Annotated in this window: 106 protein-coding genes and 1 pseudogene (1 of these 107 cut by a window edge); 54 read left to right on the forward strand and 53 right to left on the reverse strand. The window is 57.0% G+C overall.

The window, feature by feature from the left end; all coding sequences use genetic code 11:
• Nucleotides 1-409: the 3' end of a DUF1471 family protein YdgH gene (ydgH, locus tag AB1748_RS11370; RefSeq protein WP_293770166.1), read on the forward strand. The gene continues 545 nt to the left of window position 1, outside the view; the window shows 409 of its 954 coding nt (coding positions 546-954); its start codon lies off the left edge, out of view; the stop codon is at nt 407-409.
• 205 nt (nt 410-614) lie between these two features.
• On the forward strand, nt 615-2,006 hold the full coding sequence (locus tag AB1748_RS11375) for a basic amino acid/polyamine antiporter (protein ID WP_293770169.1): 1,392 nt from the start codon (nt 615-617) through the stop codon (nt 2,004-2,006).
• Here AB1748_RS11375 and AB1748_RS11380 read toward each other — a convergent pair.
• A complete protein-coding gene (locus tag AB1748_RS11380) occupies nt 2,003-2,416 on the reverse strand; it encodes a hypothetical protein (RefSeq protein WP_367395510.1) in 414 nt (137 codons plus the stop codon). The two genes, AB1748_RS11375 and AB1748_RS11380, sit on opposite strands and share 4 nt — an antisense overlap.
• A 178-nt stretch (nt 2,417-2,594) precedes the next feature.
• Here AB1748_RS11380 and rstA point away from each other — a divergent pair, with 178 nt between their 5' ends.
• The 5 genes from rstA (at nt 2,595) to AB1748_RS11405 (ending at nt 7,880) form a co-directional block, all read left to right on the forward strand.
• Complete coding sequence (gene rstA / locus AB1748_RS11385) at nt 2,595-3,320, forward strand: two-component system response regulator RstA (RefSeq protein ID WP_111139504.1); 726 nt, start codon at nt 2,595-2,597, stop codon at nt 3,318-3,320.
• Complete coding sequence (rstB, locus tag AB1748_RS11390) at nt 3,317-4,618, forward strand: two-component system sensor histidine kinase RstB (protein WP_367395511.1); 1,302 nt, start codon at nt 3,317-3,319, stop codon at nt 4,616-4,618. The genes rstA and rstB overlap by 4 nt, the downstream gene beginning before the upstream one ends.
• Before the next feature lie 17 nt (nt 4,619-4,635).
• Nucleotides 4,636-6,123, forward strand: coding sequence for a carboxypeptidase M32 (locus AB1748_RS11395; RefSeq protein WP_111139502.1), 1,488 nt, complete (start codon nt 4,636-4,638; stop codon nt 6,121-6,123).
• Nucleotides 6,124-6,282: 159 nt separating this feature from the next.
• On the forward strand, nt 6,283-6,795 hold the full coding sequence (gene asr / locus AB1748_RS11400; RefSeq protein ID WP_111139501.1) for an acid resistance repetitive basic protein Asr: 513 nt from the start codon (nt 6,283-6,285) through the stop codon (nt 6,793-6,795).
• A gap of 275 nt (nt 6,796-7,070) precedes the next feature.
• Complete coding sequence (locus tag AB1748_RS11405) at nt 7,071-7,880, forward strand: serine protease (protein ID WP_111139500.1); 810 nt, start codon at nt 7,071-7,073, stop codon at nt 7,878-7,880.
• 52 nt (nt 7,881-7,932) lie between these two features.
• On the opposite strand, the gene hrpA is transcribed toward AB1748_RS11405, so the two are convergent.
• Nucleotides 7,933-11,835, reverse strand: a complete 3,903-nt coding sequence (gene hrpA / locus AB1748_RS11410) for an ATP-dependent RNA helicase HrpA (protein ID WP_367395512.1) — start codon at nt 11,833-11,835, stop codon at nt 7,933-7,935.
• Between the two features lie 256 nt (nt 11,836-12,091).
• On the opposite strand from hrpA, the gene azoR reads away from it, so the two are divergent.
• Nucleotides 12,092-12,691, forward strand: coding sequence for an FMN-dependent NADH-azoreductase (azoR, locus tag AB1748_RS11415; protein WP_293770184.1), 600 nt, complete (start codon nt 12,092-12,094; stop codon nt 12,689-12,691).
• 55 nt (nt 12,692-12,746) lie between these two features.
• On the opposite strand, the gene AB1748_RS11420 is transcribed toward azoR, so the two are convergent.
• The 3 genes from AB1748_RS11420 to AB1748_RS11430 are packed head-to-tail and all read right to left on the reverse strand — an operon-like array spanning nt 12,747 to nt 15,918.
• Nucleotides 12,747-13,091 carry a YdbL family protein gene (locus tag AB1748_RS11420; protein WP_111139497.1) on the reverse strand — a complete coding sequence of 115 codons (345 nt, stop codon included), beginning with the start codon at nt 13,089-13,091 and terminating at the stop codon, nt 12,747-12,749.
• A gap of 11 nt (nt 13,092-13,102) precedes the next feature.
• Nucleotides 13,103-13,291, reverse strand: coding sequence for a YnbE family lipoprotein (locus AB1748_RS11425; protein ID WP_111139496.1), 189 nt, complete (start codon nt 13,289-13,291; stop codon nt 13,103-13,105).
• Nucleotides 13,288-15,918, reverse strand: coding sequence for a YdbH family protein (locus AB1748_RS11430; protein ID WP_367395513.1), 2,631 nt, complete (start codon nt 15,916-15,918; stop codon nt 13,288-13,290). The genes AB1748_RS11425 and AB1748_RS11430 overlap by 4 nt, the downstream gene beginning before the upstream one ends.
• 145 nt (nt 15,919-16,063) lie before the next feature.
• Here AB1748_RS11430 and AB1748_RS11435 point away from each other — a divergent pair, with 145 nt between their 5' ends.
• Nucleotides 16,064-17,056, forward strand: a complete 993-nt coding sequence (locus AB1748_RS11435) for a 2-hydroxyacid dehydrogenase (RefSeq protein WP_111139494.1) — start codon at nt 16,064-16,066, stop codon at nt 17,054-17,056.
• Nucleotides 17,057-17,087: 31 nt separating this feature from the next.
• On the opposite strand, the gene AB1748_RS11440 is transcribed toward AB1748_RS11435, so the two are convergent.
• On the reverse strand, nt 17,088-17,363 hold the full coding sequence (locus AB1748_RS11440) for a DUF333 domain-containing protein (RefSeq protein ID WP_111139493.1): 276 nt from the start codon (nt 17,361-17,363) through the stop codon (nt 17,088-17,090).
• A 184-nt stretch (nt 17,364-17,547) separates the two neighbouring features.
• Here AB1748_RS11440 and AB1748_RS11445 point away from each other — a divergent pair, with 184 nt between their 5' ends.
• The 3 genes from AB1748_RS11445 (at nt 17,548) to ttcA (ending at nt 20,640) form a co-directional block, all read left to right on the forward strand.
• Nucleotides 17,548-18,204 carry an MgtC/SapB family protein gene (locus tag AB1748_RS11445; RefSeq protein WP_111139492.1) on the forward strand — a complete coding sequence of 219 codons (657 nt, stop codon included), beginning with the start codon at nt 17,548-17,550 and terminating at the stop codon, nt 18,202-18,204.
• Between the two features lie 195 nt (nt 18,205-18,399).
• Nucleotides 18,400-18,660: a hypothetical protein gene (locus AB1748_RS11450; RefSeq protein WP_293770197.1), complete on the forward strand. Its 261-nt coding sequence runs from the start codon at nt 18,400-18,402 to the stop codon at nt 18,658-18,660.
• 1,044 nt (nt 18,661-19,704) lie between these two features.
• Entirely contained in the window at nt 19,705-20,640 is a 936-nt protein-coding gene (gene ttcA / locus AB1748_RS11455) for a tRNA 2-thiocytidine(32) synthetase TtcA (protein WP_111139490.1), read from the forward strand.
• Nucleotides 20,641-20,684: 44 nt separating this feature from the next.
• Here ttcA and AB1748_RS11460 read toward each other — a convergent pair whose 3' ends face one another.
• From AB1748_RS11460 to AB1748_RS11470, 3 genes are all read right to left on the reverse strand, one after another.
• The gene (locus tag AB1748_RS11460) at nt 20,685-20,831 is read right to left on the reverse strand and encodes a hypothetical protein (RefSeq protein ID WP_167498275.1); all 147 of its coding nucleotides are present in this window, start codon (nt 20,829-20,831) and stop codon (nt 20,685-20,687) included.
• Between the two features lie 304 nt (nt 20,832-21,135).
• Nucleotides 21,136-22,119 (reverse strand): zinc transporter ZntB, encoded by a 984-nt coding sequence (zntB, locus tag AB1748_RS11465; RefSeq protein WP_111139489.1) that lies wholly within the window; start codon nt 22,117-22,119, stop codon nt 21,136-21,138.
• A 123-nt stretch (nt 22,120-22,242) separates the two neighbouring features.
• Nucleotides 22,243-23,862, reverse strand: a complete 1,620-nt coding sequence (locus AB1748_RS11470) for an ABC transporter substrate-binding protein (protein WP_367395514.1) — start codon at nt 23,860-23,862, stop codon at nt 22,243-22,245.
• Between the two features lie 151 nt (nt 23,863-24,013).
• Between AB1748_RS11470 and mpaA the strand changes: the two genes are divergently transcribed.
• Nucleotides 24,014-24,721, forward strand: coding sequence for a murein tripeptide amidase MpaA (gene mpaA, locus AB1748_RS11475; protein ID WP_367395515.1), 708 nt, complete (start codon nt 24,014-24,016; stop codon nt 24,719-24,721).
• On the opposite strand, the gene ycjG is transcribed toward mpaA, so the two are convergent.
• Nucleotides 24,696-25,679, reverse strand: a complete 984-nt coding sequence (ycjG, locus tag AB1748_RS11480) for an L-Ala-D/L-Glu epimerase (protein ID WP_367395516.1) — start codon at nt 25,677-25,679, stop codon at nt 24,696-24,698. The two genes, mpaA and ycjG, sit on opposite strands and share 26 nt — an antisense overlap.
• 137 nt (nt 25,680-25,816) lie before the next feature.
• On the opposite strand from ycjG, the gene tpx reads away from it, so the two are divergent.
• Nucleotides 25,817-26,320, forward strand: a complete 504-nt coding sequence (tpx, locus tag AB1748_RS11485) for a thiol peroxidase (protein WP_111139485.1) — start codon at nt 25,817-25,819, stop codon at nt 26,318-26,320.
• Between the two features lie 235 nt (nt 26,321-26,555).
• Here the strand turns inward: tpx and tyrR are convergent, their stop codons facing one another.
• The 7 genes from tyrR to pspA form a co-directional block, all read right to left on the reverse strand.
• The gene (gene tyrR, locus AB1748_RS11490) at nt 26,556-28,121 is read right to left on the reverse strand and encodes a transcriptional regulator TyrR (protein WP_293770213.1); all 1,566 of its coding nucleotides are present in this window, start codon (nt 28,119-28,121) and stop codon (nt 26,556-26,558) included.
• 337 nt (nt 28,122-28,458) lie between these two features.
• Entirely contained in the window at nt 28,459-29,520 is a 1,062-nt protein-coding gene (locus tag AB1748_RS11495) for a YcjF family protein (protein WP_111139483.1), read from the reverse strand.
• Complete coding sequence (locus AB1748_RS11500) at nt 29,517-30,914, reverse strand: YcjX family protein (protein ID WP_367395517.1); 1,398 nt, start codon at nt 30,912-30,914, stop codon at nt 29,517-29,519. Before AB1748_RS11500 ends, AB1748_RS11495 begins: the two co-directional genes overlap by 4 nt.
• Nucleotides 30,895-31,143, reverse strand: coding sequence for a phage shock protein PspD (pspD, locus tag AB1748_RS11505; protein WP_293770218.1), 249 nt, complete (start codon nt 31,141-31,143; stop codon nt 30,895-30,897). The genes AB1748_RS11500 and pspD overlap by 20 nt, the downstream gene beginning before the upstream one ends.
• 53 nt (nt 31,144-31,196) lie before the next feature.
• Complete coding sequence (gene pspC / locus AB1748_RS11510) at nt 31,197-31,547, reverse strand: envelope stress response membrane protein PspC (protein ID WP_111139511.1); 351 nt, start codon at nt 31,545-31,547, stop codon at nt 31,197-31,199.
• A complete protein-coding gene (pspB, locus tag AB1748_RS11515; RefSeq protein WP_013357982.1) occupies nt 31,547-31,774 on the reverse strand; it encodes an envelope stress response membrane protein PspB in 228 nt (75 codons plus the stop codon). The genes pspC and pspB overlap by 1 nt, the downstream gene beginning before the upstream one ends.
• A 34-nt stretch (nt 31,775-31,808) precedes the next feature.
• Nucleotides 31,809-32,474, reverse strand: coding sequence for a phage shock protein PspA (pspA, locus tag AB1748_RS11520; RefSeq protein ID WP_293770223.1), 666 nt, complete (start codon nt 32,472-32,474; stop codon nt 31,809-31,811).
• A 165-nt stretch (nt 32,475-32,639) separates the two neighbouring features.
• Between pspA and pspF the strand changes: the two genes are divergently transcribed.
• From pspF to AB1748_RS11560, 8 genes are all read left to right on the forward strand, one after another.
• Nucleotides 32,640-33,641, forward strand: a complete 1,002-nt coding sequence (gene pspF, locus AB1748_RS11525; RefSeq protein WP_111139479.1) for a phage shock protein operon transcriptional activator — start codon at nt 32,640-32,642, stop codon at nt 33,639-33,641.
• A gap of 389 nt (nt 33,642-34,030) precedes the next feature.
• Nucleotides 34,031-35,653, forward strand: a complete 1,623-nt coding sequence (gene sapA, locus AB1748_RS11530) for an ABC transporter substrate-binding protein SapA (protein WP_111139477.1) — start codon at nt 34,031-34,033, stop codon at nt 35,651-35,653.
• Nucleotides 35,654-36,619: a putrescine export ABC transporter permease SapB gene (sapB, locus tag AB1748_RS11535; RefSeq protein ID WP_111139476.1), complete on the forward strand. Its 966-nt coding sequence runs from the start codon at nt 35,654-35,656 to the stop codon at nt 36,617-36,619. It begins immediately after the preceding gene.
• Nucleotides 36,606-37,496, forward strand: coding sequence for a putrescine export ABC transporter permease SapC (gene sapC, locus AB1748_RS11540; protein WP_111139475.1), 891 nt, complete (start codon nt 36,606-36,608; stop codon nt 37,494-37,496). Before sapB ends, sapC begins: the two co-directional genes overlap by 14 nt.
• Nucleotides 37,497-38,492, forward strand: coding sequence for a putrescine export ABC transporter ATP-binding protein SapD (sapD, locus tag AB1748_RS11545; RefSeq protein WP_111139474.1), 996 nt, complete (start codon nt 37,497-37,499; stop codon nt 38,490-38,492). It begins immediately after the preceding gene.
• Nucleotide 38,493: 1 nt separating this feature from the next.
• Complete coding sequence (gene sapF, locus AB1748_RS11550) at nt 38,494-39,297, forward strand: putrescine export ABC transporter ATP-binding protein SapF (protein WP_111139473.1); 804 nt, start codon at nt 38,494-38,496, stop codon at nt 39,295-39,297.
• A gap of 141 nt (nt 39,298-39,438) precedes the next feature.
• Nucleotides 39,439-40,227: an enoyl-ACP reductase FabI gene (gene fabI, locus AB1748_RS11555; RefSeq protein ID WP_367395518.1), complete on the forward strand. Its 789-nt coding sequence runs from the start codon at nt 39,439-39,441 to the stop codon at nt 40,225-40,227.
• Between the two features lie 216 nt (nt 40,228-40,443).
• A complete protein-coding gene (locus tag AB1748_RS11560) occupies nt 40,444-41,556 on the forward strand; it encodes an oxidoreductase (protein WP_293770240.1) in 1,113 nt (370 codons plus the stop codon).
• A gap of 7 nt (nt 41,557-41,563) precedes the next feature.
• Here AB1748_RS11560 and AB1748_RS11565 read toward each other — a convergent pair whose 3' ends face one another.
• The gene (locus tag AB1748_RS11565; RefSeq protein WP_111139470.1) at nt 41,564-42,460 is read right to left on the reverse strand and encodes a LysR family transcriptional regulator; all 897 of its coding nucleotides are present in this window, start codon (nt 42,458-42,460) and stop codon (nt 41,564-41,566) included.
• 386 nt (nt 42,461-42,846) lie between these two features.
• Between AB1748_RS11565 and AB1748_RS11570 the strand changes: the two genes are divergently transcribed.
• Nucleotides 42,847-43,053: a hypothetical protein gene (locus AB1748_RS11570; RefSeq protein ID WP_111139468.1), complete on the forward strand. Its 207-nt coding sequence runs from the start codon at nt 42,847-42,849 to the stop codon at nt 43,051-43,053.
• Between the two features lie 207 nt (nt 43,054-43,260).
• Complete coding sequence (locus AB1748_RS11575) at nt 43,261-43,755, forward strand: anti-virulence regulator CigR family protein (protein ID WP_367395519.1); 495 nt, start codon at nt 43,261-43,263, stop codon at nt 43,753-43,755.
• 179 nt (nt 43,756-43,934) lie between these two features.
• Here the strand turns inward: AB1748_RS11575 and AB1748_RS11580 are convergent, their stop codons facing one another.
• The 3 genes from AB1748_RS11580 to AB1748_RS11590 all read right to left on the reverse strand — a co-directional run bounded on the left by AB1748_RS11580 (nt 43,935) and on the right by AB1748_RS11590 (nt 48,095).
• Nucleotides 43,935-44,648: a YoaK family protein gene (locus AB1748_RS11580; protein ID WP_367395520.1), complete on the reverse strand. Its 714-nt coding sequence runs from the start codon at nt 44,646-44,648 to the stop codon at nt 43,935-43,937.
• A gap of 141 nt (nt 44,649-44,789) precedes the next feature.
• Nucleotides 44,790-46,334: a methyl-accepting chemotaxis protein gene (locus AB1748_RS11585; RefSeq protein WP_293771022.1), complete on the reverse strand. Its 1,545-nt coding sequence runs from the start codon at nt 46,332-46,334 to the stop codon at nt 44,790-44,792.
• 174 nt (nt 46,335-46,508) lie between these two features.
• The gene (locus AB1748_RS11590; RefSeq protein ID WP_367395521.1) at nt 46,509-48,095 is read right to left on the reverse strand and encodes a PTS transporter subunit EIIC; all 1,587 of its coding nucleotides are present in this window, start codon (nt 48,093-48,095) and stop codon (nt 46,509-46,511) included.
• A gap of 259 nt (nt 48,096-48,354) precedes the next feature.
• Between AB1748_RS11590 and AB1748_RS11595 the strand changes: the two genes are divergently transcribed.
• The 5 genes from AB1748_RS11595 to pdeR all read left to right on the forward strand — a co-directional run bounded on the left by AB1748_RS11595 (nt 48,355) and on the right by pdeR (nt 57,400).
• Nucleotides 48,355-50,658 (forward strand): FdhF/YdeP family oxidoreductase, encoded by a 2,304-nt coding sequence (locus AB1748_RS11595; RefSeq protein ID WP_293771024.1) that lies wholly within the window; start codon nt 48,355-48,357, stop codon nt 50,656-50,658.
• Between the two features lie 111 nt (nt 50,659-50,769).
• Nucleotides 50,770-52,704, forward strand: coding sequence for an exoribonuclease II (locus AB1748_RS11600; protein WP_111140091.1), 1,935 nt, complete (start codon nt 50,770-50,772; stop codon nt 52,702-52,704).
• A 199-nt stretch (nt 52,705-52,903) separates the two neighbouring features.
• Complete coding sequence (locus AB1748_RS11605; protein WP_367395522.1) at nt 52,904-54,973, forward strand: carbon starvation CstA family protein; 2,070 nt, start codon at nt 52,904-52,906, stop codon at nt 54,971-54,973.
• Nucleotides 54,966-55,256 carry a YbdD/YjiX family protein gene (locus AB1748_RS11610; protein ID WP_111140086.1) on the forward strand — a complete coding sequence of 97 codons (291 nt, stop codon included), beginning with the start codon at nt 54,966-54,968 and terminating at the stop codon, nt 55,254-55,256. The genes AB1748_RS11605 and AB1748_RS11610 overlap by 8 nt, the downstream gene beginning before the upstream one ends.
• A gap of 158 nt (nt 55,257-55,414) precedes the next feature.
• Nucleotides 55,415-57,400, forward strand: a complete 1,986-nt coding sequence (gene pdeR, locus AB1748_RS11615) for a cyclic di-GMP phosphodiesterase (RefSeq protein ID WP_111140085.1) — start codon at nt 55,415-55,417, stop codon at nt 57,398-57,400.
• A gap of 12 nt (nt 57,401-57,412) precedes the next feature.
• On the opposite strand, the gene AB1748_RS11620 is transcribed toward pdeR, so the two are convergent.
• Nucleotides 57,413-58,279 (reverse strand): crotonase/enoyl-CoA hydratase family protein, encoded by an 867-nt coding sequence (locus AB1748_RS11620; RefSeq protein ID WP_111140084.1) that lies wholly within the window; start codon nt 58,277-58,279, stop codon nt 57,413-57,415.
• 629 nt (nt 58,280-58,908) lie between these two features.
• Nucleotides 58,909-59,607 carry an L-ribulose-5-phosphate 4-epimerase gene (gene araD, locus AB1748_RS11625; RefSeq protein WP_367395523.1) on the reverse strand — a complete coding sequence of 233 codons (699 nt, stop codon included), beginning with the start codon at nt 59,605-59,607 and terminating at the stop codon, nt 58,909-58,911.
• A gap of 347 nt (nt 59,608-59,954) precedes the next feature.
• Between araD and osmB the strand changes: the two genes are divergently transcribed.
• A complete protein-coding gene (osmB, locus tag AB1748_RS11630) occupies nt 59,955-60,170 on the forward strand; it encodes an osmotically-inducible lipoprotein OsmB (RefSeq protein WP_003853848.1) in 216 nt (71 codons plus the stop codon).
• 77 nt (nt 60,171-60,247) lie between these two features.
• Here osmB and yciH read toward each other — a convergent pair whose 3' ends face one another.
• From yciH to pgpB, 5 genes are all read right to left on the reverse strand, one after another.
• Nucleotides 60,248-60,571 (reverse strand): stress response translation initiation inhibitor YciH, encoded by a 324-nt coding sequence (yciH, locus tag AB1748_RS11635; protein ID WP_111140081.1) that lies wholly within the window; start codon nt 60,569-60,571, stop codon nt 60,248-60,250.
• Nucleotides 60,571-61,290, reverse strand: a complete 720-nt coding sequence (pyrF, locus tag AB1748_RS11640; protein WP_199560006.1) for an orotidine-5'-phosphate decarboxylase — start codon at nt 61,288-61,290, stop codon at nt 60,571-60,573. Before pyrF ends, yciH begins: the two co-directional genes overlap by 1 nt.
• Nucleotides 61,291-61,487: 197 nt before the next feature.
• A complete protein-coding gene (lapB, locus tag AB1748_RS11645) occupies nt 61,488-62,657 on the reverse strand; it encodes a lipopolysaccharide assembly protein LapB (protein ID WP_111140080.1) in 1,170 nt (389 codons plus the stop codon).
• Nucleotides 62,658-62,663: 6 nt separating this feature from the next.
• Nucleotides 62,664-62,975, reverse strand: a complete 312-nt coding sequence (locus tag AB1748_RS11650) for a LapA family protein (RefSeq protein WP_111140079.1) — start codon at nt 62,973-62,975, stop codon at nt 62,664-62,666.
• A 133-nt stretch (nt 62,976-63,108) separates the two neighbouring features.
• A complete protein-coding gene (gene pgpB, locus AB1748_RS11655) occupies nt 63,109-63,867 on the reverse strand; it encodes a phosphatidylglycerophosphatase B (RefSeq protein ID WP_111140078.1) in 759 nt (252 codons plus the stop codon).
• Between the two features lie 227 nt (nt 63,868-64,094).
• On the opposite strand from pgpB, the gene ribA reads away from it, so the two are divergent.
• The gene (gene ribA / locus AB1748_RS11660; protein ID WP_367395524.1) at nt 64,095-64,688 is read left to right on the forward strand and encodes a GTP cyclohydrolase II; all 594 of its coding nucleotides are present in this window, start codon (nt 64,095-64,097) and stop codon (nt 64,686-64,688) included.
• A gap of 32 nt (nt 64,689-64,720) precedes the next feature.
• On the opposite strand, the gene acnA is transcribed toward ribA, so the two are convergent.
• The 4 genes from acnA to topA form a co-directional block, all read right to left on the reverse strand.
• Entirely contained in the window at nt 64,721-67,402 is a 2,682-nt protein-coding gene (acnA, locus tag AB1748_RS11665; protein WP_367395525.1) for an aconitate hydratase AcnA, read from the reverse strand.
• Nucleotides 67,403-67,995: 593 nt separating this feature from the next.
• Complete coding sequence (locus tag AB1748_RS11670; RefSeq protein ID WP_111140074.1) at nt 67,996-68,154, reverse strand: YmiA family putative membrane protein; 159 nt, start codon at nt 68,152-68,154, stop codon at nt 67,996-67,998.
• A 496-nt stretch (nt 68,155-68,650) separates the two neighbouring features.
• A complete protein-coding gene (gene cysB / locus AB1748_RS11675) occupies nt 68,651-69,625 on the reverse strand; it encodes an HTH-type transcriptional regulator CysB (RefSeq protein WP_111140073.1) in 975 nt (324 codons plus the stop codon).
• A 183-nt stretch (nt 69,626-69,808) separates the two neighbouring features.
• Nucleotides 69,809-72,433, reverse strand: coding sequence for a type I DNA topoisomerase (gene topA / locus AB1748_RS11680; protein WP_293771029.1), 2,625 nt, complete (start codon nt 72,431-72,433; stop codon nt 69,809-69,811).
• Between the two features lie 383 nt (nt 72,434-72,816).
• On the opposite strand from topA, the gene AB1748_RS11685 reads away from it, so the two are divergent.
• Nucleotides 72,817-73,065, forward strand: a complete 249-nt coding sequence (locus tag AB1748_RS11685; RefSeq protein WP_367395526.1) for a YciN family protein — start codon at nt 72,817-72,819, stop codon at nt 73,063-73,065.
• A 27-nt stretch (nt 73,066-73,092) separates the two neighbouring features.
• On the opposite strand, the gene sohB is transcribed toward AB1748_RS11685, so the two are convergent.
• Nucleotides 73,093-74,139 (reverse strand): protease SohB, encoded by a 1,047-nt coding sequence (gene sohB, locus AB1748_RS11690; protein ID WP_111140070.1) that lies wholly within the window; start codon nt 74,137-74,139, stop codon nt 73,093-73,095.
• Nucleotides 74,140-74,314: 175 nt separating this feature from the next.
• Between sohB and AB1748_RS11695 the strand changes: the two genes are divergently transcribed.
• Nucleotides 74,315-75,076 carry a YciK family oxidoreductase gene (locus tag AB1748_RS11695; RefSeq protein ID WP_111140069.1) on the forward strand — a complete coding sequence of 254 codons (762 nt, stop codon included), beginning with the start codon at nt 74,315-74,317 and terminating at the stop codon, nt 75,074-75,076.
• A complete protein-coding gene (cobO, locus tag AB1748_RS11700) occupies nt 75,076-75,666 on the forward strand; it encodes a cob(I)yrinic acid a,c-diamide adenosyltransferase (protein WP_367395527.1) in 591 nt (196 codons plus the stop codon). The genes AB1748_RS11695 and cobO overlap by 1 nt, the downstream gene beginning before the upstream one ends.
• Nucleotides 75,667-75,718: 52 nt before the next feature.
• On the opposite strand, the gene rluB is transcribed toward cobO, so the two are convergent.
• Nucleotides 75,719-76,609: a 23S rRNA pseudouridine(2605) synthase RluB gene (gene rluB, locus AB1748_RS11705; protein WP_293771031.1), complete on the reverse strand. Its 891-nt coding sequence runs from the start codon at nt 76,607-76,609 to the stop codon at nt 75,719-75,721.
• Between the two features lie 779 nt (nt 76,610-77,388).
• Here rluB and AB1748_RS11710 point away from each other — a divergent pair.
• Nucleotides 77,389-78,036 (forward strand): serine protease, encoded by a 648-nt coding sequence (locus tag AB1748_RS11710; RefSeq protein ID WP_293771032.1) that lies wholly within the window; start codon nt 77,389-77,391, stop codon nt 78,034-78,036.
• Nucleotides 78,037-78,048: 12 nt separating this feature from the next.
• Here AB1748_RS11710 and AB1748_RS11715 read toward each other — a convergent pair whose 3' ends face one another.
• Both AB1748_RS11715 and AB1748_RS11720 read right to left on the reverse strand, forming a co-directional pair.
• Nucleotides 78,049-78,669 (reverse strand): L-threonylcarbamoyladenylate synthase, encoded by a 621-nt coding sequence (locus AB1748_RS11715; protein WP_111140065.1) that lies wholly within the window; start codon nt 78,667-78,669, stop codon nt 78,049-78,051.
• 12 nt (nt 78,670-78,681) lie between these two features.
• Entirely contained in the window at nt 78,682-79,599 is a 918-nt protein-coding gene (locus AB1748_RS11720; protein WP_367395528.1) for a PHP domain-containing protein, read from the reverse strand.
• Nucleotides 79,600-79,844: 245 nt separating this feature from the next.
• Between AB1748_RS11720 and AB1748_RS11725 the strand changes: the two genes are divergently transcribed.
• The 6 genes and pseudogenes from AB1748_RS11725 (at nt 79,845) to AB1748_RS11750 (ending at nt 86,868) form a co-directional block, all read left to right on the forward strand.
• A complete protein-coding gene (locus AB1748_RS11725) occupies nt 79,845-81,410 on the forward strand; it encodes an anthranilate synthase component 1 (protein ID WP_367395529.1) in 1,566 nt (521 codons plus the stop codon).
• Nucleotides 81,410-83,003: pseudogene (trpD, locus tag AB1748_RS11730) on the forward strand (bifunctional anthranilate synthase glutamate amidotransferase component TrpG/anthranilate phosphoribosyltransferase TrpD). The gene AB1748_RS11725 and the pseudogene trpD overlap by 1 nt, the downstream one beginning before the upstream one ends.
• A 2-nt stretch (nt 83,004-83,005) precedes the next feature.
• Nucleotides 83,006-84,367 (forward strand): bifunctional indole-3-glycerol-phosphate synthase TrpC/phosphoribosylanthranilate isomerase TrpF, encoded by a 1,362-nt coding sequence (trpCF, locus tag AB1748_RS11735; RefSeq protein WP_111140060.1) that lies wholly within the window; start codon nt 83,006-83,008, stop codon nt 84,365-84,367.
• A gap of 44 nt (nt 84,368-84,411) precedes the next feature.
• Complete coding sequence (gene trpB / locus AB1748_RS11740) at nt 84,412-85,602, forward strand: tryptophan synthase subunit beta (RefSeq protein WP_111140059.1); 1,191 nt, start codon at nt 84,412-84,414, stop codon at nt 85,600-85,602.
• A complete protein-coding gene (gene trpA, locus AB1748_RS11745; RefSeq protein ID WP_367395530.1) occupies nt 85,602-86,405 on the forward strand; it encodes a tryptophan synthase subunit alpha in 804 nt (267 codons plus the stop codon). Before trpB ends, trpA begins: the two co-directional genes overlap by 1 nt.
• 148 nt (nt 86,406-86,553) lie before the next feature.
• The gene (locus tag AB1748_RS11750) at nt 86,554-86,868 is read left to right on the forward strand and encodes a BON domain-containing protein (protein ID WP_111140057.1); all 315 of its coding nucleotides are present in this window, start codon (nt 86,554-86,556) and stop codon (nt 86,866-86,868) included.
• A 46-nt stretch (nt 86,869-86,914) separates the two neighbouring features.
• On the opposite strand, the gene ompW is transcribed toward AB1748_RS11750, so the two are convergent.
• Entirely contained in the window at nt 86,915-87,604 is a 690-nt protein-coding gene (ompW, locus tag AB1748_RS11755) for an outer membrane protein OmpW (protein ID WP_255562720.1), read from the reverse strand.
• 197 nt (nt 87,605-87,801) lie between these two features.
• Between ompW and AB1748_RS11760 the strand changes: the two genes are divergently transcribed.
• From AB1748_RS11760 to yciA, 4 genes are read left to right on the forward strand one after another with little or no spacing between them, the layout of a single operon-like run.
• Nucleotides 87,802-88,218 (forward strand): YkgJ family cysteine cluster protein, encoded by a 417-nt coding sequence (locus AB1748_RS11760; RefSeq protein WP_111140055.1) that lies wholly within the window; start codon nt 87,802-87,804, stop codon nt 88,216-88,218.
• Between the two features lie 27 nt (nt 88,219-88,245).
• Nucleotides 88,246-88,980, forward strand: a complete 735-nt coding sequence (locus AB1748_RS11765) for a YciC family protein (RefSeq protein ID WP_111140054.1) — start codon at nt 88,246-88,248, stop codon at nt 88,978-88,980.
• A 51-nt stretch (nt 88,981-89,031) separates the two neighbouring features.
• Nucleotides 89,032-89,571: a septation protein A gene (locus AB1748_RS11770; protein ID WP_111140053.1), complete on the forward strand. Its 540-nt coding sequence runs from the start codon at nt 89,032-89,034 to the stop codon at nt 89,569-89,571.
• Nucleotides 89,572-89,630: 59 nt separating this feature from the next.
• Nucleotides 89,631-90,053 carry an acyl-CoA thioester hydrolase YciA gene (yciA, locus tag AB1748_RS11775; protein WP_111140052.1) on the forward strand — a complete coding sequence of 141 codons (423 nt, stop codon included), beginning with the start codon at nt 89,631-89,633 and terminating at the stop codon, nt 90,051-90,053.
• 35 nt (nt 90,054-90,088) lie between these two features.
• Here yciA and tonB read toward each other — a convergent pair whose 3' ends face one another.
• Nucleotides 90,089-90,850, reverse strand: coding sequence for a TonB system transport protein TonB (gene tonB, locus AB1748_RS11780; protein ID WP_367395531.1), 762 nt, complete (start codon nt 90,848-90,850; stop codon nt 90,089-90,091).
• A gap of 197 nt (nt 90,851-91,047) precedes the next feature.
• Here tonB and AB1748_RS11785 point away from each other — a divergent pair, with 197 nt between their 5' ends.
• Together AB1748_RS11785 and AB1748_RS11790 are read left to right on the forward strand one after the other, a co-directional pair.
• Nucleotides 91,048-91,344, forward strand: coding sequence for a YciI family protein (locus AB1748_RS11785; protein ID WP_111140050.1), 297 nt, complete (start codon nt 91,048-91,050; stop codon nt 91,342-91,344).
• 88 nt (nt 91,345-91,432) lie between these two features.
• Nucleotides 91,433-91,618, forward strand: coding sequence for a hypothetical protein (locus AB1748_RS11790; protein ID WP_111140049.1), 186 nt, complete (start codon nt 91,433-91,435; stop codon nt 91,616-91,618).
• 187 nt (nt 91,619-91,805) lie between these two features.
• Here AB1748_RS11790 and ycgZ read toward each other — a convergent pair whose 3' ends face one another.
• Complete coding sequence (gene ycgZ, locus AB1748_RS11795) at nt 91,806-92,048, reverse strand: regulatory protein YcgZ (RefSeq protein ID WP_111140048.1); 243 nt, start codon at nt 92,046-92,048, stop codon at nt 91,806-91,808.
• 334 nt (nt 92,049-92,382) lie between these two features.
• Between ycgZ and AB1748_RS11800 the strand changes: the two genes are divergently transcribed.
• Entirely contained in the window at nt 92,383-92,700 is a 318-nt protein-coding gene (locus AB1748_RS11800) for a hypothetical protein (RefSeq protein WP_367395532.1), read from the forward strand.
• 38 nt (nt 92,701-92,738) lie between these two features.
• Here the strand turns inward: AB1748_RS11800 and AB1748_RS11805 are convergent, their stop codons facing one another.
• Complete coding sequence (locus AB1748_RS11805) at nt 92,739-92,912, reverse strand: YciY family protein (protein ID WP_128084052.1); 174 nt, start codon at nt 92,910-92,912, stop codon at nt 92,739-92,741.
• A gap of 159 nt (nt 92,913-93,071) precedes the next feature.
• Between AB1748_RS11805 and cls the strand changes: the two genes are divergently transcribed.
• Together cls and AB1748_RS11815 are read left to right on the forward strand one after the other, a co-directional pair.
• Nucleotides 93,072-94,532 carry a cardiolipin synthase gene (gene cls / locus AB1748_RS11810; RefSeq protein ID WP_111140046.1) on the forward strand — a complete coding sequence of 487 codons (1,461 nt, stop codon included), beginning with the start codon at nt 93,072-93,074 and terminating at the stop codon, nt 94,530-94,532.
• 45 nt (nt 94,533-94,577) lie between these two features.
• Nucleotides 94,578-94,901 carry an HI1450 family dsDNA-mimic protein gene (locus tag AB1748_RS11815; protein WP_009089915.1) on the forward strand — a complete coding sequence of 108 codons (324 nt, stop codon included), beginning with the start codon at nt 94,578-94,580 and terminating at the stop codon, nt 94,899-94,901.
• A 43-nt stretch (nt 94,902-94,944) separates the two neighbouring features.
• Here the strand turns inward: AB1748_RS11815 and oppF are convergent, their stop codons facing one another.
• From oppF to AB1748_RS11850, 7 genes are all read right to left on the reverse strand, one after another.
• Nucleotides 94,945-95,946 (reverse strand): murein tripeptide/oligopeptide ABC transporter ATP binding protein OppF, encoded by a 1,002-nt coding sequence (gene oppF / locus AB1748_RS11820; protein WP_111140045.1) that lies wholly within the window; start codon nt 95,944-95,946, stop codon nt 94,945-94,947.
• Entirely contained in the window at nt 95,943-96,956 is a 1,014-nt protein-coding gene (locus AB1748_RS11825; protein ID WP_293771055.1) for an ABC transporter ATP-binding protein, read from the reverse strand. Before AB1748_RS11825 ends, oppF begins: the two co-directional genes overlap by 4 nt.
• Before the next feature lie 11 nt (nt 96,957-96,967).
• Nucleotides 96,968-97,876: an oligopeptide ABC transporter permease OppC gene (gene oppC, locus AB1748_RS11830; RefSeq protein WP_111140043.1), complete on the reverse strand. Its 909-nt coding sequence runs from the start codon at nt 97,874-97,876 to the stop codon at nt 96,968-96,970.
• A gap of 14 nt (nt 97,877-97,890) precedes the next feature.
• Complete coding sequence (gene oppB / locus AB1748_RS11835; protein ID WP_111140042.1) at nt 97,891-98,811, reverse strand: oligopeptide ABC transporter permease OppB; 921 nt, start codon at nt 98,809-98,811, stop codon at nt 97,891-97,893.
• Between the two features lie 89 nt (nt 98,812-98,900).
• Complete coding sequence (gene oppA, locus AB1748_RS11840; protein ID WP_111140041.1) at nt 98,901-100,541, reverse strand: oligopeptide ABC transporter substrate-binding protein OppA; 1,641 nt, start codon at nt 100,539-100,541, stop codon at nt 98,901-98,903.
• A gap of 151 nt (nt 100,542-100,692) precedes the next feature.
• Nucleotides 100,693-102,318: an ABC transporter substrate-binding protein gene (locus tag AB1748_RS11845; RefSeq protein ID WP_367395533.1), complete on the reverse strand. Its 1,626-nt coding sequence runs from the start codon at nt 102,316-102,318 to the stop codon at nt 100,693-100,695.
• A gap of 582 nt (nt 102,319-102,900) precedes the next feature.
• Nucleotides 102,901-103,548, reverse strand: a complete 648-nt coding sequence (locus AB1748_RS11850) for a YchE family NAAT transporter (protein ID WP_111140040.1) — start codon at nt 103,546-103,548, stop codon at nt 102,901-102,903.
• Nucleotides 103,549-104,009: 461 nt separating this feature from the next.
• Between AB1748_RS11850 and adhE the strand changes: the two genes are divergently transcribed.
• A complete protein-coding gene (gene adhE / locus AB1748_RS11855) occupies nt 104,010-106,697 on the forward strand; it encodes a bifunctional acetaldehyde-CoA/alcohol dehydrogenase (protein WP_293771061.1) in 2,688 nt (895 codons plus the stop codon).
• A 57-nt stretch (nt 106,698-106,754) separates the two neighbouring features.
• Here adhE and tdk read toward each other — a convergent pair whose 3' ends face one another.
• On the reverse strand, nt 106,755-107,387 hold the full coding sequence (tdk, locus tag AB1748_RS11860; protein WP_111140038.1) for a thymidine kinase: 633 nt from the start codon (nt 107,385-107,387) through the stop codon (nt 106,755-106,757).
• Nucleotides 107,388-107,794: 407 nt separating this feature from the next.
• On the opposite strand from tdk, the gene hns reads away from it, so the two are divergent.
• On the forward strand, nt 107,795-108,205 hold the full coding sequence (hns, locus tag AB1748_RS11865) for a histone-like nucleoid-structuring protein H-NS (protein ID WP_111140037.1): 411 nt from the start codon (nt 107,795-107,797) through the stop codon (nt 108,203-108,205).
• 82 nt (nt 108,206-108,287) lie between these two features.
• On the opposite strand, the gene AB1748_RS11870 is transcribed toward hns, so the two are convergent.
• The 5 genes from AB1748_RS11870 to rssA all read right to left on the reverse strand — a co-directional run bounded on the left by AB1748_RS11870 (nt 108,288) and on the right by rssA (nt 113,795).
• On the reverse strand, nt 108,288-109,295 hold the full coding sequence (locus tag AB1748_RS11870) for an NAD-dependent epimerase (RefSeq protein ID WP_293771064.1): 1,008 nt from the start codon (nt 109,293-109,295) through the stop codon (nt 108,288-108,290).
• A gap of 14 nt (nt 109,296-109,309) precedes the next feature.
• Nucleotides 109,310-110,650 carry a UDP-glucose/GDP-mannose dehydrogenase family protein gene (locus AB1748_RS11875; protein WP_111140035.1) on the reverse strand — a complete coding sequence of 447 codons (1,341 nt, stop codon included), beginning with the start codon at nt 110,648-110,650 and terminating at the stop codon, nt 109,310-109,312.
• A gap of 22 nt (nt 110,651-110,672) precedes the next feature.
• Nucleotides 110,673-111,581, reverse strand: coding sequence for a UTP--glucose-1-phosphate uridylyltransferase GalU (gene galU, locus AB1748_RS11880; RefSeq protein WP_111140034.1), 909 nt, complete (start codon nt 111,579-111,581; stop codon nt 110,673-110,675).
• Nucleotides 111,582-111,773: 192 nt separating this feature from the next.
• Nucleotides 111,774-112,790: a two-component system response regulator RssB gene (rssB, locus tag AB1748_RS11885; protein WP_111140033.1), complete on the reverse strand. Its 1,017-nt coding sequence runs from the start codon at nt 112,788-112,790 to the stop codon at nt 111,774-111,776.
• Between the two features lie 99 nt (nt 112,791-112,889).
• Nucleotides 112,890-113,795 carry a patatin-like phospholipase RssA gene (gene rssA, locus AB1748_RS11890; RefSeq protein WP_111140032.1) on the reverse strand — a complete coding sequence of 302 codons (906 nt, stop codon included), beginning with the start codon at nt 113,793-113,795 and terminating at the stop codon, nt 112,890-112,892.
• A gap of 96 nt (nt 113,796-113,891) precedes the next feature.
• On the opposite strand from rssA, the gene AB1748_RS11895 reads away from it, so the two are divergent.
• Nucleotides 113,892-114,347 carry a YchJ family protein gene (locus AB1748_RS11895; RefSeq protein WP_367395534.1) on the forward strand — a complete coding sequence of 152 codons (456 nt, stop codon included), beginning with the start codon at nt 113,892-113,894 and terminating at the stop codon, nt 114,345-114,347.
• A 55-nt stretch (nt 114,348-114,402) separates the two neighbouring features.
• Nucleotides 114,403-115,251 carry a formyltetrahydrofolate deformylase gene (gene purU / locus AB1748_RS11900; protein WP_111140030.1) on the forward strand — a complete coding sequence of 283 codons (849 nt, stop codon included), beginning with the start codon at nt 114,403-114,405 and terminating at the stop codon, nt 115,249-115,251.
• Nucleotides 115,252-115,343: the final 92 nt, after the last annotated feature.

The following is a 115,343-nucleotide window of genomic DNA, read 5'->3' on the forward strand; positions in this document are numbered from 1 at the left end:
CGTGGTGCAGAACCCGAACGCCATCCCGGCCGATTCCGAAGCGGGTAAAGCCGCGCTGGCAGCCGGTGGCGCAGCGGCGGCTAACGTCGAGATCCCTGGCGTAGCCTCGTCTGAAACGCCAAGCAGTAAAGTGGGTCGTTTCTTCGAAACGCAAAGCTCTACCGGCAAGCGCTACACGGTGAATCTGCCAAACGGCAAATCCGTGCAGGAAGTGAACGCGATTACGGCCGCGCAGATGCAGCCGTTCGATACCGTAACTTTCACCGGACACTTCGGCACCCCGACAGAGGTCTCAGAAGAAGTGGCGAAGCGTGCGGCCGACAGAGGGGCGAAGTTCTACCACGTCACCCGTCAGTGGCAGAACCAGAGTGGCGGCAACCTGACCGTTACCGCGGACCTGTTTAAGTAATCCTTTCAGGGCGGCGTCAGCCGCCCTGCTGTTTGCATAATTCCTGCGCTGATTTGCATAGTCACGCATTGCCATCCCCTGCCACACTCCGTAAAATCTGCCGCCTGTTTCACCGGACATTGTCTCTGTCAATTGCGGCTGCGCTGCGATATCTCAGTGATGAAAACCGGATTACCCAGCCATATATGCTAGCGGGAAGGTTGTTTTGGAGAAAAAATTAGGTCTCGGTGCGCTGACGGCGCTGGTGCTCAGCTCGATGCTGGGCGCCGGCGTGTTCAGCCTGCCGCAAAATATGGCTGCGGTGGCAGGTCCGGCGGCACTGCTGCTGGGCTGGTTAATCACCGGCGTCGGCATTATTTTTCTGTCGCTGGCGATGCTGCTGCTGACCCGCCTGAAGCCCGATCTGGACGGCGGGATCTTTACCTATGCCCGTGCCGGATTTGGCGAACTGATGGGCTTCTGCTCCGCCTGGGGCTACTGGCTCTGCGCCGTGATCGCCAACGTCTCCTATCTGGTGATCGTTTTCTCCGCCCTGAGCTTCTTCACCGACACGCCGGACCGGGTGATCTTCGGCGACGGCAATACCTGGCAGGCCATGCTGGGCGCTTCCGTGCTGCTCTGGCTGGTTCACTGGCTGGTGCTGCGCGGCGTACAGACGGCAGCCAGCATCAACCTGATGGCGACACTGGGCAAGCTGGTGCCGCTGCTGCTGTTTATTGTGCTGGCAGTGATGGCGTTTAACTATGATCGCTTCCGCTTCGATTTTTCCGGCGTTACGCTGGGGCAGCCGCTGTGGGAGCAGATCAAGCAGACCATGCTGATCACCCTGTGGGTCTTTATCGGGGTCGAAGGCGCGGTGGTGGTTTCTGCCCGCGCGCGTCAGAAAAAGGATGTGGGCCGGGCCACGCTGCTGGCCGTGCTGGCCGCCCTGCTGGTCTATCTGCTGGTCACACTGCTGTCGCTGGGCGTGGTGCCACGCGCGGAGCTGGCCGGGATGCGCAACCCCTCAATGGCCGGGTTAATGACCCGACTGATGGGCAACTGGGGCGATGCGGTGATTGCGGTGGGCCTGATTATTTCGGTGTGCGGCGCCTATCTGAGCTGGACGATTATGGCCGCTGAAGTACCGCTGATCGCAGCGCAGCAGGGTGCCTTTCCGCGCAGCATCGCCCGTCAGAACCGCCATAACGCACCGGCCGCCTCGCTGTGGCTGACCAACGGCAGCATCCAGTTCTGCCTGATCCTGATTGCGCTGACCGGGGCCGACTACAACAACCTGCTCACCATCGCGTCGGAGATGATCCTGGTGCCCTATCTGCTGGTGGGGTTATATCTGATCAGGGTCGTCTATGGGCAGCGCAAGCCGCTGGCGCTGGCGACCGGCATCGGCGCGAGTCTGTATGGCATCTGGCTGCTCTACGCGTCGGGGCCGCTGCACCTGATGATGTCCGTGGTGCTCTATACTCCCGGCCTGCTGCTGTTTCTGTTTGCCCGTCGCGGCGGCCGCGCAGAGATTGCGCTGACCACGCTGGAGCGGATTGCAATGGGATTACTGATTGCGGCTACGCTGCCCGCCGTATGGCAGCTGACGGCTTAGTGTGACTGCAGAGGAATCGAGACGCACAGCAGGTCATCCTGCTGTGTAAGATTCAGCGGCTTCGCATATTCATGATGAATCGCGTCCAGCTGCTCCGCCGACAGCGGATACGGTAGCTGAATATCGAAGCGGCTGATACGCTGCTGTTCCGCCAGCGTAATCAGCCGCGCGATATTGATTTCGTCGCTGACCTGGGTAGAAATGATTTGTAATGCTAATTCTTTTAACGGGTCGTCACTGCCCTGTAAGCGGTGTGCCGATTTACGTGTCACCATGCCAAATATCGGCATCACACCATAAATAGCATCGACGAAGCTCCAGCGTTTTTTGCAGGAAGCGGAGAGAAAGTCACTGTAATTGAAGCAGATGTGGTCGGGGTATATGGCTGATGCCAGCTCTTTATCAGACACACTAACGCTCCTCATGGTAATCATCAATATCCCAAACCTGGCGCAGAAAGGCCGCGCTAATGATTACACATTTTGCCGGTTATATACCAGCAAGCCACGGATATTTCGTGCGATAACGTAGAGCTCAGGACCAGGAAAAGATATGCTTTCGCCCACCCCTGTCTCTGCTTTGTGAACTATGAACAAAATTGTTTATGTTGAAGATGAACCCGAAGTGGGTTCACTGATTGCGGCCTACCTCGGTCGTCACGACATTGAGGTGATTGTTGAGACCCGCGGGGATCGCGCTGAGGCGGTGATCGCCGAGCAGCAGCCCGATCTGGTGATGCTGGATATCATGCTGCCGGGCAAAGATGGCATGACCATCTGTCGGGATCTGCGGGCCAACTGGCAGGGCCCCATCGTGTTGCTCACCTCGCTGGACAGCGACATGAACCATATTCTGGCCCTGGAGATGGGTGCCCAGGATTACATTCTGAAGACCACGCCTCCGGCGGTGCTGCTGGCCCGCCTGCGCCTGCATCTGCGTCAGTCAACCCAGGGCCAGCCGGAGGATACCCCCAGCGCACCGGCGGCCAACCGGATGCTGCGCTTTGGCTCGCTGACTATCGATGCCCTGAATCGTCAGGTCACGCTGTTTGATGAGCAGATCGCGCTGTCGACCGCAGATTTTGATCTGCTGTGGGTGCTCGCCAGCCATGCGGGGCAGACGCTTAACCGCGATGCGCTGCTGAAAACCCTGCGCGGTGTCAGCTACGACGGGCTCGACCGCAGCATCGACGTTGCGATCTCGCGCCTGCGCAAGAAGCTGCATGACAGCGCCACCGAGCCGTTCCGCATCAAGACTATCCGCAACAAAGGCTATCTGTTTGCCCCCCAGGCCTGGGATACCCGCGTACTATGAGAAAGCTCTTTATTCAGTTCTATCTGCTGCTGTTCGTCTGCTTCCTGGTGATGGCGCTGCTGGTGGGGCTGGTCTACAAGTTCACCGCAGAACGTGCGGGCCGCCAGTCGATGAACGATCTGATGGCCAGCTCGCTCTATCTGATCCGCAGCGAACTGCGTGAGATCCCGCCACGCGACTGGAACAAGACCATCAAGAGTCTCGACCTCGGTTTATCGTTCGATCTGCATATCGAACCGATGAACAAATTCCAGCTCGATGAGGGGAATATGCGCCGGTTGCGGGCTGGCGAGATTGTGGCGCTCGACGACCAGTACACCTTCCTGCAGCATATTCCCCGCAGCCACTATGTGTTGTCGGTCGGGCCGATCCCCTACCTCTTCTATCTGCATCAGATGCGCCTGCTGGACATAGCCCTGCTGGTCTTTATCGGCATGTCGCTGGCGCTGCCGGTGTTTATCTGGCTGCGGCCTCACTGGCAGGAGATGCAGCGTCTGGAGAAAGCAGCGCAGCGGTTTGGCCGCGGCGAGCTGGATGTGCGTACCCATTTCGACAGCACCTCCAGCCTGTTCCGGCTCGGCATCGCGTTTAACCAGATGGCCGAGAACATCAATACCCTGGTCGCCAGCAAGAAGCAGCTGATCGATGGGATCGCGCATGAGCTGCGCACTCCGCTGGTGCGCCTGCGTTACCGGCTGGAGATGAGCGATAACCTGACAGATAACGAACGGGTGGCGCTGAATCGCGATATCGGCCAGCTGGAGAGCCTGATCGAAGAGCTGCTGACCTATGCGCGCCTTGACCGCCCGCGCGTCGATCTCAACCTGAAGAGACAGGATTTGGCTAGCTGGCTGCGTGAGCGGCTGGATGATTTTCGCACCATCAATCCCGGGATGCGGCTCGATCTGGACCTGCCGCAGCGCGAAAACATCGGCGTCTCCGATAGCCGCCTGATGGAGCGGGTGCTGGATAATCTGGTCAACAACGCCCTGCGCTATGCCCGGCAGCGGCTGCGCGTCAGTTTATGGTTCGACGGCCCGACCGGCTGTCTGCAGGTGGAAGACGATGGGCCGGGCATCCCGCCTGAAGAGCGCGAACGGGTGTTTGAACCTTTTGTCCGGCTCGATCCCAGCCGTGACCGCGCCACCGGCGGCTGCGGCCTTGGCCTGGCGATCGTCCACTCGATCGCCCAGGCACTGGGCGGCAGCGTCATGATTGAAGCCAGCCCGCTGGGCGGTGCCAGCGTTCGCTTTTGCTGGCCGGTTGATTTAACCTTGCGGGAAATTCCGCTGCGATAAAACACAAGGAGTCCTGCGTGACCTCAGCGTATCAGCACCTTACCGCGACCTTTCAGCGTCTCTCCCGTTTCAGCCACGTCACCGCTATCGCCGGTTGTGACATGCAGACCACCATGCCGCCGGGCGGCAGTCAGGCACGGGGGGAAGCCCTGGCCGAAATGAGTGTTCTGCAGCATCAGATCCTGACCGCCCCGCAGGTCGGGGAATGGCTCCGGGCCGCCGGGCAGGAGTCGCTCAACGACGTCGAGCGCGCCAATCTGAATGAGATGCAGCGGGCTTACCAGCAGGCGACCCTGCTGCCCGATACGTTCGTTGAAGCGAAGTCGATCGCCGGTTCAGTCTGTGAACACGCCTGGCGCACGCAGCGACCGGCCAACGACTGGCAGGGTTTCGCCGCCAACCTCAAAGAGGTGGTGCGCCTGAGCCGCGAAGAGGCACAGCGCCGTGCCGACGCCAGCGGCGCTTCGCGCTACGACGCGCTGCTGGATCTTTACGAGCCGGGGATGACACGCGCCCGGCTGGATGCGACCTTTGGCGAACTGAAAACCTGGCTGCCCGACCTGCTGCAGAAGGTGGTGGAAAAACAGGCGCAGCAGCAGGTGATCGTGCCGCAGGGGCCGTTCGCGGTGCCTGCCCAGCGCCAGCTCGGCCTGAGCATCATGGAGACGCTGGGCTTCGACTTTAATCATGGCCGGCTGGACATCAGTGCGCACCCCTTCTGCGGCGGCGTGCCGGAAGATGTGCGCATCACCACCCGCTACAACGAGGCGGAGTTTCTCAGCGCCATGATGGGCGTGATTCATGAAACCGGCCACGCCCGCTATGAGCAGAATCTGCCGCAGCAGTGGCGCGGTCAGCCGGTGGCGCTGGCGCGTTCCACCGCGATCCATGAGTCCCAGAGCCTGTTTATGGAGATGCAGCTGGGCCGCAGCCGTGAATTCCTGCAGCGTATTCTGCCGCAGATAACGGCCACCTTCGGCGATCAGCCCGCCCTGCAGGCGGATAATTTCGTGCGCCTCGCCCAGCGTGTAGAACCGGGCCTGATCCGGGTTGACGCCGATGAGCTGAGCTACCCGGCCCATGTCATTCTGCGCTATGAGATCGAGCAGGCGCTGATTGAGGGCGACATTGAGGTTGAGGATATCCCGGCGCTCTGGGATGAGAAGATGATGCAGTCGCTGGGGCTGGACACCCGCGGGAACTACCGTGACGGCTGTATGCAGGACATTCACTGGACCGACGGCGCCTTTGGCTACTTCCCGACCTACACGCTGGGCGCGATGTACGCCGCACAGCTGTTCCGGGCGGTGAAACAGGCCATTCCGCAGCTCAGCGAGCTGATTCAGCACGGTGAACTGCAGCCGGTCTTCGACTGGCTGCAACAGAATATCTGGCAGCACGGCAGCCGTTTCTCCACCGATCAACTGCTGATCAACGCCACCGGTGAAGCGCTGAACCCGGCGTTTTTCCGCCAGCATCTTGAGCAGCGTTACCTGAATAACTGAGTGTCACGGCGGCCTGCCGGCCGCCCCTTCCCCCCTTTGTACAATCGGTTACACGCCGATACCAAACACCCACGGACACCGCGCATTGCTTTCCCTATAGTCTCTTCACCGGCCCCGCAGTGGGCTACACATGAAAAAATAGTCTTCGAGGGATTTGCAATGAAAAAATTATTTGCACTGGTTGTCGCCGCTGCTATGGGTATGTCTTCTGTTGCTTTCGCTGCTGACACCACAGCTGCTCCAGCTGCTGCTGCGCCAGCCGCAACAACCACCACCACTACCGCTGCTGCACCGGCTAAAACCGTTCACAAAACTGCGCACAAGAAACACCATAAAGCTGCGCAGAAAGCCCAGGCTGCTAAGAAACACCACAAAAAAGCAGTGAAGAAAGATGCAGCGCAGAAAGCGCAGGCTGCTAAGAAAGTTCACCACAAGAAAGCGGCTGCACAGAAAGCGCAGGCTGCTAAAAAAGTGCACCACAAGAAAGCCACTCAGCCAGCCGCTCAGAAAGCCCAGGCTGCTAAAAAAGTTCACCACAAAAAAGTAGCTGCACAGAAAGCGCAGGCTGCTAAAAAAATGCACCACAAAAAAGCGGTAAAACCGGCTCAGAAAGCGCAGGCCGCTAAAAAGATGCACCACAAAAAAGTTGTGAAATCAGCTGCTAAAAACTAAGGTCGCCTGTCACGCACGGCCACGCGATAATGATTAAAAACACCCGGTTCTGCCGGGTGTTTCTTTACTGAGGTGGAAAAAATGGTGCGTCGCTATCGCTTCGAAATTATTCTGCTGGTTATGATCCTGTGTGGCATTGTTGCAGCAAGCTTTTTTATTTGATCGCTGTAGCGTACTGATTAACCAATAAAACTCCCTTTTTCAACGCTCACCGACTATAGTTACCGTACCTGCGGAATAACAATAACGTTACTTTTCTCGCCATTGAGATTTCTATGCGCCTGGCTACCCTGTTAATGGTTGGACTTTTCAGCTTTGCCACTACTGTTCATGCCGATGATGACGATGACTCACCGACGCCTGCCGAGATTAAAATGCTGTTCTTCGGCAAGGACCATCGTCAGGCTATCACCGATATTACCGCAGCACCCTGGGATGCGATTGGCCAGCTGGAGACCGAAAGCGGCAACCTCTGCACCGCGACGCTCATCTCTCCGCATCTGGCGCTGACCGCCGGACACTGTCTGCTCGCCCCGCCGGGTAAATTTGATAAGCCGGTGGCGCTGCGTTTTATGGCCAGCGACAAAGGCTGGCGCTACGAGCTGCATGATATCGACGCGCGGGTTGAACCCTCGCTGGCGTCAAAATTAAAGGCGGATGGTGAAGGCTGGATCGTACCGAGCAGTGCGGCACCCTATGATTACGGCATTGTGATACTGCGCAATCCGCCGTCAGCGATTACGCCAATCCCCCTGTTCGACGGTTCACGCAGCGATCTCACGGCCGCGCTGAAACTGACCGGCCGCAAGGTGACCCAGGCGGGCTATCCGGCCGATCATCTTGATACGCTCTACTCCCACAGTAACTGTCTGATCACCGGCTGGGCGCAGCGCGCCGTGCTTTCCCATCAGTGCGACACGCTGCCGGGCGACAGCGGTTCTCCGCTGCTGCTGAACAGCGAGAATGGCTGGCAGTTAATTGCGGTTCAGAGTTCAGCGCCGGCTGCAAAAGATCGCTATCTGGCGGACAACCGCGCGATTGCCGTCACCTCGTTCAAAGACAAGCTGGAATCGCTCGCGCAGTAAGCCAGCCAGACCGCACTGTCCGGGGCGCTGTTAACCGCGCGCCCCGGCGCTCTTAGTTCGCGATCTGGTCCATCGTCTGCAGGATCCGTTTATCCGAGATGGGATAAGGTGTTCCCAGCTGCTGAGCAAAGTAGCTGATGCGCAGCTCCTCGATCATCCAGCGGATGTTCTGCACCTCTTCATCATCCTGGCGCTGCGGCGGCAGTTTATTCCGCCACGCCTGATAAGCCTGCTCCACCGCCTGCACTTTTAACATGCGGGCGCGATCGCTGTGCGGATCGGCTGGCAGTTTCTCCAGGCGGCGCTCGATGCCGTGCAGATAACGCAGCGTATCGGCCAGCCGCTGCCAGCCGTTTCCGGTGACAAAGCCGCGATAGACCAGACCGCTCATCTGCGCCTTGATATCAGAGAGCGCCAGCGCCATCGTCATATCGACCCGCCCCTTGAGACGCTTGTTGATGTTGAAGACGGCTGTCAGGATCTGCTCGACCTGACTGGCGATGGTGACCACGGTCTCATTGAGTTCGCCGCGCACTTTGTCACGCAGCTGCTCGAAAGTGGCCTGATCCCAGGCCGGACCGCCCGCCTCCGCCATCAGCTTGTCGATGCCACAGGCGATGCAGTCGTCGATCAGCTCCAGCACTTTGCCATAGGGATTGAAGTAGAGGCCGAGCTTGGCTTTGTTGGGCAGCTTTTCGTGCAGATATTTCACCGGCGACGGCACATTCAGCAGCAGCAGCCGACGCTGGCCGCGCCACATCATCTTCTGCTGCTCCTGCTCGCTGTCAAACAGGCGGATCGCCACGCTCTCTTTCTCATCCACCAGCGCCGGCCAGGCTTTGACCTGATAACTGCCGCGCTTCTGCTCGTAGCTGCGGGGCAGCTCGCCAAAGCTCCAGATATGCAGCCCGCTCTGCTCCAGGCCATCGTCGGCCACTTTCGACAGCGTTTCCTGCACTTTGCCTTTCAGCTGAGCCTTGAGCGCGGTGAGATCTTTGCCTTCCAGCAGTTTGCGATTGTGCTCATCCACCACCCGGAAGGTCATTTTCAGATGATCGGGCACCTGTTCCCACTGCCACTCTTCGCGGTCCAGCGTGACGCCGGTCATGCGGCGAAACTCGCGCGCCAGCGCATCAACCAGCGGCATCTCCATCGCCGTGACCCTGCCCAGGAACGCCTCGGCATAGTCAGGTGCCGGCACCATATGACGGCGCAGCGGTTTGGGCAGCGACTTGATCAGCGCGATAATCAGCTCACGACGGATGCCGGGGATCTGCCACTCAAATCCGGCATCCTCCACCTGATTCAGCAGCGGCAGCGGAATATGCACCGTCACGCCATCCGCATCCGCGCCCGGCTCGAACTGATAGCTCAGCTTCAGTTTCAGGTTGCCCTGATGCCAGAAGTTGGGATAGTCGAGCTGGCTGACGCTGTTCGCGCCCTCTTTCATCAGCATCTCTCTGTCGAAGTTCAGCAGCTGCGCATTTTCACGGCTGGCCTGTTTCCACCAGCTGTCAAAATGTTTCGCCGACACCACCTCTTTGCCGATGCGCTGGTCGTAAAAGGCAAACAGCGTTTCATCGTCGACCAGAATGTCGCGACGACGGGATTTGTGCTCCAGATCCTCCACTTCGCTGCGCAGTTTCTGGTTGGCCCGGAAGAAGGCGTGACGGGTCTGCCAGTCGCCCTCCACCAGCGCGTGACGGATAAAGAGTTCACGGCTCAGCACCGGATCGATACGGCCATAGTTCACCTTACGGGCGGCAACAATCGGCAGCCCGTAAAGCGTGACCTTTTCGGAGGCCATCACCGCGCCCTGCGATTTCTCCCAGTGCGGCTCGCTGTAGCTGCGTTTGATCAGATGCTGCGCCAGCGGCTCGATCCACTCCGGCTCGATCCGGCCCGCAGTCCGGCCCCACAGGCGGCTGGTCTCCACCAGCTCCGCCACCATCGTCCACTTTGGCGGCTTCTTAAAGAGCCCGGAACCGGGGAAGATGGCGAAACGGGTATTGCGCGCGCCGGTATACTCCTGTCTGTCGCTGTCTTTCTGGCCGATATGCGACAGCAGCCCGCTCAGCAGCGCGCAGTGCACCTGCTGCAGTTCGGCCGGTTCGCTGTTTACCGGGATCCCCAGCTCACGCACCACCTGACGCAGCTGCGTGTAGATATCCTGCCACTCCCTGACGCGCAGGTAGTTCAGGAAGTCACTTTTGCACTGACGACGGAAGAGATTGCCGGACAGCGCTTTCTGCTGCTCCGCCAGATAGTTCCAGAGGTTCACATAGGCCATAAAGTCGGAATCTTTATCGGCAAAGCGGCGATGCTTCTCATCGGATGCCTGCTTCTTCTCGGCCGGACGCTCGCGCGGATCCTGAATCGACAGGCCTGCGGTGATGATCATCACTTCGCGCACACAGCCATATTTCTGCGCTTCCAGCACCATCCGCGCCAGCCGGGGATCGACCGGCAACTGCGACAGCTGACGCCCGGAGCCGGTGAGCTTATAGTGACCGGTCTCTTCGTTGAGCGTCAGCGCGCCCAGCTCTTCCAGCAGACGGACACCATCCTGAATGTTGCGCTTGTCGGGTGCTTCCACAAACGGGAAGGCCGCGATATCGCCCAGCCCCAGCGCGGTCATCTGCAGGATCACCGACGCCAGGTTGGTGCGCAGAATTTCCGGATCGGTAAACGCCGGACGACTCAGGAAATCATCTTCCGCGTAGAGACGGATGCAGATCCCGTCTGAAACACGACCACAGCGCCCTTTTCGCTGGTTGGCGGAGGCCTGGGAGATCGGTTCAATCGGCAGGCGCTGCACCTTGGTGCGGAAGCTGTAGCGGCTGATACGGGCCGTGCCGGGGTCGATCACATATTTGATGCCGGGCACCGTCAGCGAGGTCTCGGCGACGTTGGTCGCCAGCACAATACGGCGGCCGCTGTGCGACTGAAAGACCCGGTTCTGTTCGGCGTTCGACAGGCGGGCATAGAGCGGCAGCACCTCGGTGTGCGGCAGATCGCGCTTGTTAAGCGCGTCGGCGGTGTCGCGGATTTCGCGCTCGCCGCTCATAAAGATCAGGATGTCGCCATGGCTCTCGCGCCCCAGCTCATCCACCGCATCGAAAATCGCCTGTAACTGGTCACGATCGCCCTCATCCGCCTCGTCGACCACCGGCCGGTAGCGCACCTCGACCGGATAGGTCCGGCCGGAGACTTCGATCACCGGCGCATGGTTAAAGTGACGCGAGAATCGCTGTGGATCGATGGTGGCGGAGGTGATGATGACTTTCAGATCGGGACGGCGTGGTAACAGCTCACGCAGATAGCCGAGCAGGAAGTCGATATTCAGGCTGCGCTCGTGCGCCTCATCGATGATGATGGTGTCATACTGCATCAGCAGGCGATCCTGCTGGATCTCGGCCAGCAGGATACCGTCGGTCATCAGCTTAACCTGCGTCAGATCGCTGACCTGGTCGTTGAAGCGCACTTTATAGCCGACACAGCCACCCAGCGAGGTGCCCAGTTCATCGGCAATGCGGTTCGCCACGGTCCGCGCTGCCAGACGACGCGGCTGCGTATGACCGATCAGTCCAGTGACGCCACGCCCCAGTGCCAGACAGATTTTGGGCAGCTGAGTGGTTTTACCCGAGCCGGTTTCACCGGCCACAATCACCACCTGGTGATTGCGAATCGCCTCAGCAATATCCTGCTGCTTCTGGCTTACCGGCAGGTTGTCAGGAAACGTAATGGCTGGCGTGGCGGCACGCCGCTGGGCCACCCGCTGCCCGGCGGCAATAATTTCCTGCTCCAGCTCCCGGGCAATGCCCTGCTGTGCCTGCGGATTTTTAACTTTTCTGGCACCCTGCAGACGGCGCTGCAGACGCTGACGATCGCTCAGCATCAGGCCGTCGAGCTGCGCCCGGAGTGCGTCCAGTGGGGAGATTTCGGGAGATGACATAATAGTGACGTACCTTACTCAGACAGTGCTGCGGCGTGAAACCTGGCACTGCAAGCCGGGATAACCAGCTGAATTAATAAAATAATTGCGCGAATCATAGCACATTCTGAACCGTTCCGGCGTCTGACCACGGGTACGCTTATTCAATAAATTCGAACATAGGTCTCGAAATATTGCGCTTTCACCGCACCATTGATAACCGTAGAGTGTAACCCATTGAGCGGGAACCCTTCCGCGTAACAGACAGGAAATTACCATGAGCAAAGTTTTAGTTCTGAAATCAAGCATCCTTGCAGGTTACTCACAGTCAAGCCAGCTTGCTGACTTCTATGTTGAACAGGCTAAGGCGCAGGGTAAAGAAGTGACCGTACGCGACCTGGCCGCTAACCCGATTCCGGTTCTGGATGGCGAGTTAGTGGGTGCGATGCGTCCTTCCGATACGCCGCTCTCCCCCCGCCAGCAGGACGCGCTGAACCTCTCTGATGAACTGATTGCGGAACTGCAGGCGCATGATGAAGTGGTGATTGCCGCGCCAATGTACAACTTCAATATCCCGACGCAGCTGAAAAACTACTTTGACCTGATCGCCCGTGCTGGCGTGACCTTCCGCTACACCGAAGCTGGCCCGGAAGGCCTGGTTAAAGGCAAAAAGGCGGTTGTGATCTCCAGCCGTGGCGGCATCCACAAAGATACCCCGTCAGACCTGCTGACCCCTTACGTGAAGCTGTTCCTGGGCTTTATCGGCATCACCGACGTCGAGTTCGTGTTTGCTGAAGGCATCGCATACGGTCCGGAAGTGGCCAGCAAAGCGACCGCAGAAGCCAAAGACGCTATCGCGCAGATCGTGACGGCATAACGGCGTCTCATCTCAGGATGACACCGAAAAGAACCGGGCCACGCGCCCGGTTTTTTTATGGCGAGATGTCGCTGTCCGTCTCTTTTCTCAGCCACTGGCCGTTGATGCCGCGGACATATTCGCCCGCGCCCGCGCGGCTCACCAGCTTTTGCCCGGCGATACTCGCCACATCCGCCACAGAGAGACGATTCTGATCCGCCAGACGCTGGTACTGCTGCTGACGTCCGGCATTGATGCGCTGCACCAGCGCCAGGGTTTCAGGATCCTGCGCCCGCGCGGCCAGATAGCCGGAGAGCGTTTCCCCCACCCGGCCCGATTTCCGCGCCTGATCCAGCGTCAGCGCCCAGGCGGGCTGCGCCATCGTCAGGGCGAGTAAAAGCGCCACGCTTATGCGTTTCATCGTTCCTCTCCTCAAAACAGACCGCTCTGGTTTTTCAGTAACGCTTCGACATCCTTATCGACTTTGATATGGATCTCGTGCTCAATTCTGACGTTCATGTTGATGGTGATGGGCTCTTTGGGTGCCGAGACTTCAATGCGCGGCACACAGCCGATGCTCAGCAGTCCGGCTGCCATTACCAGTAGTGCCTTCAGGCTCATGGTGAAGTGTCCTTGTTCGACGGCAACGTCGCATGTTGCTCAAGCCAGGATTGCAAATTATCGCCGAAGCGCAGGCTGCGCCAGAGCTGAAAGAGATTTTCCTGGTGATGATAGTTAAGATTGACCGTCTGACGACGGTTGCTGAAGCGGCTGACGCCCTGCACCTGCGCCTCCATTGAGAGGTCGCCGAGGTTATCCAGATTGATTGTGGCCCAGCTGCGGGAGATCTCCATATAACGCAGCCAGTCCAGCGCAGCGCCGGTCGCCACGTTATTGCGGGTAATGGCATCCGCCATATCCTTGTCCAGCCGGAAGGTCAGCGCGCCACTGTTGGCAATCCACCCTTTCTCGATCAGCCAGCGTGGGTTGTTCAGCCATAACGGCAGTTCGCCGTTGACGTTGCCCGACATGGCAAACTGTTTGGGCTTCAGCGCCGTCACCAGCCTGCTCAGGCTGATGTTACGCAGCGACACCCGGGCGGGTTCATGTTGCGGCATCCGCAGCGCGGGCAGCGTAATCTGGCCGCCCAGCAGATCGAGGCTGACATTCTGCAGCGTCAGCGGTGCCGCTTCAGACCACGGCCAGTTACCCTGCAGGTCGGCGCGAATATTCTGCATCGCGAACTGGTTTTTAATCTCCGCGATCCGCAGCGACACCGGGCCATGCTGGCCGAACTGCCAGTGATCGGCCCTGAAGCGGAACGGCAGCGAGAAGTCGATGCCGTTAACCTGACTGTCGGGCGTCCAGACGCTGCCCTGTCTGACTCGCCAGTGGCCTCCGGCCTCGAATCCCTGATCCGGCGCGGCCGAAAACGCCACCTGCGCCTGTAAGCTGCCATCCTGTATCTGCATTTTCATGTCGGGGCTGAGCAGCGGCTGAAAGACCGTCAGCGACTGGGTCGGCCACCAGGCCTGACCGCGCAGCCGCTCACCATCCCAGCGGCCATTGACGCGCAGCGGCCCCACACGACCGGCCTTTAACTCGCCCCGCCAGAGAAAATAGCCGGGGTCGCGGCCTTTAGCCTCAAAATCGAGCGTGGACGCGGCCAGGCGGCCGCCATAGCTGAAACGGGTTTCGCCCGCCTGCAGGCGGAAGTGCCCTTGAAACGAGGGCTGCGTTACATCGCGCTGCCAGTTAACCGGTTCCGTAAGCGTCAGACGCGGAGAGGCCACGTTGACACTGCCGTAGGCAAGCTGGTTAAAGCCGGTGGAGAGCGTGTCCAGATGGATCAGCGTATCGTGCCAGCCACCGGTGCCTTTCACGTCCCAGCGCGCCTGCAGGGGCAGCATCTCGCCGCCGCCCCAGTAGCGCCAGTTCCATTCGCCTTTATCGGGCCAGAAGTCGGTGGCGCGGCCATCAAGATGGAGCCGGAAACGGCCAAAACTGGCGTCGTGCGCGGTGAGGATCGCCTGCAGGCGGCCATCGATCCCCTGCGACGAGAGCCGCACGCCCGCCAGCGGCCAGCGCGCCTCATCCACCTCCAGCGTGGACAGGATCCTGCCCTTCAGGCGCAGCAGCGATTTGGGCTGCAGCACCAGCTGAGGGTCAAGCAGGGAGCCGCTGAGCCGGCCCGGTACCGATCCGTAGAGTTGCAGGGCGGCCAGTTTGCTTTCGCCCGTGATCTGAAACGGCAGGTTGCTGTCCGTCAGGCTGAGATTACCCGGCCCCACGCCGAGTACGACGTTGCCCTTGCCGCCACGTCCCCGGGTCAGCAGATTGATCCGCCCCGTGATCTGGCTGCCCTCCAGGCCCGCCTGCCAGTTATTCAGCGTCAGGTTAACGAACCCGGAGAGCGGCTGCGCCTCCAGCGGCCAGACATATTCGCCCTGCTCAATCTGAATCTGATCGCGGCTTATCTGCCACGGTAAACGGAGCAGCGGTTTCTCCTGTTCCGCCATCGCCACACGCAGTTCACCCTGCTGCTGCTGCCAGTTAAGCGTGAGCTGCAGAGGATGCGGCAGTGCTGCCAGGGCGAGCTGCCCTGCGACCTCGCCCTGCACCGGCAGGTCTGTGGCGAAAGCAGGCAGCTGCAGATTCCCCCTGAGAGTCATCGGCTCAGGCAGTGCGGGATGGGTAAACCGCAAACGCGTGACAGCCAGCTGCTGGCCGGTCAGGGTTGCCGCCAGCTGCAGATTCTCTCCCTGGTACGTCAGCTGCTGGCGATCTTTTTCCAGCGTCAGGTCCAGGGAGCCCGCATAGGTCTGCCACGGAGCAACGACCACTTTACCCAGATGCACATCGGCGCCGGGCAGCATCGCCTGCCATTCGGCCAGGGTTCTGGGGGCGGCTGCGTCTGGCTCACTGGCAGGCAGTTTCTGCAGGCAGGCGCTGTCCAGCGTCAGTTCTGCCGCGTTGAGTTTCCAGCGCGACTGATGCCAGCCCAGTGACACTGCGTTGACGGTGGCCAGTGAACAGTCCGCCGCCAGATAGCGGATCTGCGGCAGCCACAGGCCGCCGTCGCGCCAGCGTGGTGCGCCAGCAAGCTCAATACGGGTCTCAGCGGGCAGCCAGATACCGGCCAGTCGCGGCAGCCATTGAGTCACAGTCAGCATCAGGCCGAGCAGCAGCAAAATCAGCGCCAGAATCGCCGCCAGCCGTCGCCGGAAAATCCGTGGCATGAAAGCCATAATCCTTTTCCTTACAGTATCCTGACAGGAATGATGGCATGTAATCTGCCAGAGGTGAAGGTCTGCGCCAGACACCGGTCAGCTCTTTCAGCAAAGTCAGCCAGAAAACGTTATCCTTGGTTTATCACTCTGCAGGAGCACAACCATGAAGATCGCGGTTTACAGCACTAAACATTACGATCAGAAATACCTTGAGCAGGTTAATCAGCAGTTTGGTTTTGAACTGCTCTTTTTTGATTTTTTACTCACGGAGAACACGGCGAAAACCGCAGTGGGTTGCGATGCCGTCTGTATTTTTGTCAATGATGATGGCAGTCGTCCGGTGCTGGAAGAGCTGGCCGGGCTGGGGGTAAAAGCTATCGCGCTGCGCTGCGCCGGTTTCAACAATGTGGATCTGGCTGCGGCTGAAGAGCTGGGCCTGGAGGTGGTACGGGTGCCCGCCTACTCACCGGAAGCGGTCGCGGAACACACCATCGGCCTGATGATGACCCTGAATCGCCGCATCCATCGCGCCTATCAGCGCACCCGTGATGCGAACTTCTCCCTCGACGGTCTGACCGGTTTTAACATGTATCAGAAAACCGCGGGCGTGATCGGGACCGGAAAAATCGGGGTGGCGACGATGCGCATTCTGAAAGGGTTTGGTATGCGGCTGCTGGCGTTTGACCCTTATCCCAGCCAGCAGGCGCGGGAACTGGGTGCAGAATATGTCGATCTGAAGACGCTGTTTGCCGAGTCTCACGTTATCACGCTGCACTGCCCGATGACGCCGGAAAATCATCATCTGCTCAACGCGGAGGCGTTTAATCAGATGCGCGATGGCGTGATGATTATCAACACCAGCCGGGGCGGCCTGATTGATTCCCAGGCGGCGATTGACGCCCTGAAAAAGCAGAAGATTGGTGCGCTCGGCATGGATGTCTATGAGAATGAGCGCGATCTGTTCTTTGAAGATAAGTCGAACGATGTGATTCAGGACGATGTCTTCCGCCGTCTGTCGGCGTGTCATAACGTGCTATTTACCGGCCATCAGGCGTTTTTAACTGCCGAAGCACTGACCGCCATTTCTGAAACCACACTGAATAATCTCAGCCAGCTCGACCGCGGCGAAGCGTGTCCGAACCGGGTCTCTGCCTGAGTAAGCGGGCCGGTGCAATCCGGCCTGTTTATCAGCGCGCGCAGTTCCCGCCAATCAGCGCCTGTTCATCACAGCGGCGACCATTCACTAACTGACACATCCCCACGCGCGAACCATCCAGCTGATGTGAAAACGCCAGGGTTCCACCTGCATTGGCACAGTTGCTTTCTGCCAGGGAAGACATCACTACCCGTGGCTGGATATGGGCGGCGGTGGCTTGTTGCGGTGGCTCATTATCATCGCTGTGGCTGCTGCAGGCAGAAAGTAATAATGCGGCACCGGCCAGCAAAAAGGTGGCTGCTTTCATCAGTCGGACTCCGGGAATAGGGGTTAAAGGCTGGCTCAGCATATGTCAGGCAGTACAAGGGGTCGAGAGGTGAAACAGCTTTTTACAAAATTCTCCAGCGTCATTTGCAAGCAGAATTATCTTGTTTACCTGCTATGACTGAACTGTCACTCTTTTTCGGCCTTTATCATTTCGGAGTAAAGCCATGTTGATGGATATGCTTATTCGCATTGCGCTGGCCGGCATTCTCGGCGGTCTGATCGGCCTTGAACGTCAGATGCGCGCCAAGGAAGCGGGCCTGCGAACCCATATTCTGGTCGGTATTGGCAGTGCGATGTTTATGCTGGTGTCAAAATATGGCTTCGCTGACATGCTGACCAGCGACCACGTCGCGCTGGATCCCAGCCGTATCGCCGCTCAGGTAGTCAGCGGCATGGGGTTCCTGGGTGCTGGCACCATCATGATTCAGAAGCAGGTGGTGAAAGGATTAACCACCGCGGCGGGTTTATGGGTCACCGCCGCCATCGGTCTGGTGATCGGAAGCGGCATGTATGAGATCGGCATTTATGGCACAGTGCTGGCGCTGCTGGTGCTGGAGGCCTTCCGCCGCCTGAGCCATCTGCTGATCGGCAAACACCATACCCTGCTGGTGTTTCTGAAGCCCAAAAGTGTGCCGCTGGTGCTGCTGGTTATGCAGCGGGAAGGCATTCGCTACAACAATGTCACGGTGATTAACCGCGATGCGGAGAGCGGCCTGTGTGAACTGAGCGTTCAGGTAACGCTTTCCCGTCGATCTAACGATGTACATCTGTATGACAAGATCATGGAGATCAAAGGCGTTCAGTCGCTGGAGATGATGTGATCCCATTTTTGCCCCACGCCTCACAGTCTGACTCCTGAACGTGACAGCGGGCGGTTACTGCAACCGCCCGCTTTTCCTGTAAATCTTTTTTTACCGCCAGATGTGTCATCAGCCTGACCTGAGACATAGAGCCTGCCGATAATCAATGCCATAATCCGCGATGGTTTTTTAACGTTACTATTTCAACGGGGAAATATGCGCCAACATTCTGACCAACCTGAGGTTGCCCTCTCCGCTGCCACGCATAAAAAAGGCCTGACGCTGATAAGCGTGCTCGTCATTGCCCTGATTGCAGGCGTGGTCGCCATCATGATGATTCTCGATCATCGCAACGCTGTGAATAATGCGCTGGAGACCGGACAGTGTCTGGCTGAGGAGGGTGCAGAGGGATTTCTGGAGATGCTCCGGCATTTTCTGCATCACGCCTATCGCTGGATATTTAAAGCCTGCGGCTAATCGTTTCACATTCAGTGCAGCAGAAAATGGAGTAAGCCGTGACGGTTGACCAGCAACAACACAGCATAATGCATCACCGCAACATAGCAGAGTAAAAAGAGAATGAGCATCGTAATAAATCGGATGCCGTACTTTTTTATTTTTTGAATGTTACAGGGATATCTCATAGACCTTAAAATTTAATTTACCTTGATAGCCGATTATTTAACGGCTTCCCTGGCAGGCTGTATTGCCGAAATGTGCGATACGCAATGCACGCCGTTTCAGCTTAACGCCTGCCTGGCATTTATTTACAATACGCTGTTTAAATTAACGAAACCCTCACCCGCTCCCGTTGCGCCGTCACAGGCGGATACGCGTGTCGCGAACTGGCAGACGTGAAGAAATTTCCCGGTTTCTGCAAAGCGATCTTTATTATAAACCTTTCGGATTAACGCATATTCAACAGCGCCCCACTTTCAGACGGATCCCCTAAAAACCCGGGGCGACTCTTTTTTTAATATCCCGCAGGGCGAAAGTGAATTAATTTGACGGGGATCAGATTATCAGAAACAGAAACCGGACGCCGTTTATCCGGGATTGATTAAACGCGGTGCATGCTATTTTTATTTACCGGATTTTTTGTGATGAAATTTCTGTTAACCGTCGCGGCTATTTTTATGCTTGCGGGTTGCGCCGCAAAAATTGATCGCGCGCGTGATCATGCCTTTCAGAGCTCACCCCCCTCCTGTTCAACTCAGAATGATGAAATCGATTGTCAGTGGCTGAATGTGCCCGCCAGCTGAGGCGTCGTACGGCTGCTTCAGCCTGCCCTTTACGACGCTGATTCTGGAGAGCGGCGCGTATCTCATCGGGTGCTCCTCCCTGCCAGCCCTGCCCTGAGACTTCGCCCTTTTCCGCTGAATCTTTACTCCGGTACTGGCATTCGCGGCAACAATCCGTACCATACGCTGCATATTCGTGACACCGCAGTGAAGTGTCTGGCTGAAGGCGCGCCATAATCTGCCCTTCCGCTGTGCTTTCTGGATTCAGAGATAGGTAAAAATGCAAGATAATCAAACGGTTGACAAGAAAGAACAGTACAACCTTAACAAGCTGCAGAAACGTCTGCGTCGTCATGTCGGCGAAGCGATTGCTGATTTTAATATGATTGAAGAAGGCGACCGCATCATGGTCTGCCTGTCGGGCGGCAAAGACAGCTACACCATGCTGGAAATTCTGCGCAGTCTGCAAAAGAGCGCGCCGGTCAGCTTCAGCTTGATTGCGGTAAACCTCGACCAGAAGCAGCCAGGCTTCCCGGAGCATATCCTGCCGCAGTATCTTGAAGCGCAGGGGGTTGAGTACCGGATTATCGAAGAAGATACCTACTCCATCGTTAAAGAGAAGATCCCGGAAGGAAAAACGACCTGTTCACTCTGTTCGCGCCTGCGTCGTGGCATCCTCTATCGCGTGGCAACAGAGCTGGGCTGCACCAAAATCGCACTCGGCCATCATCGCGATGATATCCTGCAGACCCTGTTCCTGAACATGTTCTATGGCGGGAAGATGAAAGGCATGCCGCCAAAACTGATGAGCGACGACGGCAAGCAGATTGTGATCCGTCCGCTGGCCTACTGCCGCGAAAAAGATATCATCCGCTTCTCGGAAGCGCGTCAGTTCCCGATTATCCCCTGCAACCTTTGCGGTTCTCAGCCGAACCTGCAGCGTCAGGTCGTGGCCGATATGCTGCGTGACTGGGACAAGCGCTATCCCGGCCGTATTGAAACCATGTTCAGCGCGATGCAGAACGTGGTGCCCTCGCATCTGGCCGATTTCGGCCTGTTCGATTTTAAAGGCATTAAACATGGTGATGCGGTCGTGGATGGTGGCGACCTGGCGTTTGACCGCGAAACCCTGCCGTCTCAGCCTGCAGGCTGGCGCGAAGTTGATGAGGATGCACCGGATATCAGCGCACGTCTGGATGTGCTCCAGATAAAATAAGCACCAGACAGGTTAAGGGCGTGCTCCGGAAGCACGCCCTTTTTTTATATATTGCGGTGTGGCGGCGGATCCATGATCGGTGGAAACTCCGGGTCACCCGGCGGATCGGGTTGCGGCTGGGGATGTGGAATCGGGTCAGGAATCGGGGTGGGATCCGTCGGGATCGGCTCGCTGTTAAAAATCGCGCTCATGCCGTACTCCTTTTCTTGCGAATGGAGTTTAAGCTTAGGTAAGAAACGCCATCGGGGCCAGGCGGATAAAAAAAAAGCCGGCGCACTGGCCGGCATGTTTCGAATTAATTGTGCTATGCAATAATTCTAAAAATATAAGTATGACAATATGGAGCGCAACGCCCATCGCTTGACGTTGCATTCACCTGCGGAAGAGAGTTTGCGTCAGGTGCCGCATCGGGTTCTTGATATCGATCAGCTTTTGCCTTTTTAATCCGGTTTTCCGGCCGGATGACGCGATTTTCCGCCGTGTCCCCCTGCCCGGCTACAGCCAGCGCCGTTTACGCAGATAGCCTGCCACGCCCAGTGCCAGCGCTACCAGCAGCAGACAGAAGAGCGGAAAGCCATAGTGCCAGTTGCCGCCGGGGATCCCGCCCAGGTTGACGCCAAACAACCCCGTCAGGAAGGTTGCAGGAAGAAAAATCATCGCCATCAGTGACATCGTATAGGTGCGGCGATTCATCGACTCCGCCATTGCTGAGGCGACCTCATCGGCCAGGATCGCAGTGCGCGCGACGCCCGCATCCAGGTCATCCAGCCCGCGCCCCAGACGATCGGCGATCTCCTGCATCCGGCGGCGTTCGCTGTCATCCATCCAGCCAAGCTTTTCGCTGGCCAGCCGGGCATAGACATCCCGCTGCGGCGCCATATAGCGACGCATCACAATCAGTTGTTTGCGCAGCAGGCCGAGTTCGCCCCGTGCCGGCATCCGCTGGTCCAGCAGCGCATCTTCCAGCTCAATGATTTTGTCATGCAGCTCTTCGATAAATTCGCTGGTGTGATCGGTCAGGGCATCACAGACATCCACCAGCCAGCTGCCGCAGTCAATCGGGCCGTTGCCGTTCTGCAGATCCGTCAGCACTTCATCGACCGCAGTGACTTTACGCCGCCGGGTGGAGACGATGAGCTTGTCGTTGATAAAGACCCGCATCACCACCAGTTGATCGCGACGCGCATCGCTGTTGTGATTGACGCTGCGCAGCACGATCATAAAACCGTCGCCCAGCCGGCTGACACGGGGGCGCATGCTGTCGCCCGCTAACGCATCGCGCACCGTATCCGGGATTTGCGGCGTCGACTGCAGCCACTCTGCGCTTTTGCGGTGGGTGTAATTCAGATGCAGCCAGCAGGGCTGCTCACACTGGATCACCTCATCTTCCGCGATCGGGATCATCCCGCCCTTACCATCCAGCTGGCAGGAAATTATGGCATCCGACACCTGCAACGCTTTTCCTTCAATTACGTCCACACCTTCGCCTCACTACTAAAATCAATACGATACAGTCTAGCGTCACGCCGTTGAGTTGCAATTGCCGCGCTGTTTAGAAAGATGTCAGCAGATGGCCGGTAAAACGGCCATCTGCCTCTTGATTTAATGCTTCTCAATCCACAGTTCACGGCTGTAGGCAACATCTTCGGGGTTAGTGATGGGGTAGCCTTTGACCCAGGGTTTAATCAGACGGCCATTGGTGTACTGATAGATGGGGGCGATGGGTGCCTGGTCAGCCAGGATCTGTTCGGCACGGTTGTAATCGCTGTTGCGTGCCTCGTCACTGGTTTCGCGGCTGGCTTTGGCCAGCACGGCATCGTAATCACGATTGCTGAAGCGCGAGATGTTGCTGCTGTTTCCTGCGGTCAGCAGATTCAGGAAGGTCGAAGGCTCGTTGTAATCGCCAATCCAGGAGGCACGGATAACATCGAAGTTCCCGCTGTTGCGGCTGTCAATGTAGGTTTTCCACTCCTGATTTTCCAGCGTGACATCCACCCCAAGGTTCTTTTTCCACATCGAAGCGACGGCAATCGCAATCTTCTGATGACTTTCAGAGGTGTTATAAAGCAGTTTAAGTTTCAGCGGCTTGCCGGGGCCATAGCCAGCGGCGGCCAGCAGTGCTCTGGCCTGCGCGTTCAGGCTGTTCTGATCGTGCTGCTGCAGGAAGGATGGCAGCGGCTTAAAGCCCGCCGTCACGTCAGGGGTAAAGTGCCAGGCCGGTTTTTCACCGGTGCCCAGCACCTTTTCAGCGATAATCTTCCGGTCGATAGACCAAGAGAGCGCCTTGCGCACCCGTACATCGGCCGTCGGCCCCTTCTGCGTATTAAACGCATAGTAGTAGGTGCCCAGCTGGTCGGGCGTATAGACCTCGCCCGGCAGAGTTTTCTTCAGCAGCCCATACATCTCTTTGGGGAAGGATTCAGTGATATCGATATCATTGGCGCGGTAGCGTTTGGTGGCGCTCGACTCCTCGTTGATCGGAACGAACGTGACCTTTGTCAGCACCGAGTGCGCATCGTCCCAGTAGTGAGGATTGCGCGTGAGGACGATCTTTTCGTTCACGACGCGCTCGCTGAGCTGGTAAGCGCCGTTGCCGACCAGTTTACCAGGCGCTGTCCAGCTGTCGCCCTGCTGCGTAATAACCTTCTCAGGCACCGGAAACAGCGCAACATTGGCCACCAGCGCCGGGAACCAGGGCACCGGCCGATCCAGCGTCACCTTCAGGCGGCTGTTATCCAGCGCCACCACGCCCAGCTTATCGGGCGTCATCTCGCCTTTGGTAATCGCCGCGGCGTTCTCAATCCCGCTTAATCCGGCAAACCAGGCAAAGGCCGAACTGTTTTTAGGATCGACCAGACGCTGCCAGCTGTAGACGAAATCTCGGGCGGTCACCGGATCGCCATTTGACCAGCGTGCGTTATTCCGCAGCGTGAAAATCCAGGTTTTATTATCGCTGCTGCTCCAGCTCTGCGCCACGCCCGGCACAATTTTGCCCTGCGCATCCTGGTTAGTCAGCCCCTCAAACAGGTCGCGGATCACCTGGATTTCGGGCAGTCCCACGGCTTTAAGCGGATCGAGCGACGCCGGTTCATCTTTGATATGGCGGACAATCTGCTGCTGTTCAGCAAGTGGCGCGCCAGCGGGGGGATTCGCCGCGATGGCGGGTGTGATGAGGCTGCTCAGGCTGATGGCTGCCAGCGTCATGCGGAAGGTCTTGACCATGATCACTCCTTTACCCAAAGAAGCGCTGCATCAGCCTGATGCCGATGCAGCTTGTGCAGGGCACTTTAACGCAAATGGCTGATCGATAAATAGCTATTTTCCGCATCCCGCTTTTCCGCTACTTTTAATAAAACCCTTTGAGGAAATCACTATGTCGCCACTCCATCCGCGTCCGCTGCGCGGCAAACTGGACGTTTCGTATCAGCAGTATGGCCGTTCGGTTCTGGGTGCCCCGCTGCTGTGGTTTCCGGCCCCGCTGGGGGATGCCGACAGTGGTCTGATTCTGGCCGGTACTCACGGTGATGAGAATGCGGCCATTGCGACCCTCTCCGCCGCGTTACGGACGCTGCCCGAGGGCATGCGACGGCACCATGTGGTGCTGGCGGTTAATCCGGATGGCTGTCAGCTCGGGCTGCGCGCCAACGCCAATGGCGTCGATCTCAACCGCAACTTTCCGGCGGCGAACTGGCAGTCAGGCGACACCGTCTATCGCTGGAACAGTGCTGCCGATGCGCGCGACGTGGCGCTCTCCACCGGCACCCATCCGGCTTCCGAGCCGGAAACCCAGGCGCTCTGCGCCCTGATTCATCAGCTGAAACCGCGCTGGATCGTCTCCTGGCACGAACCGCTGGGCTGTGTTGACGATCCGCATCAGGTGGCGATTGGGGGCTGGCTGGCCAGCCACACCGGCCTTCCCCGCGTCAGCAGTGTCGGCTATGACACGCCCGGCTCATTCGGCAGCTGGTGCAACGATCTCAGCCTGCCCTGCGTGACCGCTGAAATGCCGGTCGTGTCGGTCGATGAAGCCACCGAGGTCTATCTGAAGATGATGGTTAACCTGTTGCGCTGGCAGAAATAATCAGCTGCCCGTTGCGCACTTTAATCGCCGGTTCGGCATCCACCGCCAGCCAGGTCGGACCGTCGAGATCGGCGAAGCGCGTCTGTGGCACCAGCGGCAGTGCGGCGCGGATGGCCCGCGAGGTGCAGAGCATACAGCCGAGCATGACCGCAAAGCCCTGCTGCTGTGCGTCCTCCGCCAGCGCCAGCGCCTCCGTCAGGCCGCCCGCTTTATCCAGTTTGATATTGACCATCTCGTAGCGACCCTGCAGCGCCGCCAGGCTGCTGCGGGTGTGACAGCTCTCGTCGGCACAAATGGGCAGCGGATGGATGAAGTTCTCCAGGGCTGCTTCTTCACCGGCGGGCAGAGGCTGCTCCAGCATTGCCACATTGATGTCCGCCAGCAGCTGACAGCGCGCGGCCAGCCCTTCAGCGTGCCAGGATTCGTTGGCATCCACGATCAGCGTCGCCTCCGGCACGGCGGCGCGGATGGCCATCAGGCGCTCGGTGATAAAATTATTATCCAGCTTAATCTTCAGCAACGTCGCGCCATGCTGCCAGAGCGCCAGGGCGCTGCTGGCCATCGCTTCGGGTGTATCAATGCTGACGGTCTGTGCCGTCACCACATCCGCTGGCGCATTCACACCGCTCAGCTGCCAGAGGCTGCTGTTCTGCTGATGCGCGGCGAGATCCCACAGCGCACTGTCAATGGCGTTGCGCGCCGCGCCGGCAGGCAGCGCCTGCTGCAACGCCTCACGCGTCATCCCCTGTTGCAGTGCAGGCAGGATCGCGGCAATCTGCGCCAGCACCGAGGCCTCGCTTTCGCCATAACGTGCGTAGGGTGTCGCTTCACCGACGCCTTTGACGCCATCTTCCTCAATTTCCACCACCACCACTTTTACTTCAGTCCGGGTTCCGCGAGCGATGACAAACGGCGTATGTAACGGCCAGGCTTCGGGATAACTTTTTACCGTTCTCATTTCCACTCCACAATGGGTGACAGACCGCCACGTTAAATTCCACAATTGAACTCGTAAACCCTTAACATTTATGTCATAAACAACGGCTATCTTTCACGGTTTTGTGTCAGATCTTTTTTTCATCAAAAGGAATCACTATGTCTCAGACTGTTCATTTTCAGGGTAACGCGGTACCGGTTGCGGGTCAGTTTCCTCAGGCTGGCGATAAAGCCAAAGCCTTTACGCTGGTGGCAAAGAACCTGGTTAACGTCGCGCTCTCTGAGTATGCAGGAAAACGCAAAATTCTGAACATTTTCCCGAGCGTGGATACCGGCGTCTGCGCCTCATCGGTCCGCAAATTCAACCAGGCCGCCAGCGAACTGAACAACACCGTGGTGCTGTGCATCTCTGCGGATCTGCCCTTTGCCCAGTCACGTTTCTGTGGCGCAGAGAACCTGAGCAACGTGGTAACGCTGTCGACGCTGCGCGGTTCAGAGTTCAAATATGATTATGGCGTGGAAATTGCTGACGGTGCGCTGGAAGGTCTGACCGCGCGGGCGGTGATTGTGCTGGATGAGAACGATAAGGTGCTCTACAGCCAGCTGGTTAACGAAATTACGACCGAACCAGATTATGACGCTGCGCTGGCCGCACTGAAGTAATCAGCGATTCGGATGGCTGACCGTTCCCTGATTCGGGTTTCGCCAGCCAGAGACAGAGAACGTAACGTGCCCTGTGCAGGGTCTGAAGAGAAAAACGTTCCCGGAGAACATGCCGGGGACGTTTTTAATCCTGCCAGCCCGATGACGCACCCCAGCAATCGGGCATTATCGGGATGCGGTGCGTCCTGCCCCTGAGCCAGATAAGCCTGACTCTGCTGGCAATCCCTCTCCTCTCTTATTCGTTTTCCGTGCGTTTCTGCCCCAGACCATATTCCCGCAGCTTATTCGCGATAGCGGTGTGGGACACGCCAAGCCGTTTCGCCAGTTTGCGCGTGCTGGGATAGGAGAGGTAGAGCCGCGTCAGGATCGAACGTTCAAAGCGGCTGGTAATCTGGTCCAGCGTGCCCTCCAGCGCCTCATCGCCCAGCGATACATCCAGCGCCTGTTCAGGCAGGACGATATCCTGCGGCCGCAGCTCATAGCCTTCAAGCTGGGTCAGCGCGCGATAGAGAGCGTTCTTTAACTGACGCACGTTGCCCGGCCAGGCATAGCGGGTCAGAAACGCGTTGAGCTGCGGAGAGAGACGCGGGCGCGCCATCCCCTGCTCATCGGCAAAACGGGCAACGAACATCTCGGTCAGCGGCAGGATATCCTGAGGACGATCGCGCAGAGGCGGCAGTTGCAGCGTCAGCACGTTAAGCCGGTAAAAGAGATCTTCACGAAACTCCCCGCGCTGCACCAGCTCGATGAGGTTCTTCTGCGTGGCGCAGATGACCCGCACATTAACATGCACTTCATGCTCTTCGCCGACGCGCCGGAAGGTGCCATCGTTAAGGAAACGCAGCAGCTTGGTCTGCATTCTCGGCGACATCTCCCCGATCTCATCCAGCAGGACGGAACCGCCATTAGCCTGCTCAAAAAAGCCTTTCTTTCCTTCCAGCGCGTTCGGATAGGCGCCAGCGGCATGACCAAACAGTTCGCTTTCCGCGACGTCGTCGGGCAGCGAGGCGCAGTTCAGTGCCAGGAAAGGGTTTTTCCCGCGGGCGCTGCGCAGATGACAGGCGCGAGCCAGCATATCTTTGCCGGTGCCGGTGTCACCGACGATCAGCAGGGGCGCGTCCAGCATCGCCAGTTTGCGCGCCTGATCGACTACCTGTCGCATCTTCGGCGTAACCGCAATGATATGGTCAAACTCCGATTCGTCAGTGACCACCAGATTCTGCAGCTGACGCCCCATGCGGGCTGTTGACTTCAGCATCACCATCGCCCCTACCGGCCTGTCGCCCTGGCCCTCTTCGCCCGGCAGGTAAATCGGCCGGGCTTCCATCAGAAAATCGCGGCCTTCAATGACGACATGCTGCGCCTGCGCTTCAACCCGGTCGCTCTCCAGCCAGCGCATGAAGTTAAACCCGTTGATCAGATTACCCGCACTGACGTTGCGCATCTTCTCTTCATCGAGGTTAAACAGGTTCAGTGCGGCCGGGTTAGCCAGCTCAACCTTACTTTTCAGATCGACAGAGAAGACCGGATCCGGCATTGCTACCAGCAGCGCCGTGAGCGCACGATGTTCGCGTTCAGAGGGCATGTACGTTACGGTGCGCACATCTGTTACGCCAGGTGTACGCCTGATCTCCGCCATCAGGTTACTGAAGGCGTCGAATTCCAGTGCAGCAAAATTGAGGTAGATCCGCCCCAGCGCCGTGATTTCTATTCCACGTAAATCGATGTTGCGTGCCACCAGCAGATCGAGCAGTTCGCGCGTCAGACCGATACGGTCCTGACAGAACACTTCCAGACGCATTGCGTTCGCCTTAATCAGGTTCAGATAGGAGAATAATACGCTAACTCCCACGCCCGCAGAAAGGGATCTGTCAGGAAAAGTTGACAGTACAGGCGCGGTTGGCGCGCTTTTGTACGGAGGCGGATGCATGTGCAGTCAGAAGAGTAAATCCTTAAGGGAATGGCGCACTTTATCCGGGAGAAAAACGGGATGGCCTTTACGCTGCCAGCGGATCCGGTGATCACCGATGAAGCAGCCTGTCCGGGAACCTGTCTCACTATCGATTCGCGGCAGGTGCTTCGCCAGCCACAGTAATGACTAAAGGCGGCCAGGCCGCCTTTAGTCTGTTCTCTGCACGTCAGGCGGACTTATTGCCGCCCTTCTGCAACGCCTCTTTCATCTGGCCCAGCAGCTCGCGGCGAAAATCGCCGAGTCGCGGTTTATCCTGCTCCAGCCAGGGTAAAGGACGGCAGAGTTCCATCGCTTTGATGCCCAGCCGCGCCGTCAGCAGTCCCGCGCCGATGCCCTGCGCGGCACGGGTCGACAGCCGGGCGGCAATATCCTGTGACATCCAGTCCATCCCTACCTCTCTGACCAGCTCTGATGCACCGGCAAACGCCATATTGATCAGCACCAGCCGGAACAGCCGGATGCGGCTGAAGTAGCCCAGCTCAATCCCGTATATCGCCGCGATACGATTCACCAGCCGCAGGTTGCGCCAGGCGATAAAGGCCATATCCACCAGCGCCAGCGGACTGACCGCAATCATCAGCGTGGCTTCGGCCGCATGACGACTGATTTCACGCCGCGCCTGGCGATCCAGCACCGGCTGGACCAGCTGCGCATATAACCGGACAATTTCACTGTCGTTGTGGGTTTCATGCAGCGAGGCGTGCCAGCGCTGCAGCGCCGGATGCGCCTGATCCAGCTCCGCCTGCCGTGCCAGCTTTTCGCAGAATGCGCGGCCTTTACCGATGCCGTGGCTCTGCAGCAGCTCACGGCCCACATCCCGCTCTTCCGCACGCTGACGCAGCTGCCAGAGTCGACGCCATTCGGCGGTCAGCGCGCCGGCACCCGCCAGCACGACCAGGCCGCCCGCGACGCCGCTGCCGAGTGAAAACCAGTCGCGGGCGAGCCAGGCGTCATGTGTCCACTGCACGCCCTGCGCAACCACGCTGACACCAAACAGCAGCGCGCCTGCGGTAACCAGTTTGCGCCACAGGCTGCGGCGGGGTTTCAGCGCCGCTTCCACCGCCCGTTCACCCGCGCCCTCCTCTTCAACGGCCACGTCGTCATCCGGTACCGCCAGAAACGCCGCCTGCGCTTCCGGGTCAAAACTCTGTGCCGGACGCAGCGGCGTGTGCGTGCTCTCATCCAGCGGGCGGGCAAAGTCGATACGCGGCTTCAGCGGTTCACTCATCGTAATTTGTCTCCCAACAAAAATTCCAGCGCGGCATCCATGCGGATATGCGGCAGCGGACGATCGACATCGAGCTGCTGCGGCCGGAACTGTTCAAACTGAAAACCCTGCTGCTGCCAGAAAGCGTGCCCCGGCAGGCGCGGCGGCACTTCGCCGGGGTAGACGGTCAGCGGTTCGCCATCCGCCAGCCGGTGGCCGCGCAGGGCCGGGATTTTCTCACCCCGGTGATCGACCAGCCCGCTCTGCGTCGCCTGCACCGACGCCAGACCGATACAATCCATGCTGATGCCTTCGAATGCGGCGTTCTGCCAGGCATCCTGCACCAGCTGCTGCAGCAGCGAGACCATGTTGCCATGCTGATCGCTGGTAATGTGATCCGCCTTGGTGGCCGCAAACAGCAGTCGGTCGATCACCGGTGAAAACAGACGGCGGAACAGCGTGCGCTGCCCGTAATGAAAGCTCTGCATCAGCTGGGTCAGCGCCAGCCGCATATCGTTAAACGCCTGAGGTCCGCTGTTGAGCGGTTGGAGGCAGTCGACCAGCACGATCTGGCGATCGAAGCGGAGGAAATGATTTTTATAAAAGCCTTTCACCACATGCTGACAGTAGTAGTTAAACCGCTGCTGGAGCATGCTGAAATTGCTGCCCTTGTCAGCCTGGGTCAGCCTCGCGAGTTGTGTCTCATCCAGCACGGGCAGCGGGAAAAACTGCAGCGCAGGCGCCCCCGCCATATCGCCGGGCAGCACGAAGCGGCCAGGCTGAATAAAGTGCAGGCCTTCGGATTTACAGCGGTGCAGATAGTCGGTCCAGGCGGCAGCGATCTCTGCCAGCAGCGTCTCATCGGCGGGTGCCAGCGGATCGAACTTTTCACACAGCGCGCGCCAGGGCTTTGCCCACGCCGCGCGATCGCCATGCAGCAGCCCGTTCATCTGCCGCGACCAGGCGAGGTAATCCTGCGCCAGCATCGGCAGATCCAGCAGCCATTCGCCGGGGTAGTCGACGATCTCCAGATAGAGCGTTGCGGTCTCTTTCAGGTGGCGCAGCAGCGAATCACCCGGACGGTAGCGCAGCGCCAGCCGCATTTCGCTAACGCCGCGGGTCGGCGTGGGCCAGGCGGGCGGCTGGCTGTAAAGCTGGGCCAGTCCTTCGTCGTAGGTAAAGCGCGCCGTGCCCATGTCGCGCTGCGGCACCCGCTTTACCCCTAACAGACGCTCATCCCGCACCACGGAAAACAGCGGCAAACGTGCGCCGCTGTGTACCGTTAAAAGCTGATTAACCAGTGAGGTGATGAATGCCGTTTTTCCGCTGCGGCTTAGCCCGGTTACGGCCAGACGCAGATGGCGATCGACGCCACGGTTCATCAACGCCATCAATTCAGTTTGCAGTCTTTTCATCTTTCTCCCTGATGAAGCGCGACGCCATGCGGTTCATGACGCGCTTCAGCAGTGGCTCCAGCGCCACCGCCAGCAGCAGACGTAACGGGCGTCGCGCTACCGATTTCACTGCCCAGCCGGTCACCCCAGCCGGACCATAAGTCACCGCATTGATAATGATAAATTTAGCCGCCGACTTCAATGCAGGTGTCGCGCGGTGACGAAAAGCAGTGGATCGCGAATAGGACATTAACACCTCCATCGGGTTGGCATACGGGCCGGAAGCGGCCCGGAAACAGCGTATCAGATCTGACGGAAACGGCTGCGCACACTGAAGGTTTCAGAGGTGACATAGCGTTCTATGTCACGCACGCTGCCTTCATCACGCTGCAGGGCGCTTTCCAGCTGGTCCAGCAGTTCGCTGGCGCTGGGCTGGCGCGCCTCCTCCGTGACAGTGGCGGGTTTCTCATCCAGCACAAACCCCAGTACAAAATAGGCAATGACGGTAAAAAGAAACAGGCCAAAGAACAGGGATAACACGACGATGACTCGCAGCAGACGCACCGGAATATCCAGATACTCCGCCAGGCCTGCGCAGACCCCCATCAGTTTTCCTTCAGCAGGTTTGCGCCACAGCTTACGGCCCTTCATGATCATGGCTGCCTCCAGTTCGGATGTTCGGCGTCCAGAATGGCCTCCAGCGCATCAATCCGTTCGCGCATCCGCTGCGCGTCCTGAGTGACGCGCTGCAGACGCTGGATTTCGCTTTGAGACAGCTCCGAACCGCCATTGCGCTTGTTGCTGTAATGCAGCCATAACCAGATCGGTGCAACAAACAGCACAAAGATCGTTAAGGGTATGGCGAGAAAAAGTGCGCTCATTGACTCTCCTTAATCACTATCGCAACGTCGACAATTACTCACCGCGGTTCATTCTGGCTTTCAGCGCGTTGAGCTGCTGACTGATCTCATCGTCTGCTTTCAGGTCAGTGAACTGCTGGTCCAGCGTTTTCGGCTTACCAAAACCGTGGCTCTCCGCTTCCGCTTCCATATGATCGATGCGACGTTCGAAAGACTCAAATCGCGCCATCGCTTCATCAATTTTACCGCTGTCCAGCTGACGACGGACATCGCGGGAAGAGGAGGCGGCCTGGTGACGCAGGGTCAGCGCCTGCTGACGGGCACGGGTCTCGCTGAGTTTTTTCTCCAGCTCACCAATCTCGCCTTTCATACGCTCCAGCGTCTCTTCAACCTGACTCACTTCCTGCTTCAGTGACGCGATAAGATCGGTGAGTTTCTGTTTTTCAATCAGCGCAGAGCGGGCCAGATCTTCTTTATCTTTGCGCAGCGCCAGCTCCGCTTTTTCCTGCCATTCAGCCTGCTGAATCTCAGCCTGTTCGATGCGGCGTGACAGCTGTTTCTTTTCTGCCAGCGCCCGTGCAGAGGTGGAGCGCACTTCGACTAAGGTGTCTTCCATCTCCTGAATCATGAGCCGGACCAGCTTCTGCGGATCTTCCGCGCGCTCCAGCAGGGAATTGATGTTGGCGTTCACGATATCGGCGAAACGAGAAAAAATACCCATAATGCTGTTCCTCTTTTGATGTTTTACAGTTCTGTTGCTCTGCATGGTTCATACAAGATGCGTGCCAATTTTATAAGCCACTGATATTCAATGAATTGGAAATTTTACAGGCCTTTCAGCTTGCTCTAAGATAGTCAAAATGATTAATGGGTGGCGAAATTCATCATGACAGGATCAAACGATAATCTTCTGGGCGAGTCGAACAATTTTCTGGAAGTACTGGAGCAGGTTTCTAAGCTGGCTCCGCTGGAGAAGCCGGTGCTGGTGACGGGTGAACGCGGAACGGGTAAAGAGCTCATTGCCAGCCGCCTGCACTATCTCTCTGACCGCTGGCAGGGCCCGTTTATCTCGCTGAACTGTGCCGCGCTGAATGAAAATCTGCTGGACTCCGAACTCTTCGGGCATGAGGCGGGCGCCTTTACCGGCGCGCAGAAGCGCCATCTGGGGCGTTTTGAGCGTGCAGACGGCGGCACGCTGTTTCTGGATGAGCTGGCAACCGCGCCGATGCTGGTGCAGGAAAAGCTGCTCAGGGTAATTGAGTACGGGCAGCTGGAGCGTGTCGGCGGCAACCACTCCCTGCAGGTAAACGTCCGGCTGGTCTGCGCGACCAATGAAGATTTGCCCGCCCTGGCCGCGGCAGGAAAATTCCGCGCCGACCTGCTGGATCGTCTGGCATTTGATGTGGTGCAGCTGCCGCCTCTGCGCGAGCGCCGCAGCGATATTCTGGTGATGGCTGAGCATTTCGCTATCCAGATGTGCCGCGAGCTTGGCCTGCTGCTCTTTCCGGGATTTACGCCGCGCGCCCAGCAGGCGCTGCTCGACTATCACTGGCCGGGTAACGTTCGCGAACTGAAAAATGTGGTGGAGCGGTCGGTCTATCGTCATAACAGCAGCGAGCAGCCGCTGGATAAGGTGATTATTAACCCGTTCGCGGCGCGGCAGGAGCCGGTCGCGCTTCTGCCCGCCAGCCAGGCGGCTGAAAGCAGCGCCCTGCCCGCGCTGCCGCTGGATCTGCGGCAGTGGCAGAATCAGCAGGAGCGCGATCTGGTCGAAGCCAGCCTGCATCAGGCGCGTTATAACCAGCGCCGCGCCGCCGGTTTACTCGGCGTTACCTATCATCAGCTACGCGCGATGATGAAAAAGCACGATATCAAAGCCGAAATCTGATCGGCAGGCTCCGCTGCTCATTTCCTCTCTGGCAGCCTTGAGGCCAGATGACGGGTGGCGGCTCCGGAGAAGACGTTGTCCGGGCACGGGAGAGCATACCCTGCTGAAAGCAAAAAAAAGCCCGCCATTGGGCGGGCAACAATACTGGAAGCAATGTGAGCAATGTCGTGCTTTTCTCCGGCAGAGCCACCGTCGAATCGCCAATGAATAATAATCATTCTTATTATCATCTGTAAACCTTTAGTTGAGAATTTTTCTCATTACCACACCCTCTGTGCGTGCTTTTTTACGCGACGATGATGAAAATCAGGCTGGCAGTCGTCGCAGGTTTTGGGACAACGCCCGCTTTGCGATACACTCTGCGTAATGCCTCAAAATCGTTGAGTTCTATGTCAAAACTACTGTATTCGCTGTTGCTGAGCCTCAGTGCGTTGAGTGCCCCTGCGTGGTCGGCACCGGCAGGTGATATCCGCCAGACCGGCTTTGTCTATTGCGTCAGCGGCACGCTGAACACCTTTAACCCGCAGATGGCCAGCAGCGGGCTGACGGTCGATACGCTGGCAGCACAGCTCTATGATCGGCTGCTGGACGTTGATCCCTATACCTATCGTCTCAAGCCCGACCTGGCGTCGGGATGGGAAGTGCGCGACAACGGCGCGACCTATCGCTTCCATCTGCGCAGCGGCGTACAGTTTCAGCAGACCAATCAGTTCCGCCCGACCCGCACGCTCAACGCCGACGATGTGGTATTCAGCTTTGCCCGGATGTTTGATCGTCATCATCCCTGGCATAACGTCAATGGCGGCTACTACCCCTACTTTGACAGCCTGCAGTTTGCGGATTCGGTACAGAGCGTCAGAAAAATCGACAACCGGACCGTGGAGTTCAGGCTGAACAGCCCGGATGCCTCGTTCCTCTGGCATATGGCGACCCACTATGCGCCCGTGCTGTCGAAAGAGTACGCCGATCAGCTTACCGCGCAGGGACGACAGGAAGAGCTGGATCGGCAGCCGGTCGGCACCGGTCCCTATCAGCTCAGTGAATATCGCACCGGTCAGTACATCCGGCTGGCACGGAATCCTCACTACTGGAAAGGCGTGCCGCGCCTGCAACAGGCGGTGATCGATCTCGGTTCGGGCGGCACCGGACGACTCTCAAAATTGTTAACCGGTGAATGTGACGTGCTGGCCTATCCCGCGGCCAGCCAGCTGACGATTCTGCGCGACGACCCCCGTCTGCGGATGACGCTGCGCCCCGGGATGAACGTCGCCTATCTGGCCTTTAATACCCGTAAACCGCCGCTCGACCGGCCGGAAGTGCGTCATGCGCTGGCGCTGGCGATCAACAATGAACGCCTGATGGAGTCCATCTATTACGGCACCGCCGAAACGGCGGCCTCTATCCTGCCGCGCGCCTCCTGGGCTTACGACAACGATGCCCGCATCACCAGCTACGATCCGGCGAAGTCCCGGGCGGCGCTGGCCTCGCTTGGGATCAGCGATTTGCATCTGCGGCTGGTGGTACCGGTCGCCTCCCAGTCCTGGAATCCCAGCCCGCTGAAAACCGCCGAACTGTTGCAGGCGGATCTGGCGCAGGTGGGTGTCCGGCTGACGATTGTGCCGGTAGAGGGCCGTTTTCAGGAGGCGCAGCTGATGGCGATGAATCACGATCTGACGCTTTCGGGCTGGGCGACGGACAGCAACGACCCCGACAGCTTCTTCCGGCCTCTGCTGAGCTGTGCGGCAATTCGTTCGCAGACCAATTATGCCCACTGGTGCTCACCCGCCTTCGATGAAACGCTGCAGAATGCCCTGTTATCCCAGCAGCTCGCTGGCCGCATCGACAGTTATGACAAGGCACAGCAGATTCTGGCGCAGGAGCTGCCGGTGCTGCCGCTGGCCTCCTCGTTACGGTTGCAGGCGTTTCGGCATGATATTAAAGGGCTGGTGCTGAGTCCGTTCGGTAACGCATCCTTTGCCGGGGTTTATCGTGAAAGCGACAAGGAAAAGTAAGTGATTATCTATATTCTGCGGCGTCTGCTGCTGCTGATCATTACCCTGTTTCTGCTGTCGCTGGTCAGCTTCAGCCTGAGCTACTTCACTCCCAATGCGCCGCTGGAAGGCGCGGCGCTCTCCGACGCCTGGTGGTTCTGGTTTAAAGGGATGCTGCAGTTCGATTTCGGCGTCTCCAGCACCAACGGACAGGAGATTGGCCTGCAGCTGCGTGAGGTTTTCCCGGCGACCATGGAGTTATGCATCCTGGCCTTCCTGTTTGCCCTGCTGGTGGGGATCCCGCTGGGGATCTGTGCCGGGGTCATGCGCAATAAATGGCAGGATAAAACCATCAGTGCGCTGGCGCTTTTCGGCTTTTCTGCGCCGATTTTCTGGCTCGCGCTGCTGCTGACGCTCTTCTTCTCGCTGACTCTGGGCTGGCTGCCGGTGTCGGGTCGCCACGATTTGCTCTATCCGGTGAAGAATATCTCGGGCTTTGCATTGATCGACGCCTGGCTGAGTCCTTCGCCGTGGCGGCACGAGATGATTGTCAGCGCTCTCTCTCACCTGGTGCTGCCGGTGCTGGTGCTGGCGATGGCGCCGACGACGGAGGTGATCCGCTTGCTGCGCAACAGCACCAGCGACGTAATGGATAAAAACTATGTTAAAGCGGCCGCCACGCGCGGTCTGTCGCGCTTTACGGTGATCCGCCGCCATGTGCTGCACAATGCGCTGCCGCCGGTGATCCCGCGTCTGGGCCTGCAATTCTCGACCATGATTACACTGGCGATGATCACCGAGATGGTCTTTAACTGGCCTGGCCTCGGCCGCTGGCTGATCAACGCGATTCGTCAGCAGGATTATGCGGCGATCTCCGCCGGTGTGATGGTAGTCGGCGGGCTGGTGATACTGGTCAACGTCATTTCTGACGTCATTGGTGCGGCGCTGAATCCGCTGAAACATAAGGAATGGTATGCCCGTCGATAATATCTACGCCGAAAAACGCCTGCCCAGTGCCTTTCGTCAGAGCTGGCAGCACTTCTACAGCAAACCGATCTCGATGGTCGGGCTGTATGGCTTCGGCGCGCTGCTGCTGCTCTGCCTTTTTGGCGGCCTGATTGCGCCTTACGGCATCGATCAGCAGTTCCTGGGCTATCAGCTGCTGCCGCCCTCCTGGTCCCGCTACGGCGATGTCTCCTTTTTTCTGGGGACTGACGATCTCGGCCGTGATGTCCTGAGCCGCCTGTTGAGCGGCGCGGGCCCGACGGTCGGCTCCGCGATGCTGGTCACGATCTTCGCTACCCTGGGCGCGCTGGTGCTGGGCGTGCTGGCGGGTATGACGCACGGCATCCGCTCAGCGGTGATGAACCATGTGCTGGATACCCTGCTTTCGATCCCGTCGCTGTTGCTGGCGATCATCGTGGTGGCATTTCTTGGGCCACGGCTGGAACATGCGCTGCTGGCGGTCTGGCTGGCGCTGATGCCACGTCTGGTACGCGAGATTTACAGCGCCGTACACGATGAGCTGGAAAAAGAGTATGTGGTGGCAGCGCGTCTTGATGGGGCGAGCGGGCGCAATATCCTGCGCTACGCCATCATGCCGAACATTTTGCCGATGTTGATCACCGAGATTACCCGTGCACTGTCGATGGCGATTCTCGATATCGCGGCGCTGGGATTTCTCGACCTGGGCGCACAACTGCCCTCACCGGAATGGGGTGCGATGCTGGGTGATTCGCTGGAGCTGATTTACGTCGCCCCCTGGACCGTGATGCTGCCCGGCGTGGCGCTGATGATCAGCGTGTTAATTATCAACCTGCTCGGTGACGGCATCCGTCGCGCCGTCGAAGCGGGAGTGGAATAAATGCCGTTACTTGATATCCGTAATCTGACCATTGAATTTATGACCGCTGACGGGCCGGTCAAGGCGGTCGATCGTGTCAATCTGACACTGGGCGAAGGCGAGATCCGCGGGCTGGTCGGCGAGTCCGGCTCCGGTAAAAGCCTGGTCGCCAAGGCTATCTGCGGCGTGACCAATGATAACTGGCGAGTCACCGCCGATCGCATGGTCTTCGATGATGTCGATCTGCTGCGCCTGACGCCGCGCGAGCGCCGCCGCATCATCGGCCATAACGTCTCGATGATTTTTCAGGAGCCGCAATCCTGTCTCGATCCCTCCGAGAGCATCGGTCGTCAGCTGATGCAGGTTATTCCGCGCTGGACCTACAAAGGTCCCTGGCTGAAACGCTTCTGGTTCTGGCGTAAAACCCGCGCCATCGAACTGCTGCATCGCGTCGGCATCAAAGATCACAAAGATATTATGCGCAGCTTTCCCTATGAGCTGACCGAAGGCGAGTGTCAGAAGGTGATGATCGCCATTGCCCTGGCAAACCAGCCGCGACTGCTGATTGCCGATGAACCGACCAACGCCATGGAGCCGACCACCCAGGCGCAGATTTTTCGCCTGCTGAGCCGCCTGAATCAGAATAATAACACCACGATCCTGCTGATCAGCCACGACCTGCGCACCATGAGCCAGTGGGCTGACCGCATTAATGTGATGTACTGCGGCCAGACGGTGGAAACCGCACAGAGCGAAGATTTAATGAGCACGCCGCACCATCCCTATACCCAGGCGCTGATTCGGGCAATGCCCGATTTTGGTCGCGCCCTGCCGCACAAGAGCCGCCTGAATACGCTGTCGGGCGCGATTCCGTCGCTGGAGAGCCTGCCGATTGGCTGTCGTCTGGGGCCACGCTGCCCCTATGCGCAGCGCAAATGTATCGAGACGCCCCGGCTGACCGGCAGCAAAACGCACCTCTATGCCTGTCACTTCCCGCTGAATATGGAGGGCCAGTAGCATGGAAACCCTGCTCGAAGTGCGTAATCTGAGTAAAACCTTTCGCTATCGCACAGGCCTGTTTCGTCGTCAGCACGTTGAGGCGGTGAAGTCGGTCAGCTTTACCCTGCGTGAGCGGCAGACGCTGGCGATCATCGGTGAAAATGGCTCCGGGAAATCCACGCTGGCGAAGATGCTCAGCGGCATGGTCGCGCCCACCGAGGGGGAGATTCTGATTGACGATCATCCGCTGACCTTCGGCGATTATGGCTATCGCAGCCAGCGCATCCGCATGATTTTTCAGGACCCGTCCACCTCGCTGAACCCGCGTCAGCGCATCAGCCAGATCCTGGAGTTCCCCCTGCGGCTGAATACCGATCTTGATGCTGAGGCGCGCGAAAAGCGCATTATCGCCACGCTGCGCCAGGTGGGCCTGCTGCGCGATCACGCCGGCTACTATCCGCATATGCTGGCGCCCGGTCAGAAACAGCGTCTGGGGCTGGCGCGTGCGCTGATCCTGCAACCTAAGGTGATTGTGGCTGACGAAGCACTGGCATCGCTGGACATGACAATGCGTTCCCAACTGGTGAACCTGATGCTGGAGCTGCAGGAAAAGCACGGCATCGCCTACATCTATGTCACCCAGCATCTGGGGATGATGAAGCACATCAGCGACAAAGTGCTGGTGATGCATCAGGGCGAAGTAGTGGAACGTGGCGGCACCGCCGATGTGCTGGCCTCTCCGCTGCACGATCTGACCCGTCGGCTGATCAGCAGCCACTTTGGTGAAGCGTTAAGTGCTGAAGCCTGGCGGCGCGAGCGCTGATTTTTGCCGCCTGTCCCGGAAATTGCGGGCCGGTTTACCTGATTTATGAGAGACGTGCTAGAATCCGCACGTCGATTAACGTCGGTCGCTTACTTTTTAATCATGCGGCCGCCAACTACAATGACCATAAGGATTACAGCTATGGGTTTTCTTTCCGGTAAGCGCATTCTGATTACTGGCGTTGCCAGTAAACTTTCCATCGCCTACGGTATTGCACAGGCGATGCACAAACAGGGCGCAGAGCTGGCTTTCACCTACCAGAACGACAAGTTAAAAGGTCGTGTGGAAGAGTTTGCCAAAGAGTTGGGTTCAGACATCGTGCTGCCATGTGACGTAGCCGAAGATGAGAGCATCAAATCTCTGTTCACTGAACTGGCAAAAACCTGGGCGAAATTTGACGGTTTCGTTCACTCTATCGGCTTCGCCCCTGGCGAGCAGCTGGTTGGCGACTATGTGAACGCCGTTACCCGCGAAGGCTTCAAAATCGCGCATGACATCAGTGCCTACAGCTTCGTTGCTATGGCTAAAGAGTGCCGCGAGATGCTGAACCCGCACTCTGCGCTGCTGACGCTCTCTTACCTGGGCGCTGAGCGCGCGATCCCGAACTACAACGTGATGGGTCTGGCTAAAGCGTCTCTGGAAGCAAACGTGCGTTACATGGCAAACGCCATGGGCCCGGAAGGCGTGCGTGTTAACGCCGTGTCTGCAGGTCCTATCCGCACCCTGGCGGCCTCAGGCATCAAAGATTTCCGTAAGATGCTGGCACACTGCGAAGCGGTTACCCCGATTCGCCGTACCGTGACCATCGAAGATGTCGGTAACTCAGCAGCATTCCTCTGCTCTGACCTCGCTGGCGGCATCACCGGTGAAGTGGTCCACGTTGATGGCGGCTTCAGCATCGCCGCTATGAACGAACTGGAACTGAAATAAGTTCCTGAAGGGCGAGCCTGGCTCGCCCTTTTCCTCCCCTCTGCCGCACCCTTCCTGCCTGATTTTCCTGTCGTTATACCGTAACGCTATTAATTATCACCGATCAATCTTTTGTCCCGGACTGACCATCAGCGACGATAAGCCAGCCCTTCGGTTTATGCACATTTTCAGATTCTGCCGCTGCATGCCGAACCCGAATCTGCAAAAGGATTGATCATGGAACAACGCCGCTATCCGGGCCATAACCACTGGTTTTACGAGAGCCAGACCAGTCCACGTACCTCGCAGGCCGCGCCGCTGGTACCCGAGGCCGCCCATATTGACGATCGTTTCCTGCTGGGCTGTCACGGTGATAACGCGGAGATGCAGGCACTGCTGCGCGCTCATCAGCCCGCTCTGCTGGCCGCGCGCGATCTGGCGCAGCTTCTTTTTCCCGATCGCGTGGCGACGTCGCTCACCCACACCCTGACGCTTTACGATCGCCTCAGCACCGCGCTGACGGTGGCGCAGGTTACGGGGATTCAGCGGCTATGTAATCACTACTCTGCACGCCTCAATCCCCTGCCCGGCCCTGACTCCTCACGCGAGAGTAATAATCGTCTGACCCAGATTACGCAGTATGCGCGCCAGCTGGCGATGCAGCCGGAGCTGATTGGTGCCAGCGCGATCACGGCACTGGATGCGGTTGGCCTGACGGCGCCCGATATTGTGACGCTGAACCAGCTGATCGGCTTTGTCTCTTATCAGGCGCGAGTGGTCGCCGGACTTCAGGCATTGCAGGCGCAGCCGGTTCGCTGGCTGCCAGGCAGTACCGCCCCGCCGGATGCGGACGCCAGCGGATTTGACCAGCCTGGCCGCTGGCAGCCCGCGCTGAAACCGCTGGAATTACGTTATGCCAGTGCGGAACAGCTTACGGCCATTACCCGCTGTCAGCCATTGCCCGGCATGCAGGAGGCGGTCTGGCTGCTGGCACATGATCCCGCTGCACTCTATGGCTGGGCGCAACTGCGTCAGCATCTGCCGCAGGACTTAACTCTGGCGGAGGCGACCGCGGCCCGCATTCTGGGCAGCCGCTGGGGATTCCGGCTGCTGCCGGGGAATGAAAGATTAATCGAAGGGGTGGATGAGGCCGGGGCCACAGGCGAGCAGCAGCAGATCATTGCGCTGGCGGCGCAGCTCACCCGGTCGCCGGAACGCTTCAGCGCCGCACATCTGCAGCCGCTGATGGCGGCGGGCCGGGAGCCGGAGGCGCTGTTCGCGCTGATTCAGTGTGTTGCCATTGGCAACTGGAACAGCCGTCTGTTTTACGCGCTGGGTGAGTCGCGGTAGCAGATACTCAGACCGGCAGCAGGCCGCGCGCCTCGTCGAAGAAGTGCTGTGCCAGCGGGGTCGCGCGGCCCGGCTCGGCAATCACCAGGGCCGCCTGACGGGCCATCGGCGGCAGTATAATCGCGCGCTGCTGTAGCCCCTGCAACGATGCGGGCAGCAGGTGCCCGACCGGGGAGACCAGCAGGCCAAGACCGACCTGCGCGCACTGCATCAGCTGCATCACAGAGGCGCTCTCGACGATCACCCGTGGCACCAGCCCCGTCTCACGAAAAGCCATATCCAGATAGCGACGGAAATAGCGCGTCGGTTCCGCCAGACAGAGCGGCTGCTGTGCCAGGTCAGAGAGTGCCAGTGGCGTCTCCCCCACCAGCGCCGGGAAATAGTCGGGGTGGAATATCGCCTCAACGCCTCTGTCCGCCAGCATCTCGGTCTGAAAATGAAGCTCCCGCAGGGTTGCCATCTCAAAGAATCCGATCCCGACATCCACAGTGTGGCTGTTGAGGGCTTCGAGTAGTTGATCGGCGCTGAGCACGGCAATCCGGTAGTCGAGCTGAGGATAACGGGCCTGAACCGCCTTCAGCAGCAGCGGCAGCGCCATGCTGCACTGTGGCACTACGCCCACCCGCAGTGTGCCGTTCACGCCATGTTTCAGCGACTCGACTTCCAGCTTCAGTCCCTGATAGACCGAGACGATCTCCCTGGCCCACGCCAGCACCCGATCGCCTTCAGGGGTAAAACCAGCGAAATTATTGCTGCGGTTTATCAGCGGCAGACCCAGCTCGCGCTCCAGATTTTTCAGGCGCATCGAAAGGGTCGGCTGGGTAACGAAACTGGCTTCGGCGGCACGACCGAAATGGCGTTCGCGCTCCAGGTTGCACAGGTATATAAGCTGTTTAATGTCGATTTTGTTTTTCCATCAGCGACTTACGATTAATTATTTTATGCAGCGCGTTTTTTATCTGCTGCCTGATGTACAGCTAATTTCGCAGGCATCTGCGTGGCGTGGCGATGCTCATGATAAGCCGATTAGTGCCAGGCTTCAAACCAGCGGACACATCGCCTCTCAGCCGGTTACCTGACAGAGATGTTACCCGACCTGGATTGATTCTGTTGCAAAAGAGAGCCGTCAGTTTGCCCCCTAATCTGCGGGATTGTCCTGTTCAGGCAATCTGAAATGATGCCGCTATGATGAACCCTACGTCACCCTAAAGCTTCAGGAGAACGAAGCGTTTCCCTTCAGCAGCTGTTTTATGTTTGAATTGTTAAAATTTGATGAGGTTATGACTGTTTATGGATGAGATAGATTTAGCTCAGGAGCGTGAAGAAGCGCATCTCGCCGCCTCTCTGGCGGCACGTAAGCCAAAAGTGCTGAGTCCTGACGGCATGTGCATCTGGTGTAAAGATGAGTCTGTCGTGGCTGACACGGCCTTCTGTTCCGTTGAGTGCGATGAGGATTTTCACAAGTATCGCCGGGAGCAGCGGCAGCGTATCAGCTGACGGACGGTTCGGGGGCCAGCCAGCCAGCATCGCGTCGCGCGCTGCTGGTCACTCCTTACCCTGCGTGACTCAGCGGCAGAGGACTTTCCGCACTGCCCCCCCTCTTTACTCGCATCGCTTTTCCGGGATGACATTTACATCCTGGCCTGTTGCTGTCCATACTCAATAAAGATAAAAGCGGTCCTGCTAATCTGAGGAGACAGATTCATGCAAAAGCATCGCCCTCTTCTTTCACTTCTGGCAGTTGTTCTGGGTTTCGCCGTTATTGCTTCGCCGGGCTATGCCAACCCTGGCAATGGCAATGGCAATGGCAATGGCAATGGCAATGGCAATCATGGGAATAACGGCGCTCACGGCAATCAGGGACGCCATGATGATAAGCCGAAGGAGAGACAACAGGGACGTAAAAACCACGGGCAGCCTGATCGTGTCGGCGCGGACCTTACCTTCTCACGGGCGCGAACGCTGGCGGTAAACTATGGTCTGGTCGGTTACCCGTCTCTGCCGCCGGGCATCGCAAAAAATGTGGCGCGTGGTAAACCGTTACCGCCGGGCATCGCGAAAAAAAGCCTGCCAGCGTCGATGATTAATGCGTTGCCCTATTATCCCGGCTACGAGTGGCGGGCTGTGGGCAACGATTTAGTCCTGATTGCCCTGAGCACGGCTGTTGTGACCGCAGTAATCAACGGTGTCTTTGACTGATACCCGTCCCCCACTGAAAAAAGCCCTCTGCTGATGACCGCCCGATGAACAGCGGGGGCTTCAGCAGGCGTGCCTGCATCATCACGATGACCTGGTGCAGAAGATGGTTACAGGCGGCGAAGTCGCGCATCGGACGACGCACCCCCGACACGGCCCCACAAAATCAGCACCTCATCCCTTCACTTTTCCGATCGGGTAAAGATCGTTTTCAGCGCCAGACCGATCAATCCGCCCCCCACCGGCAGCAGAAAGTTGTTGCCGAGGAGCCTGTAGAGGCCTATTCCCGCCACGCCGCCTGCGAGAAACGACAGCAGTGTCAGCGCGTGCAGGCGCAGGCGGCTGAAATAGAGTGGCGTCTCTTTAGGTGACGCCTTGCGCCGAAGCACCTCAAACAGCATCGCCAGCTCGATACCGATATCCGTCGCCGTGCCGGAGATATGGGTCGTCCGCACCCGTGCATTGGAGATCCGCGTGACCACCGCATTCTGCAGCCCCATCAGGAAGCTCAGGCTCATGATTAACATTACACCCGGTGAATGCGCGGTAAAGGCGCGCTCCACGCCCCCCAGGATCATCAGCGCGGCACCCTCGATGAGAATGACAGCGGCGTAAATGGTGCGGATATTCCGGCGCTGTCCGGCATTAATGATCAGCGTCGAACAGGCGGAGCCCGCAATAAAAAGCAGCACCACAGACAGGAAAAAGAGGGCTGGCCCCGCATTCGCTTTAGCCAGCTGGTCGGAGAGCAGCGAAACATTCCCGGTCATGTTGGCGGAAAAAAAACCGACCACCTCAAAGGCAGCAGTATTCAGCGCGCCTGCGGTGGCGGCCAGCGTGCAGGCCAGGCGGGTATCGGCGCTGTCGCTGCGGGCATTCTCGGTGCTGATGAGCATGACGCCCCTCTCTGATAAAAATCCTGTTTTACGCCGGGTATATCCTGGTCACCATGCGCTGAATCAACCGCGCCTTGAAGCCGCAAGGAGCCGAAACCTGTCCGGCTCCTTGCGAAAGCCAGTATGCGCTACCTGCGCCTGTTAATGGCTTGCCAGACGGAACGTGGAGACCGACTGTGTCAGGTACTGCACCTGCTCCTCCAGCGAGGCAGAGGCCGCTGCCGACTCCTGCACCAGCGCCGAGTTCTGCTGGGTGACGCTGTCCATCTCGGTCACCGCCTGTTCGATCTGACCGATGCCGCGGCTCTGCTCATCTGATGCGGTAGAGATATGTTCCATCAGCTCATTGACGCGGCTGACCGAAGAGATAATCGCGTTCATCGCCTCACCGGTGCGGCTGACCTGGTCTGAGCCGGTGCGGATAATCGAAACTGATTCGGCAATCAGGCTCTCGATCTCTTTGGCGGCCGTGGCGCTGCGCTGGGCCAGATTGCGTACCTCGCCCGCGACCACGGCAAATCCGCGCCCCTGCTCGCCCGCGCGGGCCGCTTCGACGGCGGCGTTCAGCGCCAGGATGTTGGTCTGGAAGGCGATGCTGTCGATGACCGTGGTGATCTCCTCGATCTTTTTCGAGCTGGTGTTGATGAGTCCCATCGACACCACCACTTCCTGCGACACTTTTTCGCCACTCTCTGCGTTCTTCACCGCCTCACTGGTCAGACGGCAGGCTTCGAACACGTTTTCGGTATTCTGTTTCACCGTTGCGCCCAACTGCTCCATGCTGGCCGCAGTTTCAGTCAGGGCCGCAGCTTGCTGCTCGGTTCGCGAGGCCAGATCGATGTTGCCTGCCGCAATCTGCTGCGAGGCGGTAGAGACTGAATGGGTCGAATCGCGCACCTGAAGAATAATCGCGGTCAGCGCGCTGCGCATCTGCTCCAGCGAGCCCATCAGCAGCTGAATTTCACTGCGTGAGCCTGCCTTGACCGGCACCGTGGAGTCCAGTACGCCCGCCGCGATCAGCTTGCAGTGCGCCTGCGCATGATTAAGCGGCGCCAGCACGTAGCGCTTCATAAAGAGATAGATGGCGATGATGATGGCAAAGAACAGCACGCCCGACAGTACCTGTAACATCACGCCGGTGGAGAAGTGGCTCTGCGCCTCGCTGTTCAGTTTTCTGGCGTAAGCCTCATGCTGCGCCAGCACCCGGTCCAGAATGATTTCATACTGGCGATCAAGGCGAACTACGGTGGCAATCTGGTTTTTAAAACGTAGCTGATCGTGTGCTTCGGCGGCTTCAATTAGCGGCTGGAGCCCCTGCTGACGATACGTCTGATAAGCCTGACGATAGGCCTCTGCTTCCGCCTCTTCACCCGGCAGACGCGGGGCATCCATATAGGCCCGGAAGGCCGCATCCGCTTTACCGGCAACGGTGCGCACGCTATCCAGCGTGGCGGGATTACTGGCATCGCTGCCTTCTGTCTCTTTCATGTACTCCATCAGGCGGACACGCAGCGTGCGGCTGTGGTTGATCGGATCGATCACGGAAAGCACCACGCGAATCTCTTTATTGACCGCATTCAGGGAGTGATTGCTCTGAAACAGCAGCGAGGTACTGATCGCCACGCTGGCCAGAAACAGCACCAGCAGGAAAGAGAAAATAATCAGGGAGGATTTTTTTAACGACATCACAACGTTCCGAAAATAGGGAAGACAGAGTCGCTATATCGGCAGAAAAGCGCATCCCATTAGGGGCGCGCTTTTTTTAGTTACAATAAGCGGAGCGGCAACCGACAGAGGTTCTCCCGGGCGGGCGCTGAGGGTGAGCAGCCCGCCGCGCGGTGAGGCCGCAGAATCGCCGGATCAGGCGACACCCAGCGCCATTTTTACTTCGCTGGCAATCTTCTCGACCTGTGGGCCATAAATCACCTGAACGTCGTGCTCACTGACGCGATTGATGCCGTTGGCACCGGTGCTCATCAGCGTCTGATCGACCACCTGATTCATCGCTTTCACCCGTACCCGCAGCCGGGTAAAGCAGCAATCGACATCTTCGATATTGGCCTGACCGCCCAGACCGCTGATAATCACCCGGGTGCGCTCATTGGCGGCAACCTGCTGCGGTTTCTCCTCCTCCGACTCGCGGCCCGGCGTCTCGACGTTCATCCGGGTGATCACCAGCCGGAAGGCGTAGTAGTAAACCGGCGCATAGATCGCGCCCAGCGCCAGCGTCCACCACCAGTGAGTTTTTGCCCCGCCCAGCATGCCGAATACCACCAGGTCGATAATGCCGCCCTGTACGTTGCCGATCATCAGGTGCAGCATTGACATCAGCATAAACGACAGGCCGGTGAGAAACGCATGCAGCAGGTAGAGCACGGGCGAGACAAAGATAAAACAGAACTCCAGCGGTTCCGTGATGCCCGTGGTGAATGAGGTCAGCGCCCCGGCCATCACCAGCGCCCTGACCCGCTGCTTATGCTCCGGTCGCGCGGTGTGGTAGATCGCCAGCGCCGCGGCAGGCAAACCAAACATCATCACCGGAATCTTTCCCTGGGCCAGGAACTGCGTGGCGGAACGCAGCGTCTCATCGGGGATCGCGCCCGGATGAGTCAGCGAGGCATTAAAAATGTTCAGCGCACCGACCACCGTCTGTCCATCCACGACCGCCATGCCGCCGATGGGGGTAAACCGCACGGTTTCATTCAGGATGTGATGCAGGCCGGTGGGGATCAGGATGCGCTCGAACGTGCCCAGCAGAAACGCGCCATACTGCCCGCTTTTGCCGATCATCTGACCTATCCAGGCGATACCGCTGCCAATGGTTGGCCAGATCAGCGCCAGCAGCACCCCGACCAGCGGCAGGCAGACCACGGTGACAATCGGCACAAACCGCCGTCCGCTAAAGAAGCTGATCGCCGTAGGGAGTGACTGCGTGTAAAAGCGATTGTGCAGCACCACCGTCATCAGTCCGGCGATCACCCCACCCAGCACGCTCATGTTGTAGGTAAAGACGCCCAGCATGCTGATGTATTCCGCCGACATCATCATCGCCGCAGTCTGATCCAGCCCCGCCTGCTGCAGCGCAGCGGGTGTTGTGGTGGCTGCGGTGATCCCTCTGGCCGCCAGGCTGGCGCTGATTCCGACGTTCATTACGATATAGCCAATCACGGCGGCAAAGGCGGCGGTGGGTTTCTCCGCCTTCGCCAGACCGATAGCCGTCGCCACGGCAAAGAAAAGCGGCAGATTAGCAAACAGCGCCCCGGCGACCTTACGGATAAAGCCGATGATGAGCTGCGGCACCTGCATCTGCGCAAAGGCTTCGCCGGTGACGGCCGGGTTCTGCATGGCCGCCGCCAGCCCAAGGAAAATCCCTGCGGCTGCGATGACCGAAATAGGCATCATTAACGCTTTGCCAAATGCGTGGATCTGGCTGGTCAGCTGTTTCATAGGGTTACGCCTCGCTGCTTGCAAACAGCAAGTATGCGTCTGATGCAGGGATAACTCCCGTTATCAGCCCGTTAAAAACGGGTAAAATCTGACCAGCGTCACACTTCGCACGCCTGCACGATAAACGCCAGCTATCGCACCATTATGTCAATCAATTAGACAAGGTATGTGTATAACTGCAGACTTCCTTTCACCATCAGGCTATAACCTGATAACAAACACCAAACAATAATGCCTACTATAAAAAGCCTGCACTCATATGAAATTTAAACGCCAAATCAAACCCTACCGCGCGGCTGCGGGCGGCTGGGGTTCACTGGAAGCCACCACGCGTTTCGTTCTTGACAGCAAAGCGGCCCTGAAAAATATGCGCAATCTGATGCGCATGAACAAAGCCCGCGGTTTTGACTGCCCGGGCTGCGCCTGGGGCGATGACAATAAAAGTACCTTCAGCTTCTGCGAAAACGGGGCCAAAGCGGTTACCTGGGAAGCCACACGCCGCGTTGTCGACACCGACTTTTTTGCTAAACACAGCGTTACCACGCTCTATACCCAGAGTGACTACTTCCTGGAGTATCAGGGTCGTCTGACCCATCCGCTGCGTTACAACGCCGACACCGATCACTATGAGCCAATCAGCTGGGATGCGGCCTTTGCGCTGATTGCGCAGCACATCCGGGCGATGGATCACCCCAACCAGATGGAGCTTTACACCTCCGGCCGTGCCAGCAACGAAGCCTCCTGGCTCTATCAGCTGTTTGGCCGCCTGATGGGTACCAATAATTTCCCTGACTGCTCTAACATGTGCCATGAAGCCAGCGGCACCGGCCTGAAGCGCAGTATCGGCGTGGGTAAAGGCACCATCCGTCTGGATGATTTCGATCACGCTGATGCCATTTTCGTCTTCGGTCAGAACCCCGGCACCAACCATCCGCGTATGCTGCACAGCCTGCGTCATGCGGCCGATCATGGTGCGAAGATCGTGACGTTTAATACCCTGCGCGAGCGCGGTCTGGAACGCTTTGCCGATCCGCAGAAGCCGCTGGAAGTCGTCACCTCGAAAGCGGGCAATATCAGCTCCTCCTATTACCAGCCGAACCTGGGCGGTGATATGGCGGCGGTGCGCGGCATGGTGAAATCCCTGCTGGAAACTCACCGCGCGCGTCTGGCGGCTGGCGAACCGGGTCTGTTTGACCAGACCTTCATCAACGCCAAAACGCACGGTATTGAGGCTTACCTCGACGCCGTGGATAACACCAGCTGGATGCAGATTGTGGCGCAGTCGGGCCTGACACAGGCGCAGATCCGCGAAGCCGCAGCTATCTATCAGAGCGCAGACCGGGTGATCTGTACCTGGGCGATGGGGATCACCCAGCACAAGCACTCGGTCGATACGGTACGGGAGATCACTAACCTGCAGCTGCTGTTTGGTCAGCTGGGCAAAAAAGGCGCGGGCCTCTGCCCGGTGCGCGGTCACAGTAACGTGCAGGGCAACCGCACGATGGGCATTGATGAGAAACCGGCCAAAGCCTTCCTGGATGCGCTGGGTAATCACTTCAATTTTGAACCGCCACGCGCCCCAGGTCATAACACCGTTGAAGCGCTGAACGCCATGCTGCGTGATGAAGTCAAGGTACTGATTGCGCTGGGCGGCAACCTGGCGGCGGCTGCACCTGATTCACCGCGTACCGAAGAGGCGCTGTCACGCTGTGGCCTGACCGTGCATATCAGCACCAAACTGAACCGCAGCCACCTGGTGCCGGGTCACGAAGGGCTGATTCTGCCGACGCTGGGCCGCACTGAGCGCGATCTGCAGGCGACGGGCAATCAGTTCATTACCGTCGAAGACTCCTTCAGCATGGTTCACGCCTCGGAAGGGATCGGCATCCCGCTGGCGGACACTCAGCGTTCAGAGACGGCGATCGTGGCCGGTATCGCTGAAGCGGTGCTTGGCAGTGACAAGGTGAAATGGCGCGAACTGGCGGGTAATTACAATCTGATCCGCGAACATATCGCCGCGACCATTCCGGGCTTTGCCGACTTCAATGCGAAATGTGATATTCCGGGTGGCTTCTACCTGGGTAACGCGGCGGCGGAGTTACGCTTCAATACGCCAAGCCAGAAAGCGGAGTTCTGCGCCTCATCCCTGCCGGATTCGCTGTTCCCGAATCTTGAGCAGGCGGTGCCTTTCACGCTGCAGACGCTGCGTTCACACGACCAGTACAACACCACCATTTACGGCCTCGATGACCGTTATCGTGGGGTATTCGGTCAGCGCGAGGTGGTGTTTATCAACCCGGATGATATGGCCGATCTGGGCTTCACGGAAGGTCAGAACGTGGATATCGAAACGCTGTGGAACGATGGCATTACCCGTCGCGTCAGCGGCTTTAAACTGGTTCCCTATAATATTCCGCGCGGCAATCTGGCGGCCTATTACCCGGAAACCAACCCGCTGGTGCCGCTGAACAGCTTCGGCGATGGCAGTGGCACACCGACCTCGAAATCCGTACCGGTGAAGCTGGAACTGTCGTCGGCGATCGCCGATCAGCGCATCGCCTGACAGCCCCCTCACCCCATCCTGAAAAGCCGGCTCGTCCGGCTTTTTGCCTTGCCGCGCGGCGTTGAATCGCGTAAAACTGTCAGCCGCAATCAGGCCACGAAACGAAAAATTATGTTCCAGGATAACCCGCTGCTCGCGCAGCTGAAAGAGAAGCTCCATTCGCAAACGCCTCGTGCTGAAGGCGTCGTTAAAGGCACCGAAAAAGGTTTCGGCTTCCTGGAAGTCGATGCACAGAAGAGTTACTTCATTCCGCCACCGCAGATGAAGAAAGTGATGCATGGCGATCGCATTGTCGCCGTGATCCACAGCGATAAAGATCGCGAAAGTGCTGAGCCGGAAACCCTGGTTGAGCCCTTCCTGAGCCGCTTTGTCGGCCGGGTGCAGAAGAAAGATGACCGCCTGTCGATCGTCCCGGACCACCCTCTGCTGAAAGATGCCATCCAGTGCCGTCCGGCGCGCGATGTCAGCCATCCCTTCGAAAATGGCGACTGGGCCGTGGCGGAGATGCGCCGTCATCCGCTGAAAGGCGACCGCGGCTTTTACGCCGAGCTCACCGATTTTATCGTGAAAGCCGACGATCACCTCGCACCGTGGTGGGTGACGCTGTCCCGTCACAACCTGGAGCGCCAGGCGCCTGACGTCAGCTTCGGCGAGATGCTGGATGAAAATCTGACGCGCGAAGATCTTACCGCGCTCAACTTTGTCACCATCGACAGCGCCAGCACTCAGGATATGGACGATGCGCTGTATGTGGAGGCACTGGAGGAGGGTTCTCTGCGTCTGACCATCGCCATCGCCGACCCTACCGCGTATGTGGCGGAAGGCAGCCAGCTTGATAAGGTCGCCGCTCAGCGCGCCTTCACCAACTATCTGCCGGGCTTTAATATCCCGATGCTGCCGCGCGAACTCTCTGACGATGTCTGTTCGCTGCGCCCTGACGTGCGCCGTCCGGCGCTGGCCTGCCGTGTCACCGTGGCAGCCGATGGTTCCCTGGGCGATGACGTGACCTTCTTTGCCGCCTGGATCGAATCCAAAGCGAAGCTGGCCTATGACGACGTCTCTGACTGGCTGGAAAACAGCGGCAGCTGGCAGCCGCAGAGCGACGCAATTGCGGAACAGATTCGTCTGCTGCATCGCCTCTGCCTGGCGCGCAGCGAATGGCGTCAGACCCACGCCCTGGTGTTTAAAGATCGTCCTGACTACCGCTTCCTGCTGGGTGAAAAAGGCGAAGTGCTGGAGATTGTGGCTGAACCCCGCCGCATCGCTAACCGCATCGTTGAAGAGTCGATGATTCTGGCGAACATCTGCGCGGCACAGGTCCTGCGCGATCGCCTCGGCTTCGGGATCTACAACGTCCATGCCGGTTTCGACACCACCAATGCGGAACAGGCGGCGGCCGTGCTGGCCAGCCACGGCGTAACGGCCGATGCGCAGGCGATCACCACGCTGGAAGGGTTCCGCGTGCTGCGTCGTGAACTCGATGCCCTGCCAACGCAGTTCCTGGACAGCCGCATCCGCCGGTTCCAGACCTTCGCGGAGATCAGCACCGAGCCAGGCCCGCACTTCGGGCTGGGGCTGGAGGCTTACGCCACCTGGACCTCCCCGATTCGTAAGTTCGGCGACATGATCAATCATCGTCTGCTGAAAGCGATTATCCGTGGTGAACAGGCCACCCGTCCCGATGAGGCCGTCACGGTCACAATGGGCGAGCGTCGCCGCCTGAACCGGATGGCAGAGCGCGATGTGGGCGACTGGCTCTATGCCCGCTACCTGGCGCCTTTCGCGGCCACCGATCGTCGCTTCAGCGCCGAGATTATCGATGTGTCGCGCGGCGGTATGCGTGTCCGTCTGCTGGAGAATGGCGCGGTGGCCTTTATCCCGGCCCCGTTCATTCACGCGGTGCGTGACGAGCTGGTCTGCAGTCAGGAAAACGGCAGCGTACAGATCAAAGGCGAAGTGGTTTACCGCGTAACCGACGTGATCGATGTCACCATCGCCGAAGTGCGCATGGAAACCCGCAGCGTCGTGGCGCGTCCCGCTGTCTGAGTAGCGGATCGCACCTGTTTCTGGCGGGATAACCCCGGTTATCCCGCCGCTCTCCCCCGCCTTACAACGTTGCAAAAAAGTTATATTTGTACCCCGCTTCACACTTCTCTACTGATTAACTTTCACTTACATTCCATTACATTAAGTTTAGCTCGTTGTTTTCGATCGCTTTCCTCTCGGTCTTCACAAGGAGTTAGTCATGAAAAACGTCAAAACCAGTGTGATCTGGTTAGTGGTGGCGTTAATCGGCGCGGGCGCTTTCGCCATGCTGGCCCTCAGCCGCGGCGAACACGTCAACGCAGTCTGGCTGGTGATAGCCGCTGTCGCCTGCTACAGCATCGCTTATCGCTTTTACAGCCTGTTTATCGCCCGCAATATCTTTGAACTTGACGATCGCCGGATGACACCCGCCGAGCGGCTGAGCGATGGGCTCGATTATGTGCCGACCAATAAGTGGGTCCTGTTTGGCCACCACTTTGCGGCGATAGCCGGTGCCGGGCCACTGGTTGGTCCGATCCTGGCGGCGCAGATGGGCTTCCTGCCGGGTACCATCTGGATACTGGTCGGGGTAATGCTGGCGGGGGCGGTACAGGATTTCCTGATCCTGTTTATCTCCACCCGTCGCGATGGCCGCTCACTGGGCGAAATGGCCAGACAGGAGCTGGGCCGGTTCGCCGGGGTGGTGACCATGCTCGGTGCGCTGGGCGTGATGATTATTATCCTGTCGGCGCTGGCGCTGGTTGTGGTAAAAGCGCTGGCGAACAGCCCGTGGGGGCTGTTTACCATTGCAGCCACCATTCCTATCGCGCTGTTTATGGGTATCTACATGCGCTTTATCCGCCCGGGTAAGATCGCAGAAGTGTCGCTGATCGGCTTTGTGCTGATGATGGCAGCGATTATCTATGGCGGGGACGTTGCGCAGCATCCTTACTGGGGCCCCTTCTTTACCCTGAAAGGCACCTCGCTGACCTGGGTGCTGGTGATCTACGGCTTTATCGCCTCCGTGCTGCCGGTCTGGCTGCTGCTGGCCCCGCGCGACTACCTGTCAACCTTCCTGAAAATCGGTGTCATCGCCGGACTGGCGGTGGGGATTGTCTTCGCCCTGCCCGAGCTGAAAATGCCGGCCGTTACCCGCTTTATCGACGGCACGGGCCCGGTCTTCGCTGGCGCGATGTTCCCGTTCCTGTTTATCACCATCGCCTGCGGCGCGATTTCCGGCTTCCATGCGCTGGTCTCCAGCGGCACCACGCCAAAACTGGTCGAGCGCGAGAGCCACATCCGCTTTATTGGCTACGGCGCCATGCTGATGGAGTCCTTTGTCGCGATCATGGCGCTGATTTGCGCCTCGGTGCTGGATCCGGGCATTTACTTCGCCATGAACTCCCCGGCCGCGCTGATTGGTACGACCGTGGAGAGCGCCTCTCAGGTGATCAACGGCTGGGGCTTTGTTGTCACACCTGAAATGCTGAGCGGCATTGCCCGCGACGTGGGGGAAGGCTCGATTCTGTCGCGTGCGGGTGGTGCCCCGACCTTTGCAGTGGGCATGGCGCATATCATTACCGACATCTTCAACAGCCGGGCGATGATGGCCTTCTGGTATCACTTCGCCATCCTGTTTGAAGCGCTGTTTATCCTGACAGCGGTGGATGCCGGCACCCGCGCCTGTCGTTTTATGGTGCAGGATCTGGTGGGAACGGTCGTGCCTTCGCTGGCCAATAACCGCTCCTGGCTGGGCAATATGGCAGGCACCACCGTCGCCGTCGCAGGCTGGGGGTTCTTTGTCTATCAGGGCGTCGTCGATCCGCTGGGCGGCATCAATACCCTGTGGCCGCTGTTTGGTATCGGCAATCAGATGCTGGCCTCAATGGCCCTGATTCTGGGCACCGTGGTGCTGTTCAAAATGAAGAAGCAGCGTTACGCCTGGGTCACTATCCTGCCTACGATCTGGCTGTTTATCACCTCCATGACCGCTGGCTGGCAGAAAATCTTCCATGAGAAACCCGCTATCGGTTTCCTGGCGCAGGCCGCTAAGTTCCGCAAAGGGCTGGAGGACGGCGTGGTCATCGCGCCCGCAAAAAGCGTGGCAGATATGCAGACCATCGTGTTCAGCAATCAGATCAACGCTGCACTGTGCGCCTTCTTTATGCTGGTTGCGGTTACGATGCTGATTTCGGCATTCTTCGTTATTCGTCGCGCGCTGCGCAGCGACAAGCCGACTGTTCAGGAATCTTCTGTGACGCTGCGCAACAAGGAGGTGCGTCATGTCTGATGCGATTCATCAGGTCCGTCGGCCAGGCGCGAACTGGCAGATTATCCGCTGCCATCCTGCCGCCACGCCGTCACCTCAGGCTTTCCGCTGGCGGAGTCTGTGGCGCGGCCTGCAACAGTGCTTTCGCTTAATGGTCGGCGTGCAGGATTATCAAAAATATCTGCAGCATATGCGCCTGCAGCATCCCGAGCAGTCGCCGATGAGCGAGCGTGAGTTTCACCGTTATTGTCTGGACGCACGCTTTCCCAGCCAGGCTGGCAAAGTGGGAAAATGCCCCTGCTGAACACGCTTAACAGCCCCGCATCGGCGGGGCTTTTTTGTGCCATCCTTATCTGGACAGGAAAATATATTTCGTTTGCATCTTGTGCTGGCGTCAGATGATGAATACTGTTGCTAAATAATGAGATAACGTATGCAGAGCACTTCCCGGAGGAAGTTTCCATGACCGATGAACAAGGGCAGACGTTGTTGTACACCCTGTTTGGTACAACCAGCCCTCATTGGCGTCTGACCGCGGACAGCGATGCGTTGCATTTTGCCGAAGATGAGTCATCACAAACCAATATCGCCCTGCCGCTGACACCCGGCCAGGCGGCAATGATCCGTGCCATGCCGGTCATTACCTCAAGTATTAATCTGACCATGACGCTGCAGGGCATTGATGTGCCTATGCATTTTGTCGGCCGTAAAGTTAATCAGTCATCCTGGGCGGGCACCGCCTCCGCCTGGGGCGACACCTCTGCGGTCGCCCGCGACTTAACCCTCGGGCTTTCGTTTGCTGAACAGGTGGTTTCCGAAGCCAACTCGGTGATTGTGATCCTGGATCAGCGCGGTAATATTCAGCGTTTTAACCGCCTGAGTGAAGAATATACCGGCCTGAATGAGCACGAAGTGATTGGCCGAAACGTCTTTCAGCTCTTTATGACGAAACAGGAAGCCTCACAGTCGCGGCGCAATATCGCAGGCTTCTTTCGCGACGGTAACTCCTATGAAGTTGAACGCTGGGTCAAAACCAAAAAAGGGCAGCGACTGTTTCTGTTTCGTAATAAGTTCGTTCACAGCGGCAGCGGCAAAAATGAAATTTTCCTCATCTGTTCAGGTACTGACATCACCGAGGAGCGCCGCGCCCAGGAGCGGTTGCGGGTGCTGGCCAATACCGATACGGTGACCGGCCTGCCCAACCGAAACGCGATTCATCAGCAGATTAGTCTGGCGCTGGAGCGGTCAGAAGGCGATGAGACCGGCGTGGTCTATCTCGATCTCGACAATTTTAAAAAAGTGAATGACGCCTACGGTCATATGTTCGGCGATCAGTTACTGCAGGCCGTTTCTCTGGCTATTCTGAGCTGTCTGGGCAAAGACCAGACGCTGGGACGGCTGGGTGGTGATGAGTTCGTCGTGCTAGCAGAGCACACCAGCCAGGCGGCGCTGGAGGCGATGTCCTCCCGCATTCTTGAACGGTTGCGCCAGCCCTTCCGCATCGGGCTGATCGAAGTCTACAGCGGCTGCTCCATCGGCATCGCCTACGCCCCTCTGCATGGCGAAGATCGCGAAAGCCTGATCCGTAATGCGGATACCGCCATGTATCACGCCAAAGAGAATGGGCGCGGCAAGTTCTGCGTCTTTGCGGCGGAGATGAATCAGCGGGTTTTTGAATATCTGTGGCTGGACACCAACCTGCGCAAGGCGCTGGAACTGGATCATCTGCTGGTCCATTATCAGCCTAAAGTGGACAGCGATGGTCAGGTCCGCAGCGCCGAAGCACTGGTTCGCTGGAACTCACCTGAGCGCGGCATGGTGTCGCCGGCTGATTTTATTCCCTATGCCGAAGAGTCCGGGCTGATTGTGCCGCTGGGACGCTGGGTCATGCTCAACGTGCTGAAGCAGATTATCCTGTGGCAGCAGCAGGGAATTTTTCTGCGTGTCGCCGTCAACGTCTCGGCCCGCCAGCTCATCGATCAGAGCATCTATACGGATCTGAAGCAGGCGCTGCAGGAGGCCAGTATCACCGACTGCCCTATCGATATCGAGCTGACAGAGAGCTGCCTGATTGAGAATGAGACCGAGGCGCTGAAACTGATGAAGCAGTTTCAGGAGCTGGGCGCTCAGGTGCATCTGGATGACTTCGGCACCGGCTACTCCTCGCTGTCTCAGCTGGCGCGTGTGCCCATCAACGCCATCAAACTCGATCAGAGCTTTATTCGCGATATCAATAAGCAGCCGGTTTCGCAATCGCTGGTGCGTGCCATCGTCGCCGTCGCCAAGGCGCTCGATTTGCAGGTCATTGCGGAAGGCATTGAGACGCCGGATGAAGAAGCGTTTGTCCTTAAAAGTGGGGTGGATGGGCGTCAGGGCTACTACTACGCAAAACCAATGCCCGCGGAACAACTTGGGCATTGGCTGGCTAAGCATCCTGCCCGCGTTTAACGCTGCTCCGTATTAACCCGCTTTACGCAGTGATGCGCTGTGGCGGTTCTGCAACTGGACCAGACGCTCCATATAGGCAATGTCTTTGGGTTCGAGGGTAAATGCATAATCGACCCAGTCTTCCGTGATATCCATCAGCTCGGCGCGTGAGAGTTGCAGCACGCGCTGACGCGCTTTCAGCATCGCCCTGACGCCATTGAGCTTCGGCCGTAAGGTATCGATAAAGGTGCGCGTGGCGCGGTAGCTGTCACCCGGCTGGAAGACTTTGTCTACCAGACCGCGCGTCTCGTACCACTCGGCGCTGTGCGACTCCCCTTCACAGATCAACTCCTCTGCCAGCTTCATGCCGGAACGGCGCGCCACCAGCGAGTAACCGCCCATGCCCGGGAAGAGGTTGAACGCGATTTCCGGGAAGCCCATGCGCGCGTTGTTTTGCGCCAGAATGAAGTGGTGCGCCAGTGCCGCCTCGAAGCCGCCGCCTAACGCACTGCCTTCAATCATGGCCAGCGTCACGGCGCCGGTATCAAAGCCACGGGCTGCCGAATGAATGCAGTCCACACAGGCGCGAGCATAAGCCCGCAGTGCCTCACGCCGGTTGTTGCGAATGCACTCAACGAAGAAGCGCAGATCGCCGCCCGCATTGAACATCTGTGGCACCAGCGATCCGGTGACCCAGAAGTCGATCGGCAGCCCGGAACGCTGCGCGGCGTAGCTCAGGTTCATGATCTCCTCAATCAGTTCATGGTTGAAGCTCGGGCGAGGCTGCGCACGCAGCATCATCCACAGGGTACGCCGCCCCTCTTCGTAATAGGCAACTAACTGCGTGGTGTTGCCAGCTTCGGTAAATAATCTGCAGGTTGCTTGGTTAATCACTGTCATTGTCTCATCCTCTGTTTATATTTGATGCGTTAAATACGCGACATCAGCGTAATGCAGAGTGAGGCCAGACCAAATGAGAGATTGATTTACAACACAAAATCCAGAGTGATCCCTGATTCGCGTTTTCTGGATTGATTAGACCGGTTACTGAATGGGTCTGAACCGCCAGCGGCCAATATGCAGACGCTTAACACCTTTTAAAAATGGCTGATGAAGATCAGAGTGGCGTAAACGCGCATCTGTCGCGGTTTCTTTTGCGCAGACCAGGAGAGAGGAGATACCGGCCTTCACAGCGGCTCCAGATTCCTTAATACAACCCCGGACTCACCGGGCAACTTTACCCGGAGAAACAGGAGCAGCACGAATGCGCCACGCCATCACCCGCCGGGGATAACCGTGGTTGTAAATGGCACGAAAATCAGCAACATCCGTTCAATAATTAACCACCAGCTGGCTTCTCAGCGGTACTGCGTGGGCGCGCCTGCTGCCGCAGTCATCTTCCTGACGCCGCAACCGGATGAAACAGACGGAGAAAGGGTTCAACAGCGGGAGCGCTGCCTCAGGCAGACGGCGGGGTTATCAGAGAAAGGGGCCGGATAAAAAAACGGGACGCCGTGGCGTCCCGCTGACTACTTCTGCCCATACCAGGCATTTTCACCATGTTTTCGCAGGTAGTGCAGGTCGAGCAGCGTTTGCTGAATCGGCGGCAGGTTCGCGGTCAGCTGCTGGCTGAACAGCCCCATATAGGCCACCTCCTCCAGGACCACGGCACTTTGCACCGCAGCATGAGCATCTTTACCCCAGGCAAAGGGGCCGTGGGAATTGACCAGCACGGCCGGGATCGCCGACGGAGAGAGTCCGCGCTGCGCGAAGGTTTCGATAATAACTTCACCGGTGTTCCACTCATACTCCTGCTGAATCTCCTCGCTGCGCATTGCCCGGGTGCAGGGGATCTCACCATAAAAGTCATCGGCGTGCGTGGTGCCCCAGGCCGGAATCGGTCGTCCTGCCTGCGCCCAGATGGTCGCGTGCCGCGAATGGGTATGCACAATGCCGCCCACCTCCGGCCAGGCCAGATAGAGGGCGCGGTGGGTCGCGGTGTCCGAAGAGGGGCGTTTCTCCCCTTCCACAACGTCACCCGTCGCCAGATCGACCACCACCATGTCATCACGCTTCATTACGTCATAGCGCACGCCGGAAGGTTTGATCACCAGCAGCCCCTGTTCGCGATCAATGGCGCTGACGTTGCCCCAGGTGAAAGTCACCAGGTTATATTTGGGTAGGTCCAGATTCGCTTCCAGAACCTGTTGTTTGAGGTGCTCCAGCATGCCTTTTCTCCTGCTGACTGTCGTTACTGAATTTTGCGGAGTCAGCGCTGAAAAGGTTATGGAGCAAATAGCTATAAAAGCAGAAGGATTGGCTGTGAATGCAAAAATGCGCTGTGCTTTCAGACTTTTCTATCTTCGGAATTCCCGCAGAATGCTTAGAATCCTCTCAGACAATATGTGGACCTGACAGGCCACGATTGTGACTCACCCGCTACAAACGGTTTGTCCATGGTAACGCCATTTCGATGCCATCACGGATGCGGCAATGATGGCTTACAAGCGGGCTGAAGAAATATCGGAGCTATACTATGAGTGTTGCCTCTGTGAGCACATCAAAGGAGAAGTGTATGACAACAACAATGAAACGAATCACTGCCGTTGTACTGGCGACCACGTTAGCGGTTGCGCTGAGCGGCTGTTCTAACTGGTCCAAACGTGACCGTAATACCGCGATTGGCGCGGGCGCGGGCGCGATTGGGGGTTCAGTCCTGACCAATGGTAGCGCACTGGGCACCGTCGGTGGCGCCGCTGTGGGTGGTATTATCGGTCATCAGGTCCACTAAGGACCTTATTAAAACAATAATCGGCTACGCTAGCATCTGCATCACAATCGGGCTACTTCGGTAGCCCGATTTCTTATTCAGCCGCCCGCCAGCTTCACCTTCATCCCTTTGGCTTCCAGCAGGCTCTTTAGCAGGTCGCGTTTATCGCCCTGAATTTCGATTACGCCCTCTTTCACCGAGCCGCCACAGCCGCACTTTTTCTTGAGTTCGGCTGCCAGCAACGCCAGTGCAGCATCATCAAGATCGATGCCGGTAATCAGGCAAACCCCTTTGCCCTTGCGGCCGCTGGTCTGACGCTGAATACGGACAATACCGTCCCCTTTTGGCCGCGCCGCTTGAGGCTCGGGCTGGGTGATGCGACCGCTGCCGGTGGAGTAAACCAGTGGATTATCATTCGCCATCAGGGTGTCTCCAGGCTGTTAAGGATGGCCTGCAGGGCAGCGGCCGGATCGGCGGACTGGGTAATCGGACGCCCGATCACCATATAATCCACGCCCGCCTGCTTCGCCTGCTGTGGTGTCATGATGCGGCGCTGATCGCCGGCATCGCTGCCCGCAGGACGAATTCCCGGCGTCACCAGGGCAAATTCCTGACCCAGTTCCTGTTTAAAGCGCACCGCCTCATGGGCCGAACAGACCACGCCATCCAGTCCGCATGATTGCGTCAGCTTCGCCAGTCGCTCCGCCTGTTCGGCCGGCGACAGCGTGATGCCAAGTCCTTTGAGATCCTCTGCATCCATACTGGTCAGCACGGTGACGGCAATCAGCAGCGGTGCATCCTTGCCAAAAGGTTGCAGCGCCTCACGCGCCGCACTCATCATGCGCGCGCCGCCGCTGGCGTGGACGTTGACCATCCAGACGCCAAGATCGGCCGCTGCCGCGACAGCCTTTGCCGTGGTGTTGGGAATATCGTGAAATTTCAGGTCGAGGAAGAGTTCAAAGCCGCGCTGCTGCAGAGTCCTGACCAGCGACGGGCCGAACAGCGTAAACATCTCTTTGCCCACTTTAAGGCGGCAACTGCGGGGATCGATCTGGTCGACGAAACGCAATGCGCTGTCGAGATCGTGATAATCCAGCGCTACCAGAATCGGCGAAGCGGTCACGTTGTGGGGTGAAGGCATGGCATTTCCTCTGTAACAGGCACCCGCAGGCGCAATAGACAAACGGCAAGCATTCTACCTGCGGTGTCTGACCATCACAATCGCGATCGCCCCGCTGCCTGACGATTTATGCACGTTTGCCGAAGCTCGCATAAGCATTCATTCACTAGTATGTTGTAACTACAATGCGAATAGTAAACTGACCTGCAACGGCCGGATTACTGGCCGTCGAGACCCCGGATAGGTTTGACCGAAGACCAGGTTCGGCAGGATGGGCAGTGCCAGTAGAGCGCATGCGCGGTAAAGCCACACTTCTGGCAGCGATAGCGGGGTTTGGTGCGAATCTGTTCACCCACCATATCGCGCAGCACCATCAGGCTCTCTTTTGCCCGGCCATCTTCTGCATCATGCAGGTTTAAATCCATCAGGCGATGGAAGACTCGCATGGTGGGATGGCGCTCCAGCTGGCGGCTGATGTAGTTCTGTGCCGCTTCTGAGCCCTGCTGCTGCTCCACGATGTCAGAGAGATAAAGCTCGGCTGCGGCCCCGGTGTTCTCCTCCACGCAGCGCTGCAGAAAGTCGGCCCAGGCTTCAGGCTGATTCAGCCGCTGGAAGCAGGTTTCCAGCATCGCCAGCGTCTCACTGACCAGCTCTTTATCCTGATCCAGCACCCGCTGCAGATGCCCGACCGCTCTGGCGTAATCCTCTTTTTCCATCAGGATTCGGCCCATCATGATCGAGATGCGGGCGCTGTTGCGATCGGCAGACTCCCCTTTTTTCAGCAGGCTCATCGCCCGATCCAGATCGTCGCTGCTCATCGCCTGCAACGCCAGTTCGCAGTAGAAATGGGCGATTTCACCCTTCTGCTTCTCTTTGCCCAGTTTAACCAGCCGCTCGGCGACGTCGATCGCCTGCTGCCAGTCGCTGGTCGCCTGATGGATTAACAGCAGCTGCTGCAGCGCGCCCACCCGGAAGTCGGTTTCATCGGTGAGCTGCTTGAACATATCTTCCGCGCGGTCGTAGAGCCCGGCGGCCATATAGTCGCGCCCCAGCTGCTGCACGGCCAGCAGACGCTGTTCGTAGCTCAGCGACGCGCTCTCCATTAATGCCTGATGGATGCGAATAGCGCGGTCCACTTCCCCGCGCGAACGGAAGAGATTACCCAGCGTCAGGTGCGCCTCCACCGTGCCGCTGTCCTCTTTCAGCATATCGAGGAAGAGATCGACCGCTTTATCCTGCTGGTTCGAGAGCAGGAAGTTTACGCCGGCAACATATTCCCGTGACAGCTTATTGGCTTCCTGCTGCTTATCCTGATGCGCGCTGCGACGGCCCATATACCAGCCATAGGCAGCCGCAACCGGCAGTAACAGGAACAGCAATTCATGCATCGGGGGTTATTCCCGGCCAGCCGGTACCGCTGGCGGTGTCGCCAGTGCGGTGTTGCTCTGCTCGATTTGCGCCTGCATACGTCTGATTTTCCGGTTGGCATTGGCCAGCGAGACACGGGTGCGTAACCAGAAGAGGCCGCAGATAATCCAGCCCAGCACAAACCCTGCGCCAAACAGTGATGCCAGTAAGGTCGAAACGCTGAACTCACCCTGCGCCAGCAGATAGTTAAAAGTAATGACCTGATCGTTATGCGCGCCTAAGGTGACGGAAATAATGAAAATGACCAGTACCACTAAAAAAATCAGCAAATATTTCACAGTGCATCCTGTTGTGAGGTTGTCGAATAAATTATGCCAAAACTCCGGCAAAAATGCTGCTCCCAGCAGCATCGGGTGAGTCGCTTTTGCGCAAACCCGATCAATAATATGGGGTCTTCAGGGGGAAATACAATCAGGGCTCCCGCTGAGCCACCTCTTTTTGCTCTTCCGGCGGCAGCGTCAGCGGGCCACAGAACCGCTGTGCCAGCCAGGTCGCCAGCGTCACCAGGAGCCAGGAAAGCAGCGTCGCCACCGCCAGATCCCGCGGCCAGTGCATACCGAGCAGCAGACGGCTGGCCATCACGCCGGTGGCCCAGATGAAGATCACGACCACGGTCTTGTAGTGACGGCGCGGCCAGAGCAGTCCCAGCGCCAGCAGCGCCCAGCTGGCGGCAAACATGGTATGGCCGGAGGGAAAGGCAAAGCCGGTCTCGAACGCCCAGTGCCGCTTCAGCCAGCCGGGGATCTGCGTCTCGTCGGCGATCAGCGACGTCACCATCTCACCACGCTGTTTGCGCTTCAGTTCATAGAAGGTCTTCTCATCCAGACCGTGATGCTGCTCCAGCCAGATCACGTAAGGACGCGGCTCCTGGATCTGCTCTTTGATAAAGGACTTGGTGTACTGCCCCGCCAGAATGGTGGCGTTCATGATGATCAGCAGCAGAATCGCGGGCTTCAGACGAAAGCGCAGGCACCAGAGCATCCAGGCACTCAGCAGCACGCTGGTGAGGATCCCCCACGGGCTGGTGACGGTCTCGGTCATCCAGAACAGGCCTTTCAGCACGAGGTTGCTTTCGCCCGGCTGCCAGCGCCAGCCGGTCAGCCAGACGGAAACCGGCATGATCAGCAACAGCAGCATACCGAAGGTCGTACGACGCGAAATCTTAAACATCCTTTTCCCTTATACCGGTGTCAGAGAACAATAACTGCATAACTTTAGCTTAAAAAAGAATAACATACCTGTTGCCGATTGGATAATCGTGCTTTATCACTGCAATTGGTGTCAGAGAGTACCAGCCCGCTTACGGGTTGTGGCACAATATTGCACGTTTGTCGGGCCACACTGGCCTGTGCACTATCATGATGATAGTGCATCCTCTGAAGGTTCTGGAGAGTCACATGCAGCTTAAACGGGTGGCAGAAGCCAAACTGCCCACGCCATGGGGAGATTTCCTGATGGTAGGTTTTGAAGAATTGGCAACCGGACATGACCACGTTGCGCTGGTCTTTGGCGATATTAATGATAATGAGCCGGTCCTGGCGCGCGTTCACTCCGAATGCCTGACCGGCGATGCACTCTTCAGCCTGCGCTGCGACTGTGGTTTTCAGCTTGAAGCTGCCCTCAATGCCATCGCTGAAGAGGGTCGCGGCGTGCTGCTGTACCATCGTCAGGAAGGGCGCAACATCGGCCTGCTGAATAAGATCCGCGCCTATGCGCTGCAGGATAAAGGGTATGACACCGTCGAAGCCAACCACCAGCTCGGCTTTGCCGCCGATGAACGCGACTTCACCCTGTGTGCGGATATGTTCAAACTGCTGGGCATCAATGAAGTGCGCCTGCTGACCAATAACCCGCGGAAGGTGGAGATCCTGAGCGAAGCCGGGATTAATATCGTTGAGCGGGTGCCGCTGGTGGTGGGACGTAATCCCAAAAACGCGCACTACCTGGATACCAAGGCGAGCAAGATGGGGCATCTGCTGCCGAAGTCCTAAAAAAGAAAAGCCGGGTCGCCCCGGCTTTTTTATCAGTTCAGCATATTGCGGATCACATAGTGCAGGATGCCGTCATTGCGGTAGTAGGTCAGCTCATTACCGGTGTCGATGCGACAGCGGGTGTCCAGCTCCTCTTTGCTGCCGTCCGCGCGCGTCAGGGTAACCTTCACCCTGCAGCCCGGCGTCAGCGCCTGAAGGTTCTCTACGTCAATGCGCTCTTCCCCCGTCAGCCCCAGCGTTTTCCGGGTCACGCCCTGCGGGAATTCCAGCGGAAGGATCCCCATCCCGATCAGGTTAGATCGGTGGATACGTTCAAAAGATTCGGCAATTACCACCCTGACGCCCTGCAGACGGGGACCTTTGGCCGCCCAGTCACGACTTGAGCCTGAACCATACTCCAGCCCGGCAATGACCGCCAGCGGCACCCCTTCCGCCTGATACTTCATCGCCGCATCATAGATGGCCAGCTGCTCGCCGCTCGGATAGTGCCGGGTGTATCCGCCCTCAACGCCGGGCACCATCTCATTACGGATACGGATGTTGGCAAAGGTGCCGCGCATCATCACTTCATGGTTGCCGCGACGCGAACCATAGGAGTTAAAATCGGTGCGCTCCACCCCGTGGGCCAGCAGATAGCGTCCCGCCGGACTTTCCGCCTTAATGCTGCCCGCTGGCGAAATGTGGTCGGTGGTCACCGAGTCACCCAGCATGGCCAGCACCCGGGCGCCGCGAATATCCTGCACCGGCTCCGGCTCTTTCTGCATCGTGTCAAAGAACGGAGAGAGACGAATATAAGTCGAACCCTCATCCCAGTCGTAGGTCGCCGCTTCACTGACCTTGATCTCCTGCCAGTCTGGCGTGCCGTCAAAGACCTCCGCGTACTCTTTGTGGAACATATCGCTGGTTACCTGCTGGACGGCGGTGGCGATCTCTTCCGGTGACGGCCAGATATCTTTGAGATAGACCGGCTGCCCCTGGGGATCGTGGCCCAGCGGTTCGGTCTGCAGGTTGATCTTCATGTTACCCGCCAGGGCATAGGCGACCACCAGCGGCGGCGAAGCCAGCCAGTTGGTTTTGATCAACGGATGAATACGGCCTTCAAAGTTGCGGTTACCCGACAGCACGGCCCCTACCGTAAGATCGCCCGCTTTGATGGCAGATTCAATCTCATCCTTCAGCGGCCCGGAGTTGCCGATACAGGTAGTACAGCCGTAGCCGACCAGGTTGAAGCCCAGCTTATCCAGATAAGCGGTAAGCTGCGCGACGGCTAAATAGTCTGAGACCACTTTGGAGCCGGGCGCCAGTGACGCCTTCACCCACGGCTTGCGTTTCAGCCCGCGCCCGACCGCCTTTTTCGCCAGCAGCCCGGCGGCCATCAATACGCTGGGGTTAGACGTATTCGTACAGGAGGTGATCGCACTGATGACCACCGCGCCGTCAGTCAGCGTGTGAGTCAGTCCTGTGTCGCTGTCCGTATATTCGACGTTTTTGTGCGGCTTCTGTGCGTGATTAACTTCCAGCGCATTGCTGGCGTCGAAGGCGGCAGGCACATCGCCCAGCGAAACCCGATCCTGCGGACGCTTAGGCCCGGCCAGACTCGATTCGACATCGTTCATATCCAGCGCCAGCGTACTGGTGAAGCGCGGCTCATCGCCGGCATGACGCCACAATCCCTGCGCTTTGGTGTAGGCTTCGACCAGCGCCACCTGCTCAGCATCGCGGCCGGTCAGCGTCATATAGCTCAGCGTCACGTCATCCACCGGGAAGAAGCCACAGGTTGCGCCATATTCCGGTGCCATGTTGGCAATGGTCGCGCGATCTGCCAGCGGCAGATCCGCCAGGCCATCGCCATAAAACTCCACAAACTTGCCTACCACGCCATGCTTGCGCAGCATCTGGGTCACGGTGAGCACGAGATCGGTAGCGGTAATGCCCGGCCTCAGTTTGCCGGTGAGTTTAAAACCGACCACATCCGGGATCAGCATTGAGACAGGCTGCCCCAGCATGGCGGCTTCGGCTTCGATACCCCCGACGCCCCACCCCAGCACGCCCAGCGCGTTGATCATGGTGGTATGTGAATCCGTGCCGACCAGCGTATCCGGCCAGGCGTACTCTTCCCCGTCGCGGGTCTCGTGCCAGATCGCCTTACCGAGGTACTCCAGGTTGACCTGATGACAGATACCGGTACCCGGCGGCACCACGCGGAATTTATCAAAGGCTTTCTGGCCCCAGCGAAGAAAAACGTAGCGTTCATGGTTGCGTTCCATCTCCAGCCGGACATTCTCTTCGAACGCGTCATCATCGCCAAAATGATCCACCGTAACCGAATGGTCGATAACCAGGTCGACCGGGGAAAGCGGATTCACTTTTGCCACATCGCCACCCAGACGATTCACCGCTTCGCGCATCGCCGCCAGGTCAACGACGGCGGGGACGCCGGTGAAGTCCTGCATCAGAACACGGGCTGGCCGGTAGGCAATTTCGCGATCGGCGTGGGCATCGGTTTGCCAGTCCACCAGCGCCTGGATGTCCTCTGCGGTGACAGAGTCGCCATCCTGCCAGCGCAGCAGGTTTTCCAGCAGAACTTTGAGAGATTTGGGCAGTTTATCGATATTGCCGAGATGCTGAGCCGCACGGGGAAGACTGAAGATGTGATATTTTTTGGTGTCGACCTGCAGTATTTCCTGACTCTGCTCGCGTAGGGTAGACGACATAGCTCCTCCTTTTCGTTCATGGTCTTAACCTCAAAGAGACAAAGGTTTATGTTAAAGATAGACCACAAATTCGTTAACGTTTTGATTACAACACAAATTGCTACAATCGCCGTAAACGAAAATGCCCCGTGAAATCACGAGGCATCATAAAAGAGGGGGTATTCAGATTAGAGGGTTATCCACACCGCCGCAGACCAGAACGCAAAAGAGAATGCATACGCGCTAAGCCAGGACATTTTAATAATATTCATTGTATCTACTCCTTCGCCGGAATCGGGCGTAAAAGTTTAGCGGTCGTCCTCAATGAGGCGACACCCTTTTGTCGTACAGGTGTGGAGATCGGCAGCCAGAAAGCGTGCCCAGAACATCGGTAATAAAAGAACAGTGACAAATAAACGGTCTTAAAACCTTATTTGTTTTTAGGGTCCAGAAAAGACTCAATAAAAAGTCTCTGGTTATCACTCAAATCCCACGATTCGGGGATAGACACTTTTTCGTCCTTTGCAAGCGGTTCTTTGCCTTTACAGGCAACCGGCTTGTGCTGGCGCGACGTCAGTGAAGGTTTATGGCTGAGTGTATGTGCCCACATGGCTTTAGCCCCAAATACGCCAGATCATTAACGCGACGACTACCCAGAACAGCGCAGAAGCAGCGAATACGGTTAACCAGGCATTGCGACGGGTGTTGCCGGTACGCTCAACCTTGGTGCTTTTTACCGGGAAACCCGGTTCTACTGTCAGTCGTGTATTCATAGTTTTTGATAATCACTCTCAACAAAATGATTGATAACAACGATTAAGATTTAGGAGGAATCCTAAACGCGTTAAGGCCAAAAATCCAGTTATTTTTATTGAGTAAAACGATTAACGGTATTAATCAATAGACGCCAGTAACGTAAGAAACCATTAACTCCGGAACGAACTTTTAATTAAATCAGGCACTCAAAAATTTGAGTTAAATTAAAAACAGATCCATTTATAACTACAGCTGAAACTCAGGAACCGCGTGTTTGCTGGCTAAACGAATCGGCTGTTAACTGGAGTATGGGAATAATCCTGGCGTGTCGCAAAGTGACATAGTTAAAAGTGTGTTGTAATTCGCATTTAAGAAAGCTGAACCGGGAAACCTGTGATCAATGTTTCATTTACAAAAAAATCATAAAAACTTTTGATTCTCATCTGGCGCTAAAGCCTGGAAACAAAAAAGGCTGCACCAGGCAGCCTTATGTTTCAACGCAGGGAATAAACCCTATTTAAACGGCAGCCGGATATCCTTAAACATCGCCTCAATGTCCTCGTTTGAGCGCAGCGCGACCGCCGTGTCTACCACGTCGCGGGTCAGATGCGGCGCAAAACGCTGGATAAAATCATACATATAGCTGCGCAGGAAGGTACTGCGGCGGAAGCCAATTTTGGTGGTGCTGTTGGTAAAGATATCGGCGGCCTCGATGCGAATCAGGTCAGGGTCGGCGACCGGATCAACCGCCATACTGGCGATCACCCCTACCCCCAGCCCCAGACGGACGTAGGTTTTGATGACGTCCGCATCGGTGGCGGTGAAGACGATGCGCGGCGTTAAGCCGGCACGATTGAAGGCCGTATCCAGCTCCGAGCGCCCGGTAAAGCCGAAGGTATAGGTTACCAGCGGATACTCAGCCAGCTCCTCGATGGAGACCTGCCCTTTTCCGGCCAGCGGGTGGTCGGCGGTCACCACAATCGCCCGGTTCCAGTGGTAGCACGGCAGCATGATTAAATCGTCATAGAGATGCAGAGCTTCGGTGGCAATCGCAAAGTCCGCGTTGCCCTTGGAGACGGCTTCCGCGATCTGGGTTGGCGACCCCTGATGCATATGCAGCGAGACGCGCGGATAGCGTTCAATAAAGCCTTTAATGACGCCCGGCAGCGCATAACGAGCCTGGGTGTGTGTGGTGGCCACATAGAGCGAGCCCTTATCCGGCCAGGTGTGCTCACCGGCCACCGACTTAATGGCGTCCACCTTGGAGAGCACTTCACGCGCAATGCGGATGATCTCTTCCCCTGCCGGTGTGACCTGCGTGAGATGTTTACCGCTGCGGGCAAAAATTTGCACGCCCAGCTCATCTTCCAGCATACGCACCTGTTTACTGATGCCGGGTTGAGAGGTGTAAAGACCTTCCGCCGTCGAAGAGACGTTGAGGTTATGGTTTACCACTTCGACGATATAGCGCAACTGCTGTAATTTCATGTCTGTTTTATCCCGGTAAGTTACAGAGTCGCATCCCCGGTTGACGGATAGTCGCGAGGCTGAAGAGAGGCTATGCATCAGGAAAGGCGGAAATGCTATAACAACTATATCAGTTTAAGTGAGAGAGTAGAACGGATTGATATAAGGCTCAGAAAAAGGCCAGCGAACGCTGGCCTGAATGGATTACTTTTTCGCTTCCTGCCATTTGCCATCGATATAGAAGGCTGACCAGCCGGTTGCCTTGCCCTCTTTCTCAGAGGAGACATACTGCTGCTTCGTCTTGCGGCTGAACCGCACCAGCGTCTTGTTGCCTTCCGGGTCGGTGGCGGGCGCCTCGGCCAGATATTTCAGCTTCTCCGGCAGACGGTCGCTGAATCGCTGAAGCTCTTCGACCAGCGGAGCGCGCGTTTCACGCGATTTCGGGAAGGTGTTCGCCGCCAGGAAGACACCGGCCGCGCCGTCACGCAGCACGAAGTAAGCATCTGATTTTTCACATGCCAGCTCAGGCAGCGGAACCGGATCCTCTTTCGGTGGCGCAACTTCACCACTCCGCAGGATCTTACGGGTGTTTTTGCACTCCTCATTGGTACACGCCATATACTTACCAAAGCGGCCCATCTTCAGGTGCATCTCCGATCCGCACTTCTCGCACTCCACCACCGGGCCGTCATAGCCTTTGATGCGGAATTCGCCCTTCTCGATTTCGTAACCATCGCACTCCGGGTTGTTCCCACAGACGTGCAGCTTACGTTCGCTGTCAATCAGGTAGCTGTCCATCGCCGTACCGCACTTCTGGCAGCGACGACGGGCGCGCAGCGCGTTGGTTTCCGCATCATCCCCTTCCAGAATATTCAGGACTTCATTTTCCGGGATCAGGTTGATGGTCTGTTTGCAGCGCTCTTTCGGCGGCAGCGCATAGCCCGAGCAGCCCAGGAAGACGCCGGTGCTGGCGGTGCGGATACCCATCTGACGACTACAGGTCGGGCAGTCAATCGAGGTCAGTACCATCTGGTTCGGCTGCATACCGCCCTCTTCGGGATCTTTCTCGGCCAGCTCAAGCTGCTGAGTAAAGTCGCTGAAGAAGTGATCGAGCACCGCTTTCCATTCCGCCTGATTGTTGGCGACCTGGTCCAGGCTGCTCTCCATGTGAGCGGTGAAATCGTAGTTCATCAGTTCGCGGAAGTTCTCTTCCAGGCGATCGGTGACGATTTCGCCCATTTTTTCCGCATAGAAGCGGCGGTTTTCCACTCTGACGTAGCCGCGATCCTGAATGGTCGAGGTGATGGCCGCATAGGTAGAAGGACGACCGATGCCACGCTTCTCCAGCTCACGCACCAGCGAGGCTTCGCTGAAGCGCGCCGGTGGCTTGGTGAAGTGCTGACCCGGCACCAGCGTCGTGAGATCCAGTACATCACCCACGCTGACCGCAGGCAGTGTGCGATCTTCATCGTTCTTGCGCAGTGCGGGCATCACTTTAGTCCAGCCGTCAAACCGCAGGATCCGGCCTTTAGCTTTCAGGCGGAAATCGCCAGCCGCGGCGGTAATGGTGCTGGAGTCATACTTCGCTGGCGTCATCTGACAGGCAACAAACTGGCGCCAGATCAGCTGATAGAGTTTCTGCGCATCCGCTTCCATATCCTTCAGCTTTTCCGCCACCACTTCCACGTCAGAAGGACGAATCGCTTCGTGCGCCTCCTGAGAGTTCTCTTTGCTGGCGTAGGTGATGGCGTTGTCAGGCAGATATTTCTTGCCGAAATGGTTTTCGATGTAGCCGCGCGCCATGGCAACCGCATCCTGACTCAGGTTGGTTGAGTCGGTACGCATATAGGTAATGTGACCCGCTTCGTAGAGCCGCTGGGCCATCATCATGGTTTTTTTCACGCCAAAGCCCAGACGGGTGCTCGCCGCCTGCTGCAGGGTCGAGGTGATATAGGGCGCGCCCGGCTTGCTGCTGGTCGGCTTATCTTCACGATCCACGATTTCAAAACGCGCTTTTTCCAGCAGCGCCACGGCGGCGTAGGTTTCGTCACGGTTGACCGGACGGAAGGCTTTGTCGCCGTGATGGGTGACATCCATCGAAAGCTCATCGCCCTTCGGCGTGGTCAGCGCGGCATTGATTTCCCAGTACTCTTCAGGAACGAAGGCTTTAATCTCGCGTTCACGCTCCACCACCAGGCGAACCGCAACGGATTGCACACGTCCGGCCGAGAGGCCGCGGGCGATCTTCTTCCACAACAGCGGCGAGACCATGTAGCCCACCACGCGATCCATAAAACGACGCGCCTGCTGAGCATTGACCCGATCGATATTCAGTTCGCCCGGCTTTTCAAACGCCTGGCGGATTGCATTCTTTGTGATTTCGTTAAACACGACGCGGCTGAAGCGTGAGTCATCGCCGCCAATGACTTCCCGCAGATGCCAGGCGATGGCTTCCCCTTCGCGGTCAAGGTCGGTTGCGAGATAGATGTGGTCAGCACTGGCGGCTAACGCTTTCAGCTCGGCCACGACTTTCTCTTTGCCGGGCAGGATCTGATAATCCGCTTCCCAGCCGTGATACGGGTCTACGCCCATACGGCTGACGAGCGCGGCTTTCTCATCTTTTTTAACTTTTTTGACTTTCTTGTCGGTCGAAGCGTCTTTGGCTTTCTTCTCTGTCGAGGCGTCAGCACTCTTCTTTGCGGTTGACCCACTGGTCGGCAGATCCCGGATATGACCCACGCTGGATTTAACCACGTAGTCACTGCCCAGGTATTTATTGATTGTTTTAGCCTTTGCCGGGGACTCAACAATAACGAGTGCTTTACCCATATTTACCTTTACCTAATGAAAACATCCTGCTTAGCGGGAGAGAATTGGATGCCCAAAAACCCATTGGGTTCAATATTGCTGCGCCTGTTTAACATTTCAAGGCGGAGGGGTCAATCTCAGAACAGATGATGTGACTTTATGCAACTACATGATAAAGAGTGCTTTTTCCATCTGAACTTATCGCACATCCCGGTGCAAAATCCCTGAAATCGGAATCGCCCACACTCTACCTGATAAAATCTGTTACGCAACTTAATTAGCACTCCACCCGGACTTACGCCAGATTTCCGCACAGAATCCGGCATCTGGCTCCAGGTTGTCACGCCCTGTGGCTCGCCAGTAATATAGAAAGGATTTGGGTACTGTCAAAAAGGAGTGAATAAATGCAGAAAACGACTCAGGCTATTTCCCGCCAGGCATTGCTGGAAAAAGCCAACGCGCTGATCAGGGAACACGATGATTATGTCACGGGAATGCAGGCGGATGAAGTCACCCAGCAGGGTGATGTGCTGGTCTTTCGCGGTCCGTTTTTTCTCGACGCCGATGGGCTGCCAACCCCCAAAACCACGGCGGTGTTTAACGTCTTCAAACACCTGGCCGTTGCGCTGTCGCCGCTCTACCACCTGGAATAAAAAACCCGGCTCGCGCCGGGTTTCGCATCACAGCAGCGGCTTCTCACCGCGCTGCCAGAGTTTCAGCAGCAGCCGCTCCGCCACTGAACCGGCGCTCTGCGTAAAACGGTCCATCATTTTACGCCGACGGGCGTAGTGCACGCCGAGGACGCTGAACCGCTCCATGTGACGGATGATCAGGTCGTCACTGGTGCCGATTTCGTCAACCAGACCAAGATCCAGCGCCTGACGGCCATACCAGTGTTCACCGGTTGCCACCCGATCGATATCCAGTGACGGCCGCATCTGGTGAACAAACTGTTTAAACAGCAGATGAGTCTCATCCAGATCTTCCTGGAATTTTTCCCGTCCTTCCGGCGTATTTTCCCCGAACAGCGTCAGCGTACGCTTGTACTGCCCGGCGGTGTGCAGCTCAACGTCAATGTCGTTGCGCTTCAGCAGACGGTTGAAGTTCGGGATCTGCGCGACGACGCCGATGGAGCCGATAATTGAGAACGGCGCGGCCACAATACGGTCGGCCACGCAGGCCATCATGTAACCGCCACTGGCCGCCACTTTATCCACCGCGGCGGTGATGCGCACGCCCTCATCACGCAGACGCTGCAGCTGCGAAGCTGCGAGGCCATAGCCATGCACCACCCCGCCCGGACTCTCCAGACGCAGCAACACCTCATCGCCCGGCTGCTTCACCGCCAGCACGGCAGAGATCTCTTCACGCAGTGAGCTCACCTCACCGGCGTCCATGCTGCCTTTGAAATCGAGCACATAAAGCGTGGGCTTCACACTGTCGGTCTGCCCCTGTTTCGCCGCCTGCTTTTCCGCTTTAGCTTTCTGCTTTTCGCTCTTTTTATGGTTTTTCAGCCAGACCTTTTGCGCCTGCGGTTTCATTTTTGCCAGCTGCAGATCATCTTTCATCTGCTGATAGTCATCACCCAGATGCGTCAGACGAAGCTGGCCGCTTTGTGCCCGCTTGCGGAGCGCAGCATTCATAATAATCATGACAATCGCAGCGACGGCAACCACCAGCGTCACCGCTTTCGCTAAAAACAGTCCATACGTCGAAATAAAATCCATCAGGTCGCCTTAGTAAACAGAAAATCGAAAACAGTCTGCCAGTTTAGCCGCTTTGCCCCGCCTCGTCGCCTGAAATGCCAGCAGCCGGCACAGAATGCGCACCCTGACGATTGCGCCGATTCGTTATTTCAGGCATAAAGCGGAATCATGCTGTTTTCGCCGGAGGAACCCCGCTGTGCATTATCAACCGAAAAGCGACCTGCTCAATAACCGTATTATTCTGGTCACTGGCGCTTCAGATGGCATCGGCCGGGAAGCGGCGCTGACCTATGCGCGCTACGGCGCTGACGTGATCCTGATGGGTCGCAATCCTGAGAAACTTCAGCAGGTCGAACAGGCCATTAATCAGCTGAATAAACGCCCTGCTCACCGCCTGGTGTTCGATCTGGCCGAGGCGACCCCGGAACGCTGCCGCCAGGTCGCCGATCGGCTGCAGCAGCAGTTTCCGCGTCTTGATGGCGTGCTGCACAACGCCGGGATCCTCGGAGAAATCGTGCCGCTGGCCGAGCTGGAGCCGCAGATCTGGCAGGACGTGATGAACATCAACCTGGACGCCACCTTCTTCCTGACCCAGGCGCTGCTGCCGCTGCTGCTGAAGTCAGACGCAGGCTCTCTGGTCTTTACCACCTCCAGTGTCGGCCGCACCGGGCGCGCTGGCTGGGGCGCCTATGCCGTCTCAAAATTTGCGACTGAAGGGATGATGCAGGTGCTGGCTGACGAATATAAGAACCAGTCGCTGCGGGTCAACTGTATCAATCCGGGCGGCACCCGGACCAAAATGCGCGCCAGCGCGTTTCCGCAGGAAGATGCCAGTAAGCTGAAAACCCCCGCCGACCTGATGCCGCTCTACCTCTATCTGATGGGCGATGACAGTCGCCGCAAGACCGGCATCAGCTTCGATGCGCAGCCAGGCAGAAAACCGGGAGCCGCAGAATAATGGCGGACGATCGTCATCAGCAGCGTCAGCAGCGGCTCAAGGAGCAGGTGGATGCGCGGATTGCCGCGGCGACCGAGGTACGCGGCATCCTGATGGTCTTTACCGGCAACGGCAAAGGCAAGACCACCGCCGCCTTTGGCACCGCACTGCGCGCCACCGGGCACGGCAAACGCGCTGCGGCTATCCAGTTTATTAAAGGTGAGTGGCCGAACGGCGAGCGCAATCTGCTGGCGCAGCACGGCGTTGAATTTCAGGTGATGGCCACCGGTTTTACCTGGGATACCCAGAACCGGGAAACGGATACGGCCGCCTGCCTGGCCGTCTGGCAGCATGCAAAACGGATGCTGGCCGATGAACAGCTTGACCTGGTGATACTCGACGAGATCACCTATATGGTCAGCATGGATTATCTGCCGCTGGAGGAAGTGATCGCGGCCCTGCAACAGCGTCCGGCGCATCAGAGCGTCATTATTACCGGCCGTGGCTGTCATCGCAGTCTGCTGGAGATGGCGGATACGGTGACCGAGATGCGGCCGGTTAAGCACGCATTCGACGCCGGTATTCAGGCCCAGCAGGGCATCGACTGGTAGCAGAAAAAGAAAACGCAGCCCGGAGGCTGCGTTTTTTTCGTCGGTGACGTCGTTATCCGGCGTTGCGTTTGCTGCCCGGATTACGGCGTGGCGTACGCGGCGTGCTGCTCACTTTGCTGTGGCGTTTCACGGCGCGACGGATCTGATTCGCTTTGGTACGACGGCGATCTTTCTCCACCACCAGCTTAGTCACGGTCTCATCATCCATCCCGACCAGATTGCGCAGGTAGTTGACCGCTGGCAGATCCAGTTCGGTCCAGCCGCCCCGCGGCAGCCCTTTCGGTAAGGTAATATCGCCATAGCGGACACGCATCAGACGGCTGACCTGCACACCGACGGCTTCCCACAAACGACGGACTTCACGGTTACGTCCTTCGGTCAGGGTCACGTTGTACCACTGGTTGATCCCCTCTCCGCCACCAAAACGCAGGGTCTTGAAGGCAGCCGGGCCATCTTCCAGTTGCACCCCCTTGCTCAGCTGACGGATTTTATCGTCATCAACCTGGCCAAAGACACGCACCGCATATTCACGTTCCACTTCACGGCTTGGATGCATCAGGCGGTTAGCCAGTTCACCATCGGTGGTAAAGAGCATCAGACCACAGGTGTTCACATCCAGACGGCCAACGGCAATCCAGCGTGAGCCGCGCAGACGCGGCAGGCGGTCAAAGACAGTCGGGCGACCTTCAGGATCGCTGCGGGTGCAGAGCTCGCCTTCCGGTTTGTAGTACGCCAGCACGCGGCAGACTTCGGTTGCTGATTCAGCAATCGACACCAGATGACCATCAATACGGATTTTCAGGGATTTGCTGCTCTCGACACGATCGCCCAGGGTGGCGATTTTGCCGTCGACGCTGACGCGGCCAGCAGCAATCATGGATTCGATTTCACGCCGCGAGCCATGACCGGCCCGGGCTAAGACTTTCTGTAACTTTTCGCTCATGGCGCTTCCTCTTTGTCGCCTTCCCAGGCGTCACGGTAGGGTGATAATTCTATATGAATCAACAGCTTAAACTATCAATTTGGGCCCATTATACAGATATTTAACCCCGAAGTAACGCCCTTTGTGAGCGAGCCTGTAACAAATAAAGAAGCCTCGATCGCTGAAAGTTTTATTCCGGATAATTCAACATCTCATTAATTTAACAGCAGAGGTTTGATTAGAGAATATGTTTAATAAAACGGCTTTCGCAGAAACTTTAGAGCTGATGGCAATTAAATTTTCTGTTCTGCCCTGCTCAACGGGCCTGTTGTTCTGATGATCAAAATATTAACACTATCTTACACTTCACCCGATTCCATCCCGCTTCCAATTCTCTGCAAAAAAGATTAAAGGTAGCATATAACACTGGATGATTGCGTTTAGTCAACCTGACCCATGGGCGTAAATGAAAAGGTCAGATTATTCTTAATGGAGATTTAATTAAAACCTTATTTTCAGAGATATTTCCTTTTTATCAGCATTAATAAATTGTATGACACTATTAAGCTGATACACTTTATCTCAGCAGCACCATAAAAAAGCAGAGCCTGCCGTTATAAGGGGTTCGCGAAAAGAAAGTTTTACCTTAGTGATTCGTTAATAAATATCGTGCTTTGATTAATCCAATAAACCGGCGCATACGGAATTATTGCGTTAATACGGTTCAGTGATGAACCTTGTTTGCATGTCAAAAGTCTTCACCAGGGATTTCCTGACATGCCAGAAGAAAGAAACCCATCATGAGAAACCTGACGCTGTTTCCGGTGCTTGCTGCACTGGTGCTGAGCGGGTGTTCTGTGGGCCACACCGAGTACAGTCGTACGGCGATGCAGCACGTAGATATGAGCGTGACTGGCATTCCGACGATCCTCGGGCTTGGCACACTGGGCACCAGCATTCCTTTGACGCCTGAATATAGCCTGACGGCGGCGCACGTCGCTAAAACGGCCGTGCAGCGCGTAAAGTCCTATCACCCCTATTGCGATCTTGCGATTATTTATCACAAGAACGATGCCGGAACGTTGGCTAAATTCCGCAGCGGTGATATTGGCGATCCCGTTAAAATGTATGGCTACAGTTTTATTTCCGCCATGCCGGTGGAGTCGAAGGGCGTTAATTTAGCCCGCACCGCTATCCGGAATAACTGGAATAAAAGCCCCTGCCTGGCGATGGCGTCAAATGCCGGTGTGGTTCAGGGCATGTCGGGCGGCGGCGTGTATAACAGTGATGACACGTTAAGCGGCGTTATTGTGGGATATTCCGATGCCATTAAAAATGGCCGTAATGGAAAAGTGATCCTGAAAGATGTTTCACTTTATATTCCCTACGGCCAGTTTAAAAACTGGTTGCAGTCAAACCTGCAACAGGCACCCGAACGCGGTGCCTGACACCCGGTTTAATTACTGAAACGGGCGGGTATCACCGACGCCTTCACGTACAATTTCCGGCGCATCGGTGGTCAGATCGATCACCGTCGTCGGCTGTTGCCCCAGCGTGCCGCCGTCAATAATCAGATCGACCAGCTTACCGATGCTGTGCTGAATTTCTTCCGGATCGGATTCGGTGAAATCGTTGCCCGGCAGGATTAGGGAGGTCGACATCATCGGCTCATTCAGCGCGTCCAGCAGCGCCAGCGCCACCGGATTGGACGGCACGCGCAGACCGATAGTTTTACGTTTTTCATTCATCAGGCGGCGCGGCACCTCTTTGGTCGCCTTGAGGATGAAGGTGTAGTTGCCTGGCGTATTATTTTTCAGCAGTCGAAACGCGGAGTTACCCACCTGCGAATAGACGGAGAGCTCCGAGAGATCACGACACATCAGGGTGAAATTGTGGTGCCCGTCGAGCTGACGGATACGACAGATCCGCTCCATCGCGCCTTTCTCCTCCAGCCGACAGCCCAGCGCGTAACCGGAATCCGTTGGATAAACGATGACGCTGCCTTTGTTCAGGTAGTCGACCGCCTGCTTAATCAGACGCGGTTGCGGGTTGTCCGGATGAATATGAAACAGTTGACTCATAGAAACCTCGTGTCACCTTTCCGTGATGGCCGGGCATGGCGCGAGTGCCGGGAAACGTTCCCAGACCGGCTCCACCCCTGCTGGCAGCCAGAGTTTGCGACCCAGCTCAATCCACGGGCAGGGTTGATGAAAATCAGAACCTTGTGATGCGGCCAGATCGTTATCTCTGGCGTAGTGCGCCAGCTGTGTCCGCTCATTCGGCGGCTGCTGGCACTGTGCGACCTCAATGGCATCGCCACCCGCCTCGCGGAAGTGGGCGATCAGACGTTTCAGCCACTTCGCCGATAAACCGTAGCGGCCCGGATGGGCCAGCACGGCACAGCCGCCAGAATGATGAATCGCATCAATAGCTTGTTTAATTGTACACCATTGTGGCGGGACGTAGCCGGTTTTGCCGCGCGCCAGATAATTTTTGAATACCTGGGCCATGTTGTCCGCTTTGCCCTGCTCAATCAGGAAGCGGGCGAAATGTCCGCGGGTAAGGATGCCGCCATCGGCCAGGCGCGTAGCGCCCGCCAGCGCATCGGGAATCCGCGCCCTTGCCAGCCGCTCGCTAATCTCGGCCGCCCGCGTCTGGCGGCAGGCCAGCTGCCCGGCCAGAAAGGTCACCATCGCCGGATGATCGATATCGATGTTCAGCCCCACGATGTGAATCTCATGGTTCTCCCACAGCGTTGAGAGCTCGGCTCCGGCCAGCACGCTGATCGGCAGATTCAGCTCACTCGCCGTCTGCTGCGCCTCTGCCACCCCGGCGGTGCTGTCGTGATCGGTGATCGCCAGTACGCCGACGCGCATCTCAACGGCCCGCTGCACCAGCGCGGCGGGCGACAGCAGACCATCCGAGGCGCGCGTGTGGCTGTGTAAATCGTAAACCGGGAAACGGGCGATATCGCTCAAGAGAACTCCTGCTGAAACTAAACCGGCCAGCATGATAACGATTTTCGCGGTCAGTGAAAAAGTGTATTGACATTTTCGCCCTGAACCCGTTAACTAGTACACAAGTTCACACGCAAGGGGTATTCAGTCATGGCGGAAGTAATGATGCATTCAGAGGGTTGGCGCGCTGTTCCCGATTAAGGGCGACAGGATCGTGCACACTTTGCGTAAACGCCGTGTGAAAACCTGAGCCCGCCAAGACGCGGGCTTTTTTTTGAGCGAAATTCAGAGAAATCATCATGCCAAATGCGAAACCTACAGTGAAGTTGATTACCGGCACCGCGCCTTACCGCGAAGATCCGGCCGCAGTGTTTCACCAGCTTTGCGGCGCACGTCCGGCAACCCTGCTGCTTGAGTCTGCTGACATCGACAGCAAGCGCAATTTAAAAAGCCTGCTGATCGTCGACAGCGCGCTGCGCATCAGCGCAATGGGCCCTACTGTCACCGTACAGGCGCTATCGGAAAATGGCCGCGCCCTGCTGCCGCTGCTGGATGAGGCGCTGCCCGCCGCCGTGGGCAATCAGGTGCGCCCCGATGGACGCGAGCTGACCTTCCCGCCGAGCCACGACCATCAGCAGGATGAAGATTCCCGGCTGAAGGCGCTGTCGGTCTTTGATGCGCTGCGTCTGATCCCGCAACTGGTCAACTCCTCAGCCGACGAGCGCGAAGCCGTGCTGCTGGGTGGCCTGTTCGCCTATGACCTGGTGGCCGGTTTTGAGACGCTGCCCGTGCTGGATAATCAGCAGCACTGCCCCGACTACTGCTTCTATCTGGCAGAAACCTTACTGGTGATCGACCATCAGACCCGCAGCGCGCGTCTGCAGGCCAGCCTGTTCTGCCCTTCCACCAGCGAGTTCCAGCGCCTGCAGCGCCGCATTGAGCAGCTGCATGGCCAGATCCTGCAGCCCGCTCCGGCGCTGCCGGTGCAGCCGGTGGCGCAGATGACGCTGACCACCAGCCAGAGCGACGAAGCCTATTGTGAGGTGGTGCGTGAGATGCAGCAGGCGATTCGCATCGGCGAGATTTTCCAGGTGGTGCCGTCCCGCCGCTTCTCACTGCCCTGCCCGTCGCCGCTGGCCGCCTATGACACGCTGAAAAACAGCAACCCCAGCCCCTACATGTTCTTTATGCAGGATCAGGATTTCTCACTGTTCGGCGCCTCGCCAGAGAGTTCGCTGAAGTATGACGCCACCTCGCGTCAGATCGAAATTTATCCGATTGCCGGTACGCGCCCGCGTGGCCGCCACGCTGACGGCTCGCTGGACCGCGATCTCGACAGCCGGATCGAGCTGGAGATGCGCACCGACCATAAAGAGCTGGCTGAACATCTGATGCTGGTGGATCTGGCACGAAACGACCTGGCCCGTATCTGTGTGCCGGGCAGCCGTTACGTCGCGGACCTCACCAAAGTGGACCGCTATTCGTTTGTGATGCACCTGGTGTCCCGCGTGGTGGGTACGCTGCGCGCCGACCTGGATGTGCTGCACGCCTACCGCGCCTGCATGAACATGGGCACCCTCAGCGGTGCGCCAAAAGTGCGCGCCATGCAGCTGATTGCCGGTGCCGAAGGCACACGCCGTGGCAGCTACGGCGGCGCGGTGGGCTACTTCACGGCGCAGGGCGATCTGGATACCTGTATCGTCATCCGTTCGGCCTATGTCGAAGATGGCGTCGCCACCGTGCAGGCCGGTGCGGGTGTGGTGCTGGATTCTCATCCGCAGGCTGAAGCGGATGAAAGCCGCAACAAGGCCCGCGCCGTTCTGCGCGCAATCGCGACTGCCCATCACTGCAAGGAGATCTTCTGATGGCCGATATTCTGCTGCTCGATAACATCGACTCATTTACCTACAACCTGGTTGATCAGCTGCGGACCTTTGGTCACAACGTGGTGATCTACCGCAATAACCTGCCTGCGGAGCTGTTGATCGAACAACTGCAGCGAATGGAAAACCCGGTGCTGATGCTCTCTCCGGGTCCCGGCGCGCCAAAGGATGCGGGCTGTATGCCCGCGCTGCTGCAGGCGCTGCGCGGTCGTCTGCCGATTATCGGTATCTGTCTGGGACATCAGGCGATTGTGGAAGCCTACGGCGGCCATGTCGGTCAGGCGGGCGAGATCCTGCACGGTAAAGCCTCCTCGATCGATCACGACGGCGAGGCGATGTTTGCCGGTCTGAGCAATCCACTGCCGGTGGCGCGTTATCACTCACTGGTGGGCAGTAACACACCGCAAGCGCTGACGGTCAATGCCAGTTACAACGGGATGGTGATGGCGGTGCGCCATGAAACCGACCGGGTTTGCGGCTTTCAGTTCCACCCGGAATCGATTCTGACTTCTCAGGGCGCGCGGCTGCTTGAGCAGACGCTGGCCTGGGCGCTGGCGAAGTAAAGGGAGAATAACGATGCAACAGACACTGGAAAAACTTTACCAGGCGCAGACGCTGAGTCAGGCGGAGAGTCACGCCCTCTTCAGCGCCATTATTACCGGACAGCTGGAGCCGGTACAGCTCGCCGCGGCGCTGGTCGCCATGAAAGTGCGCGGTGAGTCGCCGGAAGAGATCGCCGGGGCCGCCACGGCACTGCTGGAAGATGCCAAACCCTTCCCGCGCCCGGGCTATGCCTTCGCGGACATCGTCGGCACCGGCGGCGACGGCAGCAACAGCATTAATATCTCCACCGCCAGCGCGTTTGTGGCCGCCACCTGCGGACTGAAAGTGGCAAAGCATGGCAACCGCAGCGTCTCCAGCAAGTCCGGCTCTTCCGATCTGCTGGCGGCCTTTGGCATCGATCTTGATATGCCTGCAGAGCGGGCGCGCCAGGCGCTGGACGATCTGAACGTCTGCTTCCTGTTTGCGCCGCAATACCACACCGGTTTCCGCCACGCGATGCCGGTTCGCCAGCAACTTAAAACGCGCACGCTGTTTAACGTGCTCGGCCCGCTGATCAATCCTGCACGTCCGCCGCTGGCCGTGATTGGTGTCTACAGCCCGGATCTGGTGATGCCGATTGCCCAGACCCTGAAAGTACTGGGCTATCAGCGCGCGGCGGTGGTGCATGGCGGCGGCATGGATGAGGTGGCGCTGCACGACGTGACACATGTGGCCGAACTGCGCGACGGCGAGATCACCCGCTATCAGCTCTCGCCGGAGGACTTTGGTTTTGGCTTCCATCCCAAAGAGGCACTGGCAGGCGGCACGCCGGAAGAAAATCGTGACATTCTCACGGCTTTACTCCAGGGTAATGGCCAGCAGGCCCATGAAGAAGCGGTCGCCATCAACGTGGCGATGTTGCTTAAAGTATTCGGTCAGGAAGATCTGCGTGAAAACGCCCGGCAGGCGCTAAACGCCATCCGCAGCGGACAGGCGTATGAGCGCGTCGTCGCACTGGCAGCAAGAGGATAATCATGAAAGGCACCGTGTTAGAAAAAATTGTTCAGGATAAAGCGATCTGGGTGGAAGCCCGTCAGCAGCAGCAGCCGCTCTCTACCTTTCAGAACAGCATTGAACCTGCCAGCCGTCATTTCTACGACGCGCTGCAGGGTGCACGCACCGCGTTTATCCTGGAGTGCAAAAAAGCGTCCCCTTCGAAAGGCGTGATCCGCGAGGATTTTGACCCGGCCGCTATTGCCGGCGTCTATCGCCACTACGCCTCTGCGGTCTCCGTGCTGACCGATGAGAAATATTTCCAGGGCGACTTCGCTTTTCTGCCGATTGTCAGCGCGGCGATCACCCAGCCGGTGCTGTGCAAAGACTTTATTATCGACCCCTATCAGATCTACCTGGCGCGTTACTACCAGGCGGATGCCATTCTGCTGATGCTCTCTGTACTGGATGATGAGCAGTATCGTCAGCTGGCCGCCGTGGCGCATAGCCTGAAGATGGGCATCCTGACCGAAGTCAGCAACGAAGAGGAGCTGGAGCGCGCCATCGCTCTGCAGGCAAAAGTCGTGGGGATCAACAACCGCGATCTGCGCGATCTCTCTATCGATCTCAACCGCACGCGCCAGCTGGCTCCGCGCCTGTCGCATGGCGTGACGGTCATCAGCGAGTCGGGGATCAACAGCTATGCGGATATTCGCGAGCTCAGCCATTTTGCCAACGGTTTCCTGATCGGCTCCGCCCTGATGGAAGAGTCCGATCTGACCGCTGCGGTGCGTCGGGTCACGCTGGGCAGTAACAAGGTATGCGGCCTGACCCGCCCTGAAGATGCGCGTGCCGCTTATGAAGCCGGTGCCATCTATGGTGGCCTGATCTTTGCCGAAGGCTCACCGCGCCTGATCGACACGGCCACGGCGCAGTCGGTGATGGCGGCTGCGCCGCTGCGCTATGTCGGCGTCTTTCGCAACAACACAATAAGTGACATTGTCACGCAAACGGAAACCCTTTCGCTGTCAGCCGTTCAGCTGCATGGCGATGAGAGCCCCGCGTTTGTAGCCGAACTGCGCGCCGCGCTGCCCGCAGAGGTTCAGATCTGGAAGGCGCTGCGCATTGAGGGCAGCGTCCCGGCCCGCGACTGGCCGCATGTGGACCGCTACGTGTTCGACAACGGCAACGGCGGCACCGGCGAACGTTTCGACTGGTCACTGCTGCAGGGGCAGACCCTGGACAATGTGCTGCTGGCCGGTGGCCTCAGCGCAGATAACTGCGTTGAAGCCGCGCAGCTGGGCTGTGCCGGACTGGACTTCAACTCTGGCGTGGAAAGCGCGCCCGGCATCAAAGATGCCCGTAAAATCGCTGCTGTGTTTCAGACACTGCGTGCCTACTGATTTGCCTGGCCCGCTTTACCCGGGCCCGAGAAAGGAAGATAAAAATGACGTTACTCAATCCCTACTTTGGCGAATTTGGCGGAATGTACGTTCCGCAGATCCTGATGCCCGCGCTGCGCCAGCTCGAACAGGCGTTTGTCGACGCGCAGAAAGATCCGGCGTTTCAGGCCGAATTTACCGACCTGCTGAAGAACTATGCGGGTCGTCCGACCGCGCTGACGCTGTGCAAAAACCTGACCAAAGGCACCAGAACCCGTCTCTATCTCAAGCGTGAAGATCTGCTGCACGGCGGCGCACACAAAACCAACCAGGTGCTGGGTCAGGCGCTGTTAGCCAAACGCATGGGCAAAAACGAAATTATCGCTGAAACCGGTGCGGGTCAGCACGGTGTGGCATCCGCCCTGGCCTGCGCACTGCTGGGCATGAAGTGCCGCATCTACATGGGCGCAAAAGATGTGGAGCGTCAGTCACCAAACGTGTTCCGTATGCGTCTGATGGGCGCGGAAGTGATCCCGGTGCACAGCGGCTCTGCCACGCTGAAAGACGCCTGTAATGAGGCGCTGCGCGACTGGTCCGGCAGCTATGAAACCGCGCACTATATGCTCGGTACGGCGGCGGGTCCCCATCCCTTCCCGACGATTGTGCGCGAGTTTCAGCGCATGATTGGCGAAGAGACCAAAAAGCAGATTCTGGAAAAAGAGGGACGCCTGCCGGATGCGATCCTCGCCTGTGTGGGCGGCGGTTCCAACGCCATCGGGATGTTTGCCGACTTCATCGACGAGACCAGCGTGAAGCTGATCGGGGTCGAACCGGCGGGTCACGGCATCGAGACGGGCGAACATGGTGCGCCGCTGAAGCACGGTCGCGTGGGGATCTATTTCGGCATGAAAGCGCCGATGATGCAGACGCACGACGGCCAGATCGAAGAGTCCTACTCTATCTCTGCCGGCCTAGATTTCCCGTCGGTAGGCCCGCAGCATGCGCATCTCAACAGCATCGGTCGCGCAGACTACGTTTCGATTACCGATAATGAAGCGATGGACGCCTTTAAACAGCTCTGCCGCGCGGAAGGCATTATCCCGGCGCTGGAGTCCTCCCATGCGCTGGCTCATGCACTGAAGATGATCCATGCGGAGCCGGAGAAAGAGCAGCTGATTGTGGTCAACCTTTCCGGCCGTGGCGACAAAGATATTTTCACCGTTCATGACATTCTGACTGCGCAGGGAGAAATCTGATGGAACGTTACAATCAACTGTTTACCCGCCTGTCAGCGAACAACGAAGGCGCTTTCGTTCCCTTTGTGACGCTCGGCGACCCGTCCCCTGCGCTGTCACTGCGTGTGATCGACGCGCTGGTTGAAGGGGGCGCAGATGCTCTGGAGCTGGGGATCCCCTTCTCCGATCCGCTGGCCGATGGCCCGACCATCCAGAACGCGACGTTACGCGCTTTTGCGGCGGGCACTAACACCAGCCAGTGCTTTGAGATGCTGGCGACCATCCGCCGCAAATATCCGGATCTGCCGATTGGTCTGCTGATGTACGCCAATCTGGTCTTTACCAACGGCGTGGATGCGTTTTATGCCCGTTGTGCCGAAGCCGGTGTCGATTCCGTCCTGGTGGCCGACGTACCGGTTGAAGAGTCTGCGCCCTTCCGTCAGGCGGCGCTGCGTCACGGTGTGGCACCGATCTTTATCTGTCCGCCCAATGCCAGCGATGAGCTGCTGCGTGAGATCGCCTCACACGGTCGCGGTTACACCTATCTGCTGTCGCGTGCAGGCGTAACCGGTGCTGAAAACCGCGCCAGCCTGCCGCTGCAGCATCTGATCGACAGGCTACGTGAATATCACGCCGCGCCGCCGCTGCAGGGCTTTGGTATCTCGGAACCGGAACAGGTGAAGGAAGCGATCGCGGCGGGTGCGGCGGGCGCCATCACCGGTTCAGCGATTGTCAGAATCATCGAAAAGCATCACGCCGAACCGGACGTGATGCTGAGTGAACTGAAGCAGTTTGTCAGCCGCCTCAAAGCTGCCAGCCGCTAATCCTGCCATCATGCCTTATCACCCGATAAGGCATGATTTGTTTCCTTTTTTATCCGCCGCCATTTGCCCTTTTCGTCAAATCTGCACCACAATGACAGTGCGCCGTTACGGTAACGTCGCATCCAATTTGTGACAGGGAGAGAAAGCAATGAAATTCGTTAAAATGCTGGCAGGTGCTGTACTGGCAGGCGTGGTTGCGCTGACACTGAGCGCCTGTGCGCCAACCGCAACTAAAGAGGGAACCGGTGGCTATATCGATGACACCGTCGTTACCACCAAAGTCAAAGGTGCGCTGCTGAAAGATGAGTCGCTGAAGTCGACGGAAATCAACGTAGAAACCTTTAAAGGCAAAGTTCAGCTGAGCGGCTTTGTTTCATCACCACAGATGGCCAACCGTGCCGTTCAGGTGACACGCAGCGTGGCGGGCGTAAGATCGGTTGTTAACAACATGCAGATCAAGTAACCTCTGATCGACAAAAAGGCCGCGGATTCAGCGGCCTTTTTTATTGTCAGAAACGGTAGCCCGCGCCGAAGAAGAACACCCAGGGATCGACGCGCATGTTGATGTTCTGCTGTTCGCCCCCCGCTTTAAACTTCACTTCCGTATCGATATCCATGTACCACAGCGACGCATTCAGCATCCAGTCGCGATTGATCTGATAATCGAGACCCACCTGACCCGCCACGCCCCAGGAGTCCTTCACGCTGAGGTCGGTCAGACCCGCATCACGGCCGGTCTGGTTGAATTTAGCATCGTAAAAAGTGGTGTAGTTCACGCCCACGCCCACGTAAGGACGCACCGGGCTTTTGCTGTCAAAGAAGTAGTACTGCGCCATCAGCGTAGGTGGCAACTGGCGCACCGTCGCCAGCGTACCGGTCGGGCCAAGGCCCACTTTATGCCGGAATGGCGTGGCGGCCAGCAGCTCGACCCCTATATTATCTGTTGCCATATAAGTAAATGTCAGGCCCAGCTGCGTGTCATTGGAGGCACTGAATTCCCCCATGCCTAACACGTTATCGGAACCCTCGGTGGGCCGGACGGTGGCACTGCCAGCCCGCATAAAGAAGTCACCCGCTTCGTGGGCCATTGCCAGCTGAGGCAACGCCAGTGCCAGCAGCATTGCGCATTTTGCCAGTTTCATTATCACTCCTTTGCTTAATGTTAACATCGCGAACGTCATTGCTTTTTTTGCTGGCAATTTTTTAACGTGATTTACAGAAAATTGCACTCTGAACGCTTCAGATAAACTGCTTATAAAACAATGAATTGATTTAGATCAATTTCAGCACCGGCTGGCTGCGAAAAATAGCGCTTGCTGAATAATTTCGGCCAGCCTATTTTGCTTCTCTTCCTTGTTGATTTTGGTTCGATGCCCTGGGAGGGGCGGGTGATCAAATGCATGAAATAACGAATCCCTGTGTCAGCTGTGGCGCCTGCTGCGCCCATTTCCGCGTCTCTTTTTACTGGGCCGAAGCCGATGATGCTGGCGGACTGGTGCCAACCCACTTAACCGAACCACTGAGCCTGTTGATGCGCAATATGCGGGGGACGAACGATCGCACGCCCCGCTGCGTCGCTCTTGAGGGCGAAATCGGTGGCTGTGTCTCCTGCGGGATTTATGAGCAACGTCCGACGCCCTGTCGGGAGTTTGCCATGTCTGGTGAGGCGGGCATTCCTAACGAAGCCTGCGATCGCGCCCGCGCCCGTTATGGTCTTCCTGCGCTTTTTGCGCCTTCTTTACCTGATATGACAGAAAGTTATGCCACGGCGGGTGCCCGCGAGCTGCCAGAACATGTACAATCGCCGGGTTAATTAACCCGGTTCCTCCAAGGAGTGTACATGTCTATCACGGCCAGCTCGTTATACCGTGACACAGGAAATTTTGCGCGTCATCAACTGGCTACGTTGCTGTTGCTGTCGCTGCTGACCGCTTTTATTACCGTTATGCTGGTGCATGTGCTGACACCCGGTGCCGACCAGATGGCCATACTCCAGCAGAGTGACGTCAGCGCCAGTTCGCTGTTTGAGATGGTGCAGAATATGTCTCCGGAGCAGCAGCAGGTCCTGCTGCACGCCTCGGCTGCCAGCACCTTTGCGGCGCTGATGGGCAATACGCTGCTGCTGGGCGGCATGCTCTGCCTGATCCCGCTGGTCTCTTCCGGCCAGCGTGTCAGCGCGCTGCGGGCAATTGGCGCCTCCGTGCCAATGCTGCCTAAACTGCTGCTGCTCACCTTCCTGATGACGCTGGTGGCGCAACTGGGCTTTATGGTGCTGGTAGTGCCAGGGATTCTGCTGACCATGCTGCTGTCGCTGGCGCCGGTAATGGTGGCCCGTGAGAAAATGGGCGTCTTTGCCGCCATGCGCGCCAGCATGCGGATGGCGTGGAAGAACGTGAAGCTGATTGCGCCCGCGATCCTGCTCTGGCTGCTGGCCAAAGTTGTGGTGATGCTGTTCTTCTCGTCGCTGACTGTGTTACCGCTTAATGTCTCATCGGTGATTTTCACCGCAGCGGGTAATCTGGTTTCGGCGATGTTGATTATCTATCTCTATCGTCTCTATATGCTGTTACGTTGATTCGCGATCTGCCCCCGGGCAGATCCGCAGCCAACTCTGAATGGAAAAACTATGAAGCAGCTACTCGACTTTCTTCCCCTGGTGGTTTTTTTCATCTTCTACAAGCTGTATGACATCTTTGTAGCTTCCGGCGCACTGATCGTCGCCACCGGCCTGGCGCTGGTCGTCAGCTGGGTGCTCTATCGTAAGCTGGAAAAGATGACGATTTTCACCTTTGTGCTGGTGGCCGTGTTTGGCACCCTGACGCTGGTATTCCACAACGATGAGTTCATTAAGTGGAAAGTTACCGTGATCTACAGCCTGTTTGCCGCCGCCCTGCTCTACAGCCAGTGGTTTATGCAGCAGACCCTGATTCAGCGTATGCTGGGCAAAGAGCTGCAGCTGCCCGACGCTGTCTGGCGACGGCTCAATATTGCCTGGGCGCTGTTCTTTCTCATCTGCGGCCTGGTGAATATCTATGTCGCCTTTTGGTTATCACAGGCCTTCTGGGTTAACTTCAAAGTTTTCGGTCTTTCCGGCCTGACGCTCCTGTTTACCCTGCTCAGTGGGCTCTATATCTGGCGACAGATGCCGCAGCAGGAACAAAAATAATGACGCAGCCCGGTTCGCCGGGCATTTTTTTAGCACTAACCTGCAAATAAGTGGACGCAATGGACGAAAAACATAAATTGCCGCAAGGCGAAATGGTGCTGCGTACGCTCGCCATGCCGGCAGATACCAACGCCAACGGTGATATTTTTGGCGGCTGGCTGATGTCACAGATGGATATGGGCGGCGCAATTCTGGCTAAAGAGATTGCAGAAGGCCGCGTGGTGACCGTGCGGGTCGATGGCATGTCATTCATGAAACCGGTCGCGGTGGGCGACGTGGTGAGCTGCCATGCGAGCTGCATCCGCACCGGCAACAGCTCCATGACGATTAACGTCGAAGTGTGGATCAAAAAGGTGTCGTCTGAGCCGATCGGTCAGACTTACTGTGCCACGGAAGCGGTATTCATCTACGTGGCTGTCGATAACGAGGGCAAATCGCGCCCTCTGCCCGCCGGTCGCGCCAATCAGCCCGCAGGCGAGTGAGTGACGGGTCAGCCCTGGCGGTCTGACCCCCGCGCTTATTCGATACTGGCTCCGCCATTGATTTTGAACACGATATTCATGGTCATACCCTGCGCAGGACGGCCGCTCTGGTAGCGCCACGTTTTCATCGCCTGCTTAACGGTCCGTTCGAACATGTTCGCCGGCTGCGCGGAGAGAATGTCGATATTATCGACCCGTCCGTCACTGTCTACATCAAACTTCACCCTGACGCGCCCCTCTATCCGCAGGGCAAACGCGCGCGGTGGATAGCCCGGCTTGCTGATGCTTAAAGCTTTCGGTCCCGTTGACGCAGAGGCGCCGGGTGACGGCGTGGCTTGTGGCGCGGCGGCCGGCTTCTTCTCTTCAGAGGGTCTCTTTTGCTGGAAAGGATTGGCCTGCGGTTTGTTCTCCTGACGCGGCTTCACCTCGCGCACTGGCTGCCGGTGCTCAGGTTTGGGTTTAGGTTTTGGTTTAGGTTCAGCCTTCGGCTTTGGCTTTGGTGCAGGTTCAGGCTTCGGTATCGGCACCGGCTCCGCCTTTGGCGGTTCCGGAGCTGGCTGCGGTTCCGGTATCGGTTCAGGCTGGGGTTGCGGTTCCGGTGGCGCGACTGCTGTGGGCGCGGGCTGAATGTCCGGTGCCACCATGGTAACGCTGATGGGCTGCGATGCCTCAGGTACCGTGATCTCCTGCCCGAACGACGCGTAGAGAATTCCGGCAATCACGGCCCCATGCAGGATGACGGACAGCAGCATGGAGACAGACGTGCGTTTAGGTAGTGGCATAGTCAGCGTGGTCATAACGGTCGCAGTAATTGAGTGAAGCCGCAATTTTAAATGCAAATAGCAATCAGTTTCAATAACTCCCACTCTCCGCTCTGCATAAAAGCGCTTTTTAGCCCTTTATGCTGAGCCCTGCACTGCCCACAGGTTTCGTTTGCACTCTGCCTGACGATCCCTTAACGTGTTGCGAAATTCTGAATACTGGGAGTTACTGAGTGCTTTACGTCATTTATGCAGAAGATACTGCAGATTCACTGGAAAAGCGTAATGCCGTCCGCCCTGCCCATCTGGCCCGGCTTAAACTACTGCAGGAAGAGGGACGCCTGATTGTCGCCGGTCCGATGCCTGCGGTTGACAGTAACGATCCCGGCGTGGCGGGTTTTACCGGATCAACCGTGATTGCTGAATTCCCGTCGCTGGAAGCCGCACAATCCTGGGCGCAGGATGACCCCTATTTTGCGGCGGGTGTGTACGCCCAGGTGTCGGTTAAGCCGTTCAAACGCGTCTTCTGACCGTCAGCGGGCTGTAAAAATGGCTTCTGTGTCTGACACAGGAGCCATTTTTCTTTGGGTCAGGGTCAGGGTCAGGGTAAGAGAAAAGATGCAGAGTGTGATTATCGGTTTACTGGCGATTATCGCTGTATTGACTGGCGGTGCCGTTTATCTCTGGCGGACGCGGGGCTGGCGGAAGAGTAAGCAGTGGATTGTGATGCTGATTGTACTGGCGGCAGCATTGCAGATGGTTAACGTCACGCTGATGCTGAACGCGCAACGCCTGTTGGGATAATAGTCACTGAGACAAGCCGTATGAAAAGGTGATTGCGAACTGAACCTGCTGCTGACATTTCCGGCATACTGTCACTCACGAGCAGAGGCAGAGACGGAATGCGCGTTAAAAGGCAGCGACCGGTTATGTCAGCTTAGCGGGCCAGGTCGCGGTTACTGACCGCCCTGGCTCTGCCGCTACGCGCTGATTAACCACGATCCAGGATCAGGCCAATCAGTTCGTGATAATGCTGCTCTTCTTCGACGCTGGTCACATGCTGCAGGCGTTTGATCAGTTTTGAGCAGATAGCCTTGCGGTTAAGAGTGCGGCCTGAACCAATGATCTCAGCAACGACTGAACCCAGAATCGCCTGCTGTGAAGGCTGCGCAGCGCTGTGCAGATAGGCAGAGATATCAGATACTGAAGCGGGGATACGCGTGTTAGTCTGCATAATAGACCTCAAAGTGTTTAGTTAAGTTTGCTCACCGATAGGGTAAAGTTATACAACAACACCTCTATTGTACAGGTATTTCGCCAGAAAATTCCTGAAAGCCTGAGCTAATCTTAATAAAACCCTGAATAACATCCACTTAAACTAATGTAAAGTTGTACAAGTTTTCGGTATTGTCCTGTACATCCCCCGTTCGCCTCCTCTTTTTGCGTTAAAAAACGATCTCTCTATCATTTTTTCAGTCACGAAGAGGAATTTTCTGGCAGAGCTGTCTACATTTGGATCTTATGAGTTAATCCTCTGAATGGATGCGCATTGCAGTCGCGACTTAATTATGCATAAAACTTATCCTGGCCAGACCCTTACGCTGTTTCAGCCACTGCTGTCATGTCTTGCAGCGATTGCTGACCCTAAGATTGAAGTGATGAGCGGTTATCCGGCGCATTGCTCGGCGTGGCTGACGATCTACTATCAGCGAAAATCGGGACGCTGGTCCTGTGAATGGTACGATCGGCCGGGTTGTCGCCGGCCAGCGGCGCTGGGTGACAGGATGGTGTGTCTGATGCATGAGGTCAGCGACCGGGGGGCTACGCAGCAGGAGCACCTGATGGCGCGACGCCTGCTGGCCGAAGCGGGATTTATGGAAGCCTGACGAAGCGGTTATCGTCAGGCACCCCGCACCGGGTGAGGCTAGACCATCTGCGTAATAAACAGAATCGAGCGACGCTGCTGCTGTGCCAGCTGGTGGCGAATGCAGTGAATACGCTTATATCGTCGTGACTGCCCTTCCAGCCAGCGTGAACGGCGACGATGAACCTGTCTCAGCATTCTCCAGCGCGCCACTTCATTTCTGCTTCTTTTCATCACTTCCTCTCTGACATCGGATCCGCGTGGGCATTATAGAGATCTCTGTGCGAATGCCAAATCCGATTGCCCGCCCGGCGAGTCCAGGATAAAAGGTTTCGTTAGTACGCTTCTGCACGTAAACTTGCCAGACGAAAGCGCGAACGGGATGTCCACTTTATGACCACTTTTTATACGCTCATCAGCTGGTTGCTGCTGTTTGGATACTGGCTGCTGATTGCCGGTGTCACCCTGCGCATTCTGATGAAACGCCGGGCCGTAACATCTGCGATGGCCTGGCTGCTGGTGATCTATATCCTGCCGCTGGTAGGTATTATCGCTTATCTCTCTTTTGGCGAACTGCATCTGGGTAAACGTCGCGCGGAGCGCGCACGCACTATGTGGCCGTCAACCGCCCGCTGGCTCAACGATCTCAAACAGTGCCGTGAAATCTTCGCCACCGAGCACAGCGACGTGGCGCGTTCGCTGTTTGAGCTCTGCTACCATCGGCAGGGGATCGCCGGGGTCAAGGGCAATCAGCTCCAGTTGCTGACCAGCTCTGACGATGTGATGCAGGCGCTGATCCGCGATATCCAGCTGGCCCGCCACAATATCGAGATGGTCTTCTATATCTGGCATCCCGGTGGCCTGGCGGATGAGGTGGCGGAATCTCTGATGGCCGCCTCACGCCGGGGTGTGCATTGCCGTTTGCTGCTCGACTCCGCAGGCAGCGTGAACTTTTTCCGCAGCCCCTGGGCGGGCATGATGCGCAATGCCGGTATCGATGTGGTGGAAGCGCTGCAGGTGAGCCTGCTGCGCGTGTTCCTGCGCCGAATGGACCTGCGTCAGCACCGTAAAATCGTCCTGATCGACAACTACATCGCCTACACCGGCAGCATGAACCTGGTCGATCCGCGCTTCTTCAAGCAGAGCGCAGGCGTCGGCCAGTGGATCGATTTGATGGCGCGAATGGAAGGCCCGGTGGCAACCGCGATGGGGATTGTCTTCAGCTGCGACTGGGAGATCGAAACCGGTAAACGTATTCTGCCACCGCCGCCCGATCGCAATATCATGCCGTTTGAACAGGAGAGCGGCCACACCGTACAGGTGATCGCCTCCGGTCCCGGCTTCCCGGAAGATATGATCCACCAGGCGCTGCTGACGGCGGTCTATTCGGCGCGAGAGCAGCTGATCATGACCACACCCTACTTTGTGCCCAGCGACGACCTGCTGCATGCCATCTGCACAGCGGCGCAGCGCGGCGTCAGTGTCAGCGTCATTATCCCGCGCAACAATGACTCTCTGCTGGTGGGCTGGGCCAGCCGCGCCTTCTTCAGCGAGCTGCTGGAAGCCGGTGTAAAAATTTATCAGTTTGAAGATGGCCTGCTGCACACCAAGAGCGTGCTGGTCGACGGACAACTGAGCCTGGTAGGAACCGTAAACCTCGATATGCGCAGTTTATGGCTGAACTTTGAAGTCACGCTGGTGGTGGATGATGCGGGCTTTGGCAGCGACCTGGCCTGTGTACAGGATGATTATATTGCCCGTTCCCGCCTGCTGGATGGCAAGCGCTGGGCAAAACGTGCCTGGTGGCAGCGCATCGTCGAACGACTGTTTTACTTCTTCAGCCCTTTACTGTAAAACGAGCCAGATTGTGTAAATGGCCACAGGCCGACAGGACAGACTATGGATTTAAATAATCGCCTTACCGAAGATGAAACGCTGGAACAAGCCTACGATATTTTTCTCGAACTGGCAGGCGACAACCTGGATCCGGCCGACATCATTCTCTTCAATCTGCAGTTCGAAGAGCGCGGCGGCGCGGAGCTGTTCGACCCCTCTGAGGACTGGAAAGATCATGTCGATTTCGATCTGAACCCGGACTTCTTTGCCGAGGTGGTCATCGGGCTGGGTGAAGCGGACGGCGAACCGATTACCGACGTCTTTGCGCGCGTGCTGCTCTGCCGCGAGAAAGATCACAAGCTCTGTCACATCCTGTGGCGGGAGTAATCGCCAGATAAGAAAACGCCGGGCTTCTGCCCGGCGTTTTGCTTTACAGCGGGTCGACCTTGAGACAGGAGACCGCATGGTGGAAACTGCCTTCCAGCAGTGGCCGGGTTTTGGCGCACTCCGGTCCGGCAATCGGGCAGCGGGTACGGAACACACAGCCTGACGGCGGATTGATTGGCGAGGGCAGCTCCCCTTCCAGCAGCTGAATCTGTTTATTCTTCTCCAGATCCGGATCGGGGATTGGCACGGCCGACATCAGCGCGCGGGTGTAAGGGTGCTGCGGATTGCTGTAGACCTCGTTATAGGTGCCCAGCTCCACCGCATGGCCCAGATACATTACCAGCACCCGGTCAGAGATGTGCTTCACCACTGCCAGATCGTGGGCGATAAAGATCAGCGACAGCCCCATTTCACGCTGCAGCTGCTGCAGCAGGTTAACCACCTGTGCCTGAATCGAGACGTCCAGCGCGGAGACCGGCTCGTCACAGATAATCAGCTTCGGCTCCAGAATCAGGGCGCGGGCGATACCGATACGCTGGCACTGCCCACCCGAAAACTCGTGCGGATAGCGGTTAATCAGGTTGGGCAGCAGCCCCACCTTCATCATCATATTTCTGACGCGCTCTTTGACCTCCTGACGCGCCATTTTCGGATGATAGGTTCTGAGCGGCTCCGCGATGATATCGCCGATGGTCATACGCGGGTTCAGCGACGCCAGCGGGTCCTGGAAGATCATCTGGATATCGCTGCGCGCCTTGCGCCACTCCTCTTCGCTCTGGCCCAGCAGATCGCGCCCCAGCCAGGCGACACGGCCATCGGTTGCCTTAACCAGACCAATAATGGCGCGCGCCAGGGTCGATTTTCCGCAGCCTGACTCGCCCACCACGCCCAGGGTTTCCCCCTCATAAAGACGCAGGCTGACGCCATCGACCGCTTTCAGGGTCTTCGACGGCTGCCAGAACCACTGCTTGCCATCTTTGATATCGAAATGCACTTTGAGATCGGCGATTTCGAGTAACACTCTTTTTTCCGCTACGGTGCTCATACTAACTCCTCCACCGGCTTAAAGCAGGCGCGCAGGCGGCCATCGCCGAACGGTTCCAGCGGCGGTGCCTGGGTGCAGATATCCATCGCGTGCGGACAACGCGGCTGGAACGGACAGCCCTGCGGCAGACGCAGCAGATTAGGCGGATTGCCCGGGATGGTGGTCAGACTCTCGCCTTCCGCATCCAGACGCGGCACGGCATTCAGCAGGCCGATCGAATAAGGATGAGCGGGCTGATAGAAGACGTCGCGCGCCCGGCCATACTCCATGGTCCGGCCCGCATACATCACCAGCACCTTGTCGCAGATCCCCGCCACCACGCCGAGATCGTGGGTGATCATAATGATGGCCGTGTTGAACTCGCGCTTCAGCTCATTAAGCAGCGTCATGATCTGCGCCTGCACCGTCACATCCAGTGCGGTCGTCGGCTCATCTGCGATCAGCAGTTTAGGACGGCAGAGCAGCGCCATAGCGATCATCACGCGCTGGCGCATCCCGCCGGAGAACTCATGCGGAAACATCTTCATGCGCTTGCGCGCCTCCGGCATTTTTACCGCATCCAGCATCCGCACCGACTCTTCAAACGCCTGTGCGTTATTCATGCCTTTGTGCAGTTTCAGCACCTCCATCAGCTGCTCACCCACCCGCATATAGGGGTTAAGTGAGGTCATGGGGTCCTGGAAGATCATCGCAATCTGCTCGGCACGCAGTTTATTCAGCTGATTTTCCGGCAGGTTGAGGATCTCTTTGCCGTTGAAAATCGCCGAGCCGCCGATGCGGCCATTTTTAGCCAGCAGCCCCATCAGGGCAAACGCGGTCTGCGACTTGCCGGAGCCGGATTCACCGACAATACCCAGCGTCTCTCCCGCGCGCAGCGAGAAGTTAAGGTCATTGACGGCGGTGACGTCCCCGTCGTGCGTGCTAAAGGTCACGCGCAGATCTTTGACCGTCAGTAGCTGTTCGCTTCCCGCGCGGGCCGCCATCGCGGGCTGAAATTCATGAATGGTCATCGGGAAACTCCTTAACGATCTTTCGGGTCGAGGGCATCACGCAGGCCATCGCCGATAAAGTTGAAACAGAACAGTGTGACCACCAGGAACGCCGCCGGATAGAGCAGCAGCCACGGCGAGACTTCCATGGAGTTAGCCCCGTCGCTGAGCAGTGCGCCCCAACTGCTCAGCGGCTCCTGCGTTCCCAGGCCCAGGAAGCTCAGGAAGGATTCGAACAGGATCATGCTTGGCACCAGCAGCGAGGCGTACACCACCACCACGCCCAGCACGTTCGGAACGACATGGCGCACGACGATCTTCCAGGTCGACACGCCACCGACATGGGCCGCTTCAATAAACTCTTTGCGCTTCAGGCTGAGCGTCTGGCCGCGCACGATACGCGCCATATCCAGCCAGGAGACCATGCCGATGGCGGCAAAAATCAGCAGGATGTTGCGGCCAAAGAAGGTCACCAGCAGGATCACGAAGAACATAAACGGAAAGGAGTTCAGGATTTCCAGAATACGCATCATCACCGAGTCGGTTTTGCCGCCCAGATAGCCGGCAATCGAGCCGTAGAGTGTGCCCACAATTACCGCGATCAGCGCAGAGGCGACACCCACCATCAGGGAGATGCGTCCGCCGATGGCCACACGCACCAGCAGGTCACGTCCCGATGAATCGGTGCCGAACCAGTGGCCGGAGGTGGTATCCGGTGGCGAGGACATCATGGCCCAGTCGGTGTCATCATAGGTAAACTGCGCCAGCATCGGGGCAAAGATTACAAACAGCGTAATCAGCAGCAGCACCAGCAGGCTGATCAGGGCAGCCCGGTTATGAATAAAGCGACGACGCGCATCCTGCCAGAGGCTACGCCCTTCTACTTCCAGCTTCTCACTGAACGCATCCAGAGCTTCGCTGTTTTTCTTACTTAACATCATGGCGAACTCCGCAATCAGTAACGAATTTTCGGATCGATAACGGCGTAGAGCACGTCAACAATCGCGTTAAAGACAATGGTCAGCAGACCAACCAGAATGGTCAGGCTCATCACCAGTGAGTAGTCACGGTTCAGCGCGCCGTTGACAAACAGCTGGCCGATACCCGGCAGACCGTAGATCGACTCAATCACCATCGATCCGGTGATGATGCCGACGAAAGCCGGACCCATGTAGGAGATCACCGGCAGCAGAGCCGGTTTCAGCGCATGGCGCAGCACGATGCGGCGCAGCGGTAAACCTTTCGCCCGTGCGGTGCGGATAAAGTTTGAGTGCATCACTTCGATCATCGATCCGCGGGTAATACGGGCGATGCTGGCGATATAGGCCAGCGACAGGGCCACCATCGGCAGCAGCATGTAGTTCCACTGCCCGCCATTCCAGCCGCCGCCCGGCAGCCACTTCAGGCTGATGGCGAACAGCAGGACCAGCAGCGGTGCCACCACGAAACTCGGTATCACCACGCCGGTCATTGCCACCCCCATCACCGCAAAGTCCCACAGCGTGTTCTGCTTAAGCGCGGCGATCACACCCGCCGTCACGCCCAGCACTACCGCGAGCAGAAACGCGGCCAGGCCGAGTTTGGCCGAGACCGGGAAAGCGTGCGCGACCAGATAGTTGACCGAATAGTCTTTGTATTTAAACGACGGGCCGAAATCGCCGTGTGCCAGCTGCACCAGGTAATCGACATACTGTTTGCCGATCGGATCGTTGAGGTGATATTTCGCCTCGATGTTCGCCATTACTTCCGGGGCCAGCGTACGCTCGCCGGTAAAGGGGCTGCCCGGGGCCAGGCGCATCATAAAGAAGGAGATGGTAATCAGAACGAACAGCGTCGGTAGCGCTTCAAGCAAGCGACGCAGGATGAATTTTAACATTGCCGTACCTACCAGGCTGTTGCTTCACAACATAAAAATAGTAAAAGGCGGCGCCAGACGCGCCGCCACTGCTGATAGCCTGAATGCTATTAGTGTTTAATGATGTAGAAGTTTTTATCCAGGGTTTTATCCAGTGGATCTTTACCGGTGTAGCCGCCAACGTAAGGTTTAACCAGACGCGTGTTCACGTAGTAGTAGACCGGAACGATGGTGCTGTCTTTATCCAGAATCTGCTCCGCCTTCTGATAATCCGCGGCACGCGCTTTCTCATCAGAAGCCTTGATCGCGTCACGCACCACTTTATCGAACTCCTCGCTCTTATAGTGCGCGGTGTTACTGCTGCTGTTGGACAGCATGGTGTTCAGGAAGGAAGTCGGTTCGTTGTAGTCGGCACACCAGGCGGCGCGTGACACATCGAAGTTACCCTGATGACGGGTATCCAGGAAGGTTTTCCACTCCTGGTTTTCCAGCTTAATGTTCACGCCGATGTTTTTCTTCCAGATTGACGAGGCGGCAATCGCCAGCTTCTTGTGCAGATCGGAAGTGTTATAAAGCAGGTTAAAGGTCAGCGGTTTATCCGCGGTGTAGCCCGCTTCAGCCAGCAGCTTTTTCGCCTCGGCGTTACGTTTGTCCTGTGACCACTTGAACCAGTCTGGCGGCAGAATGTCCATGCCGTCGGTGGCTGGCGGCGTGTAGCTGTAAGCCGGCTTCTGGCCCTGCGCCAGCACTTTGTTGACCATGATGTCACGATCCAGACCCAGCTTCAGAGCAGCACGTACGCGCGGATCGGTGAATGGCGCTTTCTGGTTGTTAATTTCGTAGTAGTAGGTGCAGAGATAGGGATCGACGTGCAGCTCTTTGCCGTTGTCACGCTGCAGCTTTTTGAACAGCTCAATCGGCAGGTTGTTGTAGGTCATGTCGCTGCCGTTTTCGGAGAAGTAGCGGTTAACGTCGCTGACTTCTGAACTGATTGGCAGGAAGGTCACTTTGTTCAGCACGGTGTGCTCGTTGTCCCAGTAGTTCGGGTTACGCACCAGGGTGATGCGCTCATTGATAACGTGCGCGTCCAGCTTAAAGGCGCCGTTGCCGACCCAGTTCTGAGGCTGAGTCCACTGATCGCCAAACTTCTCGATGGCCGGTTTATAAACCGGGGACATCACGGAGTTGATCAGCAGCTTATCGAAGTAAGGTACCGGCTCGCTCAGGGTGACTTCCAGCGTGTGATCATCAATGGCTTTAACGCCCAGATCGGTGATCGGTTTTTTGCCGGCGATGATGTCATCGACGTTCAGGATATGGCCATATTGCGGGTAGCTGGCGTACGGTGAGGCGGTTTTAGGATCGACCAGGCGCTCCCAGCTGTAGACGAAGTCCTGTGCGGTGACAGGTTCGCCATTAGACCATTTGGCATTTTTGCGCAGGTGGAACGTCCACACTTTGAAATCTTTGTTTTCGTAACTTTCCGCCACGGCCGGGATCGGTTTACCGTTGCTGTCGTTGACCAGCAGACCTTCATAGAGGTCGCGCGCCACGTTGTCTTCCGGTACGCCCTCAATTTTGTGAGGATCCAGCGACTGCACTTCATCGCCATTGCCGCGTACCAGCTCCTGTTTTGCAGCCAGCTCAACGCCCGCAGGCACGGTAGCCGCCAGAGCCGCATTCCCTGCCAGGGCACTCACTGCGGCGAAAACGCCCGCTGCAATCAGGCTTTTTTTCGTGATGTTGTTCATTATTACACTCCAGTTTTATTATCGTCACCGTGGCGATGCACTGCTACGGCGTCCCCCGTCTCCGGGCTCCCCGGCCTGTACCAGGGAGATTGACCCAAAATGGTCTTTATGCGGATGCGTTTTCTGACTGTCTCGCCGGACGGCGATCAGATCAGTGTTGTCTGATGAAGTAGTACTTCAGGTCTGTCATGTCCTGCGGGTCTTTGCCCGTAAAGCCGCCAACCCAGGGCTTTACCAGGCGCACACTTACGCGGTAGTAAACTGGCACAATTGGTGAGTCTTTGTCGAGTTGTGTTTCAGCCTGCTGATAGAGGTCAGCGCGTGCCGCTTCACTGCCCGCCGTGAGGGTCTCTGACATCAGCCGATCGAAGGTTGCACTACTGTAGAATGCGGTATTAATTGAGGCGTTGCTGATCAGCATATTCAGGAAGGTGGACGGCTCGTTGTAGTCGGCACACCAGGTTGCCCGCACCACGTCGAACTGGCCCTGATGCCGGGTCTCCAGCATGGTTTTCCACTCCTGATTCTGCAATGTGACTTTCGCGCCCAGGTTTTTCTGCCACATTGATGCGGCCGCAATCGCCTGACGTTTATTCTGATCGGAGGTGTTGTAGAGCAGTGTAAAGCTCAGCGGATGGGCGGCATCGAATCCCGCCTCTGCCAGCAGCTTCTTCGCCGCCTCATTGCGCTGCGCCTGCGTCCAGGTGAACCAGGCGGGTGGCGTCAGCCGGATACCGGCGGTAAAGGGTGGCGTCAGGCTATAGGCGGGGATCTGTCCCTGGGCCATGATCTTATTGGCGATGATATCGCGATCCAGCGTCATCTTCAGCGCGCTGCGCACCCGCGCATCGGTAAATGGCGGCTTTTTGTTATTAATTTCGTAGTAGAAGGTGCAGAGCAGCGGACTGACTTTCACTTCGTCGCCCAGCTCTTTGCGCAGTTTGCCAAACATCTCAGGCGGCACCGCGCTGTTGGTGATATCCGTGCCGCCGCTGCGGTAGCGGTTGATGTCGCTGTTTTCCGAGGCGATCGGCAGGAATGTCCCCTGCTCAATCACCGTATGGACGTTGTCCCAGTAGTGCGGATTACGCTTCACAACGATTTTCTCATTCACCACCCAGTCGCTGAGCTGGTAGGCACCATTGCCGACATAGTGTTCCGGGCGCGTCCAGGCCTCACCCCACTGTTTAATAGCGGGTGCGTAGACCGGCTTCATCGCCGTATGCGCTAACATCGCCACCAGATAAGGTACAGGCTCGCTCAGGGTAATCTGCAGCCGATGCGCATCCAGCGCCTTAACACCCAGTTGATCGGGTGACGCTTTACCTGTCAGGATGGCGTCGATATTGGCGAAGTGCGCAGCCTGCAGATAGCTGGCATAGGGTGACGCGGTTTTCGGATCCACCAGACGACGCCAGCTATAGACAAAATCATCGGCGGTGACGGGCTGCCCGTTGCTCCACTTCGCATCCTGGCGCAGTTGAAAAATCCAGATGTCAGGCTGCGGGTTCTCCCAGCTTTTCGCCACGCCAGGCACCACCTCACCCCGGTTATCCGTGTTGACCAGTCCATCCAGCAGATTGTGAATAATATTGGATTCCGGCACGCCTTCAGTTTTATGCGGATCCAGCGAGGAGACTTCACCGCCGTTATTAATCACGATCGCCTGACGGGCCGCCAGTGCGGTCCCCGGCGGAACCGTAGCGGCATAGGCTGGCGAAAACGCCATCAACAGAACAGTTGCGATAAGTGACCGCTGTTGCTGCAATTTATTCATCCCAATCATGCGACACGCCAACCCTTTATTAAGTATCCCGACAGGCTTAAGCAAAAAGCGTTCTCACTTTGGGCTTTCGGAGAAAAAAATTACGCTGGGCCAGAAATTATCAGAAGCCCTTGTGGGGTGCCAAAGTAAAATAGCTAAAATGTTAACTAATTCTCTTTTATCATGAGAAGCGCGGCAGCGAAAGCGTTAATTTTTGTTCTGAAAATAACTTATGCTATTGATAAATAGATAAATTATTCGAAAACACCGCATTAAAGGGATGAGAAGAAAAAAAATGTGCCCGATCTGTCAGTTATCGGGAAAAAAGGCGCCTCTCTGCGATGAAATCGATTTCCTGAGGCGTTATCTGGCGGTTTATGAGGCTGGCTGAAAAATTTGTAGCAGAAAATGATGTGAAAATAGTGACATTCTTTTGCAGAAAAAAGTCTGTGATCTGAAACGCAGTAATGAAATTTATAATTTCCAGCCCGAGTTAAGCTGCGCGAATAAATGCATCGTTATGGTGCAATGAAATTCCCTTTTTGCACCATAACGGTTCACCTGATCAATTCATTGCCTGAAATAAGTGCGCTGCTAATTGAGCAGACCGGGGAAAATGGCCTTCATGCCGGTGACAACAAATTCGATGCCCAGCGCCATCAGGAGCAGGCCCATGATACGCGTGATGACGTTAATCCCGGTCTGGCCCAGGATGCGCACCATTAAGGGTGCGGCCCGGAACAGCAGCCAGCAGCAGAAGGCAAAGATAGCTATCGCCAGGGTAAAGCCCAGCAGGTTGAGCCAGCTGTGATAGCGGGTGCTCCAGACGATGGTTGAACTGATCGCCCCCGGCCCGGCCATCAGCGGTAACGCCAGTGGCACCACACCCACGCTTTCGCGAATGGCGGTTTCTGATTTCTCCTGCTTGTTCTGTTTATCTTCACCCAGCTTGCCGCTAATCATCGACATTGCAATGGTGACCACCAGAATCCCGCCCGCAATACGGAAAGAGTCGATGGAGATGCCAAACACCCGCAGAATAGCATCGCCCAGAAAGAGCGACGTCCAGAGGATAATAGCGACCGCCAGATTGGCGGTAAGATTGGTTTTATTACGCTCAGCCACGCCCTGATAGCGGGTCATGCTGATAAACACCGGAATAATTCCCACCGGATTAACCAGCGCAAAGAGCCCGACAAAAAATTTTATATAGCCTGATAGATCTAACAGCGCAGGATTCACGACTTTACTCCGTACCGCAGGGGGGAAAACGCGCCTAATGTATGTGAAAACGGACACAGACGCCAGATGCGGGCTCAGCAATTTATGCTGTTGAACTGTGGCACATTTAGCGCTTTACGCCAGTGATTAAATAATGGCTGGCGATAGGCGCTGCCGGGCCCCGGTGCTTTGGATACGATAAGTTTGAGAAACCCGGGCGCTGAACCCGCAGCTGAATGGTGTCAGCTTGCGTTTAAATTGATCTGAATCAAAATCGCCCTACCCCGAACCAGGTAATCTTTTCGCAACGGAAGCATTAGCGGCAGCGAAGTAAACTCTCACGGCCGCCAGAAAAGACTTATTCAGTAAACAGTTGAAAATCCAGCCGTTCCGCCGCTATCAGACGCATTAAAGCAGCGTGACTATACTCAGGGACGCAGGATTGTTTACTAAAAAAGTTTAACTTCCTTCAGGAGAGCACCATGGCCGTAACCAATATCGCGGAACTTAATGCACTGGTTGAACGTGTAAAAAAAGCCCAGCGTGAATATGCCAACTTTTCTCAACAGCAGGTCGACGCCATTTTTCGTGCCGCCGCCCTCGCCGCCGCCGATGCCCGCATTCCCCTCGCCAAGATGGCCGTTGCCGAATCCGGTATGGGTATCGTCGAAGATAAAGTCATTAAAAACCATTTTGCCTCTGAGTATATCTACAACGCCTATAAAGATGAGAAGACCTGTGGTGTGTTAGCCACTGACGATACCTTCGGCACCATCACCATCGCCGAGCCGATCGGCCTGATTTGTGGCATCGTCCCGACCACTAACCCGACCTCAACCGCCATCTTTAAAGCCCTGATCAGCCTTAAAACCCGCAACGGGATTATCTTCTCGCCACACCCACGCGCCAAAGACGCCACTAACAAAGCCGCAGATGTCGTTCTGCAGGCGGCGATTGCAGCCGGTGCGCCAAAAGACATTATCGGCTGGATCGACGCCCCTTCCGTGGAGCTTTCCAACCAGCTGATGCATCACCCTGATATCAATCTGATTCTCGCCACCGGCGGACCAGGCATGGTGAAAGCAGCCTACAGCTCCGGTAAACCCGCGATTGGTGTCGGTGCCGGTAATACGCCGGTCGTGATTGATGAAACCGCCGACCTGAAGCGCGCTGTCGCCTCTATACTGATGTCAAAGACCTTCGACAACGGGGTGATCTGCGCCTCTGAACAGTCGGTAATTGTGGTGGATTCCGTCTACGACGCGGTGCGTGAACGCTTTGCCAGCCACGGCGGCTACCTGCTGCAGGGTGCCGAACTCCAGGCGGTGCAGGATATCATCCTGAAAAATGGCGGACTGAACGCGGCCATCGTCGGTCAGCCTGCGGTAAAAATTGCCGAAATGGCTGGCCTCCGTGTGCCTGCCGGCACCAGGATCCTGATCGGTGAGGTAAAACGGGTGGACGAGTCAGAACCGTTCGCTCACGAAAAACTCTCGCCAACGCTGGCGATGTATCGGGCGAAGGATTTCCAGGATGCCGTCGACAAAGCCGAGAAGCTGGTCGCCATGGGCGGTATCGGCCACACCTCCTGTCTCTACACCGATCAGGATAACCAGACCGAGCGCGTGCACTACTTTGGCGACAGAATGAAAACGGCGCGTATTCTGATCAACACACCGGCTTCGCAGGGGGGTATCGGTGATCTCTACAACTTTAAACTGGCACCTTCTCTGACGCTGGGCTGTGGTTCATGGGGCGGTAACTCGATTTCTGAGAACGTCGGGCCGAAACACCTGATCAACACCAAAACTGTCGCCAAGCGAGCTGAGAATATGTTGTGGCATAAACTTCCTAAATCCATCTATTTCCGTCGCGGTTCACTGCCGATTGCGCTGGAAGAGGTGGCAACAGATGGTGCAAAACGAGCCTTTATCGTCACCGACCGCTTCCTGTTCAACAACGGCTATGCTGACCAGGTGACCCGCGTACTGAAATCGCACGGCCTTGAAACGGAAGTCTTCTTCGAAGTTGAAGCGGACCCGACGCTGAGCATCGTGCGCAAAGGGGCGGAACAGATGAACAGCTTCAAACCGGACGTTATCATCGCGCTGGGTGGCGGTTCCCCGATGGATGCTGCCAAAATTATGTGGGTGATGTACGAGCATCCTGAAACCCACTTCGAAGAGCTGGCGTTACGTTTCATGGATATCCGTAAACGTATCTACAAGTTCCCGAAAATGGGCGTGAAAGCGCGCATGGTCGCCATCACAACCACTTCCGGTACCGGGTCAGAAGTCACGCCGTTTGCCGTGGTGACCGATGATGCCACCGGTCAGAAATATCCTCTGGCGGACTATGCACTGACGCCGGATATGGCGATTGTCGATGCCAACCTGGTCATGGATATGCCGCGCTCACTCTGCGCGTTCGGCGGTCTGGATGCTGTGACCCATGCGCTGGAAGCCTACGTTTCTGTACTGGCGAATGAGTACTCTGACGGACAGGCGCTGCAGGCACTGAAGCTGCTGAAAGAGAATCTGCCGGCCAGCTATGCCGAAGGGGCGAAAAACCCGGTTGCGCGGGAGCGCGTTCATAACGCCGCGACCATTGCCGGTATCGCCTTTGCTAACGCCTTCCTCGGGGTCTGTCACTCCATGGCTCATAAACTGGGTTCAGAGTTCCATATCCCACACGGCCTGGCGAACGCGCTGTTAATCTCGAACGTCATCCGCTACAACGCAAATGACAATCCGACCAAACAGACGGCTTTCAGCCAGTATGACCGTCCTCAGGCTCGTCGTCGCTACGCCGAAGTGGCAGACCACTTAGGTCTGAGCGCACCTGGCGACCGCACCGCACAGAAAATTGAGAAGCTGCTGGCATGGCTGGATGAGATCAAAACCAAACTTGGTATTCCCGCCTCTATCCGGGAAGCCGGTGTGCAGGAAGCGGACTTCCTGGCGAAAGTCGATAAACTGGCCGACGATGCGTTTGACGATCAGTGTACCGGCGCGAACCCACGCTATCCGCTGATTGCTGAGCTGAAACAGATCATGCTCGACACCTTCTACGGTCGTGAATTTGTCGAGCCGTTCTCAGGCGTCGCTGAGGCGGTGGCTGCTGAGCCGGTAAAAGAGATGAAGAGCGAGAAAAAAGCGAAAAAAGTCTGATAGTCCCGCTTTAACAGGCTGATAAAAAAAACCCGCCACGGCGGGTTTTTTTCTGTCTCAGCAATGAGGATCGGGCAGCGGCGTCTGCGCGCCGTGAATCGCCTGCAGCGACCCCTGCTCTATCGCCTGTTTGTAGTGCTTGCGGCAGACGGAGATATAACGCTCGTTCCCCCCAATCACAACCTGTTCACCTTCGCTGAACGGTTTTCCTTCGCTGTCCAGACGCAGCACCATGCTGGCCTTACGGCCACAGTGACAGATCGTTTTCAGCTCAACCAGCTTGTCTGCCCATGCCAGCAGATACTGACTGCCAACAAAGAGTTCACCGCGGAAATCGGTTCTCAGACCATAGCAGAGCACGGGAATATCCAGGTCATCGACAACATCAGAGAGCGCTTTAACCTGCTCGCGGGTCAGAAACTGACTCTCATCAACCAGAACGCAGTGAACCGGACTGGCGGCGTGCTCGGCAGCGATCTCGCTGAAGAGCGACGTCTCTGCATTATAGAGAGAAGCTGGCGACGAAAGACCGATGCGGGAGCTCACCTGCCCGGCACCAAAGCGGTTATCAATTTCAGCGGTGTAGACCAGTGAACGCATCCCGCGCTCCTGATAGTTGTAGGAGGATTGCAGCAGTGCGGTCGACTTCCCTGCATTCATGGCAGAGTAATAAAAATAGAGTTGAGCCATAGAAACGTATCTTCATCAGGACTGAACGGAATGGCGCGCATATTAACACAAAGTGCCGGCATTACATTGTCGCTGATGCCCCTCTGAAGCGTAACGGCGGAGCGGCCCGAGGCTGGCAACCGGTTTATCCGGCGGATTCCGGGTGCGACCGGTGCGACTGAATTTAATTTCTTTAACCGTAATAACAGAGATGACATTTTTACTACGGTCCGAAATACATTAAATTTTTTTCACATCCACCCGTATGAAACTATTTTTTAAATTCTTCCTGACACCTTTTTTCAGCCGCGATTATTTTTTACCGCCTGGCTAAGTAGTGCTTTTATTTTTTTATGATTGAGTTTATTTAATGTCACCACTACTATTAGCGGGCAACACAACTTTTTCCTTATTCAGAGACCAGGACAATGAGCGAAGCACTAAAAGTTCTTAATAATATCCGTACGCTGCGCGCCCAGGCCAGAGAGTATTCCGTGGAGACACTGGAAGAGATGCTGGAAAAACTGGATGTGGTGGTAAAAGAGCGCCGTGAAGAAGAGTCACATTTTCAGGCTGAAAATGAAGAACGCACGCGTAAACTTAATCAGTATCGTGAAATGCTGCTGGCCGATGGTATTGACCCGAACGAACTGATTGGCTCGCAGGCTCCCTCTGCACGGACAACGGCAAAAGGTAAACGCTCAGTGCGCCCGGCTAAATATGGCTACACCGATGAAAAAGGCGAATCCAGAACCTGGACCGGCCAGGGACGGACACCAGCCGCGATTAAAAAAGCGCTGGAAGAACAGGGTAAAAAGCTGGACGATTTTTTACTGTAATCGCACCCGGTTTTGCGGTCTGAAACCTTCGTGACCCGATAGCCATTAAAAAAGGAAGCCAGAGCTTCCTTTTTCTTTTTCATCAGACGCGATAAAAATCCCGATACCACTCCACGAAGTTTTTAACGCCCTCTTCAACGCCCGTCCTGGGTTTAAAACCGATTGCCTTAAACAGCGCCTCGGTATCCGCACTGGTTTCAAGCACATCGCCGGGTTGCATAGGCATCAGATTTTTCTTCGCCGTAATACCGAGTGCTTTTTCCAGCGCCTCGATATAGTTCATCAGCGTGACAGGCTGGCTGTTACCAATATTATAGACGCGATAAGGCGCGGAACTGGTAGCAGGTGAACCGGTTTCAACGGTCCAGTTATCATCCTGCTGAGGAATAACAGCCTGCAGACGGACAATCGCTTCTGCAATATCGTCGATATAGGTAAAGTCGCGTTTCATCTGCCCCTGGTTATACACATCAATCGCCTCACCCGCAATCATGGCACGGGTAAATTTGAACAGCGCCATATCCGGGCGACCCCAGGGGCCGTAAACGGTAAAGAAGCGCAATCCGGTCGTCGGTAACTGATAAAGATGCGAATAGGTATGCGACATCAGCTCGTTGGCTTTTTTGGTCGCCGCATACAAAGAGACCGGGTGGTCCACGCTATCTTCAGTCGAGAACGGCATTTTACGGTTCAGTCCATAAACGGAACTGGATGACGCGTAGAGCAGATGTTCAATTTTATGATGACGGCATCCCTCAAGAATATTGAGGTGACCAATGAGGTTGGCATCGGCATAAGCATGCGGATTTTCGATGGAATAGCGGACGCCGGCCTGAGCACCAAGATGGATTACGCGCTGGAAGGCGTGCTGGTCGAACAGTGACGCCATTGCGTCACGGTCCGCCAGGTCCATCTCAATAAAAGTAAAACCTGGGTCGGTGTTAATTAAATTGAGACGGGCATGTTTGAGATTTACGTCGTAATAATCATTCAGGTTGTCGATACCGACAACCTGGTGACCGGCAGCCAGCAGACGTTGGCTGACATGAAAACCAATAAAACCTGCGGCGCCGGTGACCAGAAAGTTCATAAATCCCTCGTTAATTATGCAGGTTGAATAGACGCTCCGCGGCCGATTGCATAATAAACGAAACCGCGTTTGCTGATACGCTCTGGATCATACAGGTTACGACCATCAAAAATCACGGCTTCTTTCAGCGCATTTTTAATGATGTCGAAGTCAGGTGCACGGAAGTTCTGCCACTCCGTACAGATGACCAGCGCGTCAGCGCCCTGCAGTGCAGCTTCTTTGGTGCCCATCAGCTTAAGATCGCTGCGGTGACCATAGATGCGCTGCGCTTCATCCATCGCTTCAGGGTCAAACGCCTGCACAGAGGCGCCCGCTTCCCACAGCGTTTCCATCAGCACGCGGCTGGAGGCTTCACGCATATCGTCGGTATTCGGCTTGAATGAAAGGCCCCAGAGTGCAAACGTCTTACCTTTCAGGTCGTCACCAAAGTGACGCTTGATAAAGGTTGGCAGCTTGGTTTTCTGGCTGTCATTCACATCTTCCACCGCCTGCAGCAGGCGTGGCTGATAGCCGATGGACTCAGCGGTACGGATCAGCGCCTGCACATCTTTCGGGAAGCAGGAGCCGCCGTAGCCACAGCCAGGGTAGATAAAGTGATAGCCGATGCGGGGATCTGAACCGATACCCTGGCGGACTTTCTCAATATCTGCGCCTAAACGTTCAGCCAGGTTAGACATCTCGTTCATGAAGCTGATTTTGGTGGCCAGCATACAGTTGGCCGCATATTTGGTCAGCTCTGCACTGCGAATGTCCATCATAATCATGCGATCGTGGTTGCGGTTAAACGGCTCATAAAGCTCGCGTAACAGTTCAATCACTTCGTCGTTGTCGGTGCCGACAACGATACGCTCAGGACGCATACAGTCGTTGACTGCCGCACCCTCTTTCAGGAATTCCGGGTTAGAGACCACATCAAAGGTGATGTTGGCGTCACGCGCTTTCAGCGTTTCCGTCATTACTGCACGAACTTTATCTGCTGTGCCAACCGGAACGGTTGATTTGTCGATAACCACTTTGTGATCGTTCATATGCTGCGCAATAGTGCGCGCTACGGCGGTCACATATTTCAGATCGGCAGAGCCGTCTTCGTCCGGTGGTGTACCCACTGCAATAAACTGCATAACACCATGGTTTACGCCCAGCTCAGCATCAGTGCTGAACTTCAGTCGACCGGCTTCGTAATTTGACATTACCAGCGGCGTTAAACCTGGTTCGAAAATAGGAATGATGCCTTTCTTCAGATTTTCGACTTTATTCGCGTCGACATCAATGCAGAGAACGTCATGTCCGACTTCGGCTAACACCGCAGCCTGAACCAGACCGACATAGCCGATACCAAATACAGTGACTTTCATCGAGTTATCCTGTGTTTATGAATTACTTTTTGTTGCCAACTGCGCTATCGAGCCATTCAGAGAAATCTTTGCCCAATACCGGATGACGAACACCGTACTCAACGAAAGCCTGCATGTAGCCCAGTTTGTTACCACAGTCATGGCTGACGCCTTTCAGGTGATAAGCTTCAACAGTCTCTTTTTCCATCAGCATGGCAATAGAGTCAGTCAGCTGAACTTCGCCGCCTGCACCTGGAGGCGTCTTCGCCAGCAGTGGCCAGATATCAGAAGAGAGCACGTAACGACCTACAACGGCCAGGTTTGATGGCGCTTCTGCCGCTTTAGGCTTCTCAACCACACCGACCATTGGCGCGCTGTCGCCTGGGTTCAGTTCTGCACCCTGGCAATCGACTACACCGTACGCGGTGACATCGGCAACCGGCTCAACCATGATCTGGCTGCGGCCAGACTCTTCATAACGGCTCAGCATCTCTGCCAGGTTATCTTTGGTTGGGTTAGATTCATATTCGTCGATGATGACGTCTGGCAGGATAACCGCGAATGGCTCATTACCGATCAGCGGGTGTGCACACATAACAGCGTGGCCCAGGCCTTTTGCGATGCCCTGACGAACCTGCATGATGGTGACGTGTGGCGGGCAGATGGACTGGATTTCATCCAGCAGCTGACGCTTAACGCGTTTTTCCAGCATTGATTCCAGTTCGAAGCTGGTATCAAAGTGGTTTTCGATGGCATTTTTTGAGGAGTGCGTTACCAGCACAATTTCATTGATGCCCGCAGCAATACATTCGTTAACGACATACTGAATTAACGGCTTATCAACCAGCGGTAACATCTCTTTTGGAATCGCTTTGGTCGCAGGCAGCATACGCGTACCCAAACCCGCTACCGGGATTACCGCTTTTTTTACTTTGGTATTATTGGCAGACATTAAGATACCTCTCTCATAGGCCGTTCAAGTTAATACTTGATATGTCGGTTAAAATCGAAAATGAGTATATCAGTTAGTATCGAACGGATTTATCCTGGAAGGCATGAAACCGTCGAAATTAAGACTATTACCCAACTGTAAAGCTAAACTCTGGCCCTGCGATCAGCGCCAGAATCTTACTGTAATCAACCTCTATTCTTCCGTGGAAAGCATCAGCCGGATACGTCCTCCGGCGCCCCAGACGTGACATTGCCAGTTCTCGGCGCGCTGACTGATCTGGTTAAGATGGGTACTGCCCATAGTGCCAAGCGGGACACCATTACTGAGCTGAATCTGATGAGCCTGAACATGAAGGGTGGCGTTTAATCCGGCCGACACCAGGATCAGGTTTTTGAGACCGCGATGGTAATAGCCCACCAGCAAGGGGAACTGGCCGCTCAGGTTCGCCTGACGCAGCAGCAGATTGACCTGTCTGAGCAGACCATTCAGCTCCGGCAACCGCTGTTTTTGTCCGCTGAGCTGCTCCTGCAGCAGGCCGTTGAACAGCGCACGCAGCAGCAGGGCCGCCAGTACGCCATTGTCCCCGGCGCGCGTCACGTCGAGGCAGTAAAAGGCCAGATCCCTGTCGGAGAGCGCCGCGATGTCGAGCACCAGGCCGGGCTGCTCCGCCATCGTTAACTGACGGTAGTTCACCCGGCAGTTGGCAATGGTCTGCTGCACCGGCGGCTGCAGCTGCTTAAGCAGTTTAGCGGCGGCCTGTGGGTCGCGAACCAGCGCATCCCAGTCCTGGAATAGCTGCTCATCCTCTTCCACTTTGGAGGTGAACATTGAGGGATAGAGGCACTCGTAGACCGCTTCACGGAAGCGTTCAAAATTCTTTAATGGTTTAAGCAGCACATCCTGCACCCCAAGACGCAGCACATGGGCGATATCAGACATGTTCTCGGTGGCCGAGACGATCAGAATCGGTACCACGTTGCCGCGGGTACGAATATGCTCAACGAACTGGATCCCACTCATGCGGGGCATCTCCAGATCGCAGATAATCAGGTCGACAGTATGCTGTTGTAGTTGTGCAATTGCTTCCAGACCATCTTCCGCTTGTAACGTCACAGCACCCATCGATAACAAAAATTGGTCCAGCAACGAACGGAAAACAGCCTCATCTTCGACAATGAGTATCTTTTTGCCGAGTAGTGGTTTTTCCATTCTTTCCCCCTGCGTACCAGATATTTCAATAGTGGTTCATAAAACGCAGTTGCGCCTTTCAGAATTGCCCAAAGTCACCGCTTTGAATGAACAACCTGATTATCTGCCACGGACCAGTGGTAATAGTTCATCCATTTTCTTCTCTACGGCGGCCCTGCCTGCCTCAATCGCTTCTTCAGCCCGATGAAAGTCCAGCGTTGAAATCTGCGGGCAGACCGGCTGGATCAATACGTCGGGTGGATCGCCTGCCATCCGATTTCTTTTCAGACGATTCTCCAGCACCTGGATAGAGGTCGACATGATCTCCATCGCGCCGGGTGACTGCGAAGCCCGACGCTGGGTGAAATTCACCAGCCGCTGTCGGAGCTTTCCGCCCCAGCTTAAGGCCGCTGCGGCCGCTTCTTCTTCACTATTCTGAGGCGTGACGGAAAAGAGATCCTGCTGCATGAGATGCGCGTCATGCTGTAAGTCCACGGCGATCACAATGTCTGCCCCCAGGGCCCGGGTCAGTGAAATCGGCACCGGATTGACGACGGCACCATCCACCAGCCAATACCCATTGTAGCCCACGGGCGGTAATAAACCTGGCATACTGCAGGAAGCCCGAACGGCCTGATGCAGACCCCCCTCTGTCAGCCAGAGTTCACGGCCGGTGCTGAGGTTGGTTGCCACCACGCCAAAGGGTTTGTGGCACGCTTCGATAGCATCATTCGGGATAAGCTGACGGACATGATTAAACACCCGTTCCCCGCGTAACAGGCCGCCACGCTGCCAGGAGACATCCATCAGGCGAATCACATCCCAGTAGCGGAATGCACTGACCCATTTTTCCATCAGCGGCAGGCGATGATTGACATAGGCAGATCCCACCAGCGCGCCCACAGAGCAGCCGGCGACGACGTCGATCTCAATACCTGCACGCTCCAGCGCATTAATCACGCCAATATGTGCCCATCCTTTGGCGGCTCCTGACCCCAGAGCCAATCCAATTTTTACCTTTCTCATTTGTACCTGGTCCTGCCGTCAATACGTAGCGTCACAACGTGGGGTCCGCTAACATAGCGCGCTTCTGAAATCGACTCATCATTCTCTGGAGATAATGTGTCAAAAATCTGCCCATGCTGTAGCGGGGAGCAGTATAGCGTATGTTGCGAGCCCTTTCTGCAGGGTAAACAGATTCCTGTTACCGCTGAACAACTTATGCGATCCCGCTATTGCGCCTATGTTGAGCATAATGCGGACTATCTGGTTGCAACCTGGCACCCTGACAAACGCCATCCGGGCCTGTCCGGGCTTTTATCTGAAAGTTTTCCGGGCACCGAATGGCTTAGCCTGAATGTAACCTGTTGTAATCATGGACGCCACGAGAACGAAGCCTCTGTGACCTTTTTTGCGCGTTATCGCGAGAAAACGAACATTCATGCCATTCATGAGTGTTCACGCTTTCTTCGCGAGGATCAACGCTGGTACTATGTTGACGGTACCGCGTCCTCAACAGGCCGTAACGACCCCTGCCCCTGCGGCAGTGGCAAAAAATACAAAAAATGTTGTGGCTAAGCTGACGGCTTCCCAACGGTTTCACCCCTAATGCTTTGACAGGACTCTGATTGAGATGCAAGCGCAAACCATGCAAAGAAAAGTTTTACGAACCATTTGTCCCGATGCAAAAGGTCTGATCGCCAAAATCACCAATATCTGTTACAAGCACGAGCTGAATATCGTGCAGAACAATGAGTTTGTTGATCATCGCACCGGGCGTTTTTTCATGCGCACCGAGCTGGAAGGGATTTTTAACGACAACACACTGCTTGCCGATCTCGACAGCGCCCTGCCGCAGGGCTCGGTACGTGAACTGCACAGTGCCGGCCGTCGTCGCGTCGTCATTCTGGTCACCAAAGAGGCGCACTGCCTGGGCGACCTGCTGATGAAGAGCGCGTTTGGCGGTCTGGACATGGAAATTGCCGCGGTGGTGGGCAACCACGATACCCTGCGTTCACTGGTCGAGCGTTTTGATATTCCGTTCGTACTGGTGAGCCATGAAGGGTTAACGCGCGAAGAGCATGACAATCGCATGGCAGAAGAGATTGACCGCTATCAGCCCGATTATGTCGTGCTGGCGAAATATATGCGCGTCCTGACACCCGCCTTCGTGCAGCGTTACCCGAACCAGATCATCAACATTCACCACTCGTTCCTGCCCGCCTTTATCGGCGCCCGTCCTTATCACCAGGCGTATGAGCGTGGGGTGAAGATCATCGGGGCGACTGCGCACTATGTGAATGACAATCTCGATGAAGGCCCGATCATCATGCAGGATGTGATCAACGTCGATCACAGCTATACCGCGGATGAGATGATGCGAGCCGGTCGTGACGTCGAGAAGAACGTCCTGAGCAATGCGCTGTACAAAGTACTGGGGCAGCGTGTGTTTGTTTACGGTAACCGGACGATCATTCTTTAATCAGCCAGCGCACTGAATTGACGGCAGATTCAGCGCTACGCGTAAAAAGTGGGCAAACAGTTACTGTTTTGTCAGTGGGCGCTTTACACCCT

This window comes from Pantoea sp. Ep11b, from assembly GCF_040783975.1.
In the GTDB taxonomy this organism is placed as follows: Bacteria; Pseudomonadota; Gammaproteobacteria; order Enterobacterales; family Enterobacteriaceae; genus Pantoea.

Coding starts and splice junctions, on each gene's coding strand:
- rstA (WP_111139504.1), top strand. CDS start 2,595: ATGAACAAAATTGTTTATGTTGAAGATGAACCCGAAGTGGGTTCACTG.
- rstB (WP_367395511.1), top strand. CDS start 3,317: ATGAGAAAGCTCTTTATTCAGTTCTATCTGCTGCTGTTCGTCTGCTTC.
- asr (WP_111139501.1), top strand. CDS start 6,283: ATGAAAAAATTATTTGCACTGGTTGTCGCCGCTGCTATGGGTATGTCT.
- AB1748_RS11405 (WP_111139500.1), top strand. CDS start 7,071: ATGCGCCTGGCTACCCTGTTAATGGTTGGACTTTTCAGCTTTGCCACT.
- hrpA (WP_367395512.1), bottom strand. CDS start 11,835: ATGTCATCTCCCGAAATCTCCCCACTGGACGCACTCCGGGCGCAGCTC.
- azoR (WP_293770184.1), top strand. CDS start 12,092: ATGAGCAAAGTTTTAGTTCTGAAATCAAGCATCCTTGCAGGTTACTCA.
- AB1748_RS11420 (WP_111139497.1), bottom strand. CDS start 13,091: ATGAAACGCATAAGCGTGGCGCTTTTACTCGCCCTGACGATGGCGCAG.
- AB1748_RS11425 (WP_111139496.1), bottom strand. CDS start 13,291: ATGAGCCTGAAGGCACTACTGGTAATGGCAGCCGGACTGCTGAGCATC.
- AB1748_RS11430 (WP_367395513.1), bottom strand. CDS start 15,918: ATGGCTTTCATGCCACGGATTTTCCGGCGACGGCTGGCGGCGATTCTG.
- AB1748_RS11435 (WP_111139494.1), top strand. CDS start 16,064: ATGAAGATCGCGGTTTACAGCACTAAACATTACGATCAGAAATACCTT.
- AB1748_RS11440 (WP_111139493.1), bottom strand. CDS start 17,363: ATGAAAGCAGCCACCTTTTTGCTGGCCGGTGCCGCATTATTACTTTCT.
- AB1748_RS11445 (WP_111139492.1), top strand. CDS start 17,548: ATGTTGATGGATATGCTTATTCGCATTGCGCTGGCCGGCATTCTCGGC.
- AB1748_RS11450 (WP_293770197.1), top strand. CDS start 18,400: ATGCGCCAACATTCTGACCAACCTGAGGTTGCCCTCTCCGCTGCCACG.
- ttcA (WP_111139490.1), top strand. CDS start 19,705: ATGCAAGATAATCAAACGGTTGACAAGAAAGAACAGTACAACCTTAAC.
- AB1748_RS11460 (WP_167498275.1), bottom strand. CDS start 20,831: ATGAGCGCGATTTTTAACAGCGAGCCGATCCCGACGGATCCCACCCCG.
- AB1748_RS11470 (WP_367395514.1), bottom strand. CDS start 23,862: ATGGTCAAGACCTTCCGCATGACGCTGGCAGCCATCAGCCTGAGCAGC.
- mpaA (WP_367395515.1), top strand. CDS start 24,014: ATGTCGCCACTCCATCCGCGTCCGCTGCGCGGCAAACTGGACGTTTCG.
- ycjG (WP_367395516.1), bottom strand. CDS start 25,679: ATGAGAACGGTAAAAAGTTATCCCGAAGCCTGGCCGTTACATACGCCG.
- tpx (WP_111139485.1), top strand. CDS start 25,817: ATGTCTCAGACTGTTCATTTTCAGGGTAACGCGGTACCGGTTGCGGGT.
- tyrR (WP_293770213.1), bottom strand. CDS start 28,121: ATGCGTCTGGAAGTGTTCTGTCAGGACCGTATCGGTCTGACGCGCGAA.
- AB1748_RS11495 (WP_111139483.1), bottom strand. CDS start 29,520: ATGAGTGAACCGCTGAAGCCGCGTATCGACTTTGCCCGCCCGCTGGAT.
- AB1748_RS11500 (WP_367395517.1), bottom strand. CDS start 30,914: ATGAAAAGACTGCAAACTGAATTGATGGCGTTGATGAACCGTGGCGTC.
- pspD (WP_293770218.1), bottom strand. CDS start 31,143: ATGTCCTATTCGCGATCCACTGCTTTTCGTCACCGCGCGACACCTGCA.
- pspB (WP_013357982.1), bottom strand. CDS start 31,774: ATGAGCGCACTTTTTCTCGCCATACCCTTAACGATCTTTGTGCTGTTT.
- pspA (WP_293770223.1), bottom strand. CDS start 32,474: ATGGGTATTTTTTCTCGTTTCGCCGATATCGTGAACGCCAACATCAAT.
- pspF (WP_111139479.1), top strand. CDS start 32,640: ATGACAGGATCAAACGATAATCTTCTGGGCGAGTCGAACAATTTTCTG.
- sapA (WP_111139477.1), top strand. CDS start 34,031: ATGTCAAAACTACTGTATTCGCTGTTGCTGAGCCTCAGTGCGTTGAGT.
- sapC (WP_111139475.1), top strand. CDS start 36,606: ATGCCCGTCGATAATATCTACGCCGAAAAACGCCTGCCCAGTGCCTTT.
- sapD (WP_111139474.1), top strand. CDS start 37,497: ATGCCGTTACTTGATATCCGTAATCTGACCATTGAATTTATGACCGCT.
- sapF (WP_111139473.1), top strand. CDS start 38,494: ATGGAAACCCTGCTCGAAGTGCGTAATCTGAGTAAAACCTTTCGCTAT.
- fabI (WP_367395518.1), top strand. CDS start 39,439: ATGGGTTTTCTTTCCGGTAAGCGCATTCTGATTACTGGCGTTGCCAGT.
- AB1748_RS11560 (WP_293770240.1), top strand. CDS start 40,444: ATGGAACAACGCCGCTATCCGGGCCATAACCACTGGTTTTACGAGAGC.
- AB1748_RS11570 (WP_111139468.1), top strand. CDS start 42,847: ATGGATGAGATAGATTTAGCTCAGGAGCGTGAAGAAGCGCATCTCGCC.
- AB1748_RS11575 (WP_367395519.1), top strand. CDS start 43,261: ATGCAAAAGCATCGCCCTCTTCTTTCACTTCTGGCAGTTGTTCTGGGT.
- AB1748_RS11580 (WP_367395520.1), bottom strand. CDS start 44,648: ATGCTCATCAGCACCGAGAATGCCCGCAGCGACAGCGCCGATACCCGC.
- AB1748_RS11585 (WP_293771022.1), bottom strand. CDS start 46,334: ATGTCGTTAAAAAAATCCTCCCTGATTATTTTCTCTTTCCTGCTGGTG.
- AB1748_RS11590 (WP_367395521.1), bottom strand. CDS start 48,095: ATGAAACAGCTGACCAGCCAGATCCACGCATTTGGCAAAGCGTTAATG.
- AB1748_RS11595 (WP_293771024.1), top strand. CDS start 48,355: ATGAAATTTAAACGCCAAATCAAACCCTACCGCGCGGCTGCGGGCGGC.
- AB1748_RS11600 (WP_111140091.1), top strand. CDS start 50,770: ATGTTCCAGGATAACCCGCTGCTCGCGCAGCTGAAAGAGAAGCTCCAT.
- AB1748_RS11605 (WP_367395522.1), top strand. CDS start 52,904: ATGAAAAACGTCAAAACCAGTGTGATCTGGTTAGTGGTGGCGTTAATC.
- AB1748_RS11610 (WP_111140086.1), top strand. CDS start 54,966: ATGTCTGATGCGATTCATCAGGTCCGTCGGCCAGGCGCGAACTGGCAG.
- pdeR (WP_111140085.1), top strand. CDS start 55,415: ATGACCGATGAACAAGGGCAGACGTTGTTGTACACCCTGTTTGGTACA.
- AB1748_RS11620 (WP_111140084.1), bottom strand. CDS start 58,279: ATGACAGTGATTAACCAAGCAACCTGCAGATTATTTACCGAAGCTGGC.
- araD (WP_367395523.1), bottom strand. CDS start 59,607: ATGCTGGAGCACCTCAAACAACAGGTTCTGGAAGCGAATCTGGACCTA.
- osmB (WP_003853848.1), top strand. CDS start 59,955: ATGACAACAACAATGAAACGAATCACTGCCGTTGTACTGGCGACCACG.
- yciH (WP_111140081.1), bottom strand. CDS start 60,571: ATGGCGAATGATAATCCACTGGTTTACTCCACCGGCAGCGGTCGCATC.
- pyrF (WP_199560006.1), bottom strand. CDS start 61,290: ATGCCTTCACCCCACAACGTGACCGCTTCGCCGATTCTGGTAGCGCTG.
- lapB (WP_111140080.1), bottom strand. CDS start 62,657: ATGCATGAATTGCTGTTCCTGTTACTGCCGGTTGCGGCTGCCTATGGC.
- pgpB (WP_111140078.1), bottom strand. CDS start 63,867: ATGTTTAAGATTTCGCGTCGTACGACCTTCGGTATGCTGCTGTTGCTG.
- ribA (WP_367395524.1), top strand. CDS start 64,095: ATGCAGCTTAAACGGGTGGCAGAAGCCAAACTGCCCACGCCATGGGGA.
- acnA (WP_367395525.1), bottom strand. CDS start 67,402: ATGTCGTCTACCCTACGCGAGCAGAGTCAGGAAATACTGCAGGTCGAC.
- AB1748_RS11670 (WP_111140074.1), bottom strand. CDS start 68,154: ATGAATACACGACTGACAGTAGAACCGGGTTTCCCGGTAAAAAGCACC.
- cysB (WP_111140073.1), bottom strand. CDS start 69,625: ATGAAATTACAGCAGTTGCGCTATATCGTCGAAGTGGTAAACCATAAC.
- topA (WP_293771029.1), bottom strand. CDS start 72,433: ATGGGTAAAGCACTCGTTATTGTTGAGTCCCCGGCAAAGGCTAAAACA.
- AB1748_RS11685 (WP_367395526.1), top strand. CDS start 72,817: ATGCAGAAAACGACTCAGGCTATTTCCCGCCAGGCATTGCTGGAAAAA.
- sohB (WP_111140070.1), bottom strand. CDS start 74,139: ATGGATTTTATTTCGACGTATGGACTGTTTTTAGCGAAAGCGGTGACG.
- cobO (WP_367395527.1), top strand. CDS start 75,076: ATGGCGGACGATCGTCATCAGCAGCGTCAGCAGCGGCTCAAGGAGCAG.
- rluB (WP_293771031.1), bottom strand. CDS start 76,609: ATGAGCGAAAAGTTACAGAAAGTCTTAGCCCGGGCCGGTCATGGCTCG.
- AB1748_RS11710 (WP_293771032.1), top strand. CDS start 77,389: ATGAGAAACCTGACGCTGTTTCCGGTGCTTGCTGCACTGGTGCTGAGC.
- AB1748_RS11715 (WP_111140065.1), bottom strand. CDS start 78,669: ATGAGTCAACTGTTTCATATTCATCCGGACAACCCGCAACCGCGTCTG.
- AB1748_RS11720 (WP_367395528.1), bottom strand. CDS start 79,599: ATGCTGGCCGGTTTAGTTTCAGCAGGAGTTCTCTTGAGCGATATCGCC.
- AB1748_RS11725 (WP_367395529.1), top strand. CDS start 79,845: ATGCCAAATGCGAAACCTACAGTGAAGTTGATTACCGGCACCGCGCCT.
- trpCF (WP_111140060.1), top strand. CDS start 83,006: ATGAAAGGCACCGTGTTAGAAAAAATTGTTCAGGATAAAGCGATCTGG.
- trpB (WP_111140059.1), top strand. CDS start 84,412: ATGACGTTACTCAATCCCTACTTTGGCGAATTTGGCGGAATGTACGTT.
- trpA (WP_367395530.1), top strand. CDS start 85,602: ATGGAACGTTACAATCAACTGTTTACCCGCCTGTCAGCGAACAACGAA.
- AB1748_RS11750 (WP_111140057.1), top strand. CDS start 86,554: ATGAAATTCGTTAAAATGCTGGCAGGTGCTGTACTGGCAGGCGTGGTT.
- AB1748_RS11760 (WP_111140055.1), top strand. CDS start 87,802: ATGCATGAAATAACGAATCCCTGTGTCAGCTGTGGCGCCTGCTGCGCC.
- AB1748_RS11765 (WP_111140054.1), top strand. CDS start 88,246: ATGTCTATCACGGCCAGCTCGTTATACCGTGACACAGGAAATTTTGCG.
- AB1748_RS11770 (WP_111140053.1), top strand. CDS start 89,032: ATGAAGCAGCTACTCGACTTTCTTCCCCTGGTGGTTTTTTTCATCTTC.
- yciA (WP_111140052.1), top strand. CDS start 89,631: ATGGACGAAAAACATAAATTGCCGCAAGGCGAAATGGTGCTGCGTACG.
- tonB (WP_367395531.1), bottom strand. CDS start 90,850: ATGACCACGCTGACTATGCCACTACCTAAACGCACGTCTGTCTCCATG.
- AB1748_RS11790 (WP_111140049.1), top strand. CDS start 91,433: ATGCAGAGTGTGATTATCGGTTTACTGGCGATTATCGCTGTATTGACT.
- ycgZ (WP_111140048.1), bottom strand. CDS start 92,048: ATGCAGACTAACACGCGTATCCCCGCTTCAGTATCTGATATCTCTGCC.
- AB1748_RS11800 (WP_367395532.1), top strand. CDS start 92,383: ATGCATAAAACTTATCCTGGCCAGACCCTTACGCTGTTTCAGCCACTG.
- AB1748_RS11805 (WP_128084052.1), bottom strand. CDS start 92,912: ATGAAAAGAAGCAGAAATGAAGTGGCGCGCTGGAGAATGCTGAGACAG.
- cls (WP_111140046.1), top strand. CDS start 93,072: ATGACCACTTTTTATACGCTCATCAGCTGGTTGCTGCTGTTTGGATAC.
- AB1748_RS11815 (WP_009089915.1), top strand. CDS start 94,578: ATGGATTTAAATAATCGCCTTACCGAAGATGAAACGCTGGAACAAGCC.
- oppF (WP_111140045.1), bottom strand. CDS start 95,946: ATGAGCACCGTAGCGGAAAAAAGAGTGTTACTCGAAATCGCCGATCTC.
- AB1748_RS11825 (WP_293771055.1), bottom strand. CDS start 96,956: ATGACCATTCATGAATTTCAGCCCGCGATGGCGGCCCGCGCGGGAAGC.
- oppC (WP_111140043.1), bottom strand. CDS start 97,876: ATGATGTTAAGTAAGAAAAACAGCGAAGCTCTGGATGCGTTCAGTGAG.
- oppB (WP_111140042.1), bottom strand. CDS start 98,811: ATGTTAAAATTCATCCTGCGTCGCTTGCTTGAAGCGCTACCGACGCTG.
- oppA (WP_111140041.1), bottom strand. CDS start 100,541: ATGAACAACATCACGAAAAAAAGCCTGATTGCAGCGGGCGTTTTCGCC.
- AB1748_RS11845 (WP_367395533.1), bottom strand. CDS start 102,318: ATGAATAAATTGCAGCAACAGCGGTCACTTATCGCAACTGTTCTGTTG.
- adhE (WP_293771061.1), top strand. CDS start 104,010: ATGGCCGTAACCAATATCGCGGAACTTAATGCACTGGTTGAACGTGTA.
- tdk (WP_111140038.1), bottom strand. CDS start 107,387: ATGGCTCAACTCTATTTTTATTACTCTGCCATGAATGCAGGGAAGTCG.
- hns (WP_111140037.1), top strand. CDS start 107,795: ATGAGCGAAGCACTAAAAGTTCTTAATAATATCCGTACGCTGCGCGCC.
- AB1748_RS11870 (WP_293771064.1), bottom strand. CDS start 109,295: ATGAACTTTCTGGTCACCGGCGCCGCAGGTTTTATTGGTTTTCATGTC.
- AB1748_RS11875 (WP_111140035.1), bottom strand. CDS start 110,650: ATGAAAGTCACTGTATTTGGTATCGGCTATGTCGGTCTGGTTCAGGCT.
- galU (WP_111140034.1), bottom strand. CDS start 111,581: ATGTCTGCCAATAATACCAAAGTAAAAAAAGCGGTAATCCCGGTAGCG.
- rssB (WP_111140033.1), bottom strand. CDS start 112,790: ATGGAAAAACCACTACTCGGCAAAAAGATACTCATTGTCGAAGATGAG.
- rssA (WP_111140032.1), bottom strand. CDS start 113,795: ATGAGAAAGGTAAAAATTGGATTGGCTCTGGGGTCAGGAGCCGCCAAA.
- purU (WP_111140030.1), top strand. CDS start 114,403: ATGCAAGCGCAAACCATGCAAAGAAAAGTTTTACGAACCATTTGTCCC.